The organism is Streptomyces sp. NPDC046887, assembly GCF_040644755.1.
Taxonomy (GTDB): Bacteria; Actinomycetota; Actinomycetes; order Streptomycetales; family Streptomycetaceae; genus Streptomyces; species Streptomyces lichenis.
The window spans coordinates 112977-226107 of the sequence record NZ_JBEYXH010000002.1 but is presented as its reverse complement, the minus strand read 5'-3'; the positions used below and the strand labels follow the sequence as shown (position 1 = coordinate 226107).

Sequence of the window (113131 nt, the reverse complement as noted above, 5' to 3'; positions counted from 1 at the left end):
GCACATGGCCGTCGGCGTTGTCCCGGTACCGCCACAGCACCTGCGTCCCCGGCGCCCAGCGCGGCCCGGCCCCCGGCCCGGTCGTCGTCTCCGTCCTCGTCGGAACAATCCTCGTGGTACCGCTCGTCGTCGTGGTACCGCTCCCCGTCGTGGTATCGGCTTCGGCTGTCATGAGCAGATCCTAGGCGCGGGAGCCCGACCGCGCCGCGATACGGATCACGACCGGCGGGCCCCCGTACCCCCCGCCGTCGCGATCCCGCCGCGCTTCCACCCGCGATCCCCGCCCAGGACCACACCCGCGATCCCCCCCCCGGCACCGCGCCGGTCATCCCCCCGTCACGGGTGCGTCATCCGCAGCACGTCCAGCGCCTCGTCCAGCTGCTCCAGAGTGAGGTCCCCGCGCTCCACATAACCCGACTCCAGCACCACCTGACGGATGGTCTTCCGTTCCGCAAGGGACTTCTTGGCCACCTTCGCGGCCTCCTCGTATCCGATGTACTTGTTGAGCGGGGTGACCACGGAGGGCGAGGACTCGGCGTACTCCCGGGCCCGCTCGCGGTCCGCGGTGATGCCGTCCACCGTGCGGTCGGCCAGCAGCCGCGCCGCGTTGGCCAGCAGCCGGACCGACTCCAGCAGGTTCTTCGCCATCACCGGCAGCATCACATTGAGCTCGAAGTTGCCCGCCGCACCGGCCGTCGCCACCGTGGCGTCATTGCCCACCACCTGGGCGCACACCATCAGCACCGCCTCCGGGATCACCGGGTTGACCTTGCCCGGCATGATCGAGGAGCCGGGCTGCAGGTCGGGCAGATGGATCTCGGCCAGCCCGGTGCGCGGCCCGGAGGACATCCAGCGCAGATCGTTGCAGACCTTGGTCAGCGAGACCGCGATCGTACGCAACTGGCCCGAGGTCTCCACCAGCCCGTCCCGCGCGCCCTGCGCCTCGAAGTGGTCGCGGGCCTCGGTCAGCGGCAGCCCGGTGGTGCGGGCCACCTCGGCGATGACCGCCGCCGAGAAGCCGGGCGGGGTGTTGATGCCGGTGCCCACCGCCGTACCGCCGAGCGGCAGCTCCGCCAGCCGGGGCAGCGAGGCGCGCAGCCGCTCCACCCCGTACCGCACCTGCGCCGCGTAGCCGCCGAACTCCTGGCCCAGCGTCACCGGGGTGGCGTCCATCAGATGGGTGCGGCCCGACTTCACCACGTCCGCGAACTCGGCCGACTTGCGCTCCAGGCTCGCCGCCAGGTGCTCCAGCGCCGGGACGAGGTCCTTGGTCACCGCGGCGGTGGCCGCGATGTGGATCGAGGACGGGAACACGTCGTTGGACGACTGCGAGGCGTTGACGTGGTCGTTGGGGTGGACCGCGTCCGGGCCGCGCCCCAGCCGCTCACCGGCCAGGGTGGCCAGCACCTCGTTGGTGTTCATGTTGGACGAGGTGCCCGAGCCGGTCTGGAAGACGTCCACCGGGAAGTGCTCGTCCCAGCGCCCCTCGGCCACCTCCGCGGCGGCCTCCTGGATGGCCTCGGCCACCTCCTTGTCCAGCACTCCCAGTTCGGCGTTGACCTTGGCGGCGGCGGCCTTGATCCGGGCCAGCGCCTCGATGTGGGCGCGCTCCAGGTGCTGCCCGGAGATCGGGAAGTTCTCCACCGCCCGCTGGGTCTGCGCCCGCCACCTGGCGTGCGCCGGGACCCGCACCTCGCCCATGGAGTCGTGCTCCGTACGGAACTCCGCCGACTGCTCGCTCATCCTCGCTCCTCCTCATACCGTCCGTCTCGCGGCGGGTGGCCGCCGTACCCACCGTGCCACCGCTCACCGCCACTCTCCTCCCCGGTGAGCAGTTGTCTGGATCGCTCTGTTCCCAAGTGGGCTTACCCGCCAGTAAAAACCGTGGGTAACCCCACTTCCAGGAGGCGCAATGACGCGCACCAGGCGCAGACTCCGATGGACGCTCGCGGCGACCGCCGCGCTCGCGACCGCCCTCGGCTCCACCCTCACCGCCACCGGTACCGCCACCGCCGCACCGCCCGGCGCCACGGCCCCGCAGGGAAGCCCCACCGCCGCGTCCACCCCGCTGCCCCCTGAGCTGGAGGCCGTCCGGGCGGCCGAGGCCACCGCCCTCTACGGCTCACCCGCCGAGCGCCCGATGGCCGACCGCAAGACCGGGCTGATCTCACTCGGCGACAGCGAGATCTCCGGCGAGGGCGTCGGCAGCTACGACCCGGCCACCAACCGGCCCGGCAACTGGTGCCACCGCTCGCCCGACGCCGCCATCCACCGCACCGGCATCCCCGCCGACGTCACCTACAACGTCTCCTGCTCCGGAGCGAGCTCGGCCAACATCGTGATCGGCGGCAGCAAGCAGTACGCCGACGAGCTGGTGCAGAGCGACAACCTGGCGATCAAGGCCCGCAACACCCGCATCACGATGGTCGTGCTGGTCGCCGGGGCCAACGACGACCTCCAGTTCGGCCCGGTGATGACCGACTGCGTCGTCCGCTACCTCACCCTCCAGGGCCCCTGCGAGCCGAAGTACGCCCCCGGCTGGCAGGCCAGGGTGGACGCGCTGATCCCCAAGGTCGAGCGGACCGTACGCGATCTGCGGACCGTGATGAGCGGCGCCGGATACGCCGACGGCGACTACAAGCTCGTCCTGATGGGCTACCCCAGCCCGATCGGCCCCGACTTCCCCGACAACCCGAACTTCCCCGGCAAGCTGGCCTGCGGCGGCCTCGGCTACGACTCCGACACCGTCTGGGGCCGCAACACCGCCGTCCCCGCCTTCGAACGGGGGATGCGCCAGGCGGCGGCGAACACCGGGGCCCACTTCCTGGACAACTCCCGGCTCTTCCACGGCCATGAGGTCTGTATGGACGGCGCCTGGGCCCGCGGCCTCTATATCGACCTCACCAAGCCGGGCCTGCCGGACGAGAACTCGGTCCGCCAGTCCTTCCACCCCAACGCGGGCGGCCACGCCGCCTTCGCCTCCTGCCTCACCCAGTTCGACGCGGCCGGGGTGCGCGAGGCGAGCTGTGCCGACCCCGCCTCCACCGGCAGCCCGGTGCTGTACCCGGGCGCCTGGGACGACGCCTTCCGCCCGCTGCGCGGCGAGGCGACCGGCAGCTGCCTGGATGTCACCGCCGCCCGCAGCCGCAACGGCACCGCGGTCGGCGGCTGGGACTGCCACGGCGGCCGCAACCAGCAGTGGTGGTACGACATCGGGCGCGGCTCGCTGCACACCGCGCTCACCCATGACCGCTGCCTGGATGTGCCGGGTGGCACCTACACCGCGGGCGCCGCGCTGGTGCTCTGGAACTGCTCCGGCGCGGCCAACCAGCGGTTCGTCCAGGTCTCCGGCACCCTGCGCCCGGCCGCCGCGACCGGGCTCTGCCTGACCCTGGCCGCCGCCAAGGACCCCGTCCGCCTGCAACCCTGCGACGGCACCGCCAAGCAGCGGTTCGCCTGACGCACGACCCGGCCCCCGCCCACGTACCGAAGTACGCAGGCGGGGGCCGCGAGTCTTAAGGTCTCAGCCCCGCACCGGAATGGAGGTGAACGTCGGCTGCGGCGCCGGGTCCTGGAAGAAGTCGTTGCCCTTGTCGTCCACCACGATGAACGCCGGGAAGTCCTCGACCTCGATCTTCCAGACCGCCTCCATGCCGAGCTCCTCGTACTCGACGACCTCGACCTTCTTGATGCAGTCCTGGGCGAGCCGGGCCGCCGGGCCGCCGATCGAGCCCAGGTAGAAACCGCCGTGCGTCCCGCAGGCGTCGGTCACCTGCTTGCTGCGGTTGCCCTTGGCCAGCATCACCTTGGAACCACCCGCCGCCTGGAACTGCTCCACATAGGAGTCCATCCGCCCGGCGGTGGTCGGCCCGAAGGACCCGGAGGCGTACCCCTCGGGGGTCTTGGCCGGACCGGCGTAGTAGACCGGGTGGTCCTTGAGGTACTGCGGCATCTCCTCGCCCGCGTCCAGCCGCTCCTTGATCTTGGCGTGGGCGATGTCGCGGGCCACCACCAGCGGGCCGGTCAGCGAGAGCCGGGTCTTCACCGGGTACTTCGCCAGCTCCGCGAGAATGGCGTCCATCGGCTGGTTGAGGTCGATCCGCACCACCTCGCCGGCCTCGTCCAGCTGGGCGTCGGTGGTGTCCGGGAGGAAGCGTGCCGGGTCGGTCTCCAGCTGCTCCAGGAAGACGCCCTCGGCGGTGATCTTGGCGACGGCCTGGCGGTCGGCCGAGCAGGAGACGGCGATGGCGACCGGGCAGGAGGCCCCGTGCCGGGGCAGCCGGACCACCCGTACATCGTGGCAGAAGTACTTGCCGCCGAACTGCGCCCCGATGCCGATCTTCTGGGTCAGCTCGAAGACCTTCTGCTCCAGGTCCTTGTCCCGGAAGCCGTGGCCGAGCTCCGAGCCCTCGGCGGGCAGCTCGTCCAGGTAGTGCGCGGAGGCGTACTTGGCGGTCTTCAGCGCGTACTCGGCGGAGGTGCCGCCGACCACGATGGCCAGGTGGTACGGCGGGCAGGCCGAGGTGCCCAGCGAGCGGATCTTCTCCTCCAGGAACCTCATCATGGAGGCCTCGTTGAGGACCGCCTTGGTCTCCTGGTAGAGGAACGACTTGTTGGCGCTGCCGCCGCCCTTGGCCATGAAGAGGAACTTGTACGCCCCGCCGTCGGTGGCGTACAGCTCGATCTGGGCCGGGAGGTTGGAGCCGGTGTTCTTCTCGTCCCACATGGTCAGCGGCGCCATCTGTGAGTAGCGCAGGTTCAGCCGGGTGTACGCGTCGTAGACGCCCCGCGACAGCGCCTCCTCGTCCCGGCCCGAGGTGAACACGTGCTGCCCGCGCTTGCCCATCACGATCGCGGTGCCGGTGTCCTGGCACATCGGCAGCACCCCGGCCGCCGCGATGTTGGCGTTCTTCAGCAGGTCCAGCGCCACGAACTTGTCGTTGGCCGAGGCCTCCGGGTCGTCGATGATCCGGCGCAGCTGGGCCAGGTGGGCCGGGCGCAGATAGTGCTGGATGTCGTGGATCGCCTCCTCGGCGAGCCTGCGCAGCGCCTCCGGCTCCACCGTGAGGAAGGTACGGCCGTCGGCCTCGAAGGTGGACACACCCTCGGACGTCACCAGCCGGTAGGGCGTGGTGTCCTCTCCCAGCGGGAGCAGATCGGAGTACGCAAACTCTGGCATCGCGGCCATTCCTCACTCGGCAGACAGCCCGCCGCCTCCATTGGCGGGAGCACCCTCCAGCGTAGGACGCCCCTTCCGGCCCCTTCAGGTGAGGCAACCCTCACCTGGACCGGTACGCGCGCATCCCCTGTCGCGATCTATCGCGTTTCGCTACGCTGGGGCGGTGGACCTCCAGAAGCAGCCCCCGCAGCCGTCCGACCGCCCTGCCCGGCCCACCGCCGCCGACCCGGCCGGGTCGCTGCGCGCCTCCGACGCCGACCGGGACCGCACCGCCGACATCCTCCGCGACGCCCTGGCCGAGGGGCGGCTGGACGCCGAGGAGCACGGGGAGCGGATCGATGCCGTCTACCGCGCCAAGACCATGGCCGAGCTGGAGCCGCTGGTACGGGACCTCCCCGGCGCCCCGGCCGCCCGCGCCGCGGAGCCGGCCCGCCGCCCGTCCGGCCGGGAGACCGCGGCGTACGAGCCCGGCGGCGACAACGGTCCGGCCGAGAAGCTGATCGCCGTGCTGTCCAGCTCCACCCGCAAGGGCCGCTGGCGGGTCGGCCGGCGCACCCAGGCGGTCTCCGTCTTCGGCAGCGTGGAGATCGACCTCACCGAGGCCGTCTTCACCCAGCGGCTGACCACGATCAACGCCACCAGCGTCTTCGGCAACGTCGAGGTGCGGGTGCCGGAGAACGTCACCCTGCGCGGCACCGGCAGCGGTGTGCTCGGCAACTTCGAGGTGGAGTCGCTGGAGGCGGTCGACCCCGAAGCGCCGGTGGTCGTGGTCAACGGCTTCGCCGTGCTGGGGAACATCGAGGCCAAGGCCAAGCGCGGCAAGCGGGTCGCCGACCTGCACGCCCGGATGCGCAAGCACCTCGGCCACTGAATCCCCTCCGCGTACGGGAGTCCCGCGTAAGGGAGTTGGCGCGCGCCGGTGCGAACTCCCGCGCGCCGTCGGCGCGTTTCGGCCGGACGCCTGCTTGACGCGCGGGCCCGCGGGCCACGCAGCGCTTAGGCGCACGCACGATGGGTAGGGCTTGCTCGATCGCCTCTTCTCACTCGCGAGGCCGCTCGCCGCCGTCGTCGTCAGGAGTAGACCGTGCTGCCACTGCCGCATCAGCCCCTCCAGGCCGCCGCATCCGCCCCCTCCGAGCGTCTGCCGGCGCGCGAGGACCAGGACGGCCCGTGGCACTCGGAGGCGGTCTGCCGCCGGGACGAGGCCGGTCTGTTCTTCGCGCCGTCCAAGGAGCCCACCGCGGCCCGGCTGGCGCGCGAGGAGGCCGCCAAGCGGGTCTGCGCCCGCTGTCCGGTCATGATCGAGTGCCGCGAGCACGCCCTGCTGCAACCCGAGCCGTACGGGGTGTGGGGCGGCCTCACCGCCGCCGAGCGCCGCGTGGTGCTGGCCCGGCGGCGGCGCCGCGAGGTCGAGCTGCGCAAGGCCGCCGCGAGCGACAGCCACCAGATCGCCGCCGCCGGCTGACCACCCGCCCCCGGTCGGCAGGGGCATACGCGAGGAGGCGCCCCCACCGCACACCGGGGGCGCCTCCTCGCGTATCCGGGAGTCCGGGAGCCGGGAATCCGTGCCCCGGGGTCTCAGCCGGCGGCCGTCACTTCGCCCGGTCGAAGTCGATCTGGCTGTACGCCCGCAGCTTGGACAGGCGGTGGGTGGAGTCGATCTGCCGGATGGTGCCCGACTTGGACCGCATCACCAGCGAGGAGGTGGTGGCCGTCTCGGCCCGGTAGCGCACCCCGCGCAGCAGCTCGCCGTCGGTGATGCCGGTGGCGACGAAGAACACGTTGTCCCCGCTGACCAGGTCGGTCGTGGTGAGCACCCGGTCCAGGTCGTGGCCCGCGTCCAGGGCGCGCTGCCGCTCCTCCTCGTCCTTCGGCCACAGCTTGCCCTGGATCACCCCGCCCAGGCACTTGATCGCGCAGGCGCTGATGATGCCCTCGGGGGTGCCGCCCACGCCCATCAGCATGTCCACGCCGGTGCCCTCGCGCACCGCCATGATCGAACCGGCCACGTCACCATCGGAGATGAACTTGATCCGGGCGCCGGTCTCCCGGATCTCCTTGACGATGCCCTCGTGGCGGGGCCGGTCCAGGATCACCACGGTGACGTCCTCGGGCGAGGAGTTCTTCGCCCGGGCGACCCGGCGGATGTTCACCGAGACCGGGGCGTTGATGTCCACGTAGTCCGCGGCCTCCGGGCCGGTGACCAGCTTGTCCATGTAGAAGACCGCGGACGGGTCGAACATGGTGCCCCGGTCGGCGGCGGCCAGCACGGCGATCGCGTTGGGCATGCCCTTGGCGGCCAGCGTGGTGCCGTCGATCGGGTCCACGGCGATGTCCACCTCGGCGCCGGTCCCGTCGCCGATCCGCTCGCCGTTGAAGAGCATGGGCGCCTCGTCCTTCTCGCCCTCGCCGATGACGACCACACCGTTCATCGACACGGTGTGCACCAGGGTGCGCATGGCGCGCACCGCCGCACCGTCGGCGCCGTTCTTGTCGCCCCGGCCCGTCCAGCGGCCCGCCGCCATCGCGGCGGCCTCGGTGACCCGCACCAGCTCCAGGGCCAGGTTGCGGTCGGGGGCCTCGGGGGAGACCTCAAGCTCGGACGGCAGATGGTTCTCGGTCATCGAGACGCACCTTTCTGTACGGCGACGGCCGCAGGTAAGAAGAGGGTGCTGTGACTCTATCGCTAGGTCGACAAACTGAGCAGAGGGCCCCACGGATGAGCAGCTACCCCTGATGCGACCATAGACCCGTGGCAGGTATGCGAGGCAAGCAGACAGTGCGCGGGATGTTCCAGTCGATGGCGGTCATCCTCGCCGCGGCAGGTGTGATCTATCTCTTCGTCCCGCACGACGAGAACGCGGACCCGATCAAGCCGGTCGACTACAGCGTGGAGCTGGTGACCGCCCAGCGGGCGGCGCCGTACCCGGTGCTGTCCCCGAAGGGCCTGCCCGCCGACTGGCGGCCCACCTCGGTCTCGTACGAGCGGCAGAGCGGCAACGCCTGGCACCTCGGCTACCTGACCCCCGACCGGGAGTACGTGGCGGTGGAGCAGTCCACGGCCGCGCCGGTCAAGTACATCGACGAGGTCACCCACGGCGCCCGGGAGACCGGCGCCGTGCGGGAGGTCGCCGGTCAGCGCTGGCAGCGCTTCGAGGGACCCAAGTACGACGCGCTGGTGCTCCGCGAGAAGGGCGTCACCACGGTGGTGGCCGGCACCGCGGGCGAGAAGCGGCTCGCCGAGATGGCCGCCGCCCTCCGCCCGGGCGCCGCCCCCACCCCGGCCCCCGCGGGACCGTCCCCCACCGCGAAGGCCCCGGGCGCCTGACCCGCACGCACTCATGCGAACGGCCCGCCGTCCCCTCTCCCGGGGCGGCGGGCCGTTCGTCCGTAACGGGGCGTCGGTCAGACGGAGGTGATGACGTCCTCGTACGCCAGGCGCGGGCCGCGCGGGAACCAGGCGTCCGGGCCGGGCTTGCCGATGTTGACGATCATCAGCGGGGTGTGGTCGTCGTCCAGGAACTCCTTCTGGACGCCCGGGAAGTCGAAGCCGGTCATCGGGCCGGCGGCCAGCCCGGCGGCGCGCAGGCCGACGATGAAGTAGGCGGCCTGCAGGGCGGCGTTGAGGCCGGCGGCCTGCTCACGGGCCGGGCGCTCCGCGAAGAACAGGTCCTTGGCCTGCGGGAAGTGCGGGAGGAGCGTCGGCAGCTCCTCGTGGAACTCGTTGTCCGCGGCGAGGATGGCGACCAGCGGGGCGGCCGCGGTCTTGGGCTGGTTGCCCTCGGCCATCAGCGGCACCAGGCGCTCGCGGGCCTCGGCCGAGCGGACCAGCACGACCCGCAGCGGGGTCTGGTTGAACGCGGTCGGCCCGTACTTCACCAGGTCGTAGACCGCCTGGATCTGCTCCTCGGTCACCGGCTCGTCGGTGAAGGTGTTGGCGGTGCGGGCCTCGCGGAAGAGCAGGTCCTGGGCGGCGGCGTCGAGTACGAGCGACATGGTCGGGTGCCTTTCAGGCGACGGGTGCGTTCTGGCGGCTTCACCCTACACCCAGATATATTTAAGTTTCAACTAAAGGCCTGTACGCCACCCCCCAGGCGCTCCCCCTCCCCCTCTCACTCCTCCCGCTCGGGCTCCGCCAGCGTCGCGTCCAGCCGGGCGCGGGCACCCTCCAGCCAGTGCCGGCACACCCGGGCCAGCTCCTCGCCGCGCTCCCAGAGCGCCAGCGACTCCTCCAGCGTGGTGCCGCCCGCCTCCAGCTTGCGCACCACCTCGATCAGCTCGTCGCGCGCCTGCTCGTACCCGATCGCGGCCGCCCGCTCCCCGGCACCCGCCGCTCCGGCGTCCGCCGCCGCCACGTCCTCCGCCGCGCTCACCGCGTCCCTCGCCTCCGTCATCTCGGTCGTCGCGCCCGTCGTCTCAGCCATGCCGACCAGCCTACGGGCCGGGTACGACACCGCCCGGCCCCGCGGATCCCGGCCCCACCGGCCCCGCGGATCCCGGCCCCCAGGATCCGGCCCCCGAGGGATCGGCGTCGCCGTCGGCGCCCACCCGCACCGGGAACTCCCCGACCGCCACCCGGGCCCGCAGCTCCTCACCCGGAGCCACCTCCTCCGCCGAGCGGACCACCCCGCCGTCCACCCGCTGGAGCACCGCGTACCCGCGCTCCATCGTCGCCGCGGGGGAGAGGGCCACCACCCGGGCCCGGGTGTGCGACAGCTCCGAGTCCGCCCGGTCCAGCAGATGGCCCAGCACCCGGCGGCTCCGCGCCACCAGCGCCTCCACCTCCGCCCGGCGCTCCTCCACCATCCGTACCGGCCGCTCCATCACCGGCCGGGCCAGCGCGTGCGCCAGGCCCCGCTCCTCCCGGTCCAGCAGCCCCCGCACCGTCCGCAGCGCCCGGTCCCGCAGCGCCCGCACCCGGTCCAGCTCCTCGCCGACGTCCGGCACCACCTTCTTCGCCGCGTCCGTCGGCGTGGACGCCCGCAGATCGGCGACCAGGTCCAGCAGCGGGGAGTCCGGCTCATGGCCGATCGCGGACACCACCGGCGTACGGCAGTCGGCCACCGCCCGTACCAGCTGCTCGTCGGAGAACGGCAGCAGGTCCTCCACGCTGCCGCCGCCCCGGGCCACGATGACCACCTCGACCTCCGGCAGCCCGTCCAGCTCCCGGACCGCCCGCACCACCTCGGCCACCGCCCGCGCCCCCTGCACCGGAACGTTGCGCACCTCGAAGCGGACCGCGGGCCAGCGCCGCCGGGCGTTCTCCAGCACATCCCGCTCGGCCGCCGAGGCGCGCCCGCACACCAGCCCGACCCGCCGGGGCAGGAACGGCAGCGGCTTCTTGCGGGCGGCCGCGAACAGCCCCTCACCCGCCAGCGTCCGCTTCAGCCGCTCCAGCCGGGCCAGCAGCTCCCCGATGCCCACCGGCTTCAGCTCGGTCGCCCGCAGCGAGAGCTGCCCGCGCGGGGCGTACCACTCCGGCTTGGCGCACACCACCACCCGCGCGCCCTCCGCGACCACGTCCGCCACCGCGTCGAAGGTCTGCCGGTAGCAGGTGACCCCGACCGAGATGTCGTACGAGGGGTCGCGCAGCGTCAGAAAGACCACCCCGGCCCCCGGGCGGCGGGAGATCTGGGTGATCTGGCCCTCCACCCACACCACCCCGAGCCGGTCGATCCAGCCCCCGATGAGCCGCGACACCTCACCCACCGGCAGCGGCGCTTCCGCCGACGTAGAAAGACCCATGCCCGCGAGCGTACGCGCCACCACCGACACCCCCACCAGCCCGCGCGCCCCCTCCGCTCCCGGTCCTGTCCCCTACAGCTCCCCTCCGCCCCCACCAGCCCGCGCGCCCCCCTACAACACCTGGTCCTGCCCCCTCCGCCCCCACTGCACCGCCAGCACCACCAGTCCCACCGCCAGCCAGAGCGAACCGACCACCAGCGCCGAGGTCGCCGCCTCCACGATCACCGCGACCAGGATCACCGCGCCCACCACCGGCACCACCACATGCCGCAGCCACTCCACCCGCTCGCCCGCACCGGCCCGGCGGACCGCGAACCAGCCGACCACACTCGCGTGCAGCAGCACGAACGCGGTCAGCGCGCCCACGTCCACCACCGACACCAGATGGTCCAGGCCGTCGTCCCGCTGGGCCGCCCAGACCGCGGCCGCCATGGTGATCGACGCGGCGATCAGCAGCGCGATCCGCGGCACCCCGCCGTCGGTACGGGCCAGCACGCGCGGCAGCCGCCCGCCCCGGCCCATCGCGAAGAGCAGCCGGCCGGCCGCCGCCTGCCCGGCCAGCGCCGCGAACGCCGCCCCGATCGCCTTGCTGGCGGCCACCAGATCATGCAGCCAGCCGCCCACCGAGGCGTCCACCGCGTCATAGAACGCCGAGCCCTGCCGGGCCGGCTCCGCCGCCAGCTCGGCCGAGGACACCGGCTCCAGCAGCGCCACCAGATAGGTCTGCGCCACGAACAGCGTCCCCGCCAGCACCAGGCAGAACAGCACCGCCCGCGCCACCTTCGCCGACCCGCCGGTCACCTCCTCCGCGAAGGAGGCGATGGCGTCGAAGCCCAGATACGACAGCACGGCCACCGACACCGCGCCCAGCACCGCCGCCATGGAGAAGGAGGCGTCACCGGTCAGCGGGGTCAGCCAGCCGCGCTCGGCCCCGTCCCGTACCAGCACCACCACCGCCGACACCACGAAGACCAGCAGCACCGCGATCTCCAGCGCCAGCACCGCGAACCCCACCCGGGCCGCCGCCCGCACCCCCCAGAGGTTCAGCAGCGTGGTGACCACCACCGCCAGCAGCGTCCACACCCAGCGGTTGACCGAGGGCACCAGCGCCTCCATCGCGATCCCCGCGAAGAGGTACGCCACCGCCGGGATCAGCAGATAGTCCAGCATGGCCATCCACCCCGCGATGAACCCAGGACCCTCACCCAGCCCCTTCCTGGCGTACGCGAAGACCGACCCGGCCTGCGGGGCCACCCGCACCATCTGGGCGTAGCTGAACGCGGTGAACGCCATCGCCACCGTCGCCACCAGATACACCAGCGCCACCGCGCCGCCCGACTTGGCGTCCAGCGTGCCGAACACGCCGACCGGCGCCATCGGCGCGATGAACAGCAGCCCGTACACCACCAGGTCCCGAAACCCCAGCGTCCGCCTCAGCCCCCCATGCCCCCCGCCCGCCCCCATCCCCCCGTCTCCGCCCCCTCCATATCCCCCGCCCCCTCCATATCCCCCGTTCCCGCCATCCCCGCCGTCCATCGCTCGCGCTCCGCGCCCAGGTGTGCCCGCCATGGCAGCCAGTGTCGTCCCCCGCCCCCCTCCCACCCCTGACCCACACGCCCTCCGCCCGTGATCCACCGGCCACCGCCCTTACGATGGGAGGCATGACTGCAACGCCTGCCGGCCCGTCGAACGACAAGCGCGTCCTTCTCGCCGCACCGCGCGGCTACTGCGCGGGTGTGGACCGCGCCGTGATCGCCGTCGAGAAGGCTCTGGAGCAGTACGGCGCGCCGATCTACGTCCGGCACGAGATCGTCCACAACAAGTACGTCGTGCAGACCCTGGAGAAGAAGGGCGCCATCTTCGTCGAGGCGACGGCCGAGGTGCCCGAGGGTTCCATCGTGATGTTCTCCGCCCACGGTGTGGCACCCACCGTCCACACCGAGGCGGCCGAGCGGAAGCTCGCCACCATCGACGCCACCTGCCCCCTGGTGACCAAGGTCCACAAGGAGGCCGTCCGGTTCGCCAAGGAGGACTACGACATCCTCCTGATCGGCCACGAGGGCCACGAGGAGGTCATCGGCACCTCCGGCGAGGCCCCTGAGCACATCACCCTGGTCGACGGGCCCGAGGACGTCGCCAACGTCTCCGTCCGGGACGACTCCAAGGTCGTCTGGCTCTCCCAGACCACCCTGTCCGTGGACGAGACCATGGAGACGGTGGACGCGCTGAAGGAGAAGTTCCCCCAGCTCATCTCGCCGCCCAGCGACGACATCTGCTACGCCACCCAGAACCGCCAGATCGCGGTCAAGCAGATGGGCGCGGACGCGGACCTGGTCATCGTGGTCGGCTCCAAGAACTCCTCCAACTCCGTCCGGCTGGTCGAGGTCGCCCTCGGCGCCGGTGCCCGCGACGCCCACCTGGTGGACTTCGCCGAGGAGATCGACGAGGCCTGGCTGGAGGGCGTCTCCACGGTCGGCGTCACCTCCGGCGCCTCCGTCCCCGAAGTCCTGGTCGAGGGTGTCCTCGAATGGCTCTCCCAGCGGGGCTACGAGGACGTGGAGCTGGTCAAGGCCGCCGAGGAGTCCATCACCTTCTCGCTCCCCAAGGAGCTCCGCCGCGACCTGCGCGCCGAGGCCGCCGCCCTGGCCGCCGGAGCCCGCTCCACCCGCTGATCCGCCCACAGCCCCCTACCGTCCGCCCCCCTCCCACCCCGCCCCGTAACGTAATCCCCATGAACGTCTTCGGAGTGGACATCGGCGGTTCGGGCATCAAGGGCGCTCCCGTGGACCTGGAGCGCGGCGATCTGGCCGAGCCGCGGCACAAGGTACTGACCCCGCATCCGGCGGCGCCCGACGGCGTCGCCGAGTGCGTCGCGGAGGTCGTCGACCATTTCGGCTGGTCCGGACCGATCGGCGTCACCTTCCCGGGTGTCGTCACCGGCTCCACCATCCGTACCGCGGCCAATGTCGACAAGAGCTGGATCGGCGTGGACGCCGCCGCCCTGCTCGGTGAGCGCCTGGGCGGGCAGCGGGTGACGGTCCTCAACGACGCCGACGCCGCCGGGGTGGCCGAGGTGAAGTTCGGCGCCGGACGGGACCGCAAGGGCCTGGTGGCGGTGCTCACCTTCGGCACCGGTATCGGCAGCGCCCTCTTCACCGACGGCAAGCTGGTCCCCAACACCGAGCTGGGCCATCTGGAGCTGCACGGCCACGAGGCCGAGAAGCGCGCCTCCACCAAGGCCAAGGACGACAAGGAGCTCAGCTGGGAGGAGTGGGCGCACCGGGTGCAGAAGTACCTGGCCCATCTGGAGATGCTGTTCTCACCCGAGCTGTTCGTGATCGGCGGCGGGGTGAGCCGCAAGGCCGAGAAGTTCGTCCCGCTGCTGAAGGGCATCCGCGCCGAGATCGTCCCCGCCCAGCTCCAGAACAACGCCGGCATCGTCGGCGCCGCGATGACCGCGGCCGCCGCCAGCCAGGTCTAGGCCGTCTCTCAGCGCTGAGCGGCGCGAGCGGCGGTCCCGGTGCCTTTGGTGCCCGTGGTGACCGCCCCGCGCTGCCGCCTGCCCAGCTGCCGTACCTTCCGTACGGAGGCGATGACGCCCGCCACCAGCGTCCCCCCGTACAACCACCCCGCGTGCACCGCCAGTGCCGTGATCACCGCCATCGCGCGCCCCCCGAAGCCCCCGCCACCGGCGATCGGTACCACCCCGACCACAAAGGCGATCGGCACCGCGATCGGGGCGGTGACCAGGTCCGCCGAGCGCACCCAGAGCGCGGTCAGCGCGCTCACCGGCAGGAACAGCAGCCCGTACGCCACCGGGGAGCCGCCCAGCAGCAGCTGGTCCAGGCAGCCGAGCACGAACATCGCGCAGCAGGCGAACAGCCCGGCGCCCAGTCCGGTCAGCCGGGGCGAGGGCAGCCGGCGCAGCGCGAGCAGCACCGGCGGTACGGACCGCCGCCCCGGTCGCCCGCCGGGCCGCCGAGGTCCGCCGCCCGGCTTGCCCACCGGCCCCGCGCCACCGGGCCGCCCACCTCCCGCCGCGGGCCGGGCGGCGGGCTGCCGGGGCCGTGCGGGCCCCGCCGGGCGTACGGCCGTGCCGAGCGGCGCCCCGGACGGCTGCCGGCGGCGCTGGGGAGGGCGGTTCCTGGGCTGCTCCACCCGCACAACGTAGGTCGCCGAGGGCCGCCATACCGGGCTGGGACACGCCTTTGAGCCGACCTTGGTACTGCGTTCGACCCCCGGCCCCCGCCACCACCGCCGCCCCACACCGTCCAGGCCCACCGCGACACGCCCGTAAACTGGGCAGTCGTTCCACCGCCCGCACCGCTTCACTCCGAGGGAAGTCGCCACCGTGTCGCTCACGATCGGAATCGTCGGCCTGCCGAATGTCGGCAAGTCGACCCTGTTCAACGCCCTGACCAAGAACGACGTGCTGGCGGCCAACTACCCGTTCGCCACGATCGAGCCCAACGTCGGCGTCGTCGGCGTCCCCGACCCCCGCCTCACCAAGCTGGCCGAGATCTTCTCCTCCCAGCGGGTGCTCCCCGCCACCGTCGACTTCGTGGACATCGCCGGCATCGTCCGCGGCGCCTCCGAGGGCGAGGGGCTCGGCAACAAGTTCCTGGCGAACATCCGCGAGTCGGACGCGATCTGCCAGGTCATCCGCGCCTTCCAGGACGAGAACGTCGTGCACGTCGACGGCAAGGTCTCGCCCAAGGACGACATCGAGACGATCAACACCGAGCTGATCCTCGCCGACCTCCAGACCATCGAGAAGGTCCTGCCCCGCCTCCAGAAGGAGTCGCGGATCAAGAAGGACATCGCCCCCAAGGTCGCCGCCGTCGAGGCCGCCAAGGAGATCCTGGAGCGGGGCGACACCCTCTTCTCCCAGGGCTACCTCCAGGGCACCGAGAAGACCGAGCTCCTCCACGACCTCCACCTCCTCACCACCAAGCCCTTCCTCTACGTCTTCAACGTCGACGAGGACGAGCTGACCGACGAGGCCTTCAAGGACGCCCAGCGCGCCCTGGTCGCCCCCGCCGAGGCGATCTTCCTCAACGCCAAGCTGGAGGCCGACCTCGCCGAGCTGGACGAGGAGGACGCCATGGAGCTCCTCCAGTCCGTCGGCGCCGAGGAGCCCGGCCTCGCCACCCTGGCCCGCGTCGGCTTCGACACCCTGGGCCTGCAGACCTACCTCACGGCCGGCCCCAAGGAGTCCCGCGCCTGGACCATCAAGAAGGGCGCCACCGCCCCCGAGGCCGCCGGTGTCATCCACACCGACTTCCAGAAGGGCTTCATCAAGGCCGAGGTCATCTCCTTCGACGACCTCGTCACCACCGGCTCCGTAGCCGACGCCCGCGCCGCCGGCAAGGCCCGCATGGAGGGCAAGGAGTACGTGATGCAGGACGGCGACGTGGTGGAGTTCAGGTTCAACGTGTAGTTGCGTGCGTACTCCGGGTTAGACGTCGATTCAAAAATGCATGCCAGGAGGGGTCGGGCTCTGTGAGTCCGACCCCTTCGGCCTTTCCCCTGCCGGGACCCGGCGACGCGATGGGCCCCACCTCACCGCCCGCGGCCGGAAAAGCACCCGACAGGCCCCCTTCGTACCTTCCTCCTCACTTCTCTTCCTCCATGCCCCCTCCCGCCCGAATTCCGGGCGCGTATTCCGGACGTCCGGTGCGGAAATGCCGAGTTGGCCGATTCGGGCGGTGCGCGGGACATCGCCGGTCGGGCTGAATGGGCAGCGTCGGTGAAAAGCCCGCGCAAGGGTGAGGAGGATCATGACGGAAAGCTCCGCAGAAGTCGGAAAGGAACAGGTCCAGGCGAGAGTCGAGGAGATCCGGGACGTCTTCGCGCGCAAACAGGCGGAGAGCAGGGGACTGGAGGCCGACCTCGATCTGGAGGCGTCGGCGCGCCGGGCCCTGGAGGCGAGGGCGCAGCCGGCCATCGTCCCGGACGAGGCGATACAGGCCAAGCTGCGTGCGGCTGATCCGCAGATCCTGGACGACAGTGGTCCGAATGTCTGGTGCGAGCTGTACGGGTTCCTGGATCTGGGCTACAAGATCCACCTGAACCCCTACGCCGTCGCGATGGTCACGAGCGCGGCCTCGGCTCTGGAAAAGGTTCTGGGGGACGCCGTTGAGGGATTCCCGGAACTGGAGGCGATGTTCGTTCCGCTGCTCGCCGCCATTTACGCCGAAGGCTCGGCGATCGACGCGGTCAGCCAGATCAATGGCTCGGTCGTGCTGATCGGGGTGATCCCCGACCCGCTTCCCGTCCCCTTCCCCGACGACTGATTCCGCCCGGCGGTCCCTTCCGGGCCGGCTCCACCCGGCGGTCGGCCCGGAACGTCCCCATGCGGCTCGAACATGTTCACCAAGCTCGACCTGCCGCCCTCGGAGGCCGACAACCGAAGGGTCCTCTCGGTGCCGGCGTACCTGAGGTGAAGGGGTCAGGTGTCGTACACAGTGGAGCGGTGTCCGACGTGGACGACCCAGACGACCAGCTCTCCGTTGTCGATCGTGTAGACGACGCGGTAGTCGCCGACTCGCAGGCGGCGGCGTTCGGGCTGGGACACGAGTGCGGTCGTGTGGAAACCGAAAGGATCGCTCTCCAGCTCGGTTAGCTTTGCGAGGATCCGCAGTGCCATGTCCCGAGGGATCTTGCGGAGTTCGGCCTGTGCCTCGGGCCGGAAGACCGTGCGGTACTCACTCACTGCGTGCCCGTGTCTCCCTGATGATGTCCTCGATCGGGACACCGGGTGCCGGGTTGGCCATGCGCTCGTCGATGATCCGGTTGATCTCGCGCTCTTCCCACTCCTGGTACTTGCGCAGCACCTCGATGGAGACGACGGCGGCCACTTCCTTGCCTCGGCGCGTGATCACCGTCGGTACGTCGTCGCGGTCGGCGCGCTCCACTACCTCGGCCAGGTGTGCGCGTACATCACGGATGGACTCTATGGGCAGCGGCTGTGTCATGCGCCCAAGGGTACCGATTGACGCATGTGTACACAACGTGTGGATGGACAGCCGGTCGGCACCGTCATGCCCCCGCCTCGCGCGGGCTGACGTGGAAGGCGAAGGGGACGGTCCCTGGGTCCAGGGTGGTGGCGCCGCCGTCCACGGTGAGGGTCGCGCCGTTGACGAAGGAGGCGGCCGGGGAGAGGAGCCAGGCGATCGCCTCGGCGACCTCGCGGGGCTCACCCGGGCGGCGCGCGGGCAGCAGGCGGGTCGCCTCCTCGTAGGCCGCGTCCAGGTTGTCCGGTCCCAGGCCGGCCTCCTCGGCGAAGCGGGTCATCCGGCGGTCGGCCATCTCCGTCCGCACCCAACTGGGGCACACGGTGTTGGCACGCACCCCGCGGGGCCCGTAGTCGGCCGCCACCGAGTGGCACAGCTGGAGCAGTGCCGCCTTGGAGGTGGCGTAGGCGGCGTTGCCGACGCCGTTGCGCAGGGCGGAGACGGAGGCGACGGCGACGATCGAACCCCGGGCCTGGAGGAGGTGGGGAAGGGCGGCTCGCATGAGGAGGAAGGGGCCGGTGAGGTTGGTGCGCAGGACCAGTTCCCAGTCCTCGTCGGAGAGTTCGCCCACGCCGCCGCCGCGCCCCACGCCCGCGTTGAGCACCAGCCCGTCGAGGCGGCCGTACCGCTCCACCGCGGTCTCGACGAGACGGCGCACGGCGTCCGGGTCGGTGGTGTCGGCCGGGCAGGCCAGGGCCCCGGTCTCCTCGGCGATCCGCCGCAGGGGTTCGGGCCGTCGCCCCGAGACGACGACCTGGTGCCCGGCGTCCCTCAGCAGCCGCGCGGTGGCCGCGCCGATCCCGGTCCCGCCGCCCGTGACCACCACAACACGCTGATCCTTCATGGGTTTTCGGCCTCCTGGCGATGTCCGATGTCGGTACCTGGGGATCATCATGGCTCGGCCCCGTATGGCCGCCTCGCAGGAGAGGAGCTCATGGGGGGCCTGCCACCCGGGTGAGGGGCCCGCCCGCCCGTGCGTGATGCGCGCCACAGCGGCCCCGGGTGATGTCACAACCGGCCGCCGACCGGAGTCCTGATGTCGAGCACCCGGCAACGGAGGAGGACACCGTGGCAGAGAACACCGAGGTCGTCGTGGTCGGCGGCGGCTACGCCGGAGTCATGGCGGCCAACCGCCTGGCGCGGCACGACGAGGTGACCGTGACGCTGGTCAACCCGCGCCGGACGTTCGTGGAGCGGATCCGGCTGCACCAGCTGGCGGGCGGGACGGACGACGCGGTGGTGGAGTACCGGAGGGTGCTGGCCGAGCGGGTGCGGCTGGAGGTGGACACGGTGACCGGGATCGATGCGGCGGGCAGGCGCCTGGCGTTGGCGTCCGGCGGCACGGTCGGCTATGACTACCTGGTCTACGCGGTGGGCAGCGGCAGCGCGGACCCCCGGGTGCCCGGGGCGGCGGAGTTCGCGTTCCCGATCGCCACCCTGGAGGAGGCCGAGCGGCTGCGGCCGGCCCTGGACACCCTGCCCGCGCGGGCGCCCGTGACGGTGGTCGGGGCCGGACCGACCGGCATCGAGACCGCCGCCGAACTGGCGGAAGCCGGACGCACGGTGACCCTGGTCTGCGGCGGGGTGCTCGGCCCGTATCTGCACCCCCGGGGGCGGCGGGCGGTCGCCAGGCGGCTGGCCCGGCTCGGCGTCACCGTGCTCGCGGGCCCCGGTACCGAGGTGACGGCCGTCACCCCCGAAGCCGTACGGCTCGGCGACGGCCGCGAGCTGCCCAGCCGGGTGACCGTCTGGAGCGCCGGGTTCGGCGTCCCGGACCTGGCCGCACGCAGTGGGCTGAGCACCGACGCCCTGGGTCGGCTGCGCACCGACACCACACTGACCAGCGTGGACGACCCGCGGATCGTCGCGGCCGGGGACGCGGCGGCACCGGCGGGCCTGGACTTCCGGATGAGCTGCCAGGCCGCGGTGCAGCTGGGCCCGGCGGCCGCCGATACGGTGCTCAGCCGCATCGCGGGCAGCCTGCCCGCGACCGTGGACGTGCTGTTCACCGGCCAGTGCCTCAGCCTGGGGCGCCGTAGCGGCATCATCCAGACCGCCCGCCGGGACGACACCGTGAGGGGCCTCCACCTCGCCGGCCGCCCGGGCGCCGCGCTCAAGGAACTGGTCTGCCGGAGCACCCTCTGGCGGCTGGCCTACGAGGCCCGGGGCCTGGAGCGTGGAGAGATGGGCGAGCAGCGGAGGGCCGAGCCGGTCTCCTGAGGCACCCTTCGAGACATCGTCAGTCGCGTGGCGGGACGAGGCCGTCGAGGTCGATGGTGAGGGGGAAGGGTACGGGGCGCTCCAGGGTGCCCCGGAAGATGCCGGCGGGCACGTAGGTGCTCGTGGGGGCGTCCAGTTCGTAGACATGGACGACCGGCGCGCCCTCCTCGTCCTCGACGCGCCAGTAGTGCGGGATGCCCGCCTCCGCGTACTTGCGGAGCTTGACGGTGCGGTCGCGGTGGGCGGACTCGGGGGAGACGACCTCGATGACCAGCTGGACGTCCGTCGGCGCGTACCAGGTGCGGTCACCCTCGTAGTCGGCGGTCGTCACCAGGATGTCCGGCTCAGGACGGTTGCGCTGGCTTCGCCGACCAGGGGCTTGACGCGGCCTGGGCGGCGGTACGGGCGCACAGCCGCGTCCCGGTGCGGCGGCGGCAGCTCGCGGGGGCCTCGCACTGGGCGTTCACCGACCACGCGGTCATGGTGCCGCAGCTCCAGGCCGCCGGGCTGATCACCGCCGAGGAGCGCCGCGCCCTGGTCGGGGCGCTGCCGCCGTCCCGTTCGGTGCGATGGGTACGGGAGGGGGTACGGGGCTTCCTCGCCCGGTGGCCGGCGGGGTGAGGGGCCGTTGCCGGTGACGCTGTCGGGGATGCCGTTGCTGGTGCTCGGGGTGCGGGCGACGGTGGGGCCGCGGCCGCGCGGGTGGAGGTCACGGGAGGCGGGGTGGGGGAGCGGTCGGTGGTCGTCGTGGGCTGCGCCTGCTGCTGAGCGCCGCTCGCTGCCGAGGTGCCCGCGCCGGTGGGCGGGCGTAGCTTGGGAAGGGACCGGGCCGGTACGTGATGCGGGGAGGGCGGCGAGTCCGCTCCGTACGGTCGATCAGCGGCCCGGCGAAGCTCGGGACCCCTTCGAAGGCAGGAAGGGTGAAGTCGTATGAGCCTGCCTGGATTCACCGCTACCCGCGCGCTTTCCGGTGCCTCCCGGCCCCTTCCGCTGTCTCGGCCGGGGCTTCCGGTCCCCACGGGGCGGATCGTGCCGATGGGTGAGCAGGCGTGCCTCAACATCGCGCAGGAGTGCGTGGCCGCGTGCCGGCCGGGCGACGACAACTGCTACTGCGAGTGCGCCCATCTCACCGCGGCCTGCGCAGGCTGGCCCACCCCGCCGTGCCACTTCAGCGGCTAGCCGGGCGGCCGGAGACGGCGGACCCGACGACGGCGGCGGCCTGGTCGCGGACGACTCGGCTGGACGGGGTCATGGCGGAGGGCGAGGGCAGTTCGGAGGTGCTGATCGGGCTGCTCGACGGGCCGGTGGACGCCTCGCATCCGGGGTTCGGGGACGGGTTCCGGCTGCGCTCGGAGGCCGCCGGCTCCCTTGCCACCCGGCACGGTACGGCGGTCGCCGGGGTGCTCGCCGCACGGCGGGACTCGGGTGCGCCGGGGGTGTGCCCGGGGTGCCGCGTCCTGGTCAGACCCGTGTTCACCAGTGCGTCCAACGGTGAGGGGCCGGTGTCGACGGGTCCTTCGGAGGTGGCCGAGGGCGTGTACGGGTGCGTCGCGGCCGGTGCCCGGCTGATCAACCTCAGTGCGGGGTTCGACGGTGCCGGGCGCCCCTCGCGCGTACTGTCGTCGGCGCTCGACCATGCCGCCGGACGAGGAGTCCTGGTGGTGGTCGCCGCGGGCAACGACGGCCGGGTGGGAGGGTCGCCCCTGGTGTCCCACCCCGCGGTGGTACCCGTCACCTCGTGCGACGCGGAGGGCCTTCCCCTGCCCGACGGCAACCTGGGCCTCTCGGTCGCCCGCAGAGGCGTCCGCGCGCCCGGTATGCCGGTACGGAGCCTGGCGCCGGGCGGGGGCTTCGCCGACCTCGGCGGTACCAGCCTGTCGGCGGCACTGGTGACCGGGGCGCTCGCACTCGCCTGGTCCCTGGCCCCCGGAGCCCCGGTGGCCGTACCGCGCCGTGCCCTGCTCGGCGACCGCTCCGCGCGTCGATGCGTGGTGCCGCCGCTGCTGGACGCGGCCCGGCTGGCGCGAGAGATGTCCGCACCGGTCATGGAGGTCCGCCCATGAGTGCCACGAACCCTCCGCACGGCCGGGAGCGCACCGCCGAAGCGGTCGGCCGCGCCCGGCACGAAGTGCGGCTGCCCGGATTCCTGGTCGGTGGCGATGCGGACGGTGCGGAGGGGATCGGCCTGGGTGACGCGATCAAGCGGGCCACCTCGACCGCGGGCATCCGGCCCTGCGGCGGGTGCCTCGGGCGGGCCGCGGCGCTCAACCGGTGGATGCGGTTCTCCTCCACCCGTCCGCCGCGCACCTGACTCCGCGATGGAGGGAGACCGGCGTGAGTGCCGAGGAAGCCAGCCCCGCGATGGAGGGAGATCGGCATGAGTGCTGAGGAAGCCAACCCCGCGACGGAGGGGACCGCATCCGGCCCGTCCCGTTCCGGCCCGTCCGCGGCGGCGGTGCCGAGCGGACCCCGGTACGTCTACGCCGTCGGGCGGGTCGAGGCCAGATTCCCCAGTACGGGGATCGAGAAGGAGCTCGTTCAGGCCGCTCGGCAGGCGCCGACCGCCGGTATGACCGACCATCAGGCGGCGCACGCGGTGCTCACCGACCCGGCCAACCGCTATCTCGCCCGGCTGATGTGCTGGGTGATGACGATCGAGCAGATCGACACCTATCTGCTGGTGCCGCAGGACCGCGACCGACCTCGACCTGCTGCTCGCCGCGATGCGTCCCAGCCCGCACCCGACCGACACCGATGCGGTGATCGGACGGCTCGGGCCGCCGGCGCCGCCGGACCGGTGCAATGGACTGGTCGTGCCCATGGTGGTGTTCGACCAGCTCTACTCGTTCGACACCGAGGCCCTCCTGGCCGAGATCCCGTGCCCGGACGAGCTGGACCAGGCCGCCTTCCAGGAGGCCGCCGGGGAGCTGCTCCAGCGGATCGGCGGTCTCGCCGACAACGCGGGCGCGACGGACGAACACCGGGCGCTGAACTACCTGACCCTGCGCTATCCGCTGATCTACGCCCGGGCGACCCGGCAGTTCGCCCGTAACTCCTCGCTGAGCGGCGTGGACGTCCTGCGCTCACCGCTCAGCGGCGTACGCACCCTGGTGGACGTGGTGTTCACCTACACCGACCGGACCACCGGCGTGGCGGAGAAGTTCGCGGCCCGGGTGGACGTCACGGAGGAGTTCCCGTTCCTCTCGGCGCCCCTGGCGCCGTATTTCGACCGCTGAGGCCCCCGTCGGGTTCCCGCCGGGCTCCCGGCCTCCGCTCCTCAGGCCGCCAGTCCGGTCTTGGCGCCCGCGCCGCACAGGGGGACGACCGTGCTGCCGGGGCGCGGGTGGGCGGTGGTGGCGGCCCAGCAGGCGGCGGCGGTGGATTCGACGAACAGGCCGCGGGCCGCCAGGTCGCGCTGGGCGGCGCGGAGTTCGTCCTCGGCCACCGTGGTGAAGGTGCCGCCCGAGGCGCGTACGGCGGCCAGGATCTGGTGGGCGCGCGGCGGGTGGGTGATGGCGATGCCCTCGGCGAGGGTGGGTGCTGATACGGGGGCGTCCGGGGGCAGGTCCTCGGCGCCGGCGTGGAAGGCGGTGGCGAGCGGGGAGACGGCGGCGGCCTGGACGGCGAGCAGGGCGGGGCGGCGCTCGATCAGACCGTTTCCGGCCAGTTCCTCGATCGCCAGGGCCGCGCCGAGCAGCAGGGTGCCGTTGCCGACCGGGACGGCGAGGGTGTCGGGCAGCCGGCCGCCGAGGTCCTCCCACAGCTCGTAGACATAGGTCTTGGTGCCGTGCTGGAAGTACGGGTTGAAGACATGGGAGAAGTAGAAGACACCGGGTTCACCGGCGGCGGCGCGGGCGGCCAGGGCGGTGGCCTCCCGGTCTCCGGGGACGCGTTCCAGCCGGGCCCCGTGCGCCCGGATCTGCTCCAGTTTCTTCGGTGAGGTCGACTCGGGGACGTAGACGGTGCACTCCAGCCCGGCCCGGGCGCAGTACGCGGCGGCGGCCGTGCCCGCGTTGCCGCTGCTGTCCGCGACCACCCGGCGCGGGTCCAGCCGCCGGGCGAGTTCGGCGAGCATCACCGCGCCGCGGTCCTTGAACGACAGGGTCGGCATCAGGAAGTCGAGTTTGGCCGAAACCGTGTCGGTGAGCGGGACGAGCGGGGTGCGGCCCTCACCCAGGGAGCAGCCGGGCCCGGCGAGCGGCAGCGCCTCCTCGTACCGCCACAGCGAGCCGACCCGTCCGGCCAGTTCCGCCCGGTCGACCCGGCCCGCGGTGAAGTCCAGGTCCCAGGGGCCGCGGCAGCGCGGGCAGCACCAGGGAGCGGTGGCGACGGGGCGGGTGAGCGCGCAGCGGGGGCACCGGTAGTCGGCCAAGATCGTCATGCTGATCAGGATGTCACCGGTGTGGCGGTCGTGTTACCGGGCCGTCAGCACCCTTGTGGGTTGCCCAAAGTTCGGTCAATCTTTCGCTCGGCGGCCGAGTGGGCCGGGGCTTCCGGAGGACCGGAGGGCCCGGATGAGGGAAGCGCCGGCACCCGGGGCGTTACTTGTCATGCTCGCGTCATATGCGGGTCTCCGTTCGGCCGCCGTGACCCCCACAGCAACGCACCACCCGATGAGGAGGAACCCTCACCATGTCCGTGATGCGTACCCCGCGGCGAAGAATGGCCGCAGCCGGCGCCACCGTCGTCGCCGCCCTCGCGCTCGGCACCCTGTCCGCCCTTCCGGCGGGCGCCGCCCCCGCCGCCGCGGAAGGCGTCATCCTGAACGCCGGAGCACCGGACGCCGTCCAGGGCAGCTACATCGTCACCCTGGACGAGTCCGCCGCCGCCGAGTCCAAGGCGGGCAAGGCCGTCGCCGCCCGGTACGGCGCGAAGATCGAGAAGACCTACACCGCGGCCCTCAACGGCTACGCGGTGGAGCTCTCCGAGGCCCAGGCGAAGAAGCTCGCCGCGGACCCCGCCGTCCGGTCGGTGGCGCAGAACCGGGTCTTCACGATCGACGGCACCCAGCCCTCGCCACCCTCCTGGGGTCTGGACCGGATCGACCAGCGCGCCCTGCCGCTCAACCAGAGCTACACCTACCCCGAGCCGGCCGGCCAGGGCGTCAGCGCGTACATCATCGACACCGGCGTGCGCATCTCGCACAGCGACTTCGGCGGCCGCGCCGTCAACGGCTACGACGCCATCGACAACGACAACGTGGCCCAGGACGGCAACGGCCACGGCACCCATGTCGCCGGCACGGTCGGCGGCACCGCGTACGGCGTCGCCAAGAAGGCGAGGATCGTCGCCGTCCGGGTGCTCAACAACCAGGGCTCCGGCACCACCGCGCAGGTCGTCGCCGGCATCGACTGGGTCACCCGCAACGCGGTCAAGCCGGCCGTCGCCAACATGAGCCTCGGCGGCGGGGTGGACACCACCCTGGACAACGCCGTCCGCAACTCCATCGCCGCCGGCATCACCTACGCGGTCGCCGCCGGCAACAGCAACGCCAACGCGGCCAACTACTCGCCGGCCCGGGTCATCGAGGCGATCACCGTCGGCTCCACCACCAACACCGACGCGCGCTCCAGCTTCTCCAACTACGGCACCCCGCTGGACCTGTTCGCCCCGGGCACCAACATCACCTCGTCGTGGAACACCGGGGACACCGCCACCAACACCATCTCCGGCACCTCCATGGCCACCCCGCACGTGGCCGGCGCCGCCGCCCTCTACCTGGACGGCAACCCCACCGCCACCCCCGCCCAGGTCTCCTCGGCCCTCACCGCCGCCGCCACCCCGAACGTCGTCGGCAACCCGGGCACCGGCTCGCCCAACCGCCTGCTGTACGTGGGTGACGGCGGTACCGACCCCTACCCGCCCGGCAAGCGGTTCGAGAACACCGCCGACTTCGCCATCGCCGACAACGCCACCGTCGAGTCCCCGGTCACCGTCAGCGGGGTCAGCGGCAACGCCCCCGCCGCCCTCCAGGTGCCGGTCAACATCGTCCACACCTACGTCGGCGACCTCCGGGTCCAGCTCGTCGCTCCTGACGGCACCGTGTACACCCTCAGGGACCGCACCGGCGGCAGCGCCGACAACATCAACCAGACCTTCACCGTGGACGCCTCCTCCGAGGTGGCCAACGGCACCTGGAAGCTGAGGGTCAGCGACCTCGCCAGCGCCGACACGGGGAAGATCGACTCCTGGGCCCTGCAGTTCTGACCCGGGGGTTATGACCTCACCGTCCGTTGAGGGGCGGTCGCCACGGCGGCCGCCCCTTCCGGCGTTCCTGCCTCGGCCGCCCCTTCCGGCGTTCCTGCCTCCGACGGGGGCCGCCCAAACCGTGCTTCATCACTTTGAGTGAAACACTGGCCCATGCTTGCGGGTTTCAACCGAACGTTGCGACGCTGTTGCTGTCCGTCAAGCTGAGGGGAGTGGCCTGTGGCGTTCGGTGAGCAGCCCGCCTATCTGCGGGTGGCGAGCGATCTCCGGAGGAAGATCGTCGAAGGTTCGCTCCCGCCGCACGCCCGGCTGCCCTCGCAGGCCCGGATCCGTGCGGAGTACGGGGTCTCGGACACCGTGGCGCTGGAGGCCCGCAAGGTGCTGATGGCGGAGGGCCTGGTCGAGGGGCGCTCCGGCTCCGGTACCTATGTCCGCGAGCAGCCGGTGCCGCGCCGGATCGCCCGCTCCGGGTACGGGCTGGGCAACGGCGCCACCCCGTTCCGCCAGGAGCAGGCCGCCGAGGGCACCCGGGGTACCTGGGAGTCCCGTAGCGAGCGCGAGCGGGCCGGCGCCTCGGTGGCCGGGCGGCTGGGCATCGAGCCCGGTGAGCCGGTGATGCGTACCGCCTATGTGTTCCGGGACGCCGGGGAGCCGATGATGCTCTCCACCTCCTGGGAGCCGCTGGGCCTGACCGGGCGCAGTCCGGTGATGCTCCCCGAGGAGGGGCCGCTCGGCGGCTGCGGGGTGGTCGAGCGGATGGCGGCCCTCGACCTGGTGGTGGACAACGTCCTGGAGGAGGTCGGCGCCCGACCCGGACTCGCGGACGAGCTGGCCGCCCTGGGCGGGGTGCCCGGTCATGTGGTGATGGTGGTCCAGCGGACGTACTACGCCTCCGGCCGGGCGGTGGAGACCGCCGATGTGGTAGTCCCGGCCGACCGCTATCGCCTCACCTACCACCTGCCCGTGCGCTGAGCCGGGGACGCCGCCCCCGGGGTGGTACACGCGAGGGGGCGCATCCAGCCGGATGCGCCCCCTCGCGCTGTCCGCGCGCTGGCCGGATGTCTCTCTCTTCGTTCCCGAACGTATCCGCTGCGTGAAGGTCAGGGATACGCTCGGGCATATGCGGCGTGCGGTTTCCATAGGGACCCTCGCAAGTGTGCGGGCCTGCGGAGGGAGATGCGGTGAGCGAAGGAAGCACGGTTCTTCCCTGGCTGGTGATCCGCCAGGACGGCAACGGCAACCACTACCGGGTGGGCCGCTGCGCCACGCGTGACGAGGCGCAGAAGCTGGTCGACAGCCTGGCCGACACCGGTCAGGACCGGCGCTACTGCGTCGAGCGGGTCGGCCGGCCGGCGGGCTGACGGACACCGGTGGGCGCGGGCGGGGCCGAGGGGGCGCCCGGGGCGGAAGTGCTCCGGGGCGGCACCGAAGGCCCCGCCTTTCGCGCGGGCGTACGCGGCCTCGGAACCCCGTTCCGCTTCGTCCCGTCCATGAGGCCCGGTAAGGTCCCCTGCCGAGCAGGCCGGGTCACCGGCTACGGGACGAGAGCGGGCGGGACGGGTGCGGTGCTGATCGACACGGTGGCATGGGTGCGGATCGAGGGCGGCCGGATCCTCTGCGCCCGCCCGCGCGGCAAGGACGTCTTCTACATCCCGGGCGGCAAGCGGGAGGGCGCCGAGTCCGACCGGGAGACCCTGCTCCGCGAGGTCAGCGAGGAACTGGCGGTCGCCCTCGACCCGGAGAGCGTCGCCCATGTCGGCACCTACGAGGCCGGTGCCCCGGATCTGCCCGAGGGCACCGTGGTCCGGATGAGCTGCTACACCGGCGACTACCGGGGCACCCTCACCCCGAGCGCCGAGATCGACGAGATGGCCTGGTTCTCCTACGCCGACCGGCCGCTGGTGCCGCCCGTCGACCAACTGCTCTTCGACGATCTGAAGGCCGCCGGCTCGCTGTCGTAGACATGGGTCTCTGCGGCCCCCGCCGCCGAGTCGCCGGAAACCGGTCGAATCCGGGTGGCCGGAAGGCGGCCGTGCGCCCTGCACGCCACGGTGCGCCCCCATGCGGTACTCCGCCCGTTTTTGCGGGTATGTCCTGATTAACCCGCTGAAACCGGACGGGGGTCGGCTGCTGACTTGGGGAAGTGGACGGTGTGATCGACACCGATGGCGTCCACGCCGAGTGGAGCTTCCCCGCGGAGCTCGGTGCCGTGCGCGCCGCCCGCCACTCGGTCGGTGACGCCCTGCGCGAGTGGCGGTTGGACGGCGAGGTGCGGGACACGGCGATGCTGCTGGTCAGTGAGCTGGTCACCAACTCCCTGCGGTACGCCTCCGGGCCCATCGGCGTCCGGTTGACCCGGCTCCCCGGCGGCGGCGACCCCGCCCACGACGGTGACGGCACCTCCTCGGCGCGGGGTCCCGCGCTGCTCGTGGAGGTCACCGATCCGCTGCCCGACCCCCCGTTGGCACGGCCCGCCGGACCCGATGACGAGACCGGTCGGGGCCTTCAGCTGGTGGCCTGTTCCGCTCGCCGGTGGGGCACCAGGAAGGGCAGGACCGGCAAGTCCGTGTGGTTCGAGCTGCCCCTGCCTGGTTAGAAGACTGAAGGGACAACGATCAACCAAGGGGCGGCTGGAAAGGAACGAGACCACCCTGTGATCGTGAACGGCGTGCCGCCGGGGGCCGTAGTGCTGAATACTGCGGGAATGGCCGGTCCGGTGCGGTGAGCTGGAGGGGACGGTCGCGTGAGCGAGATACCTGAGTCGGCGAGCGGCGTCATGTGGCAGAGCAGCCCGCCTGGCTCGATCTATGACTACATACGAGTCGCCTCATTCTCGATAGGCCCCGACGGCCTGGTCGACCAGTGGAGTCTGCGTGCCGCCGAACTCTTCGGCGTGAGCGCCGAGGAGGTGCGGGGCAGGGACCCGGTCGAGGCCTTCCTGCCGCCTGAGCTGCGCACCCGCGGCCGCGGCAGGGTCGCGGAGATCCTGGACGGCAAGGAGTGGACCGGGCTGGTCCCGTTCCGGGTGCCGGGGGAGAGCCACGGCCGCGGTCTCGCCGAGGTGTATGTGATGCCCAGTGAGACCGAGCACGGCGAACGCGGCGCGCTCTGCATCGTGGTGGACGTCCGTGCCCTGCGGCGGATCGAGACGGACCTCGCCGCCTCGGAGGCGATTTTCGGCCAATCCCCCTTCGGCTTCCTGCTCTTCGGTGTCGATCTGACGGTCAAGCGGGTCAACCAGCGGTTCGCCACGGTCTTCGGCGGCTACGCGGACGAGCACCGCGGCCGTACGGTCCACGACTACCTGGCCCGCCCCGAGGCCGAACGGCTGGACGCGGCGCTGCGCCGGGTCCTGGAGACCGGCGAGTCGGTGACCGAACTCCAACTCTCCGGCGCGGTCCCGGGCGCCACCACCGCCTCCGCCACCACCGCCTCCGCTGCCGGCGGCGGGGAGCGCCGTCACTGGTCGATCAACCTCTACCGGGTGCACAGCGGTTCCGGGCGGCCGGTCGGGGTGGCCGGGCTCGGCATCGACGTCACCCGCCGCCAGATGGCCGCCCGCGAGGCGGCCAGCGCCCGGCGCAACCTCGCCCTGCTCAACGAGGCGAGCGCCCGCATCGGCAACTCGCTGGACCTGGAGACCACCGCCCGGGAGCTCCTCGACGTGGCCGTGCCCGGCTTCTGCGACACCGCGTCGGTCGACCTCTACCAGGCGCTGCTCACCGGCGACGAGGCCCCGCCCGGCCGGGCCGACGGCCACAGCGCCGAACTGCGCAGGGTCGCCGCCGCCAGTGCGGTGTCCGACGCCCCGCTGCTCAACCCGGCGGGTGCGCAGGGCTGTTGCGCCGCCGCGCCGATCGACGTCGGGGCGGTGCACAGCTACCCGTTCCACTCGCCCTGCGCCACCGCGCTGCGCACCGGCCGCCCCGAGACGGTGCCCGGCGCCGACGGGGACCTGGTGCACTCCACCCTGGTCGTGCCGATGACCGCGCACGACACCGTGGTGGGCCTGGTCCAGTTCTCCCGCGCCAAGGGCAGCGAGCCGTTCGGCGAGCGCGACCGGGCGCTCGCCGTGGAGCTGGCCGCCCGGGCCGCCGTCTGCATCGACAACGCCCGGCTCTACCGCCGCGAGCACGAGCGGGCACTGATCCTCCAGCGCAGCCTGCTGCCGCCGGGCGACCCGGAGGCGGCCGGACTGGACATCGCCTGCCGCTATCTGCCTGGCAACACCGCCACCGAGGTCGGCGGCGACTGGTTCGACGTGATCCAGCTGCCCGGCCACCGCACCGCCCTGGTCGTCGGCGACGTGATGGGACGCGGGCTGCGGGCCGCCGTCGCCATGGGCGAACTGCGCACCGCCGTACGGACCCTGGCCCAGCTGGACCTGGAGCCGGCCGAGGTGCTGTCCCATCTGGACGAGATCGCCCGCGGCCTCGGCAGTCCGGCCGCCGGACGCGGGGCGGCGGCCCGGGCCGCCGGGGGCCGCGGTCCCGAGCTGGCCGAGGTCTATCTGGCCACCTGCGTCTACGCGGTCTACGACTCCGTCACCCGCCGTATCACCTTCGCCAACGCCGGCCATCTGCCGCCGGTGCTGGTGGAGCCGGGCGAGAAGGCGCTGATGCTGGACGTCCCGCCGGGGATGCCGCTGGGCGTGGGCGGCGAGCCGTTCGAGGAGGTGGAGGTCGACCTGCCCGAGGGGGCGCTGCTGGCGCTCTACACCGACGGGCTGGTCGAGTCCCGCGACCACCCCCTGGACGAGGGCATGCAGGCCTTCCGCTCGGCCCTCACCGACCCGGCCCAGCCGCTGGAGGACGTCTGCGACCACGTCCTGGGCACCCTGGACACCCGGCACGGCGAGGACGACATCGCCCTGCTGCTGGCCCGGGTGCAGGGGCTGCCGGCCGAGGCCGTCGGCGACTGGCGGCTGCCGCGCGAGCCCCGCTCGGTCGGCCGCGCCCGGGATCTGGCCCGCGCCCAGCTCACCGCCTGGGACCTGGAACCGCTGGTGGACACCGTCGAACTGCTCGTCAGCGAGCTGGTGACCAACGCGCTGCGGTACGGGGAGGGGGAGATACGGCTCCGGCTGCTGCGGGACCGCACCCTGGTCTGCGAGGTGTGGGACGCCGGACTGGTCCAGCCGCGCCGCCGCCGGGCCCGGGACACCGACGAGGGCGGCCGCGGGCTCCAGCTGGTCGGGCTGCTCAGCGCCGGCTGGGGCTCCCGCCGCACCCCGCGCGGCAAGACGGTCTGGTTCGAGCTGCCCCTCCCGGACGGCGAGGGCCTCGCCGAACCGACGGTCGACCAGCTGCTCAGCATGTTCTGACGACGCCCCCGGCCACCGGACACGAGGCGCCCCCGCCGCGTACGGGGTCCGCCGCGTCCGCGGCGGGTACGAGCCGCGTACGAGGCGGGCCTGCCACGCACCGGCACGCCCGCCTCCGCCGTACACCGGGCGCCCTCCCCGCATATCGAGGCACCTCCGCGATCCGCGGGGGTGCCTCGTGGTGCTCCCTCGGGGGTGCCTCGTGGTGCTTCCGGGTGGCCGGCCGTACGCCGCACGGGTGGAGTTGCGCACGGAGGGCGCCGTGTCGCGTGCGGTTCGCCCCGCGGGTCCTTTTCATGGGACGGGTCGTTGGTGTGATCATCACCAAAGCCCATAAAGCATGCCGAACCGGTATGTACCGCATCCCAGAACAGCCCAGAACAGCCGAGAACAGGACGAAGAGGTGGCAGACATGTCCCACGACGGCGCCCTTCGGGGCAGGACATGCTCCCGGGGCATCCGCCCCCGCTCCCGGGCCCGGCGCCCGGCCGTCCTGTTCACCGCCGGGGTGCTCACCCTCGCCTCGCTCGCCGGGCTGACCGGCTGCGGCTCCGGCGACGAGGAGCAGGGCCCGGCCCGCCCCGTACCGCAGGACATCGCCGCAGCCGGGCGCGCCGGGGTCGGCGACGGCGGTTCGCTGCGCTGGGCCGTGGACTCGGTGCCCAGCACCCTCAACGCCTTCCAGGCCGACGCCGACGCCACCACCGGGCGGGTCGCCCAGGCCGTACTGCCCTCGATGTTCACCCTGGACGAGCGCGGCCGCCCGCAGGCCAACCCCGCCTATCTGGAGTCCGCCGAGGTCGTCGAGCGCGAGCCCAAGCAGGTCGTCCTCTACAAGCTGCACCAGCAGGCGGTGTGGAGCGACGGCCGCGAGATCGGCGCCCCCGACTTCGTCGCCCAGTGGCGCGCCCTGGCCGGCAAGGACTCGAAGTACTGGACCGCCCGCAACGCCGGCTACGAGCGCATCGAGAAGATCGAGCGCGGTGACGGCGACCTCCAGGTCCGGGTCACCTTCGCCAAGCCCTACGCCGACTGGCGCGCCCTGTTCTCGCCGCTCTACCCCAAGGACGTCACCGGGACGCCGGACGCCTTCAACGAGGGCGCCCGCACCCAGCTGAAGAACACCGCCGGGCCGTTCCGGGTGAAGTCGGTGGACGCCAAGAGCGCCGCGGTCACCCTGGAGCGCAACCCCCGCTGGTGGGGCAGCCCCGCCAAGCTGGACACCCTGGTGCTGAGCGCCGTACCGCGCGGCAAGCGGCCCGCCGCGCTCGCCGCCGGCACCGTGGACCTGGCCGAGGTCGACGCGGCCGGCGCCGAGCGGATCACCCGGGCCCACCAGGACGCCGGGACCGCGGGCGGGCAGCCGCTCACCCACGGCCCGGGCGCCGACACCACCCCCTCCGCCGCCCTGAAGTCCTGGGCGCTGGCCTACGGCTCCGACGAGGAGCAGGCCGAGGTCCACCAGGCCGCCCGGCTCCGCGCCCGGCAGGCGGTCACCGCGTACGCGGCCCAGCAGAAGGCGCTGCACGGCTTCGCGGTCCGCAAGAGCCTGGAACCGGCGTACACCCAGCTCGCCATGAACGGCGAGAGCGGTCCGCTCGCCGACGAGCGGGTGCGCCGGGCGGTGGCCCGCGCCCTGGACCGCCGGGAGCTCGCCGAGACCGTGCTGAAGCCGCTCGGGCTGCCCGCCTACCCGGTCGGCAGCCACCTCGCCCTGGCCGGGCAGGGGGCGTACGCGGACGGCAGCGGCGCCCTCGGCGGCCAGGACACCGAGGAGGCGCTCGGGCTGCTCGCCGACGCGGGCTGGACCCGGGGCGGCACCCGCAAGCCCGCCGCCCCCAAGGACGCCGCCGGGCAGCCCGCGGAGAAGGAGAACGGCAAGGAGAAGGAGAGCGAGGGGGAGGAGAACAAGGACGCGGCCAAGGCCGGGACCGGCGGCGCGAGCGGACCCGCGTCCCCCAAGGCGGCCGGCAGGACCCCGGCTGAGAAGTCCGCCGCCGACGAGCCGTCGAACGAGGGCCTCTACATCGTCGGCGACGACAAGCCCGCCGCCGAGGCCAGCGGCGGCGCCGACGGCACCCGGGTCCTCGCCCCCGCCGCCCACGGCATCAAGCTGCCCGCCGAGCAGGACAAGGCCGTCCCCGGCAAGGCCGTCCCCGAGAAGGCCGTCCCCGGCGCCTACGCCCCGATGGGCACCGCCGCCCCGGCCGCCAAGGGCTCCGCCTCCCCCGCCACGGAGGCCTCCGCGGCGGCCCCGGCCTCCGGGCCGCTCGCCAAGGACGGCCGGCCGCTCACCCTGCGCTTCGTCCTCCCGGCCGGGCCCGGCTCCGAGGCGCTGCGCACCGTCGGCGAGAAGATCGTCCGGATGCTCGACAAGGTCGGCATTACCACCGAGATCACCAAGGTGCCGGACGAGAGCTACTTCAAGGACCACATCGCCGCCGGCGACTACGACCTGGCCCTCTACTCCTGGCCCGGCACCGCCTACCCGGCCACCGACGGCCGGCCGATCTACGCCAAGCCCCGGCCCGCCTCCGACGGCTCGCTGCTGGTGGAGCAGAACTACACCCGGGTCGGCACCGACCACATCGACCAGCTCTTCGACCAGGCCGCCGCCGAGCTGGACGAGAAGGCCGGCAACGAGCTGGTCCGGCAGGCCGACGCCCGGATCTGGGCCACCGCCGGCTCCATCCCGCTCTACCAGCGGCCCCAGCTGGTCGCCGCCAAGGCGAACGTGGCCAACGCCGGGGCCTTTGGCTTCGCCACCCCCCGCTTCGAGGACATCGGCTTCACCGGCAAGGGATCCAGGTAACCCCGGATAACCCCAGCTCAACCGGCCCGTCCACCGCACCCCGGTGGGCGGGCCGCGGCAGGTCCGGGGCCGCCGGGGAGGCCGGCCCGGGCGGGCGGGGGAGGCCGCCCGCGCGGCGGGCCCGTACCATGGACACAGCCGTGGCGCGTCCGCCCGGCGGGCGTACGAGCACCAGATGCGCCGACAGACGCCGAATCCCACGATCCGAGAGAAGCGCCAGCCACTCATGCCCACGCGCCACGACATCCGCAACGTCGCCATCGTCGCCCACGTCGACCACGGTAAGACCACCATCGTCGACGCCATGCTGAAGCAGGCGGGAGCGTTCGCCGCGCACCAGCTCGACTCCGTCGACGACCGGGTCATGGACTCCAACGACCTGGAGCGTGAGAAGGGCATCACGATCCTCGCCAAGAACACGGCGGTGAAGTACCACCCCAAGGACGGCGGGGCCCCGATCACCATCAACATCATCGACACCCCCGGCCACGCCGACTTCGGCGGCGAGGTCGAGCGCGGGCTGTCGATGGTGGACGGCGTGGTGCTGCTGGTGGACGCCTCCGAGGGTCCGCTGCCGCAGACCCGCTTCGTGCTCCGCAAGGCCCTCCAGGCCCGGATGCCGGTCATCCTCTGCATCAACAAGACCGACCGGCCCGACTCCCGGATCGACGAGGTCGTCAACGAGACCTACGACCTCTTCCTCGACCTGGACGCCGACGAGGAGCAGATCGAGTTCCCGATCGTCTACGCCTGCGGCCGTGACGGCATCGCCTCGCTGACCAAGCCGGAGGACGGCACCGTCCCGGGCGACTCCACCAGCCTGGAGCCGTTCTTCTCCACCATCCTGGAGCACATCCCGGCCCCCACCTTCGAGGAGGAGGCCCCGCTCCAGGCGCACGTCACCAACCTGGACGCGGACAACTTCCTCGGCCGTATCGCGCTGCTCCGGGTCGAGCAGGGCGAGCTGCGCAAGGGCCAGACCGTCGCCTGGATCAAGCGCGACGGCTCCACCTCCAACGTGCGCATCTCCGAGCTGATGATGACCGAGGCGCTCACCCGCAAGCCGGCCGAGGTGGCGGGCCCCGGTGACATCTGCGCCGTGGCCGGCATCCCCGACATCATGATCGGCGAGACCCTGGCCGACCCGGAGAACCCGATCGCGCTGCCGCTGATCACGGTGGACGAGCCGGCCATCTCCATGGTCATCGGCACCAACACCTCGCCGCTGGTGGGCCGGGGCGCCACCGGCAAGGGCGCCGACAACAAGGGCGCCGTGAAGGACCGCAAGGTCACCGCCCGCCAGGTCAAGGACCGCCTCGACCGCGAGCTGGTCGGCAACGTCTCGCTGCGCGTCCTGGACACCGAGCGCCCCGACGCCTGGGAGGTGCAGGGCCGCGGCGAGCTGGCGCTGGCCATCCTGGTCGAGCAGATGCGCCGCGAGGGCTTCGAGCTCACCATCGGCAAGCCCCAGGTGGTCACCAAGGACGTCGAGGGCAAGGTCCACGAGCCGGTCGAGCGGATGACCATCGACGTGCCCGAGGAGCACATGGGCGCGGTCACCCAGCTCATGGGCGTGCGCAAGGGCCGGATGGACAACATGTCCAACCACGGCTCGGGCTGGGTGCGCATGGAGTTCGTGGTGCCCTCCCGCGGCCTGATCGGCTTCCGCACCGAGTTCCTGACGCAGACCCGCGGCACCGGTATCGCGCACTCCATCCACGAGGGCCACGAGCCCTGGTTCGGCGCGCTGCAGACCCGTAACAACGGCTCCCTGGTCGCCGACCGCTCCGGCGCGGTCACCGCCTTCGCGATGACCAACCTCCAGGAGCGCGGCGTGCTCTTCATCGAGCCCGGCACCGAGGTGTACGAGGGCATGATCGTCGGCGAGAACTCCCGCTCCGACGACATGGACGTCAACATCACCAAGGAGAAGAAGCTCACCAACATGCGGTCCTCGTCGGCCGACTCGTTCGAGGCGATCGTCCCGCCGCGCAAGCTCTCCCTGGAGCAGTCCCTGGAGTTCTGCCGCGACGACGAGTGCGTGGAGGTCACCCCGGAGGCGGTCCGCATCCGCAAGGTGAACCTGGACGCCCGCGAGCGCGCCCGCGCCGCCTCCCGCGCCAAGCACGGCTGATCCACCGGAGTCCCCCGCCACCGGCCGTGGCGGGGGACTCCGGAAACGGCCCGTACGAGCCCTCAGGGGCGCGTACGGGCCGTTTCGCGTCCCCGGGGTCACCCGGGACCCACCCGGCCGCCCGTCCCGCGCCCCGGGGCCCCGGCGCGCCCCCGCACCGCCGCCCGTGCGGAGTGGCCGACATGTGCGCCTGGCAACCGATTTCCCGGGCGCGATGTCCGGTTTCCGGACGCCGCTCGGCGTCGATCTGTATTAACAGTCCGTTTCGGGGGTGTCTGTCTGGGATCGGTTTGTCCAAATTCTGGTCACTCGTGCGGAGTGATGTTGCCAAACCGAGATGCTTTAAGTGTGGTTTAGGGCGTGAACTTACCCAATAGTTGGCACCACTGAGCTCGGGTCAAAAGGTTCAGCGCTGTGGGGAGCGCCGGCCGAACGAGCACACGGGGGCACGGATCTTCGCCGTCAGGGGTGTCGGTGGGGTCTCTTGTGCCCACTCTTGTAGTGAACACGTGGACTCATGAGGAGGAACCCATGCGTGGTGCCACGAGCGCCCTTGGGGTCGGGTCGTCGCGAACGGTTCGTACGGTCGTAGGCCGGTGCGCGTCCGTCCGTCAGGACGTAGACGGCGCCCGCCGAATCTGAGGCCACGTCAACCGCTCGGCTCGCGTTCCTGGGGTGCCATCCACCCCGCTTCCGTCCCTCTCGTACCCGGAACTCCCCGGCCCACACGCCGGAGGACCGGGCGAACCGCCGCACCCGCAACCGGGGGGTGCGACGGGTGAAGGGGACCGTCGTGCGGCCACATCCACCTCCCGAGGCTCGCCTCGGCGGGGTACTGCGGCGCACAGGACCGCGGGTCATCAGACACCCGTGAAATGGACACACCATGACCAGTCCAATCGAGACCGAGACAGCCGCCGCTGTGCCCTCTGTCGACTTGGACGACAAGACCGCAGCCACGACCAAGGCTCCGGAGAAGGCGCCCACCGGCCGCTCCCCCCGGGAGCTGATGTGGGCGCGCTTCAAGCGCGACCGCACCGGCGTGATCTCCGCGTGCGTGGTGATCTTCTTCTTCGTGATCTCCGCGCTCGCGCCCGTCATCTCCTCCCTCTACGGCAAGGACCCGTACACCCTGTACGGGCAGAGCCAGGACCCGGACGCCGCGCCCCTGCTGGACGACTTCGGCCTTCCGCTGGGGTACTTCGGCGGGGTCTCCGGCGACCACTGGTTCGGCGTGGAGCCGCAGTTCGGCCGTGACCTGTTCACCATGCTGCTGTACGGCATGCGCACCTCGCTGTACATGGCGCTGGGCGTGACGGTCCTGGTGACCCTCACGGGTGTGCTGATCGGCCTGGTCGGCGGCTACCTCGGTGGCCGCGCCGACTACATGATCGGCCGGGTCACCGACTTCTTCCTGTCCTTCCCGAGCCAGCTGTTCTTCATCGCCTTCATGCCGGTGGTGACGGCGATGTTCGTGGACCCGCGGGAGGAGACGCCGACCTACTTCCGGGCGCTGGCCATCCTCATCGTGCTGTGGGTGCTGGGCTGGATGGGCATGTCCCGACTGGTCCGGTCGACCACCCTCTCCCTGCGGGAGCGGGAGTTCGTCGAGGCCGCCAAGGTCGCCGGCGCCTCCCCGTGGCGGATCGTCCGCAAGGAGATCCTGCCCAACGTCGCCACCCCGATCCTCGTGCAGTTCACCTACATGCTGCCGAGCACCATCCTGACGATCGCCTTCCTGTCCTTCGCGGGCGTGGGCTTCGTCGAGCCCACCCCGGACTGGGGGCGGCTGTTCGCGGTCGGCGCCAAGGTCGCCGAGCAGGACCCGGCCTTCATGTTCTTCCCGGGTATCGCGATGGTCGTGTTCTTCCTCTGCTTCAACCTCCTCGGCGACTCCGTACGGGACGCCTTCGACCCGAAGACCGGGCGGTAACCGTCCATTTCGGTGGGGGGTGACTGCCGCCCCCACGTCGGCCTGCCGACCGTGCCAGGCAGTACTCAATGGATACAAACCGACAGGTAGGTGCATAAAGCATCATGAAGACCTTCAACACCCGCACCGCGCGCGCCATAGTCGTGGCGCTCGCGGCCGGCTCCCTGGCACTGACCGGGTGCTCGAAGAACACCGGTGGGGACTCCGACGCCAAGGAGAAGGCGAAGAAGGACCAGAAGAACGCGGCCGCCCAGTCCGCCGCGGTCAACTACGGCGACGCCGCGGCCTCCACCGGCCCGGCCGCCGAGGTCCCCGGCGCCCGTCCCGGCGGCACCGTCACCGTGTACCAGGAGTCGGGCATCAGCCACCTGGACCCGGGTCAGGTCTACGTCTCGGACGCCGGCCAGCTCTCCAACCTGATCTTCCGCGGGCTGACCAACTTCTCCGAGGACGGCAAGGGCGGTGTCTCGGTCGTCGGCGACCTCGCCACCGACTCCGGCAAGTCCTCCGAGGGCGGCAAGGTCTGGACGTTCACGCTGAAGGACGGTGTGAAGGACCAGAACGGCAACGTCATCACCTCCAAGGACGTCCGCCACACGATCGAGCGCACCTACGCGAAGTTCCTCTTCGACGGCCCGACCTACATCCAGAACTGGCTGAGCGGCGCCAAGTACCGCGACGCCCTGCCGGACGGCGGCTTCGGCGACAAGCACCTGCCGGACAGCGTCCTGGCGACCCCGGACGAGAAGACGATCGTCTTCAAGTTCGACAAGCCGCGCCCCGACCTGCCGCAGACGCTGGCGATGCCGGGCTACTCCATCGTGCCGGAGAAGACCGACACCAAGGAGAAGTACGACAAGGCCCCGGTCTCCCTCGGCCCGTACAAGATCGCCGAGAACAAGACCGGCAAGTCCCTCAAGCTGGTGAAGAACACCAACTGGGACCCGAAGACCGACTCCGTGCGCCACCAGTACGTGGACGGCTTCAACTTCCAGTTCGGCGTCACCGAGTCCACCCAGACCAAGCGGCTCATCGCCGACCAGGGCGGGGACAAGAGCGCCATCCAGTTCACCGGCTCGGTGGACGCCACCCAGATCCAGGACGTCGTCGGCGACGCCAAGGTCAACGCCCGCACCATCAAGGGCTACCAGCCCTACGTGCAGGTGCTCTCCTTCAACCTGGACCGGGTCAAGAACAAGAAGGTCCGCGACGCGGTCACCTACGCGGCCAACAGCTCCTCGCTGATCGCCGGTGAGGGCGGCCAGTACGGCGGCGACGTGGCGGCGAACCTGTTCGCGCCCACCCTGCCGGGCTACGAGGCCGACTACGACCCCTACGGCCGTCTGAAGACCCCCAAGGGCAACCTGGCCAAGGCCAAGGAGCTGCTGAAGGACGTCCCGGCCGCCGAGAAGAAGCTGGTCTTCGCGTACGCCAACAGCGAGTCGGGCCAGAAGCGCAAGGTCGCCATCGAGGACGCGCTGGGCGCGGCCGGCATCGACGTCGTGGCCAAGGAGATCGACGCCGCCAGCTACTACCAGACCATCGGCAAGCTGGACAACCCGTACGACATCTACATCAGCGGCTGGGGCCAGGACTGGCCGTCCCCGGCCACCGTGGTGACCCCGATCTACGACGGTGACCAGGTCGCCGACGGTTCGGCGAACTACTCGCACATCAAGGACCCGAAGGTCCAGGAGCTGATCGCCAAGGCCCTCACCCAGGAGCCGACCGAGGCCGCCGCCACCTGGCGCGAGGCGCACCACTACATCCTGGAGAAGGTCAACCCCTCCGCCCCGCTCTGGTACACCAAGCAGATCCAGCTGTTCGGTTCCAACATCGGCGGTGCCCGCTACAGCACGGAGTCGAGCTACCTCGACATCACCCGTGTGTTCCTGAAGCAGCCGTAACTCTCTCCGGCTGACCGCGGGGGTCGCGCACCAGGCGGAGCGCGCCCCCGCGGTTCAGAGAACCAACCCCCCATCGTCTCCGCAGAGAGCAGCCTCCCGCCATGCTTCAGTTCATCATCCGACGCCTCCTCGGCGCCGCCCTCACCTTGTTCCTGATCGGGGCGGTCACGTTCTTCCTCTTCGTCGCCGGCCCGTCCGACTACGCCTCGCTGGCGTGCGGCAAGGACTGCTCGCCGACCCGGATCGGGGAGATCCGTGAGGCGCTCGGGCTCAACCTCCCCATCGCGAGCCAGTTCTGGCAGTTCATGTCGGGCATCGTGATGGGACGCGACTTCCCGACCGGCCACTGCGACGCCCCGTGCCTGGGCGTGTCGTTCTACTCCGGTGACCTGGTCTGGGACACGATCATGGACCGCTTCCCGCTGACCCTGTCGCTGACCATCGGCGGTCTGGCGATCTTCCTGATCGTGGGTCTCGGTACGGGTCTGCTCGCCGCCTGGAAGCGCGGCACCGCGGTGGACAAGATCGCTTCCAGCACCTCCATGGTGCTCAGCTCCTTCCAGATCTACTTCCTCGGGCCGATCGTGCTGACGATCTTCGTCTACAGCACCGGCTGGATGGAGAACCCCACGTACGTCCCGTTCACCGAGGACCCGGTCGGCTGGCTGGTGGGGCTGTCCCTGCCGATGATCGTCATGGCCACCATCTTCACCGCCCAGTACACGCGTATGGCGCGCTCGTCGATGATCGAGCAGCTCCAGGAGGAGCATGTGCGCACCGCGAGCGCCAAGGGGCTCTCGCAGAAGTACGTGTTCTTCCGCTACGCCTGGCGCGGTTCGCTCATCCCGATCGTCACCATCGTCGGCATCGACATCAGCGCCCTGCTGGGCGGCGGTGTCGTCACCGAGATCACCTTCTCGCTGCAGGGCATCGGGCGGCTCGCCGTCGACGGCGCGGTGAACAAGGACCTCCCCCTGACCATGGGTGTGATGCTGTTCGGCGCCTTCTTCATCCTGCTGGTGAACATCCTCACGGACATCGTGTACGCCTACATCGACCCGCGTGTCCGGCTCTCCTAGGAAGACCCACCAACCGTGAGCACTCTCACCAAGACCGAAGACACCCCGGCAGCCACCGCCCCGGAGGCCTTTCTCTCGGTCCGCGACCTGCGGGTGCGGTTCTCCACCGAGGACGGCATCGTCAAGGCGGTCGACGGGCTCTCCTTCGACGTCGAGCGCGGCAAGACCCTCGGCATCGTGGGCGAGTCGGGCTCGGGCAAGTCCGTCACCAACCTGACGGTCCTGGGCCTGCACAACCGCAAGACCACCGACATCCAGGGCGAGATCTTCCTGGACGGCCAGGAGCTCAACTCCACTCCGGAGAGGGGCCTGGAGAAGCTGCGCGGCAACAAGGTCGCGATGATCTTCCAGGACCCGCTGACCGCGCTCTCGCCGTACTACACGGTGGGCCGCCAGCTCTCCGAGCCGTTCATGAAGCACCGCGGCGCCTCCAAGAAGGAGGCGAGGGACCGCGCGATCGAGATGCTGACCAAGGTCGGCATCCCGCAGCCGCAGACCCGCTTCAACGACTACCCGCACCAGTTCTCCGGCGGTATGCGCCAGCGCGCCATGATCGCCATGGCCCTGATGTGCGACCCCGAGCTGCTGATCGCCGACGAGCCGACCACCGCGCTGGACGTCACCGTGCAGGCGCAGATCCTCGACCTGCTCAAGGACCTCCAGCAGGAGTTCGGCTCCGCGATCGTCTTCATCACCCACGACTTGGGCGTCATCGCCAACATGGCCGACGACCTGCTGGTGATGTACGCGGGCCGGGCCGTGGAGCGGGGCACTGTCCGCGAAGTCCTGCAGACCCCCTCGCACCCCTACACCTGGGGCCTGCTGAGCTCGATGCCGCGGCTGACCGGCGACATCGACGAGGAACTGGTGCCGATCCCGGGCTCGCCGCCCAGCCTGCTCAACCCGCCTTCGGGCTGCCCGTTCAACCCGCGGTGCGCGTACTCCGGCCATGTCGCCGACTCGCTGTGCACCACCGAGCGCCCGCCGCTCGCCCCGGGCCGCGCGGCCGCCTGCCACCTGACGACCGGGCAGAAGCAGACGATCTTCGTCGACGAGATCAAGCCCAGGCTGGGCTAGGAAGACGCAGGGACATGAGTAACAACGTCACTCTGCCGGAACAGCAGGGCCCGGAGGCCGGCACCGCCGCCACCCGCGAGCCGCTGCTGTCCGTCGAGAACATGAAGATGCACTTCCCGATCTACGGCGGCTTCCCGATCAAGCGCAAGGTCGGGGCGGTGCAGGCGGTCGACGGGGTCGACTTCCAGGTCTTCCCCGGCGAGAGCCTGGGTCTGGTGGGCGAGTCCGGCTGCGGCAAGTCCACCACCGGCCGGATGGTCACCCGGCTCCTGGAGCCGACCGCCGGGAAGATCACCTACTCCGGGCGGGACATCACCCACGCCAAGCGCCGGGAGCTGGCACCGATCCGGTCCGAGATCCAGATGATCTTCCAGGACCCCTACTCCTCGCTCAACCCGCGCCAGACCGTCGGCACGATCATCAAGTCGCCGATGGAGATCAACGGGATCAACCCGCCCGGCGGACGCGAGAAGAAGGTCCGCGAGCTGCTGGAGCTGGTCGGCCTCAACCCCGAGCACTACAACCGCTTCCCGCACGAGTTCTCCGGCGGCCAGCGCCAGCGCATCGGGGTGGCCCGGGCGCTCGCCCTGGAGCCGAAGCTGATCGTCGCCGACGAGCCGGTCTCCGCGCTCGACGTGTCGATCCAGGCGCAGGTCGTCAACCTGCTGCAGAAGGTGCAGGAGGAGCTGGGCATCGCCTTCCTCTTCATCGCCCATGACCTGGCCATCGTGCGGCACTTCTCGCACCGGGTCGCGGTGATGTACCTGGGCAAGATCGTGGAGATCGCGGACCGGGAGTCGCTCTACACCCGGCCCCGCCACCCGTACACCCACGCGCTGCTCTCGGCGGTGCCCGAGGTGGATCTGGACACCGAGCACAAGGAGCGCATCCGCCTCGCCGGCGACGTGCCCTCCCCGATCTCCCCGCCGTCCGGCTGCCGCTTCCGCACCCGCTGCTGGAAGGCGCAGGACAAGTGCGCCACCGACGACCCGCCGCTGGTGCAGATCTCCGGGAACAAGGAGGGCCACCTGACGGCCTGCCACTTCCCCGAGGAGCCCTCCACCGAGGCCCGCGTCGAGGACGTGGTGATGGACCCGGCGCTCGCGGCGCTGGAGAAGGACCACACCGAGGACTGACCCCCGCTCCGGCGGGGCCCCCACCCGCCAGGGCCGCTCACGCCCGCGCCCCGGCCGTCTCCACGGTCGGGGCGCGGGCGTTGTACGTGGCCGGGACGATGACAAGGGGGCGGGCCGCCCCGGTGCCCGGCACCGGGGCGGCCCGCCCCTTCCCTCGTGCTCCCGTGGGGTCAGGAGTACTGAAGCGCCCACAGGTTGCTGTTGTGCTTGACCGGGTAGGTGCCCGGCTTCTTGTAGACCGTCTCCAGCTTGCACGCGCCGCCGGCGCCCGAGTAGACCCGGTACTTGTGCGCGGTGAAGCTCTTCGCCTCGTGGTACATCATCAGCCGGCCCTTGGACTTGCCCGCCTTGCGCTGGACGGTGGCGGCATAGGACCAGCGGTCGGACTTGGTCCAGGACTTGCCGATGGTCGCCGAGAAGGACGCGCTGGCCTTGGTGAAGATCACACCCGCCTCGGCGCCGATGGTGGCGGTGCCCTCGGCCTTCCAGGTGCCTTCCTTGCTCTTGGCGTAGGTGATCGTCACACCGGGGCGCGCCCAGTCGCTGTGGACGTTGGTCGGCTTCCACACCGTCTTCTTGTTGATGATGGCGATGTAGGTGCCGCGGTCGGCGCAGGCCGCCTGCGCCGGGGAGGCGGTGGCGATGATCGCCCCACCGCTCGCGAGCGCGGTGGCCAGCACGACATTGAGTGCACGTCTCAAGACAGGGTCCTCTTCTCCCGTTGCCGGTCCGGCCGGCGGGCCGTCCCGATGGGGATGAGACTGCCGTGCCTTTGATCGTGAACACAGCAAGTTGAGCAAGATCTGAGCTGTGGATTTGGCCGAAAACAAGCGGAGTTCGGAGTTCCTGGCAGTCCGTCCGGACATGTCCGTGGCGTGCCGGGCGGAGGAGCCTCCTCCGCCTCACCCGTACGGCGCAGCATGCCGCCCACCCGGACGCGTCCGGCGTGCCCCTCGCGCCCGCCGGGGCGATGGTCGGGTTCCGACGCCGTGGCGCCCGCACGGCGTGAGCCCGCCGAGCGCCCGGGAGGACCCATGCGGAAGGCCACCCCCGCCGCCTTGGCCGCCTGCGCGCTGGCCGCCGTGCTCGCGCTGGCCTCCTGCACCGGGCCGCCGGCCGCGGCGGGCGGGCCCGACGGGATCCTCACCTCCTCCTGGGGCGACCCGCAGAACCCGATCGAGCCGGCCAACACCAACGAGGTCCAGGGCGGCAAGGTCCTCGACATGGTCTTCCGCGGCCTCAAGCGCTACGACCCGAGGACCGGCGAGGCGCAGGACATGGTGGCCCAGTCCATCACCACCGCCGACGCCCGCACCTTCACCGTCACCCTCAAGCCCGGCTGGACCTTCTCCGACGGCGAACCGGTCACCGCCCGCTCGTTCACCGACGCCTGGAACTACGGCGCCCATGTGGACAACACCCAGAACAACTCCCCGTTCTTCGCCGACATCGAGGGCTACGACCAGGTCCACCCCGAGTCCGGGAAGCCCACCGCGAAGACCATGCGGGGCCTGAAGGTCACCGGCGAGCGCACCTTCACCGCCACCCTGACCGCCCCCTACCCGGCCTGGCCGGACACCCTGGGCTACCAGGCGTTCCTGCCGCTGCCCCGGGCGTTCTTCACCGACCACGACGGCTGGCTGGACAAGCCGGTCGGCAACGGCCCGTACCGGATCGAGTCCTACGCCAAGGGCAGCGGGATGAAGCTGCGCCGCTGGGGCGGCTACCGGGGTCCCGACCGGGCCCGCAACGGCGGCGTGGACCTGGTCGTCTACACCGACAGCAACACCGCGTACACCGATCTGATGGCCGGCAACCTCGACCTGGTGGACGACGTCCCCGCCACCCAGCTGAAGTTCGTCAAGAGCGACCTGGGCGACCGGTACACCAACCAGCCGGCCCTGATCATCCAGACCCTGGTCTTCCCGATGTACCGCAAGGAATGGGCCCGCCCCGGGATGGCGAAGGTGCGCCGGGGGCTGTCCATGGCCATCGACCGCGAGCAGATCACCCGCCGGATCTACCAGCGCACCCGCACCCCCGCCGACGACTGGACCTCGCCCGCGCTGGGCGCCGGCGGAGGCTACCGGGCGCTGTGCGGGGACGCCTGCCGCTACGACCCGGCCGCCGCCCGCCGGCTGATCGCCGAGGGCGGCGGGCTGCCCGGCGGAAAGCTGACGCTCACCTCCAATGTGGACACCGGCTCCCACCGGGCCTGGATGGACGCCGTCTGCAACAGCGTCAACAACGCCCTGGGCAAGCGCACCGCCTGCACCGTGGACCCGATCGGCACCTTCGCCGACTTCCGCAACCGGATCACCTCCTACCGGATGAGCGGACCGTTCCGCTCCGGCTGGCAGGCCGACTACCCGCTGATCCAGAACTTCCTGGAGCCGCTCTACCGCTCCGGCGGCTCCTCCAACCACGGCAAGTTCAGCGACCAGGCCTTCGACACCCTGGTGGACACCGCCAACGCCCGCCCCGACCCGGCCGACGCGGTCGGCGACTTCCAGGCCGCCGAACGCGTCCTCGCCGCCCAGATGCCGGCCATCCCGCTCTGGTACCAGAACGGCAGCGCCGGCTGGTCGAAGCGGCTCAGCGGAGTGGCCCTCAACCAGTTCAGCGTCCCCGTCTACGACCGGATCACGGTCGTCTGAACCCGCAGGGAGGACCGATGGGGCGGTATGTGATCCGGCGGGCGCTGCAGATGGTGCCCGTCTTCCTCGGCAGCACCCTGCTGATCTTCGTCATGGTGTACGCGCTGGGCGACCCGGTCGCCGCGCTCTTCGGCGACAAGGCCCCCGACCCCGCCACCGCCGCCCGGATCCGCCACGACCTCTACCTCGACCAGCCGCTCTGGCGGCAGTACCTGCACTACATGGGGCAGATCCTGCACGGCGACTTCGGCTCCGCCTTCAACGGCCAGCCGGTCACCGAGCTGATGGCCGCCGCCTTCCCGGTCACCCTCAAGCTCACCCTGGTCGCCGTCGCCCTGGAGGCCGTCTTCGGCATCGCCCTCGGGGTGGCGAGCGGACTGCGCCGGGGCCGCCCGCTGGACACCGGGCTGCTGGCACTCACCCTGATCGTCATCTCGGTGCCCACCTTCGTCTCCGGCTACCTCCTCCAGCTGGTCTTCGGGGTCAAGCTCGGCTGGACCCGGCCCTCGGTCTCACCCGCCGCCCGCCTGGACGAACTGCTGCTCCCCGGCCTCGTGCTGGCGCTGGTCTCGCTGGCGTACGTCACCCGGCTCAGCCGTACCTCGGTCGCCGAGAACGCCCGGGCCGACTACGTCCGTACCGCCGTCGCCAAGGGGCTGCCCCGCCACCGGGTGATCAGCCGCCATCTGCTGCGCAACTCGCTGATCCCGGTGGTCACCTTCATCGGCGCCGACATCGGGGCGCTGATGGGCGGCGCCATCGTCACCGAGCGGATCTTCAACATCCACGGCGTCGGCTACCAGCTCTACCAGGGCATCCTGCGCAACAACGCTCCCACCGTGGTCGGCTTCGTCACCGTCCTGGTCATCGTCTTCCTGCTGGCCAACCTGCTCGTCGACCTGCTCTACGCGGTCCTGGACCCGAGGATCCGGCATGCCTGACACCCGCGACCCGGCCGCCGGTCCGGACGACGCCCGCTCCCCGTACGGCTCCGCCGCCCCGTCCTCGTACGGCGATCCCGGCCCCTCTCCCTACGGCAACCCGCGCGAGGCCGTGGCGCCCACCGGCGGCGGGGGAGCGCTGGACCTGGCCGCCGGCGAGGCGGGCACCCTGGGCGCGCCCGAGCGGCCCCGCAGCCTCTGGTCCGACGCCCGCCACCAACTCGCCCGCGACCCGGTCTTCCTGCTCTCCGCCCTGCTCATCGCCTTTCTGCTGTTCATCGCCGCCTGGCCCGGGGCGCTGGCCAGCGGCGACCCGCTCTCCTGCGATCTGGCGCTCTCCCAGGAGGGCTCCCGGCCCGGCGCGCCCTTCGGCTACGACACCCAGGGCTGCGACGTCTTCACCCGCACCGTGTACGGGGCCCGGGCCTCCATCACCGTCGGGGTCTGCGCCACCCTGGGCACCGCCCTGCTCGGCGGGGTGCTGGGCGCGCTGGCCGGGTTCTTCGGCGGCTGGTGGGACGCCCTGCTCTCCCGGCTGGCCGACGTCTTCTTCGGCATCCCGGTGATCCTCGGCGGACTGGTGCTGCTCTCGGTGGTGACCAGCTCCACGGTCTGGCCGGTGGTCGGCTTCATCGTGCTGCTCGGCTGGCCCCAGGTGGCCCGGATCGCCCGCGGCGCCGTGCTCGCCACCGCTCAGGCCGACTACGTCCAGGCGGCCAGGGCGCTGGGCGCCGGCCGGGGCCGCACCCTGCTGCGCCATGTCGCGCCCAACGCCATCGCCCCGGTCATCGTGGTCGCCACCATCGCGCTGGGCACGTATATCGCCCTGGAGGCCACCCTCTCCTTCCTCGGCGTCGGCCTGCGCCCGCCCACCGTCTCCTGGGGCATCGACATCTCCAACGCCGCCCCGCAGATCCGCAACGCCCCGCACATGCTGCTCTGGCCCGCCGGGGCGCTCAGCCTCACCGTGCTCGCCTTCATCCTGCTCGGCGACGCCGTTCGCGACGCCCTCGACCCCAAGCTGCGCTGACCCCCCGTACGCCACCGGTACACCAGCGAGGAGCCGCCGCCGTGTCCGACACCCTGCGCCCGACGACCCCGGCGCCCACCGCCACCGCCGCACCCGCACCGGACGGACCCCCGCCCGCCGCCCCGCTGCTCGACGTCCAGGGCCTGCGGGTGGAGTTCCGCACCCGGGACGGGGTGGCCCGGGCGGTCAACGGGGTCAGCTACCAGGTCCACCCCGGCGAGACCCTGGCCGTGCTCGGCGAGTCCGGCTCCGGCAAGTCGGTCACCGCCCAGGCCGTGATGGGCATCCTGGACACCCCGCCCGGCCGCGTCACCGGCGGCCGGGTCCTCTTCCACGGCCGCGATCTGCTCACCCTCCCCGAGGACGAGCGCCGCAAGCTGCGCGGGGCGCGGATGGCGATGGTCTTCCAGGACGCGCTCTCCGCGCTCAACCCGGTGATGACCGTCGGCGACCAGCTCGCCGAGATGTTCACCGTGCACCGAGGCGCCTCCCGGCGGGACGCCCGGGCCCGGGCCGTGGAGCTGATGGACCGGGTCCGCATCCCGGCCGCCCGGGAGCGGGCCCGCGACTACCCGCACCAGTTCTCCGGCGGGATGCGCCAGCGGATCATGATCGCCATGGCCATCGCGCTCGAACCCGAGCTGCTGATCGCCGACGAACCCACCACCGCCCTGGATGTCACCGTCCAGGCCCAGGTGATGGACCTGCTCGCCGAGCTCCGCCGCGACCTGGGCACCGCCCTGGTCCTGATCACGCATGACCTCGGGGTGGTCGCCGAGGTCGCCGACCGGATCGCCGTGATGTACGCGGGCCGGATCGTGGAGACCGCCCCGGTGCACGCCCTCTACGAGCGCCCGGCCCACCCCTACACCCGGGGCCTGCTGGACTCCGTACCGCGGCTGGACCGGCGGGACGGGGAGCTGTACGCGATCCAGGGGATGCCCCCGAGCCTCACCCGGGTGCCGCCCGGCTGCGCCTTCCACCCCCGCTGCCCGCGCGCCCGGGAGCTCTGCCGCACCGAGGAACCCCCCTCGCACCCGGTCGCCGACGGCCGCGCCAGTGCCTGCCACTTCTGGAAGGAGACCCTCGATGACCTCCGCTGAGGCCGCACCCCGTCCGGCCACCGAGAGCGGCGGCGCCGAACCGCTCCTGGAGGTCACCGACCTGGTCCGGCACTACCCGCTCACCCGGGGCGTGCTGCTGCGCCGCCAGGTCGGGGCGGTACGGGCCGTGGACGGCGTCTCTTTCACCCTCGGGCCCGGCCGCACCCTCGGCGTGGTCGGCGAGTCCGGCTGCGGCAAGTCCACCCTGGCCCGGCTGCTGGTCGGCCTGGAACGCCCCACCTCCGGCCGGGTCCGCTACCGGGGCGAGGACATCACCCGGCTCTCCGGGCGCGCCCTGAAGGCGGTGCGCCGCAACATCCAGATGGTCTTCCAGGACCCGTACACCTCGCTCAACCCCCGGATGACGGTCGGCGACATCATCGGCGAGCCCTTCGAGATCCACCCCGAGGCCGCCCCCCGGGGCGACCGCCGCGCCCGGGTGCGGGAACTGCTGGAGCTGGTCGGGCTCGACCCCGAGCACGCGAGCCGCTACCCGCACCAGTTCTCCGGCGGTCAGCGCCAGCGCGTCGGCATCGCCCGGGCGCTGGCCCTGCGCCCCGAGGTGGTGGTCGCCGACGAACCGGTCTCCGCCCTCGACGTCTCCGTCCAAGCCCAGGTGGTCAATCTGATGCGCCGCCTCCAGGACGAACTGGGCCTCGCCTATGTGGTCATCGCCCACGACCTGTCGGTGGTGCGGCACATCTCCGACCAGGTCGCCGTGATGTACCTCGGCCGGATCGCCGAGTACGGCACCGCGGAGCAGATCCACGACCACCCCACCCACCCGTACACCCAGGCGCTGCTCTCCGCGGTGCCGGTGCCCGACCCCCGGCTGCGCGACCGGGGCGGCCGCATCCTGCTCACCGGGGACGTGCCCTCCCCGGCCAACCCGCCCTCCGGCTGCCGCTTCCGCACCCGCTGCTGGAAGGCGACCGAGCGCTGCGCCGAGCAGACCCCGCCGCTCGCGGTGCCCGCCGCCCTCGCCGACGACCCCACCCCGGCCCGCCACCCCTCGGCCTGCCACTACGCGGAGACCCGCGCCCCGTCCCCGTAACATCCCCGCAACTCCGGTGACCCGCCTCCGATATACGGACGCGTCAGGCTGGACGCAGTACGGCCGTGCGGGTGCCGTCGGACCGGCCGGGGCGGGCTGCCGCCCCGGCCGGTCCTCCTTGCTCCCGGCTACTTCAGGCCCAGCGACCGCTTCAGGAAGTCCACCTGGAGCAGCAGCAGGTTCTCGGCCACCTGCTCCTGCGGGGTCATATGGGTCACCCCGCTCAGCGGCAGCACCTCATGCGGACGGCCCGCCGCCAGCAGCGCCGAGGACAGCCGCAGGGTGTGCGCCACCACCACGTTGTCGTCCGCGAGACCGTGCACGATCATCATCGGCCGGGCCGGACTCGAAGGGGCCGACAACCCGTCGTCGGTGACCAGCGAGGCGTCCGCGTACACCTCGGGCGCCTCGGCCGGATGCCCCAGCACCCGCTCCACGTAGTGGGTGTCGTAGAGCCGCTGGTCGCTCACCGGGGCGCCCACCACGGCCGCGTGGAACACATCGGGCCGCCGCAGCACCGCGAGCCCGGCCAGCCAGCCGCCGAACGACCAGCCCCGGATCGCCACCCGGTCCAGGTCCAGCGGGAAGCGGCCGGCCAGTCCGTGCAGCGCCGCCACCTGGTCGTCCAGGGTCAGCGTCAGCCGCCCCCTGATCGCCTTCTCCCAGGCCGGCGAGCGCCCCGGGGTGCCCCGGCCGTCCGCCACCACCACGGCGAACCCCTGGTCGGCGAACCACTGCGAGGTGAGATACGGGTTGTGCGCGGCCACCACCCGCTGGCCGTGCGGACCGCCGTACGGGTCCATCAGCACCGGCAGCGGCCCGTCGCCCTCCCGGTGGTCCCGGGGCAGCAGCACCGCGCACGGGATCTCGTCCGGGCCCGAGGCGGTGAGCACCACCCGCGGCGAGAACACCGGCCGCTCCGCGTACGAGACCACCTCCGCGACCTGCTTGCCGGCCCGCAGCACCCGCACCGCGGCGCCCGGCTCCTCCGGCCGGGCCGAGGCCAGCACGGTCACCTCACCGCAGCGCACCGCGGTGTGCACCCCCGGTCCTTCCGAGAGGCGCTCCACGCCGGAGCCGTCTACCCGGTACACATGAATCTGGCCAATTTCCGGATCCTCGGCCGCCGCCCCCGCCGAGGCCGTCACCAGCACGTCCTCCGCGCCCACGTCCAGCACCGCCCGCAGATGCAGCCGGGCGTCGGTCAGCTCCCGCTCGCCGACCGCCAGGGCCCGCGCCCCGCTTTCGTCGGTGATCCGCACCAGCTCCCCGCCCGGCGTCAACGCCGGCACCCCCGGGTTCAGCTCCAGCCAGTCCGCGTCCCGCTCCTCGCGCACCAGTGAGGTGGTGCCGGTCGCGGTGTCCACCGCCAGCTGGTGCTGGAGGCGCTGGTCCCGGGCCTGCACCAGCAGCAGCGGCGCCCCGCCCGAGGACCAGTGCACCCGGGCCAGATAGGGGAACGCCGTCCGGTCCCACTCCACCTCGGTGCGCGCCCCGTCCAGCCCCACCAGGAACAGCCGCACCTCGGCGTTGTCCGTGCCCGCCGCCGGGTACGGCACCGCCGCCGGCTCCCGGTCCGGGTGCGCCGGGTCGGAGATCCACCAGCGCCGCACCGGGGCGTCGTCGGCCCGTGCCACCAGCAGCCGGTCCGACTCCGGCGACCACCAGAAGCCCCGGTGGCGCCCCATCTCCTCGGCCGCGATGAACTCCGCCAACCCGTAGGTGACCGTCTCCGCCTCCGGCTCGGCCAGCGCCCGGTCACCACCGCCGTCCGCGCCCACCACCCGCAGTGCCCCGCCCGCCGTGTACGCCACCAGCCGGCCGTCCGGCGAGGGCCGCGGGTCGATCACCGGCCCCGGCACCGCCAGCTCCCGGGCGGTCCCGGCCCGCAACTCGGCCGTGAACAACCGCCCCGACAGGGTGAAAGCGGCCAACTCCACGGCCCCGTCCACCGCGTAGCCCACGATGCCGCCGCCGCCCTCCCGGCTGCGCTCCCGGCGGGCCCGCTCCTCCGCCGGCAACTCCTCCTCGGCGCCGCCCAGCAGCGCCGACGGGTCGGCCGCCACCCGCTCGCGGACCTCGCCGTCGAGGTCCAGTACCCACAGGCTGCCGGCTCTGTCCGTCCCCGAGGGGGAGCGCAGGAACGCCACCCGGGAGCCGTCCGGCGCGATGGTGAACGCCCTTGGCGCGCCGAGGGTGTAGCGCTGCGTCCGGGCGAACTGGCGAGGAAAGGAGAGCCGTTTGGTCGAGGTCTCATGATGGGAGGTCATACGACCGAAACTAGCGGTCGTGCGCCCCCGTGTGCTGCCGTGCACCGAACGATGCGTGGAAACGGATAGTTATGATCCGTAGCGCCAGGTGGGTATGTACCCTCCCGGCACATGCACGCTGACCGGTCCCGACCGCATATGTATGGAGGTGAACCGCCGTGGCACTCTCGATTTCGGCGGTGGTGCTGCTGGCGATCATCGTCTTCATCCTGATCCGGAAATCCGGACTGAAGACGGTCCACGCGCTGGTCTGCGCGCTGCTCGGCTTCTACCTGGCCAGCTCCTCGATCGCCCCGACCATCAGTGAGCTCACCACCAACGTCGCGGGCATGATCGGCGGCTTCAAGTTCTGACCGGTTCGGCACCCGGAGGGTTCTAAGGTGGGTCGTATGACCCACCTGCCCGCCCGTCGTCTGCTCCTGGTGCACGCGCACCCGGACGACGAGTCGATCAACAACGGTGCCACCATGGCCAAGTACGCCGCCGAGGGCGCCCAGGTCACCCTGGTGACCTGCACCCGCGGCGAGGAGGGCGAGGTCATCCCGCCCGGCCTCGCCCATCTCGCCCCCGACCGCGAGGACGCGCTCGGCCCCTACCGGGTCGGCGAGCTGGCCGCCGCCATGAAAGAACTGGGCGTCACCGACCACCGCTTCCTCGGCGGCCCCGGCCGCTACCGGGACTCCGGGATGATGGGCACCGAGCAGAACCGCCGCCCCGGCGCCTTCTGGAGCGCCGACGTGGACGAGGCCGCCGCCCACCTCGTCGAGGTGGTCCGCGAGGTCCGGCCGCAGGTGATGGTCACCTACGACCCGCACGGCGGCTACGGCCACCCCGACCACATCCAGGCCCACCGGGTCGCCATGCGCGCCGCCGACCTGGCCGCCGAACGCGCCTACCGCCGCGACCTCGGCGACCCGCACGAGATCGCCAAGGTCTACTGGAACCGCGTCCCGCGCGCGTACGCGGAGGAGGGCTTCGCCCGGCTGAAGGACGCCGGCGCCTTCCCCCGTACCGCCGCCGTCGAGGACGTGCCCGGCCTCACCGCCGACGAGTCCCTGCTCACCGCCGAGATCGACGGCGCCGCCTTCGCCGGCCGCAAGACCGCCGCGATGAGCGCCCACGCCACCCAGATCGACGTCCAGGGCGGCTTCTTCGCCCTCTCCAACCATCTCGGCCAGCCCGTGCTGACCACCGAGCACTACCAGTTGGCCCGCGGTACCTCCGGCGCCCCGGCCGGCACCCTGGAACGCGACCTCTTCGCGGGGGTGGGCGCATGACCGCCTCCCGCGCCGCCTCCTGGGGCCTGCTGGCCGGGCTGGTGGTGCTCGGCGCCGTCCTCGGCACCGCCGGCTCGCTGGTCCAAGGGCTCTGGTTCCCGGGCGGGTTGCTGCTCGCCCTGGGCGGCTGCGCCGGGCTCTTCTACGGCGGGCTGCGCGCGTACGGCTCGCAGGCCGGGGTGCTCGCCCCCGGCGCCGGCTGGCTCCTCGCGGTGATCCTGCTCAGCTTCGGCCGCCCGGAGGGCGACGGGCTCTTCTTCGGCTCGCTCTCCGAACTCGTCTACGTACTCGGCGGCATGGTCATGGCTGTGATCTGCGCCACCCTCACCCGGCTGCCGCCCGGGGAGCGGAGGACCGGCCCGCTCGGGGTATGACCTGCCCCGACTTGTGCCCGAATGACCGGACCGGTTCTCCCGGTCGGGCGATGCGGAACGGCGGCGGCCAGTATGGTGGTGCGCGCCGCCGGGCGCCCGTACGTGTAAGAGCGGGCGGCGGAGCCAACCAGGAGAACCTGCTTTGAGCCGTGAAACTGACAGTTCGTCCTCCGGGCCCCAGGGGCGCGGTGGAGCCGCGTACCCCTCGGGCACACCGCCGTACGGAACGCGCCAGTACCCGTCGCAGGACGGTTCGCAGGACGGCGCGGGCGCGAACGGTGCCGCCGAGCCGGACGAGCCCAGGACCGAGACCACGCTGACCACCCGCATCCGGATCAACATCCCCGGATCGCGGCCGATCCCGCCGGTCGTCATGCGCAAGCCGATGAACGGCTCCGACGGGCCCGCGCCCGAGGCGGACGGCTCCGGCACCCCGCAGGCCGCCCCGGCCGAGCGCCGGCCCGGCGCCCCCGCGGCTCCGGCCGCCCAGGCCCCGGCGGCCCCCGCCGCCCCGGCCCCGGAGAAGCCGGCCAGCGACTGGTTCGCCCCGCGCAAGTCCCCGGCCGCCGGGCCGGAGCCGGAGGCCCCCGCCTCCGGAGACCCGCAGGGCGCGGGCTTCCCGCCGCCCGGCCCCGGTGGTCAGGGCCCGGCCCAGGGCGGCTCCCAGGGCGGTCCGGGGATGCCGTACTTCTCCGACGGCCCGCAGCCCGCCCCCGGCGCACCCGGCGGCCAGCCGGCCGGTCCGACCACCGGCCCGGGGCTCGGCGCGATGGCGCCGCCCCCGCCGATGTCCGACGACACCGCGATCCTGACCCCGCAAGCGCCGGCCCGTCCCGGGCCCGCCGGAGCGCCCCCGGCGTCCGGCGGCGGCCATGTCTCGGGCGACACCCTCACCAGCGGCATCCCGGTGGTCCCGCCGGACCACCGCCGCGACTCGCCGTTCCCCGCCACCGGCCCGGCCCGGGTGGCCGGCACCCCCGACGGCGGCCCCGGTGGACCCGGTGGTCCGGGCGGACCCGCCGCCCCCGGCGGCCCCACCGGCCCCGCTGCTCCCGGGAACGGCCCCGCCCCGGCCGCGCCCCGCCCCGCCCCGGCGCCTCGCCCGGCCCCGGCCGCCCCGAAGAAGAAGGGCCGCTCCAAGCTGGTCCTGCTCGGCGCGGGCGCGGTCGTCCTGCTCGGCGTGGCCTACGGCGCCGGTCTGCTGCTGAACCACTCCGAGGTGCCCAAGGGCACCGCGGTGCTCGGCGTGGACATCGGCGGCGGCACCAGGCAGGAAGCCGTCCGCAAGTTGGAGAGCGCCTTCGGCGACCGCGCCACCGCGCCGCTCAAGCTGGACGTGGGCGGAAAGCAGGAGACGCTGACCCCGGACCGGGCCGGCCTCTCGCTGGACACCGAGGAGACGGTACGCGGCGCCGCCGGCGCCGACTACAACCCGGTGTCGGTCATCGGCTCCCTCTTCGGCGGCGAGCGGGTCGCCGAGCCGGTCATCAAGACCGACGAGGAGAAGCTCGGCGTCGCCCTGACCGATCTGGCCGGCACCGCCGGCACCGCGAGCGAGGGCACCATCGTCTTCGCCCCCGGCAAGGTCACCCCGGTGCCCGGCAAGGCGGGCAAGACCCTGGACGTCCAGCGCTCGGTGATCTCGGTACGGGACGGCTACCGTGCCCAGGTGGAGACCGGCTCCGCCGGGGCGATCCGACTGCCGGTCGCCACCAAGGAGCCGACCATCACCCAGGCCGAACTGTCCCGGGCGATGAAGGAGTTCGCGGAGCCCGCGATGTCCGGTCTGGTCACCATCAAGGCGGGCGGCAAGGAGATCCAGTTCGGCCCCAACCGGTCGCTGCCGAAGATCCTGTCCATGAAGCCGGTGAACGGCCGGCTGGTCGAGGTCTACGACAAGAAGGCCATCGACGACCTGCTGGACGGGGTCTTCGACGGGGTGATGGTCACCAAGGGCAACGGCCAGAAGCACCAGCTGTCCTCCGACGACGTGGCGCACGCCCTGCAGACCGCGCTGCTCGGCAAGACCCCCGCCGAGCGGGTCCAGACGATCTCCCTCGACGGCGAGGGCTGACCCCGCCCGTACCGACCGTCACACGCGCGTACGCCCCACCCGGACCGTCCCGGGTGGGGCGTTTCGCGCGCACGGCGGATGCCTCAGAACGGCATCTTGCCGCGGGCCTTGCGACCCGCCGAACCGCTCTTGCCGACCGCCCGCGAGCTGCTGGAGAACGGCTTGGCGAACCAGCGCCCCAGCTTTCCCGGCGCCTTGCCGCCGGCCCGGGCGCCCAGCCCCAGGGTGCGCTGGGTGCCGCGCTGCGGGTGGTGGGACAGCCTCGGCAGCAGAAAGGCCAGTACGGCCAGGACCACGCATATCGCTACCACTCCGGCGATGACCACGGTGCTTCTCCTCACGTTCGGGTCCGGGTTCGCTGTGCGGTTGCCCGCTGCGGCGCCGGGTATGTGGGTTCAGCCCCGGTGCGCAGCGGGAAGGCGACTGCGCGGTGAAGGAGCGACCCCGACCGTGCGGCAGGAGAAGGCGACGATGACCGTGCAGCACGAGAGAATCCCCGTCCCGGCCCAGTCGGCCCCGCGCACCGGCCCCGCGCTGGTGCCGGAGCAGGCGGTGGCCGGACCCAGCCAGCGGATACGCCGGAGGCTGGAGCGGCTGATCGGCATCGCGGCCACCGAGGGCAACGCGGTGGTCCCGCTGGTCAACGGCGACCGGATCTTCGGCGCCATGCTGGAGAGCATCCGCGCCGCCCGGCACACCATCGACATGATGACCTTCGTCTACTGGAAGGGCGACATCGCCCGCGATCTCGCCCGGGCGCTGGCCGACCGCTCCCGGGCCGGGGTGCGGGTGCGGCTGCTGCTGGACGGCTTCGGCAGCCGGCTCATCGAGAAGGACCTGCTGCGGGAGATGGACCAGGCCGGGGTGACCGTCGCCTGGTTCCGCCGGCCGCTCTACCTCTCCCCGCTCAAGCAGAACCACCGCTGCCACCGCAAGGTCCTGGTGGTGGACGAGCGCGAGGCGTTCACCGGCGGGGTGGGCATCGCCGAGGAGTGGTGCGGCGACGCCCGCGACGAGCACGAGTGGCGCGACACCCATGTGAAGGTGTCCGGCCCGGCGGTGGACGGCATCGCCGCCGCCTTCGCCCAGAACTGGGCCGAGTGCCATGACGAGCTCTTCGACGAGCGGGACCGCTTCGTGGAGCACCAGCCGCAGGGCGACGCCGTCGTCCAGGTGGTCCGCGGCTCGGCCAGCTTCGGCTGGCAGGACATGCAGACCCTGCTCCGGGTCGTCCTGGAGTCCGCCGAGCAGCGGGTGCGGATGGCCACCGCCTACTTCGCCCCGGACGACTTCTTCATCGACCTGATCTGCGCCACCGCCGCCCGGGGCGTGGAGGTCGAGATCCTGCTGCCCGGCCGCTACACCGACAAGCGGGTCTGCCAGCTCGCCGGCCAGCGCTACTACGAGCGGCTGCTGGCCTGCGGGGTGCGCATCCACCAGTACCAGCCGACGATGATGCACGCCAAGATCGTCACCGTGGACGGGGTGGCCGCGCTGATCGGCTCCACCAACCTCAACCGGCGCTCCCTGGACCACGACGAGGAGGTGATGCTCGCCGTGCTGGACACCGAGTTCACCCAGAGCCTGGACCGCGACTACGACGAGGACGTGCGGCGCAGCACCCTGATGGAGGAGGGCCGGTGGAAGCGCCGCTCGTTCGCCCAGCGGGCCCGGGAGGCCGGCGTCGTCCCCATCCGCCGCTTCCTGTGACCGCACCCGGCCCCGTACGCCCCTCCGGGTGGTTGTCGGGCCGGCCGGTCATGGCGCGGTGACGTCCGGGTTACGGGTGGGGGCATGAGCGCACCCTTCCGACTGCGCGGCCTCGCCGCCGCCTGCCTCGCCCTCTCGTCCGCCCTGCTGTTCACCGCCTGCGGCACCGAGCAGGAGCGGGTCACCGCCGCCGCGCCCGCCCAGCCCACCGGCACCACCACCGGCTCCGCCTCCCCGTCCGGCTCCGCCTCGCCGCAGCTCACCGACGACCAGGCCGAGCGCGAGCAGCTCGTCCCGGCCGCCAAGGTCACCTGGGACAAGGCGGCCCAGACGGCCCTGGGCGAGGTCCCGCAGAGCAAGCTGGCCGCGATGGAGCTGACCTGGGCGCCGCCCGGCTCCGAGGCCAGCGCCAGCCCCTCGGGCCAGGCCAGCGGCTCCGCCAGTCCCAGCCCCGCCAGCCCGTCCCCGAGCGGCAGCCCCGGCACCCGGACACCGGTCTGGGACAACACCGTCGCCACCGCGGACGGCACCGCCACCCATGTCTGGGTGGACGCCGTCAGCGGCAAGGTGCTCCGCACCGAGCCGGAGGCCGACCAGGACGCCGACGAGAAGAGCGAGTGGGCCGCCGCCCTCAAGGCCGCCACCGTCACCCCGCAGCAGGCCGTCCAGACCGCCCAGAGCCGCGCCAAGGGCACCGTCACCGCCGCCGAGCTGGAGGACAACGTCTGGCAGGTGGACATCGTCGACACCGGCAACTGGGACAAGACCACGGTGGGCGTCTCCGCCACCGACCGCAAGGTCGTCAGCGAGGACGTCGACACCGACTGATCCCCTGCCCCGGGGCCGCCACCGACCGGCGGCGGCCCCGGGGCATGCTCAGTTCAACTGCGCCCGGGCCGCGCGGGCCGTGCGGCGGACCGACTCGGCGGCGCCCGGCTCCACCGCGTCGACGATCTCCGCGTAGGCGTCCATCTCCGCCGCACCGCCCAGGAAGTCCCCGCGCTGCACCAGCAGTTGCGCCCGCTCGAAGCGGAGCCGGGCCGGATGGGCGGGCAGCAGCAGGGACAGCTCCACCGCCCACAGGGCCACATCGGTCCGCTCGGGGCGGCCCGCCGCCCAGGTGCGGATGTTGTTGAGCACCCGCAGCACGATCTGCAACGGGTCCGCGGGCGCCAGCATCGAGGGGTCCAGCTTGTCCCCGGTGGCCCCGGCCACCAGCAGCTCGGCGTCCGCCCCGGTCAGCAGTCGGCCCGCGGCGTACGGGTCGGCCAGCACCTGGTCCTCCGGGGCGCCGAACCCGACCACGAAGTGCCCGGGCAGCCCCACCCCGTACACCGGGCCGCCCGCCCGCCGGGCCACCTCCATCCACACCACCGACAGCAGGATCGGCAGCCCCCGGCGCCGCCCCAGCACCTCGGGCAGCAGCGAGGACTCCAGCCGCCGGTAGTCGGCGTCGGTGCCGTGGAAGCCGAGCCGGCCACCCAGCAGCTCCGCCAGCGCCGCCGCCCAGGCCTGCGGGGTGGCCAACCCGTAGGGCAGCATTCCGGCCAGCCGGTCGAGCTCGATCTCGGCGGCGTCCAGTCCGGCCTGCCCGAGCCCCGGATCGGCCTCGGCACCGACCAGCAGGCAGAGCGCGGCCAGATCCGGCCGCTCCGCGCGGGCCTCCTCGGCGAACCTGGTCCGCCACTCGCTGGTGTGCATGGCTCTCACGTACCCGATCCGGGTGACCGGAAATGGTGGTAGTGGTGGTGCACCGCGAAACCCATACCCGCGTAGAGCGCGTGCGCCCCCTCGTTGTCCGTCTCCACCTGGAGCCAGGCGGCCGAGGCCCCCTCGTCCAGCGCCCGCCGGGCGAGCGCCGCCATCACCGCGGTGGCCAGCCCCTCGCGGCGCCGCTCCGGGGCGACCTCCACCGCCATGAACCCGGCCCACCGCCCGTCCACCACACACCGCCCGATCGCCGCCGGCACCCCGCCGGGCGCCTCCTCGTCCGGCACCGTGGCGAACCACACCGACGGCCCCCCGCCCAGCACCCGCCGCACCTCCGGCCCGGGAGCACGGGACCGCTGATAGCGAGCGAGCCAATCCTCCCCGAACGACCGCTCCACCCGCACCCGTTCCGCGCCCGGCGCCGCCAGGTCCCCGACCCGGGCCAGCGCCCCGATCCGCACCTCGGCGCTCACCTCCCGCCGCCAGCCGAGCCGCTCCAGATCCAGGCAGCGCGCCTCCTGGGCGCCCTCCGCCCCGGTCGCCAGCTGGACGTACGCGGGCAGGCCCCGCTCGTCGTACCAGGCCCGCACCCGCTCCAGCGCCTCGTCCGACTCCACCCCCGGGGAGCCGAGCGCCAGCGCCGAGTTGGCCCGCCGGGTGAAACCGCCGGAGGCCCGCAGGGTCCACTCGCCGAGCGGGGCGCTCTCCACCGGCGGCCAGGCCCGCGCCCCGATCCGGGTCAGCTCCTCCCAGCCCGCCGCCGGACCCCGCCGGCGCGCCGGCGCCGGGGGCACCACCTTCCCCGCCACCAGCGAGGATTCCGCGATCCGCACGGTCTCCCCGGTGCGGCGGGTGATCGCCAGCACACCCTCGTCCCAGGATGTGAGAACGCCGACCGTGTCGGTGAACCGCCCGGCGCCGTCACCGGTCTGCTCCAGGCGGCGGACGGAGACCCTTTTCCCCAGGTCAGAGGCGGTGATTCGGACCTCCAGCCGTCCGCCTGCGGTGAATTCCACTGCTCTGCCAGCCCCTCGTGTTCGGATCGTTGCCGAGAACGGAGATACTAGGTGCGGGCATCGACGACGCCGCGCTCCCGCGCAAACCAGCCCTACCGAGGAGGAACGACCAGCGTGACCTACGTCATCGCGCAGCCTTGTGTCGACGTCAAGGACAAGGCGTGCATCGAGGAGTGCCCCGTCGACTGCATCTACGAGGGCTCCCGCTCCCTGTACATCCACCCCGACGAGTGTGTCGACTGCGGCGCCTGTGAGCCGGTCTGCCCGGTCGAGGCCATCTTCTACGAGGACGACACGCCCGACGAGTGGAAGGACTACTACAAGGCGAACGTCGAGTTCTTCGACGAGCTCGGCTCGCCCGGTGGTGCCTCCAAGCTCGGCCTGATCGAGCGCGACCACCCCTTCGTCGCCGCGCTGCCGCCGCAGAACGGCTGATCGGCGCCCGCGCGCTCTCCCCGGTCCCGTACGGCACCCCGCCGTACGGGACCGGCGCGCATCCGCCCATACCTGTACGGGAAGCCGTACCCGCCCCGGATCCGTACCCGCCCCGTACAGGGCCCCGTCCCGCCGTCCCCCGTACAGGAAGTGATGAGCCCCGTGCCCTCCCCCGTCTCCGCCCGCCTGCCGGTCTTCCCCTGGGACAAGCTGGAGCCCTGCAAGCGGACCGCCGTGGCCCACCCGGACGGCATCGTGGACCTGTCCGTCGGCACCCCCGTCGACCCGGTCCCCGACCTGATCCAGCGTGCGCTGACCGCCGCGGCCGACTCCCCGGGCTACCCGACGGTATGGGGCACGGTCGAGCTGAGGGACGCGCTCACCGGCTGGGGCGGACGCCGCCTGGGCGCCACCGGGCTCACCCACCACCATGTGCTGCCGGTGGTCGGCTCCAAGGAACTGGTCGCCTGGCTGCCCACCCAGCTGGGCCTGGGCCCCGGCGACAGGGTCGCCTACCCGCGCCTCGCCTACCCGACCTACGAGGTGGGCGCGCGGCTGGCCGGTGCGGAGCCGGTGGTCTACGACGACCCCACCGAGCTCGACCCGGCCGGCCTGAAGCTCCTCTGGCTGAACTCCCCCTCCAACCCCACCGGCCGGGTCCTCACCCAGGACGAGCTGACCCGCGCCGTCACCTGGGCCCGCGCCCACGACATCCTCCTCGTCAGCGACGAGTGCTACCTCGAACTGGGCTGGGAGGCCGACCCGGTCTCCGTCCTCCACCCGGAGGTCTGCGGCGGCTCCTACGAGGGGATCGTGGCCGTCCACTCCCTCTCCAAGCGCTCCAACCTGGCCGGCTACCGCGCCGCCTTCCTCCTCGGCGACCCGGCGGTGCTGGGCGAGCTGCTCCAGATCCGCAAGCACGGCGGCATGATCACCCCCGCCCCGGTGCAGGCCGCCACCGTCGCCGCCCTCGGCGACGACACCCACGTCACCGAGCAGCGCGCCCGCTACGCCTCCCGCCGCGCCGCCCTGCGCGCCGCCCTGGAGAGCCACGGCTTCCGCATCGAGCACAGCGAGGCCAGCCTCTACCTCTGGGCCACCCGCGACGAGCCGTGCTGGGACACCGTGGCCCAGCTGGCCGCCCTGGGCATCCTGGTTGCCCCCGGCGACTTCTACGGCGAGGCCGGCGCCCGCCACATCCGGGTGGCGTTCACCGCCACCGACGAACGGGTCGAGGCCGCGGTCAAGCGCCTGGGCTGACCCCGTCCCGATGTACGCGAAAGGGGCCGGGGAGCAGTGAAGCTCCCCGGCCCCTTCCCCTGGCCGCGTGCGCCCGCGCCCCACATGGGTTCCGGCACACGCGGCCGAGTATCAGCCCAGCGCGGGCAGGGTGCGCACCGGCAGCTGGTCGGTGGTCGGCAGCCCGCCGCCGAGCGCGTCCACCGGGGCGGCGCCCGCGGCCCCGCCGACGATCTCACCCGCGCTGCCCGCGGCGTTGCCGGCGGCGTCCTGGGCGGCCGGGGTGGTGGTGTCCGCGGTCTTCGCGACGGTCTGGCCCGCGGCCGGGACGGCCTGCTTCACGGCCTTGCCACCCGCCTCGCCGGCCATCCCGGTGCCGCCCTCGGCGGCGCCGCCGACCGTGTCGGACACCGAGGCGGTGTCCAGGCTGGACACCCCGCCGAGGTCGGTGGCCTGGGGCAGGTCCACGGCGCTCGCGGAGCCGGCCGCACCGACCACGGGAGCCGCTCCGGCTGCGATCAGCAGCGCGGCACGGGCGATCCGGCGGGTCAGGGGGAGGGACATGGTGCTCCTTGGTCGTTGACTTCTCGTGCCTGTCCGACGATCGGACGCTGTGACAACCGCCGCGGGGCCCAGGGAGGTTGCGGACCGCGAAGGTAAAGAGTCGGTAATGCGTCGCATGATCGGACCACCCGAAAACGGGCAAAGGAGAGAAGCCCGCCCGCCGCGCAGAACCGTCACTCCCTGTCCTGGTCAGGGGAGTTGGGCCTTGAACGGGCAGTGGCCGCCGAGGAGCACCGCCACCCCGGGCAGACCCCGCACGGGTGAGCCCCGGGACGTACGGCCGAGTCCGGTTTCGATTCGCGTACGGCCCGGGGGTTCGGCTGTCGACAGTGCTGCTAGAAGTGGTCGGGCAACCAGGGTTCGTACTGGGCGGTGCTGTGGAGAAGAGCGGCGAGTGCCCGCTCCGATACGGCGTTGACGCCGTCCATGCGGGCCGAAGTGGTGGACCGGTACCCGCCGGCGTACCAGACCGCGAGCTGCCGCTGTGTCAAGGTCACCTGTCCCTCGACACCGGTCGGGACGATCTCGGCTGCTCCCGCCTCGATCGACAGAAGCCACCGCCCCCGCCCGCCGGTCTCGCCCTCGATCTCGATCGGTACGGCAGTGGTGAGCTCGGCGGGCCACCCACGCAGCCGGATGGCCTCGGGGATGTCGAGGATGCGGAACATCCACGGGTGCCAGGCGTCGGCGGTGGTGCGGTGATGGCGGAGCCCGTGAAGGAGAGTCGGGTCGGGCGGAAGGGCACCGCGACGGAAGGTGATGGTGCGGGCGCGGGTGTTGTGGCGGCCGAGAAAGGCCATCATGGCGGAGGCGGCGGCGCGGCTGTCGGCCCAGAAGTCATGGACGACCAAGCCCATGCCGTGGCGCTCGTGTCGTCGGGTGGTGAGACTGAGGAGACCGGCCGCAGGCTGGCCGGAGCGGGCGAAGCGGTAGCCGGTGAGGTTGCTCTTGTCGTGCTTCCACCGGGTCCACCAGGAAGGCCGGTGGACGGGGCCGTTCCATCGACTGGCGAGATGGCGTTGGAGGGTCTCTGTGTCACCGGTCAGTCCGTGTTCCACCTCGAAGCCATCGCCGGCGAAGGAGTTCCTGAGGTCGTCGGTGGCCACGGTCCACGCGAAGACACTGATGGGAGCCTCCCAGCCGAGGCGGCGGGCATAGCCGGTGGACGAGGTCACGATGGTGGAGATCACGGCGCCGCGTTCGATCAGAGGCCGCAGTCGCTCCCTCACCAGGTCGGCGGCGAGGTGGTCGCCGCGTTCCTCCGGGGCCACGCAGCCATCGCCGAGGCAGGCACTGGGGACGGGGACGCCGCCGAAGAACTGCCCGACGAGGAGGCCGAGGCCACCGGCGACGACCCGCCCCTCGCGGACGGCGACCCGGAGGTCGGCGTGCTTGCGTAAGTGGGCGATGTCGCCGATGGCATGCCCGTAGGCGCGGGTGGCGAGCTGGTCGTACTGCTCCCACAGGCCGTCATCGGCCGGGACGAAGGCCGGCTGCTGGTTCATGATCCCCCAACTAGTAGCGGGTGGCGTCGCGGACGGCGTCGGCGTCCAAAGGGAGGAGGAAGGTGCGGACGAAGGTCAGGACGCCGATGTCGTCCTGGTTGTGGGCGGTGGTGTGGCAGCTGATGACCCCGGTGCTGGGACGGCTCCGGGAGGACCGGCGGCTGAGGATCTCCGTCTGGGCGTACAGGGTGTCGCCGAGGTGGACGGGGGCGGTGAATCGCACTCGGTCGACGGCCAGGTTGGCGATGGTCAGGCCGCTGATGCTGCGTACGGTCATGCCGGCCACCAGGTTGAGGGTGACACCGGAGCAGACCAGGATGCGTCCCCATGGGGTCTGGCTGCTGTGATGGGCGTCGGTGTGAATGGGGGCGACATTCCCGCTCAGGGCGGCGCCGAGGAGGTTGTCGAGTTCGGTGACGGTGCGGCCGGGACGGTGCTCGATGGTCAGGCCGGGGGCGAGTTCTCCGTAGGACAGGCCGACGTTCTCCCGGACGCGGAGCTCGCCTGTCCGGCGGTAACCGTGGGGCAGGTCGGGGTTCATGACATACGGTCCGCGTCGGCGATGATCGCGCGGGCGGCCTTGAAGAAGGGCGTGCCGCACATCTGCCCGTCCACGGCTGTCACCGCTCCGCCGCTGGCGTCGGCGGCGGTGACGATGGTGCGGGCCCGGGCGATCTCCTCGGACGTGGGGGCGAAGACCTCGTTGATCACCTGCACATGACGGGGATGGACGCAGCCCTTGCCGGTAAAGCCGAGGTTCTTGGCCCGTTCGGCGTCGCGGCGCAGGGCGTCGAGGTCGTCCAGCTGCCAGGTGGGGGCGTCGATGGCGGGGATGTTCGCGGCGGTGGCGGCGTTGACGAGCGCCGACCGGGCGTAGTGGAGGGCATCCCAGTCCAGGCCGCAGCGGACAGAGGCGGCGTAGTCGGCAGAGCCGAAGACGACGCCGCCGAGCCGGGGCGCGTGCATGATCGCCGGGAGGGTCTCGAAGGCCCGGGGACTTTCGATCAGGGCCCAGATGTCGGGGGTGCAGCCGTCGGCGTCCAGCGCGGCGGCGGCGAGTTCGACATCACGCGGGGACTCCACTTTGGGGACCACGACGAGGTCGGCTCGGGCGGTGTAGGCGGCCAGGGCAATGAGGTCTTTGAGGCCCTCGACCGTCGTGAGGCTGTTGATGCGGATGCCGAGGGTGCACGGCGGATCAGTGAGGGCGAAGAAGGCTTCCGACGCGGTACGGGCGGTCTGCTTGTCGGGGAGGGCGACGGAATCCTCGATGTCGACGACGGCGACCCCGGCGCCGGACCTCTGCGCACTGACGAAGCGGTGCTGGTGCAGGCCGGGAGTGATGATCCAGGCTCGGCCTGGCGGGCGGCTGGTGCTGGTCATGGGGGACTTCACCTTCCGCTGCGCTTGGCGGCGATGAGCAGGTCGAGCCGGCCGAGGGTGGCGGCGCCCCTGATGTCGTCGTCGACATCGATGCCGTAGCGGTCGCCGAGCAGGACGGACAGTTCGACGAGGGCGAGTGAGTCGAATCCGGCGTCGTCGAGGGTGGTGTCGTCGGTGAGGCGTTCGGCGGGCAGTCTGAGGTCGTCGATCAGGATGCGGGTGAGGTCACTGGTCATGTCCAGGTCCTTTCCGCCCGAAGGGCGGGTGAGCGGGCAGGGTTGGCCAGGTGAGGGCGACAGCGCCGAAGGTCAGTCCGGCGCCGAACGCGGTCAGCAGGGTGCGGTGGCCGGATCGGAGGCGGCCTTGGGCTGCTGCGTCGGCCAGGAGAAGTGGGATGGAGGCGGCGCCGGTGTTGCCGACCTCGGCCACGTTGCCGAGCCGACGGTCCTCGCGGACGCCGAGTCGGCGGGCGACGAAGGAGATGATGCGGCTGTTGGCTTGGTGCGGGGCCAGGCGGTCGACGTCCCCGAGGCTCCATCCGACGGCGGCGGCGGCCTCGCGGGCGGTGGTGGACATGCGGTCGACCGCGTGCCGGAAGACGTCGGCTCCGTCCATGCGCAGAGCACTGGGTCGGGAGGCCCGGATCAGGTCCGCGCCGGTGCCGTCGCTGCCGAGGATCACCGGACCGAGTGCCCCCGCCTCGTTCGCGCTTCCGCCCCGAAGCACTACGGCCCCGGCACCGTCGCCGAAGAGGGGGACGGTCGCCCGGTCCCCGGGATCCGGCAGGGTGGCCAGGCGGTCGGCGCCGACGACCAGTGCGGTGCGCGCGGTGCCGCCGGCGATGAGACCGGCCGCGGTGGCGAGGGCGTACAGAAAGCCGGTGCAACCGGCCGCGAGGTCGTATGCGGGGATGCCGGTCAGTCCCAGCCGTGTCGCCACGGTGGGCGCGACAGCCGGGCAGCAGCGGTCCGGGGTGGTCGTCGCCACCACCAGGACCTCCGCCTTCTCCGTTCCGCCGCAGGCGAGCGCCTGGCGGGCCGCACGCACCGCGAGGTCGCTCGTGGACAGTTCCGATCCGGCCACGTACCGCTGGACGATTCCGGTCCGCGAGCGAATCCACTGGTCCGTGGTGTCCAGCCGTGTGGTCAGCTCGGTGTTCGAGACAGAGCGCGAAGGCAGCGCGGCGCCGACTCCGCAGACCACCACCGCTTCGGCGGTCATCCGGTGGTCACCTTGAGTCGGCGGGCGACATCGATGATCAGGTCCTCCTGCCCGGCGACGACCTGTTCCTCGCCGAGGGCGAGGAACAGGTCGATCGGATCGACGCCTTCGGCGCGGGCGGCTTCCAGAACGGGCCGCTTGAAACCGGAGAACACCCCGGCCAGGCCGCTGGCCACAGCGGTCGAGTCGATGGACGGCGGGGCCTTCATCACGCGCGCGGCGGCGATGTCGGCGGCGGCCAGTACCTCTCGCAGACCGATCCCGGTGTTGACGCCCCGGCGGTCGAGGACCGCCACGAGGACTTCGAGCTGGGTGTTGCCGGCACCGGCGCCGAACCCGCGGGCCGTCGCGTCGATGACGGACGCCCCGGCGTCCACGGCGGCGAGGCTGTTCGCCACGGCCAGGCCCAGGTTGTTGTGTCCGTGGAAGATCAACGGCACGTCGACGGCGGAGGCGATGGCGGCCACACGCTCGGTGACGTCCGCCGGGAGGTAGTAGCCGGCGGAGTCCATGATGCCGACGGCCTGTGCGCCGAACCGCACCATCAGGGCACACTGTTAGGCGAGCTTGCGGGGCTCGGCCAGGTGGCTCATGAGCAGAACGCCCTGAGCTTCGGCACCGAGTTCGCGGACCACGTCGAGGTGGCGCTCGGTGACGTCGGCCTCGGTGCAGTGCGCTGCGATCCGTACGATGTCGGCCCCGTGGCGGACGGCGGCGGCGACATCCTTCGCGGTGCCCCAGCCGGGCGCCATGAAGACACCCATCCGCGACGAGGTGAGGGTCTCGCGGACGGTGGTGAGCATCGTGGCGTCGTCGAGAGCTGCGCGACCGATCTGGAGGCTGGAAGCCCCCAGCCCGTTGCCATGGCCGACCTCCACCACCGGCACGCCGGCGGCGTTCGCGGCGATGGCGTAGGCGCGGAGCTGGGCGGCGTCGAGCTGGTGGCCGACCGCGTGCTGGCCGTCGCGCAGTGTCGGGTCGTGGAGGAGCACCCGGGGCCGCTCGTGCGCGGTGGTGTCCACAGGCGGAATCCCTTCCTTCAGAGGGTCGCGGCCGACTGCTCGGCGAGCAGGACGGCGGCGGCGTTGATGATGTCGACGCTTCCGGCGTGGTGGGGCAGGCGACGGCCGGAGGTGGCCACCTGCACGGCGACCGAGATGCGGCCGGAGCCCATGGCGAGCGAGGTCACCTCGAAGCCGGGCGCGTAGCCGCGCACGGTGTCGGCGATGGCCGCGATGCCCGTACGGATGTGGGCGGGGCTGAATCCGTCGGCGAGGACGGTGATGGCCACCCGGAAGGGTGGAGCGGGCCGGGCGGGGCTCAGATTGACCATCACCTTCACGTCCCGGGTGCCGGTGAAGGTGCGGATCGCGGCGGAGGTGGTGGCGATGTACTGGTCCAGGTTTTGGCGGGTGGCCCGGCCCGCGCTGGCAGCGGCTCCGGTGGAGACCACCTCGACATAGGTGGGGGTGCAGTGGCGCGACACGGCGTGCAGGACTGGGATGGCTGCCTGCCCGCCGCAGCTGACGAGGTTCAGGTGCCGGCAGGCGACCGGGTAGTGCGGGCTGACGCCCGGGACGACAACGGTGCCCAGGTCCGTGGGAGTCAGGTCGATCAGGGTGGCGCCGGTGGGACGCAGGGCCGCCCAGTGCTCGGCGTGGCTGTCAGCGCTGGTGGCGTCGAAGACCACGTCGAAGGGCCCGGCCTCCACCACGGAACCGATTCCACCGGCAGCCGTCCGGTAGCCCAGTTCCGCCACCCGGTGAAGGCCCAGGCTGTTCCGGCCGCGGCCCGCCACCAGGACCAGGTCCAGGTTTGCGGAGCGGTGGATTCTGTCGACGAGATCGATCCCGATCAGGCCCGCGCCGAGTACGGCGACGCGGCGTCGTGTGTCAGCAGCCATCGGCCGCTCCTTCGGTTGCTGGGAGGGGGCAGACGCGGTGCCCAGGAGGTGCGGTGACGTGGGAGAGCCGGGGTCCGCTGGTCACCGGACGTGCAGTTCGACCGGCGGCAGATGAAGAGAACGCGCGCATATCGTGGTCCGGTGTTCCAGGGGAAGGCTGGCGTGCACGGCCCCGGCCAAGACCAACTGCCCGGCCCGCAGCCCGTCGCCGAGGAGATGCAGCCGTTCCGCGAGCCACACCAGGGCACGCAGTGGATCACCGAGGACGGCACGGCCCTCCCCGGTGGCGACGGCGGCGCCGTTGACGCTGACGACCAGCGGCTCCTCGGCCAGGTCCATGTCCTCGTTCAGGGGAACCGGAGGTCCGGTGACGGCCCGAGCACAGGACGCGTTGTCGGCGATGCTGTCCGCCACCGTGATGCGCCAGTCGGTGAACCGCGTGTCGATCACTTCCAGGGCCAGGAACACCTCCACCGCCGCTGCCCGAGCCTCGTCCACGCCGACGTTCGGGCCCGCCAGGTCGCTTCCGAGCCGGAAGGCGACCTCCGCCTCCACCCGCGGCTGCATCAGTGCGGACCGGGCCAGAGTGCTGCCGGTGGGCAGCATCATGTCGTCCAGTAGCACGCCCGAGTCCGGCTCGTCGACGCCCATCTGCTCCTGCATGGCCTTCGAAGTGACGCCGGCCTTGTGGCCGACGACGCGAGCGCCGTCTGCGATGCGCCGCCGGATGGACGCGGCCTGCACCCGGTAGGCGCTCTCCAGCGACAGGCTCGGCCACCGGATGCTCAGCGCGTCGATCGGGAGGCGGTCGTCCTCCGCCGCCAGCAGAGCCGACGCTGTCGTGGCGATCCAGCGGTCATCCAGGTCGTCCATGGAGATCCCTCTCGGAACACGGGTCCGCATATGCCGTTCACAGATGTGGCGCGGGAGCAGCAGTGAGATGTCGCCCGCCCGGCCGCCGCGGCCGGGCCTGACGTTGAGTCAACCGGCGGACCGCTCACGGCGGTACGGTGGCGGGCAGGTCAAGCGGTATATCCCGTATACGCAGGCAGGTGCTCATGACCACGCGCACGCCGAACCTCCAGCTCAGCGCTCTGGTGGCCGAGTCCGGCCTCACCTACGAGGCGCTGGCCAAGGCAGTGTGCGCGGTGACCGTCGAATGCGGTGCACGCTTACGGACGAACAAGTCCAACGTGGAGCACTGGATCTCGGGTTCCGTTCCTCGCGGGGACACCTCCACGTTTCTCGCGGTCGCGCTGTCCCGGCGCCTGGGCCGCCTCCTGACCTCCGCGGACCTCGGTCTGCCCGCTCTGGCGGGGACGGAGGATGACACCATCGGCCTGTCCCTTGAAAGCGACCCCCTGGACGTCCTGATGCCGATGTGGAGGTACGAGTTGGACCGCCGCCGCCTCCTGACCGCCTCCGCCTACTCCGTGGCTGCCGCGGCCCTGCCCCTGACCGATGTCCGGGACATCGCCGCCCGCACCGCCGCCGCCCGCACCGGGCACACCGTCGGCATGGCCGAAGTCGCCGCCGTCCGCGACATGATCAGCGCCTTCTCCGAGATCGATGAACGCCATGGCGGACAGCACGGTCGCAGCGCCCTTGTCGCCTACCTCCGTGATGACGTCGCCCCGCTGTGCCGGGCCCGGTTCCGTACCGACGAGGCCCGGCGGCAGATGCTCTCCGCCGCCAGTCGTGGCGTCCACCTGCTGGGCTGGAAGTCCTACGACGCCGGGCAGCAGGGCCTCGCCCAGCGCTACTACCTGCAGTCCTACGCGCTTGCCGCCGAGTCCGGGCTGCGGGGGCATGACGGCTTCGTGATGCGGACCATGGCCATGCAGGGCCTCAAGCTCCACCGTCCCGAGCACTGCCTGGGCTTGGCCGAGACCGGACTGAACAGGGCCAAGGGGCATGTGGACGCGCAGACCGAAGCTCTCTTCCGTGTCGTCCACGCCCACACCCTGGCCAAGAGCGGTAGGAGTCGCGCGGCTCTCGCCGAGGCCGAGCACGCGCGCACCCTGCTGACCGGTGCTCCTGGCGACGAGGTGCCGTTCTGGGCGCTGGCCTGGGGGCCGCCTGCTGCCTCGGTGCACTCCCGCACCGCCAAGGTCCACGAGACTTTCGGAGATCACCGTGCCGCCGCTGCGTACTACACGCTGGCCGCAGCGGCCCGTCCGGCCGGCACCTATGCGCGGATCGTCGCGTTGGATCTGGTCGCGGGTGCCGAGATGCACCTCAAGGGCGGCCGCATCGAGCAGGCCTGCGACACCTGGCACCGGGCCATCGACCATATGGGCGGCGTACGTTCCGTCCGTACCCGCAAGGCCGTCTCCCGTATGCGCGGCGACCTCGCACGCTTCCGGGCCCGCGGCCTGCGGTGCGTGGCCGAGCTCGATGAACGGGGACGCGACCTCCTCACCGGGGCCTGAGCACGGTCGGGGCTCTCAGGCGCGCTCGAAGTGACGACGGACGAGGGGGGCCAGATAGTCCGCGTGCGGACCGGCCAGGCCGGCCAGCTCGTCCGGTGAGCGGACCAGGGCCACGTTGTCGAGTTCGGGAGCCCGCCCCTGAACGCGGTCGGCTTCCCCGGCGGTGGTGAAGCCGGCCCGCAGTGCCGCCTCGGGGAGGGCCGGGGCGAGATAGGTCAGGCCGACGCTGCCGTTCTCGCCGCGGGTGACCCCCCACAGCCTCAGATCCGTCGCGGCCGCGACGATCCCCAACTCCTCCGCCAGCTCCCTGGCGGCCTGCCCGGCCAGTGCCGACTCGTCCAGGGCCCTGCCCGCCTGTGGGGGCTCGACGGATCCTCCCGGCAGTTGCCAGCGGCCCGGGGCGGCCGTCGACGGTGACATCCTCGCTGCCACGACACGGCCGTCAGGGGTCGGCTGGACGACGTTCACGAACAGCGAGGACAGCGCGCTCGCGCCCGGGACCCGGCGCAGGGCGTAGTGCCGGTACGTCACACGAACCCAGGACAGGCGCAAGGCGCGAGGCCCCGCCCACCGCAACCCTCCACAGGCCACCACCGGTCCGTCGAAGAGGCTCGGGTTGGCCCGGACCGCCGTCTCCCATACCCGGTCCCGGGCCGCCGCGTCCTGAGGCGTCAGCGGCGGCTTCACGGCCTCGGCCAGCAGAAGCCGCTCGGCCTCGAAGAGATCGACGCCCATGGCGGGCGAGGGGTCGGTCACCCGCTCATCGTAGAGGCGCCTCAGCCCATGGCACGTCGCCTACCGCGCCGTCGCCGCCGTGATGCGGACCGTGTCGGTGGTGCCGTCCGTGCCGGGGCGGGCCGGGGCGGTGCGCCAGCCTTCGGAGGAGCGTTCGGCGGTCCAGAGGCGGCCCGCGTAGGAGACCTCAGCGATGCCCAGGGTGTGCGCCCGGGCCACCGCCCAGTGGGCCAGCTCCCAGCCGCGGCGGCTGCCCGGGGCGGTCGGCTGCTCGGGGTCCGGGGCGCCGGAGGCGCCGCCCGCCGCCGGGGCGGCCGGGACGGAGAGCACCGTGCCGGTGGTGGCCTTGGGCAGTACGGAGGGGCCGAACGCCCGGCGCAGCTCGGCCCGTACCTTCGCCGGGTCGCCGGCCGGGACCGCCTCGGCGCCCCGGTCGCAGGTCAGCGAGGCCGGGGTGCGGCCGGTCAGGGCGGCGGCGAGCAGGGCGGCGTCCGGCTCGTGCTTGGCGTACGCCTGGGGGAAGCCGCTGCGCTGCACCCGCTGCGCGGCCACGGTCAGCGGCATCCGCGAGTACCCCGGGACCTCGTCCAGGTGCTCGTAGAACTCCCCGGAGGCGTACACCGGGTCCATGATCTGCCGCTCGGTGCCCCAGCCCTGCGAGGGCCGCTGCTGGAACAGCCCGAGCGAGTCCCGGTCCCCGTAGTCGATGTTGCGCAGCCCCGACTCCTGGAGCGCGGTGGCCAGGGCGATGGTCACCGCCCGCTCCGGCATGCCCCGGGTGGTGCCGACCGCCGCTATCACCGCCGCGTTGGAGGCCTGTTCGGGGTCGAACCGGTAGCGGGTTCCGCCGTCGGCCACCTCGCAGGAGGGGCTGCCCTTGGCGCCGGTCAGGTACTGCGCCAGGACGTAGCCGATCAGCGCCAGCAGCACGGCGAACGCGGCGGCCAGACGGAGCGGACGGCGGCGGGGATGGGGGTGGGGCTCGGACACCAGGCCACCGTACTGGAGGCGGCGGATAGGCTCGGCGCCATGTCCGAGACCCAGCCTGACCACGTTCCCACGGCCCTCGACCTGTCCCTGGACGGCCCGGCGCTGACCGCCGCCCTGGTCGACTTCCCGTCGGTCAGCGGCACCGAGAAGCCGCTCGCCGACGCCATCGAGGAGGCCCTGCGCGCCCTTCCGCACCTGAGGGTGGACCGGCACGGCAACAACGTGGTGGCCCGCACCGACCTCGGCCGGTCGGAGCGGGTGGTGCTCGCCGGGCACATCGACACCGTGCCCATCGCGGACAATGTGCCCTCCCGGTTGGACGAGGAGGGTGTGCTGTGGGGCTGCGGCACCTCCGACATGAAGTCCGGGGTGGCCGTGCAGCTGCGGATCGCCGCCACCGTGCCCGCCCCCAACCGCGACCTCACCTTCGTCTTCTACGACAACGAGGAGGTCGCCGCCCACCTCAACGGCCTCGGGCATGTGGCCGAGGCCCACCCCGACTGGCTGGCCGGGGACTTCGCCATCCTGCTGGAGCCGTCCAACGGGGAGGTGGAGGGCGGTTGCCAGGGCACCCTGCGGGTCAAGCTGCGGCTGACCGGTGAGCGGGCGCACTCCGCGCGCTCCTGGATGGGCTCCAACGCGGTGCACGCCGCCGCCCCGATCCTGGCGAAGCTCGCCGCGTACCAGCCGCGCCGGCCGGTGATCGACGGGCTGGAGTACCACGAGGGGCTGAACGCGGTGGGCATCGAGGGCGGGGTGGCCACCAATGTCATCCCCGACGAGTGCGTGGTCACCGTCAACTACCGCTACGCGCCGGACCGCTCCATGGCGGAGGCGGAGGCGCACGTCCGCGAGGTGTTCGCGGACTGCGAGGTCGCGGAGATCATCGTGGACGACCACACCGGCGGCGCCCTGCCCGGCCTCTCCCACCCCGCGGCGGCCGCCTTCATGGCCGCGGTGGGCGGCGCCGCCAAGCCCAAGTTCGGCTGGACCGACGTCTCCCGGTTCAGCGCGCTGGGCGTCCCCGCGGTCAACTACGGCCCCGGCGAACCGCTGCTCGCCCACAAGCGGGACGAGCGGGTGGCGGTGGAGCGGATCACCCACTGCGAGCGGCGGCTGTACGACTGGCTCACCGCCTGACCCCGGGGGCGGCCGCCGTCCGGCCCCCGGCATCCCGGGGGCCGGTGTCCCCGGCCCTCCGCCCGCTCCCCGACTCCCTGACCTTCGTAATTTCCCGAATCTCCATCTTCCGCGGCCTACTCTGAGCGGAGAACGAAGGTCAGCGGAGGGAGTCAGGTCATGGGGAACCCCGAGGCCGAGGCGGAAGGACTGCGGGCGCTCGCCGAGCAGCGACTGGGACCGGTGGTGCGCCGGCGTGAGCAGATGCAGCCCGGCACCACGGACCAGCGGCTGCTGGACACCGACGGCGGCGACAGCGAATGGGTGCACACCGACCCGTGGCGGGTGATGCGTATCCAGTCGGAGTTCGTGGAGGGCTTCGGCGCCCTCGCCGAACTGCCGAGCGCCATCAGCGTCTTCGGCTCCGCCCGCACCCCGCAGGACAGTCCGGAGTACGACGCGGGCATCCGCATCGGCCGCGCCCTGGTGGACGCCGGGTTCGCGGTGATCACCGGCGGCGGGCCGGGCGCCATGGAGGCCGCCAACCGGGGCGCCCGGGAGGGCAAGGGCGTCTCGGTCGGGCTCGGCATCGAGCTCCCCTTCGAGCAGGGGCTCAACCCGCATGTCGACATCGGCGTCAACTTCCGCTACTTCTTCGTACGGAAGACGATGTTCGTGAAGTACGCGCAGGGCTTCGTCGTCCTGCCGGGGGGCCTGGGCACCCTGGACGAGCTGTTCGAGGCGCTCACCCTGGTGCAGACCCGCAAGGTCACCCGGTTCCCGATCGTGCTGTTCGGCACCGCCTACTGGTCGGGCCTGGTCGACTGGCTGAAGAACACCGTGGTCGCCCAGGGCAAGGCCTCCGAGCGGGATCTGCTGCTGTTCCATGTCACCGACGACGTGGACGAGGCGGTCGCCCTGGTCACCAAGGAGACCGGCCCCAACACGCCGTAAGTGAGTGCGCCGGCCGTCAGGCCAGCCCCCGGCGGGCGACCGCCGGGGGACGGTGGCCGGCGATCGAGGCCACCATGTCCAGCACCTGGCGGGTCTCCGCCACCTCGTGCACCCGGTACACCTGGGCGCCCAGCCAGGCCGAGACGGCCGTGGTGGCCAGGGTGCCCACCACCCGCTCCTTGACCGGGCGGTCCAGCGTCTCGCCCACGAAGTCCTTGTTGGAGAGCGAGACCAGCACCGGCCAGCCGGTCTCCGTCATCTCGCCGAGCCGGCGGGTCGCCTCCAGGCTGTGCCGGGTGTTCTTCCCGAAGTCATGGCCGGGGTCGATCATGATGCCGTCCCGCCGCACGCCCAGCGCCACGGCCCGCTCGGCCAAACCGAGGGTCACCCGGAGCACATCGGCCATCACATCCTCGTACGCCACCCGGTGCGGCCGGGTCCGCGGATCGGCGCCGCCGGCATGGGTGCACACCAGCCCCGCCCCGTAACGGGCCGCCACCTCCGCCAGCTTGGGATCCACCCCGCCCCAGGCGTCGTTGAGCACATCGGCGCCCGCCTCGCAGACCGCCTCGCCCACCTCATGGCGCCAGGTGTCCACGCTGATCACCACGTCCGGGTGGCGGCGGCGCACCTCGGCGACGAAGCCCACCGTGCGGCGCGCCTCCTCCTCGGCGGAGACCTCCTCACCCGGCCCGGCCTTCACCCCGCCGATGTCCACGATCGCCGCGCCCTCGGCCACCGCCTGCTCGACCCGGGCGAGCGCCGGCTCGTCGGCGAAGGTGGCGCCCTGGTCGTAGAAGGAGTCCGGGGTCCGGTTCACGATGGCCATCACCACCGGTTCGCGGGTGTCGAACTCCCGCCGTCCCAAGCGCAGCATGCCGCTCCGTCCTCGCTGATCCCGGCTCTGTCGCCGCTCCCGCTGTCGCCTGGAACCCTAGCCGTCGGCGCCTCATGGCACGATCAGGGCTGAGACGAGTTCCGCTCCCCGGGGAAGGCACGCCTGTGTTCTGGTTCTTGCTGATCGCGATGGTCGTGGTCATCGCCGCGGTCACCCTCGCGGTCGTCGGCGGCGGCGAGAGCGAGGTGCTGCCGGAGGCGGCGCCCGAGCAGCTGACCGACCCGCTGCCGCCGACCCGCCCGGCGACCCGGGCGGACATCGAGGCGCTGCGGCTGCCGGTGACGGCCCGGGGCTACCGGATGGCCGACGTGGACGACGTCCTCGGCCGCCTCGGCGCCGAACTGGCCGAACGGGACGCCCGCATCGCCCAGCTGGAGGCCGCCCTCGCCGGGGCGCAGGCCACCGCCGCCGCCGACCGGCCCGGCGCCCCCGGCATGTTCGACAAGCCCCTCGCCCGGCCCGCCGAGGCCGGGGACGACCGGGAGGACGACCGGTGACCGGCGGCGCCGTACCCGGCCCGGACGGCCGCCCGCGCTGCCCCTGGGGGATCTCCAGCGAGGACTACACCGCCTACCACGACGAGGAGTGGGGCCGTCCCGTCCACGGCGACGACGCCCTCTACGAGCGGCTGTCGCTGGAGGCGTTCCAGTCCGGGCTGTCCTGGATCACCATCCTGCGCCGCCGCGACGGCTTCCGCCGCGCCTTCGCCGGCTTCCGCATCCCCGAGGTCGCCGCCTTCACCGACACCGACCGGGAACGGCTCCTTGCCGACCCCGGGATCATCCGCAACCGCGCCAAGATCGACGCCTGCCTGGACAACGCCCGGCGGCTGGCCGACTGGGCCCCCGGCGAGCTGGACGAACTGATCTGGTCCCACGCCCCCGACCCGGCCACCCGCCCCGCCCCGCGCACCCTCGCCGACGTGCCCGCGGTCACCCCCGAGTCCACCGCCCTGGCCAAGGAGTTGAAACGCCGCGGAGTCCGCTTCGTCGGCCCCACCACCGCCTACGCCCTGATGCAGGCCTGCGGACTGGTCGACGACCACCTGGCCGACTGCGCCGCCCGAGGCGGCGCGACCGTCTGACGGGCCCGCCGCAGCCGGACGGTGCCCGGGAGGGGGCGACGGCGGGGACAGCCGTACGGGCTGGAGCGCGGCGTCTGAGGTGGCGGTACGGGTTGAGGCGCGGCGTCTGGGAGGGCGCGGCCGCCAAGGGCGGCGATACGGGCCAGGGCCCGGCAGGTACGGAGCCCGAGTCGGCGGTACGGGCCGGGGCGCGGCGCCCGGGAGGGGCGGGGCCGTCTCCCGTGGGGCGCCGTCCAACCGGTTCGCGCCGCCCGCACGGTCCTGCGGGGCGCGGTGGCCGGGAGGGCAGGGCGGGACCGCCAAGGGCAGCGGTACGGGCCGGGGCGCGGGCCCCGACGGGTGCACCGCCCGGCTCCGGCCCTGCCGCCTTCTCGGCACCGGGTGCACCGTCCGCGCGTCCTGGAGGGCGCGGCGGTCGGGACGGGCGTACGGCCTGGGGCGCGCCGCGCCCGGCTACGGCCCCGCCACCCCCGGCGGCCACCCCGGCCCGGGCCCTGCACGGCGTACCGCCCGGTGCCCGGCGGCCCGGGGCCGCCTCCTGGGGGGGGCGGCCGATCGGTTCGCGCCGCCCGCACGGTCCTGCGGGGCGCGGTGGCCGCGCCCGGTGGGCGGTGCGCCTGGCTGTGGCCCGGGTCCATTCTCCGGCGGCCACCCCGGCCCCCGGCGGCGCAGCCGCCCCCTCAGTGGCCCAGGTAGACCGGCTTCTCCTTGGCGACGAAGGCGCGGACCGCGATGGCGTGGTCCTCGGAGGCGCCCGCGCGCATCTGGAGCTCGCCCTCCTTGTCCAGGGCCTCGTCCAGGCCGTGCCCGGCGCCGTAGGCCAGGGACTCCTTGATCGCGGCGTAGGCGAGGGTCGGCCCGGCGGCCAGGGTGCGGGCCACCGCGAGGGACTGCTCGGCCAGTTCGGCGGCCGGCACCACCTTGTTGGCGATGCCCAGCTCGTACGCCTCCTGCGCCGGGATCGACCGCGGGAAGAACAGCAGCTCGGCGGCGCGGCCGGGGCCCACCACCCGGGGCAGCGTCCAGGACACGCCGGAGTCCGCGGTGAGCGCCACCCCGGCGAACGCGGTGGTGAAGGAGGCGGTGTCGGCCACCACCCGGTAGTCCGCGGCCAGCGCGAAGCCGAACCCGGCGCCCGCGGCCACCCCGTTCACCCCGGCCACCACCGGCTTCGGCATGCCCGCGATGGCCCGCACGATCGGGTTGTAGTGCTCGGCCACCGTGGTCATCACGGAGTCCGGGTTCTCGGCGAGCAGCCCCATGTGCTCCTTGAGGTCCTGGCCGACGCAGAACGCCCGGCCCGTCGCGGTCAGCAGCACCGCGCGCACCGCCTCGTCCCCGCCCGCCGCCCGCAGGGCCTCCCGCAGCGCCTCCTTGGCCTCGATGCTCAGCGCGTTCATGGCCTCGGGCCGGTTCAGCGTGATCGTCGCCAGTCCGTCGGTCACCTCGTACAGCACGGTGTCGGCCATGGATCCTCAGGTCCCCTCGCTCGGTGACGGCGTTGTCCCGCCCAGCATGGCGGAGATCATCGGGCCCCGGAACGCGGCCCGGGGTGTGACCTGCGTCAAAGGAGGGCGCTCGGGTCGAGCCGCGGCGGGGGCGCAGTATCGCAGGCGGATCGCCGAATTATGCGCTTTTGCGAAAGCGCGTTGCCCAAGCGATGCCGCCCGATGTTGGTCATCGGGTGCGGCCATGCGGGATAATGAGCGGGTAGCAATGTGTTCGATGCCGGTGAGGTGTGCCCATGCCAGAGGGCCGTCGGCTGACGATGAGCTGGTTTCAGGAAGGGGAACGAGCATGGCGGCCATGAAGCCGCGGACGGGCGACGGCCCGCTCGAGGTGACCAAGGAGGGGCGGGGCATCGTCATGCGCGTTCCGCTCGAAGGCGGCGGTCGGCTTGTCGTCGAGCTGACCCCGGACGAGGCTCGCGCCCTCGGCGACGCACTGAACAACGTCGTCGTCTAAGCGCCGAAGCCCGCGGCACCGCAGCGCCGCAGCCCTCCACGGTTCTCGAAGCGCCACTTCTGTGGGTCCGCCCCGGCACGGTACACACCGCGCCGGGGCGGTCGTGTTTCCCGGGGTTTCCCCAGGTTTCCCGGGTTTCCTCGGGTTTCCCCAGGTTCCCCGGGGGCCTCAGGGGCGGCGCACCGCGCAGAGGAGGCCGTCGCCGACCGGGAGCAGGGAGGACAGCAGCTCCGGGCTCTCCCGGACCGCCCGCAGCAGCTCCCGCAGCCGCAGCACCTCCGGCGGCTGGGCCGCCGAGTCCACCGTGCGGCCGTCCGCGAAGACGCCCTCGAAGCAGACCAGTCCGCCGGGGCGGAGCAGGCGCAACGATTCAGCGAGATAGTCCAGGCTCTCCGTGCGGTCGCCGTCGCAGAACACCAGGTCGTATCCGCCGTCCGCGAGCCGCGGCAGCACATCCAGCGCCCGGCCTGGGATGAACCGCGCCCGGTTGCCCGCGAATCCGGCCGCCCGGAACGCCTGCCGGGCGAACTGCTGCCGCTCCGGCTCCGGGTCCACGGTGGTCAGCACCCCGTCGGGGCGCATCCCGAGCAGCAGATAGATCCCGGACACCCCCGTCCCGGTGCCGATCTCGGCCACCGCCTTGGCGTCCGCCGTCGCCGCCAGCATCCGCAGCGCGGCGCCGGTGCCCGGGGACACCGAGGGCAGCCCTGCCTCGCGGGCCCGGTCCCGGGCCCAGCGCAGTGCTTCGTCCTCGGCGACAAAGGCGTCGGCGAACGCCCAGCTCGTCTGCCGGTTGGCGGTAATGACCCTCTCCCGTCCCCGTAGTTCGGCAACGGTGACTGTATCCGTTCGGCGCCGGGAACCCGCAGATGGGAGTACGCGTTGGAAGAGGGTGGGAGACAGGGTGGAAAACGGGACGGGGGCCGGGACGGAGAACGGACCGGGGATCGGACCGGGGACAGGGCCGGGGATCGGGACGGAAACGGGCCGTCACCGGCCCGGCGGACAGTCTGATCCGGCACCGGTCCGGCACGGCGACGGCAGGCCCGGCACCGCACCGCGAAGCCCGTCCCAAATGCACGTAAAGATTCTTATCCGGAGCTAACGGACGGGGTGGCTATGGTAGGGGCTCCACTGGACACCACCAGAGCCGACAGGGGAGGTGCGGCTGTTCCTGCGGGACACCGGGGCGTGTCGCGGCTGCGACGCCTCCTAGGGTCGGCGGGTGAGCCGAAATCCGTGACCGACACCGCTGACCGTTCCAAGCCCGCCGACTCCGCGCCCACCACCGCGACCTTCGCATCGGACGCGGAATCGCAGGCGTGGGCTCCTCCGACCTGGGAGGAGATCGTCAGTACCCACAGCGGCCGCGTCTACCGCCTCGCCTACCGGCTGAGCGGCAACCAGCACGACGCCGAGGACATCACCCAGGAGGTCTTCGTCCGCGTCTTCCGCTCGCTGTCCAGCTACACGCCCGGCACCTTCGAGGGCTGGCTGCACCGCATCACCACCAACCTCTTCCTGGACATGGTGCGCCGCAGGCAGCGCATCCGCTTCGACTCGCTCGGCGACGACGCGGCGGAGCGGCTGCCCAGCAAGGAGCCGGACGCCCAGCAGATCTTCCAGGACACCCACTTCGACGCCGACGTCCAGCAGGCGCTGGACACCCTCGCGCCGGAGTTCCGCGCCGCCGTGGTGCTGTGCGACATCGAGGGGCTGTCGTACGAGGAGATCGCCGCCACCCTCGGGGTGAAGCTCGGCACCGTCCGCAGCCGCATCCACCGCGGCCGCTCCCATCTGCGCAAGGCCCTCCAGCACCGTTCGCCCGAGGCCCGGGCCGAGCAGCGGGCCTTCGCCGCCCTGACGGGGGAGGTCGGTACGGCGTGAGCGGCACAGGACCCACCCCGGCGGAAGACCACCTCGGGGACCGTCTCGCCGCCCTCGTCGACGGCGAGCTCGGCCATGACACCCGTGAGCGGTGCCTCGCCCACCTCGCGACCTGCGCCCGCTGCAAGGCCGAGGCCGACGCCCAGCGCCGGGTGAAGAGCGTCTTCGCCCAGGCCGCGCCCCCGCCGCCCTCCGCGGGGCTGCTCGCACGCCTCCAGGGGTTGCCCGGGGGTGCTCCAGGAGACGACGGCGGACCCCCGGGCCCCTTCGGCGGACCGCCGGGGCCCCTCGGCCGGCGACGAAGCCCTTTCGCCACCGACCGGGCCGACGGCGGAGGGTACGGAATGAGACCCGGCCCGCTGGAGTACGCGGCCGCCTCCGCCCTCCCCGGCGGACGCGGTCAGGGCTTCCCCATCCACGAGATCCACGAGGTGGCCCGCCGCGAGGCGGAGCGCTCCCCGTGGCGCGGCCGGCGGTTCGCGCTGACCGCCGCCAGCGCGGTGTCCTTCGCGGCCATCGCCCTGGGCGGCGCCCTGCCCGCGGCCGCCCCGGTCGACGTACGCGGCGAGGGCACCGGAAGCAACGTCACCCCGGTGCGCTCGCCCGGCCAGCAGCAGGGCGGCGACCCCGGCCGGCGCCGCGGCTCCGGCCCCGCCCCCGCCGAGCGGCCCGGGCCGCCGACGGGCGTCCCGGCCAGGGCGGTCCAGCAGCCCGCGGCCCCGCTGCGCTCCGGCGCGCCGCCGTTCCTTAACGCGACCCACCCGGGCGCCGGGACCGGGGTGCTCAACGCCCCGGTGGCCCCGCCGCTGGTGCGGCCCGCCGGGCAGGGGCCCTATCTGGCCGCGGTCTCCGGGCCGGGCTCGGCCCGCTCCGCCGCACAGGACGCGTCCACCGGTTCCCGGCCGTCCACCGGCCGGCGCTGACCGGTCCGGAACCGGTCGCCCCGCACCGGTCGTCCTCCACCGGGCGCGCGGAACCTGGTTGAATCCAGGGCAGCGCGCCCAGTGGTGCGTTCGGGTGAGGGCAGGCAGCGGGGAGAGCATGGACGACGGGAAGCCCACGGGAAGCACACCGGCGTGGTGGAGCCGCCCCGCGCCCCCACGGCCTCCCACGCCCCCGCCGGCGGCTCCCTCCGACACGGCCCCCCTTCCGGTGGACCCGCCGCCGCGCCTCGCCGCCGTGGATGAGGCCCCGGCGGATGAGGCGTCGGCGGTCGCCGGGACTGCGGTGGCCGCCCCGGTGCCCGCCGCCCCGTTGCCCGCTGCTCCGGGGGAGCGCCCGCAGCCGCTGCACGAGCCGGATGAGTACCGCACCCCGCCCTACGGGGAGCCTGGCCCCTGGGCGCCCGCACCCCCCGTACAGCGCCCGGCGCCGACCCCGGCGCACGGCAGCCCCGTCCCCGCCCCGGCCCCGCCGCCCGGGCATGCCCCGAGCGCGTCGGCGGCCGCCGGGCACCCGGGGCCCGCGCCCCAACCGCTCCAGCCGCCGACCGGGCCGCCGCCCCCTGCCGTACCGGGGCCCGGAGCCGGTCAGGCCCCGCCCTCGCACTCGGCCGCCGGATCGGCGCAGCCCGCGCCGGGGCCCGTACCCCCGGGCGGGCCGGGGCCTGCGACCGGGCCCGCGCAGCCCGTACCGGGGCCCGGAGTCGGACCGTCCCTGTCACCGTCCCCGCCCCCGTCCCAGTGGCTTCAGTACGACCCGTGGAACGCTCCGGGGGCCGCGCCCGTACCGCCGCCGCGGCAGCCGTTCACCCACACCGGTGATCCCGGTCCGGGAAGGGCCCCCCGGCGCCGGCGGCGGCTGCTCGGAGTGGCCGGCGCGCTGGTGTTCGCCGCGCTCGCCGGGGTGGTCGGCGGCGGAGTCGGCGCCTATATCGAGCGCAACGGCGGGCTGACCACCGTGGAACTGCCGCAGGCCGCCCGCGAGGACACCGGCCGGGCCCCCGGCAGCGTCGCCGGGATCGCGGCCAGCGCGCTGCCCAGCGTGGTCACCATCCATGTCAGCGGCGGCGGCGAGCAGGGCACCGGCACCGGCTTCGTGCTCGACAAGCGCGGCCACATCCTCACCAACCACCATGTGGTGGACCCCTCGGGCAGCTCCGGGGAGATCGCGGTCACCTTCAGCGGGGGCGAGACGGCCGCCGCCGAACTGGTCGGCAAGGACGCGGGCTACGACCTGGCCGTGATCAAGGTCAAGGGCGTCTCCGGGCTGAAGCCGCTGCCGCTGGGCAACAGCGACAGTGTCCGGGTCGGCGACCCGGTGGTGGCGATCGGCGCCCCCTTCGACCTCCAGAACACCGTGACCTCCGGGATCATCAGCGCCAAGGGGCGGCCGATCACCGCGGGCGGCGAGGAGGGGGACGGCAGCGACATCAGCTATGTCGACGCCCTCCAGACCGACGCGCCGATCAACCCCGGCAACTCCGGCGGCCCGCTGGTCGACGACCGGGCCCGGGTCATCGGCATCAACAGCGCCATCCGGGCCGCCGACGGCGGCTCCGGCTCGGAGGGCGGCCGGGCCGGGTCGATAGGGCTGGGCTTCGCGATCCCGATCAACCAGGGCAAGCGGGTCGCCGAGGAGCTGATCAACACCGGCAAGGCGACCCACCCGGTCATCGGGGTCAGCCTCGACATGAAGTACACCGGCGACGGCGCGAAGGTCGGCACCAAGGGCCAGGACGGCGCCCCGTCCGTGGTCCCGGACGGCCCCGCCGCCAAGGCCGGCATCCGCTCGGGCGATGTCATCACCCAGGTGGACGGGGAGCGGGTGCACAGCGGCGAGGAGCTGATCGTCAAGATCCGCGCCCACCGCCCCGGCGACCGCCTCCGGCTCACCCTGGAGCGGGGCGGCAAGGAGGAGACCAGGACCCTGACCCTGGGCTCCGCCGGGGACTGAACGCGCCGCCGCCCCGCCCGTCCCCGGTCCGCCCGCCCGGTCCGGGGACGGGCGGTACCGCCCCGGCGGGGCGGCCAGGTACCGTGGAACGGCCCGGCGTGCCCCGGACCGGACCGGGCGGACCCTGTGGAGGAGCGGCAAGGTGTTCAACGACATAGGCGCACTTGAGCTGGTGGTGCTCGTGATCCTTGCCGTGCTCATCTTCGGCCCGGACAAGCTGCCGAAGCTGATCCAGGACATCTCCGGCTTCGTCCGGAAGATCCGGGACTTCTCCGAGAACGCCAAGCAGGACATTCGCACCGAGCTGGGGCCCGAGTTCAAGGACTTCGAGTTCGAGGACCTCAACCCCAAGGCGTTCATCCGCAAGCAGCTCGCCGAGAACGACGACCTGAAGGAGCTCAAGGAGCTCCGCGGCAGCTTCGACCTGCGCAAGGAGATCGGCGAGGTCGCCGACGCGGTGAACGGCCGGGAGGCGGACGTCTCCGTCCCGGCGGCGGTCAACGGCAGCGCCGGCGCCCCCGACCTGCGCAAGCGCACCGCCCCCCCCGCCCCCGGCGACCGCCCCCCCTTCGACGCCGACGCCACCTGAGGCCGGGCCCCGATGCCATCCCGGGCCCGTCCCGGGGCGCCCTACGGCCGTCGGGGCGCCGAGGGTGGCAGCCTTCGGCGCCTGCCCACGGCTCTCGGCGCCCGCGGCCTTCGGCGCGCCCGCGGCTCCGGGCCCAGGCGCCCGTACAACGCCCGCGTGGACCACGCCCGCGCCCCTGTGCCCGGCGGGTTTGAGCCTCCGCGCCCAGCGAGCCCGGGCCCCGCGCCCGGCCGGCCTGAGACAACCCGGACGCCCTGAGCTCGGGGCCCTGGCCCCGACCCGTACCCTCGACACCGCCCGAGCCCCTGCGCCGTACCGGCCGCGCCCCGGCCTCCTGACGGACCCGAACGCGGCGCCCGCCCAGCCCCGCCCCCGCCTGCCCCCGGTCGACCTGAGGCCCGGCCCCGACACCGCCCGGGGTCCCCACCCCGCAACCGGACCGAGGCCCCCGACACCGCCCGGGGGCCGGGCTTCCGGAGTCTGTCCGCCCGGGGTGGATATCCTCTCCCTCTGTCCGGCTGTGAGGACGCCCATGGGACGGGCCCTGCCGGACTCCATGTGACGAGGAGGCGGCCGGGCAGATGGAGACGACGAGTCGGGTGGGGACCGCGGGCCCCGCGCCCGCACCCACCCCACCCACCACCGCGTCCGCGGGGACCGACGCGGCGCGCCGGCAGGCGGTCGAGGGCTTTGTGCGCGCGACCTTCCCCTGGTACGGCCTGGACGCGGCGTTCACCGGGCCGCGCTGGCTGATGCAGGTCGGCACCTCCGCCGACGGCACGGTGCAGCACGGCACCACCGGCCACGGCGAGGAGCCGTCGATAAGGCCGGACGGCTCCGGACCGGACGACGAGCGGTTCACCGCCGTGGTGACGGTCGCCGCCAGCCCCGTGCGCCGCACCGGGGACGGCACCGGGGTGCTGGACGCCACCAGCGTCTCCTCGGCCGCCTGGCTGGCCGGTTCGGGCCTCCTCGCGTACACCTGGCCGCCGCAGCTCGACCACGCGCTGCGCGACGACTGGCTGGAGCAGCAGACCGAGGCCGCCTTCGCGCTCGCCGACGACCTGGACGGCCCGGAGTGGACCACGCTCTCGCTGCCGGTCGACGGGGTGCCGGTGCCCTTCCACTACCGCGAGTCGGAGTTCGGCTGGGTGCTGGCCGGCACCACCGCGGGCGGCGCCCACATCGGCGCGTACGGCCGCGGTATGAGCGCCTACGGCCTCGGCTTCGCCGTGGTCGAGGACCTGGCCGAGTACAGCGCCTCGTACAGCTGAGGACGTCTGCGTACGGCGAAGGGGGCGGAGCCGGGATCCCGGGTCCGCCCCCTTCCTCGTCGCTCGATACGTCGGCTCAGAACTTGTTGCGCGGGGTGATGCCCAGCGACATCCCCGACAGACCGCGCTGGCGGCCGCCGAGCTTGCCCGCGATGGTGCGCAGTGCCGCCCCGGCCGGGGAGTCGGGGTCGGAGAGCACCACCGGGCGGCCCTCGTCACCGCCCTCCCGCAGCCGTACGTCGATCGGGATCTGGCCGAGCACCGGGACGGTGGCGCCGGTGGTCCGGGTCAGCCCGTCGGCGACCACCTGCCCGCCGCCGGTGCCGAAGACGTCCACCATCTCGTCGCAGTGCGGACAGGGCAGACCCGACATGTTCTCGACCACGCCGACGATCTTCTGGTGGGTCTGCACCGCGATCGACCCGGCCCGCTCGGCGACCTCGGCGGCCGCCTGCTGCGGGGTGGTGACGACCAGGATCTCCGCGTTCGGCACCAGCTGGGCGACCGAGATCGCGATGTCACCGGTACCCGGCGGCAGGTCCAGCAGCAGCACGTCCAGGTCGCCCCAGTAGACGTCCGCCAGGAACTGCTGGAGCGCCCGGTGCAGCATCGGCCCGCGCCACACCACGGGTGTGTTGCCCGGGGTGAACATGCCGATGGAGATGACCTTCACGCCGTTCGCCGAGGGCGGCATGATCATGTTCTCGACCTGGGTGGGGCTGCCGTCCGCGCCCATCATCCGCGGCACGCTGTGGCCGTAGATGTCGGCGTCCACCACGCCGACCTTCAGCCCGTCGGCGGCCATCGCGGCCGCCAGGTTCACGGTCACGGAGGACTTGCCCACGCCGCCCTTGCCGGAGGCCACCGCGTACACCCGGGTCAGCGAGCCCGGCTTGGCGAACGGCACCTCCCGCTCGGCGGTGGTGCCGCGCAGCGCCGCCGCCAGCTCCTTGCGCTGCTCGTCGCCCATCACGTCGAGCTCGACCTCGACCCCGGTGACGCCCTCGACGCGGGAGACCGCCTCGGTGACCCGGGCGGTGATGGTGTCGCGCATCGGGCATCCGGCCACCGTCAGGTAGACCGCGACCGCGACCGTCCCGTCCGCGCCGATCTCCACCGACTTGACCATGCCCAGCTCGGTGATCGGCCGGTTGATCTCGGGGTCGTTCACCGTCGCCAGTGCTTCGCGCACCGCGTCTTCCGTAGCCATAGGGACGATGGTACGGCGCCCGGGCCCGCCGCCGGAAAGCCCGTCAGCGGTCGCCTTCGTCACTCGTCCCGCCGCGGCGGGACGGGAACACCCCGCTCCGCTCACCCGGACCGTCGAGCTCCTTCAGGTCCTTGTACTCCTTGAGCTCCTCCAGCTCGCGCAGATCGCGGACCAGGTCCTCCAGCTCGGAGCGGATCCAGTCCCGGGTGGCGACCTCGCCGAGACCCATCCGCAGCGCGGCGATCTCCCTGGTCAGATACTCGGTGTCGGCGATGGAGCGCTCGTTCTGCTTGCGGTCCTGCTCCAGGTTGACCCGGTCCCGGTCGTCCTGGCGGTTCTGCGCCAGCAGGATCAGCGGCGCCGCGTAGGAGGCCTGGAGGGAGAGCATCAGGGTGAGGAAGATGAACGGGTAGTTGTCGAACCGCAGGTGGGCGGGGGCGAAGATGTTCCACACCACCCACAGGATGATCACCACCGTCATCCAGACGATGAACCGCCCGGTGCCCAGGAAGCGGGCGATCCGCTCGGACAGCCGCCCGAACGCGTCCGGGTCGTAGGAGGGCAGCAGCCGGGGCCGCCGCTCCCGGGGCAGGTCCAGCCTGATCCGGGGCGGGGTGGCCGCCGGCGACCGCTCCTGCGGACCGCGGGCCGCCCGCTCCTGCCCACCGCGGCCGATCCGCTCCTGGGCGGCGCGGCCCGTCCGGTCCTGGGTGTTGCGCTCAGCGGCCACCGGTGACCTCCGTCGATGTGCCGGCCCGGTCCGTGCCACTGTCCGCGCGGCGGTCCGTGCCACTGTCCGTACCGCGGTCCGTGCCATGGTCCGAGCCGCTGTCCTGCCGCCCGATCCCGTCCGGACCGATCTCCTCGGGCGGGTGGAACTCGGTCTCCCGCCAGTCCTCCGGCAGCAGATGGTCCAGTACGTCGTCCACGGTGACCGCGCCCAGCAGCGAACCGCTGTCGTCCACCACCGGCGCGGCGACCAGGTTGTACGCGGCGAGGTGGCTGGTCACCACCGGCAGCGGGGTGTCCGGGGCGAGCGGTCCCAGGTCGGTGTCGACGATCGCCGACACCAGGGTGAACGGCGGGTCCCGCAGCAGCCGCTGGAAGTGCACCGTGCCCAGGTACTTCCCGGTGGGTGTCTCCTCGGGCGGCCGGCACACGTACACCTGCGCGGCGAGCGCGGGGGAGAGGTCCTGGCGGCGCACCCGCGCCAGCGCGTCGGCCACCGTGGCGTCCGGCCGCAGCACGATCGGCTCGGTGGTCATCAGACCGCCCGCGGTGCGCTCCTCGTACGACATCAGCCGCCGTACGTCCGCGGCGTCGTCCGGCCGCATCAGGGTCAGCAGCCGCTCCTTGTCGTCCTCCGGCAGCTCGGAGAGCAGGTCGGCGGCGTCGTCCGGGTCCATCGCCTCCAGCACGTCGGCGGCCCGCTCCTCCTTCAGCTTGCCGAGGATCTCCACCTGGTCGTCCTCCGGCAGCTCCTCCAGTACGTCGGCCAGCCGGTCGTCGTCCAGGGCGGCCGCCACCTCGGCGCGCCGCTTGGGGGAGAGGTGGTGCAGCACATTGGCGAGGTCCGCGGGGCGCATCCGCTCGAAGGTGGCGACCAGGTTCTCCGCGCCCTGGCCCTCCTCCTCCAGCGAGAAGCCGGTCACGGCCGACCACTCCACGGTCAGCGTCTCGCCCCGGCGGCGCAGCGCACCGCCGCCGCCCCGGCGGACGAAGACCTTGTCGATCTCCCAGTCCCGGCGGGCCGGCAGTTGCTGGATGGCCACGTCCAGCACCGTCACCTCGGCGTCGTCCTCGACCAGCCGCACCCGGCGGTCCAGCAGCTCGCCCAGGACCAGCCGCTCGGTGGGACGCTGTTCGAAGCGGCGCACGTTGAGCACGCCGGTGGTGATGACCTGGCCGGACTCGACGCCGGTCACCCGGGTCATGGGCAGGAAGATCCGCCGCCGGCCGATCACCTCGACCACCAGGCCGAGCAGCCGCGGCGGCCGGCGGCCCACCCGCAGCATCGCGACGAGGTCGCGGACCCGCCCCACCTGGTCGCCGTTGGGGTCGAAGACCGGAACGCCGGCGAGGTGTGAGACGAAGATCCGGGGAGCGCCCGCGGCCATGCTCCGCGCCTCCCTTCCGTAGCGGATGTACTCGGGTGTACCTCCGTGTCGGATGTACCGACGCGTGCCGATGAAACCCACAGGTCCGTGCGGCCTCAGGCTAGCCCGTCGGGCTCCCGGCCGCCCAGGCAGGGCGCCCGTACGGCTGCGCCGGGTGCCTCGGCACGGTCCCGCGGAAGGCATTCGTCCGGTTCCGGCCGATGTCGTGCGGGCCCCGCGGAGGCCGTCCGTCCGGCCCCCGGAGGCGTACGCCGGCGGCACCGGTACGCTGCGGTCAGCCGCCCCCGTGGCGCCCCCGATTCCCACCCCGCCACATCCCGCGGCATCCCGCGACCCCGTAATTAACCCGCATCCGGCCCGTATCCGATCCGACCCGCATCCGACCCGCATCCGGTCCGTATCCGACGCCGTGACGAGAGGCAGAGTGTTGACGACCCTCCCCCCGGTTCCGCGTGCCCGCCGGGCCGCGCTGACCGTGGCCCTGTGCGCGGGGCTCACGGCGGTCCTCACCGCGTGCGGCGGGGCGGAGCCGCCGCCGCCGGATCCGGACGCGGGCACCAACGGGGTGGCCAAGCTGACCGCTGCCAAAATCGAGGCCAAGGCGCGGAACGCGGTGCGCGGCGCCGAGGCGGTGCGGCTGGCCGGGAACCTGGTCAGCAAGGGCGGCACCTACCGGCTGAACATGCGGCTCAAGGGCGCCGGGGCGGCCGGCTCGGTGGTGAACGGCAACACCACCTTCGAGCTGCTGCGGGTCGGCGACGTCCTCTACCTCAAGGCGGACGCGGAGTTCTGGACGCATGCCGAGGAGGCGTCGAACGCGCCCACCGAGGCCGACCGGCAGGCGGCGAAGAAGCTCGGCGGCAAGTTCGTGAAGGTGCCCGAGGACGACCCGTCCTACAAGCAGCTGCGCGGCTTCACCGAGATGAACACCCTGCTGGGCGGGTTGCTGGTGCTCCATGGCGAGCTGCACAAGGGCGAGCGCGACAGCATCGGGGGGATCCGCACCATCAAGGTCGCCGGCGGGCCCGGCGGGGAGGGCGGCACCCTCGATGTCTCGCTGGAGGGCACGCCGTACCCGCTGAAGTTCGAGCGCGGCGGGGACGCCGGGGTGGTGGTGCTGTCCGACTGGAACGAGGACTTCGCGCTCCAGGAGCCGTCCAAGGACCAGTCCGTCGACTACGGCCCCCAGCTGCCGCGCGCGGGCGGCTGACGGCCGGTCACCCCGGGCCGTCCGGCCTACGCCCGCTTAGCGCGGCGGCCCCGCAGCAGCAGCCGGGGCAGCGCGGGCGGTACCGGGTGCCGGGTGGTGGCCGGGGTCGGCAGCGGTACGGCGGCCAGTGAGCCGTCCGGCAGTTCGGTGGAGGCGGTACGCGGGGCCAGCCGCAGCACCCGGCACTCCCGCGCCCACCGCTCGGTCATCGTCTCCGCGTCCGGGGCGTTGAGCCGCTTGCCCTTCAGCTCGGCGACCGCCGCCTCCCAGGCCTCCGAGCCGGGCGCCAGCTCGCTCACCTCGGCGCTCCAGCCGACCACTCGGCCGCCCTTGTCCTTGCTGCGCACCGTGACCTCGGCCACCGAGCCGTCGGCCAGACCCGGCAGTGGCTGCTCACCCGGCCCGTCGCCGACCACATGGGCGGCGCCCTCGTGCCAGACGTGCCAGAGCGCCCGGGCGGGACCGGTGCCGCGCACCCAGACCAGGCCGGACTTCTTGGTGGCCTCCTCGGCCAGCGCCCGGTCGAGCATCTCAGGGGAGACCGTCGGCGAATCCGTCATGCAGGGAGCCTATCCAAGGGTCTGCCAGCCGCTCAGAGCCAGCCGTTGCGCTTCAGGGTGCGGTGGATGGCCAGGCAGACGCCGATGATGCCGACCAGCACCATCGGGTAGCCGTAGCGCCAGTGCAGCTCCGGCATATGGTCGAAGTTCATCCCGTAGACCCCGCAGACCGCCGTCGGGACGGCCACGATCGCCGCCCAGGAGGTGATCTTGCGCATGTCCTCGTTCTGCGCGACGGTCGCCTGCGCCAGGTTGGCCTGGAGGATCGAGTTCAGCAGCTCGTCGAAGCCCACGACCTGCTCCTGCACCCGGGCCAGGTGGTCGGCGACATCCCGGAAGTACTTCTGGATGTCCGGGTCCACCAGCCGCATCGGCCGCTCGCTCAGCAGCTGCATAGGCCGCAGCAGCGGGGTGACCGCGCGCTTGAACTCCAGCATCTCGCGCTTCATCTGGTAGATCCGCCCGGTGTCCGTGCCGCGGGTGCTGCCCTTGGCAGGCGGCGAGAACACATCGATCTCGATCTGGTCGATATCGGTCTGGACGGCGTCGGCCACCAGGATGTAGCCGTCCACCACATGGTCGGCGATGGCGTGCAGCACGGCCGAGGGGCCCTTGGCCAGCAGCTCCGGGTCGCCCTCCATCCGGTGGCGCAGATTGCGCAGCGAGCCCTGGCCGCCGTGCCGGACGGTGATCACGAAGTCCTGGCCGGTGAAGCACATCACCTCGCCGGTCTCCACGACCTCGCTGGTCGCGGTCAGCTCGGCGTGCTCCACATAGTGGATCGTCTTGAAGACGGTGAAGAGCGTGTCGTCGTACCGCTCCAGCTTGGGGCGCTGGTGGGCGTGGACGGCGTCCTCCACGGCCAGCGGGTGCAGTCCGAACTCGGCCGCGATCCCGGCGAACTCCTTCTCGGTCGGCTCGTGCAGCCCGATCCAGGCGAACCCGCCGCCGTCGCGCACCTGGCGCATCGCCTCGCGCGGGGTGAGGCAGGCGTCGGACTGCTGCTCCTGCCGCCGCCCGTCACGGTAGACGGCGCAGTCCACCACGGCGGTGGAGGCCGAGGGGTCGCGGGTGGGGTCGTAGGAGTTGTACCCGTTGTACGGGCCTTGGCTGCTCTTGCGCAGGGAGGGGCGTACGACTGCACGCAGGTCGCGGATCATCGACATGGACGGGCTCCTTCACGAAAGGGGCCGTCGGCGGTGCGTGGCACAGCCCGGAATGGGGGCGTCCTCGATGCCGTACGCGCGGGTGGAGCTCGGGGTCGTGCGTGCGCGTCGTACGGGCTGACGTCCGCAAAGCGGGCGGCACCGCGGGCTCGCGGTGACGGCGTTCGCTACAGACAGGCAAAACCGGACGGTGGTGTGCAGACCGGTGCGTCGCTCTTCCGCTGAGTGCGCCGTGGGCCCGGGTGTACGGCCGAGGCCGTGCGGGCCGATGCGGGCCGGTGCCCTGGGGCCGTACGTCGCTGTACGGTTCCGGGCGGGCCGTGCGTCGGCCGGGTGGGCGCGTCGGCACGGAAGGTGCCGACGGGTCACGGCTCGTGTTCCCCGGGCGCCGGGAGGGATTCCCCGGTGTGTCCGGGGTCTCGGTCTCGGGAAGGCGCGATCAGAAGGAGCGGAGCCGGGCCACTGGGGCGGAAGAGCTGCCGGTACTGCACGATCGACTTCGATCCATCGCAGCCCCACCTCCTCCGGCCGGTCCCCCGTGAGGGACGGTTTCCGTCGGGACCGGAGGGCGTGCTCGGCATGCCGTCCCGACCAGACCGCCAGGGTAGCAGCCGATCAAGGCCCAAACCCGTTGCCTGCCCATTCCTTACGCGCTTTATGCTCGCCGCATGGCAGAAGTTTTGGATCTGGTCGAGGCCCGGCTGCGCACCGCCCTCGGCGAACCGGACGCCCGGGCCTCGGTCACCTTTCTCGGCACCGACCGGATCGAGGTGCTCCGCTTCACCGCGGTCGACACCGACGCCGACGGCGGTGGCAGCGGCGGCGGGCTGGTGCGCTACGCCACCCTCGGGATGTCCGCCCAGCCGATGGCCGAACCGACCGCCGTCCTCGCCGACCCCGTCAAGGGCCCGCGCGCCGAGCTGCTGCTGACGGTACGCGCCGGGCGCGCCGACACCGACCAGGTGCTCCGGCCTCTCGCCGTACTCGCGGCCTCCCCGCAGGTCGAGGGCGTGGTCGTGGCCCCCGGCGCCTCCCTGGACACCGGCGCCCCGCTCTGGCCGGACGCCCCCTTCACCTCCGTCCTGGTCGCCGAGCCCGGCGGGCTGGTCGAGGACCTGGAGCTGGCCGACCCGATGGACCCGGTCCGCTTCCTCCCGCTGCTCCCGATGACCCCCAACGAGGCCGCCTGGAAGCGGGTGCACGGGGCGGGCGCGTTGCAGGAGCGGTGGCTGACGGGGGGTACGGATCTGCGGGATCCGGGGCGGGTGTCGGTACGGCTGGACTGAGGCCTACGTTTGCGGCGGCTCGGGCCGGAGAGCATCCAGCAGATCGCGGGCGCAGGACCGGATGCCTTCGTCGGGGTCGTGGGCGGCGCGGTCGGCGAGCAGGTCGAAAGCCTCGGGGGCGTCCGGCCGGCCGAGGGCGGCATAGCGCAGCGCGGGGCGTCGGACCTCGGGCGAGGAGTCCCCGACGGCCATGGCGGCGAGCACCGCCCACGCCTCCGGCTCGTCCTGGAACCTGAAGTGCAGCGCGGACAGGACGGCCGCGCGCACAGCGGGAGAGGCGTCGCCACGGGCGTAGGGCAGCAGGTGGCCCAGTGTGACGTCGTCGAGTTCGCCGAATGCCCGTACCGCCGCAGCGCGTACGGAGGCGTCGTCGTGTGCGACGTGGTCGAGCAGGGTCCCGCGTGCCTTGCCGCTCCAGGATCGGGCAAGGGGGCCGCGGTGTACGGGGTACCGCAGGAACCTCACGGCATGGGCGCGCACTCGGGGATCCTCGTCGTGGACGACCAGTCGCAGCAGCACCTCGGCGTCGGCGGAATCGAAACGCAGTGCTTGCGCGAGGAACCCGACGGCGACGGCTCGGACGTCCGGGTCGTCCTCCTTGACAGCGCGTTCGCGCAGCAGCTGACCGCGCACCTTGGACAGGGGCTGCTCGGCGGGTAGCGGGCTGCGCCCCAGGTGGTACAGCTCGGTGAGAGCGCTGCGCCGCAGGTCGGCGGAGTCGGCGTGCCGAGCGTGCCGAACGAGCAGGCCGAACGCGTCGGGTGCCTGCTCGGCCACCCCCGCCAGCGCCGCCATCGCCACCTCCTCGGTCTCCTCCTCCCGCGCCCGTGCGCGCAGGAACACATCGATGTCGGCCCGGTAGGGGTTGTTGCGGAGTAGCGGGGTGAGCAGGCGCAGGGCGGCCGTGCGCACCTCGGGGCGCGGGTCAGCGACGGCCCGCCACCGGACGAGGTCGAGGGCGTCCTCGACGGGGGACTCCGGAATGGACTCCTCGGCCAGCAGGTTCAGTGCGAGCGAGCTGATCTCCTGATCGTCGCCCTCATCGGTGGCCAGCCGCCGGGCCAGCTCCAGGGTCTGCTCGGTGCACTTCCCGTGCGACGGGCGAAAGAGTGCCCGCAGGGCCGCCGAGCGGAGGCGACGGGTGTGCTCCGGGCCGGTCAGTGCGGCGACGACGGGCTCAGCGCTCTGGCCGGGTGCGAGCATCAGCGACACGCAGAGGCCCGCCACCGCTTCCCCGACACCGTCCGGGGACGCGTTTCCGCTGTCGGCCAGCCGGTGCTGCCCTTCCCCCACATACCAGTCGAGCAGCGGCCGCAGGCCGGGCCAGTCCGGACCCAGAACCCTCAACGCGGCCCCGGTCCGAGCCAGCGTGCCGCCGGTCGGGAACCAGACACGCTCGATGTGCCGGTGCACCTCGACCGTACGGACCAGCAGGGTGACCAGGCCACGGGTCTGCGCCTCCATCAGCCCCGGCCTGCGCACCTCCGCCAGGCACTCTGCGGCGAACAGGATCTCTGTGAAGCTGCTGTCGTCCCCGGCCGCCGCCCGCTCCCCGAACGGCCGCGCCCTCAGCACCCGGTCGATCGCCCGCCCGGCGAACCGCTCGTCCAGCAGCCCGGTGAGCAGCAGCAGGATCTCGTGCCAGGCCGGCTCCTGCCAGTGCCTGACGAAGAGCCCGTACAACTCCTCCTCGCTGAGGCTGCGTTCGCTCTGGAAGCGGTGGGCGAGATCGGTGGCCGCCAGATACTCCAGAAAGGTCCGGTGGACGAAGCCGTACACCTCCCCGCCGAACCGGCTGAGGATGAAGTTGCGGTACCGGAACTGGTCCACCATGATCCGCGCGGCCGTCGCCGCCCGGTCGGCGGAGAGCGCGTACCGGTGGCTCAGGTACCCCTCGAACGCGTCGATCAGGTCCGGGCGCGCGATGTGGTTGCCCGCGATTCCGCCCTCGCCCTCCTGCATCCGCCGTGCCACCAGCCGCAGCAGCTCCAGCTTGTCCTCCGTACCGAGGTAGGGCAGGTGCTCCTCGACCCGGCGGTCCTTCAGGAACTTGTCCAGGTCCCAGTGCTCGACCAGCACCGCCACCGCGTGCTCGTACACCGTTTTGCGGTCGCGGGGGAGTTCGCGGCGGCGGCCGATGATGGCCAGGATGGTGAGGATCAGCGGATTGCCCGCGAGCGAGCGCACGGAGGCGGAACCGTCCACCGCCGTCAGCACGCGCTGCTCCAGCCGCCGGGCACCCGCCTGGTCGTCCGGGCAGGCCAGGGCGAACCACCGCCGGGTGAAGGTCTCGATCTGCTGCCGATCGAGGTCCTGGAGCAGGAAGTCGGCGAAGCCCGCCCCGTCCAGCACCGCCCGCTGGTAGCCGACGCGGCGGGAGGTGACGATGATCCGGGCCGACGGGTACTTCGCGGCGAAGCCGGCGATCCGGCGGGCGACCGCGTCCCGTACGCCGGGCTCGAACAGCTCGTCCAGTCCGTCGAAGACCACCAGTACCGGGCGCGGACCGCTTCCGGCCAGGCACCCGGCCAGCATCCGGGGCGGGAGCCCCAGGCCCTCGTCCTCGTGGAGATGGCCGAGGAAGTCCTCGAAGGTGCGGTCCCGCCAGGCGGCTTCGGCGTAGACGCGCAGTTCCACGACGAGCGGCAGCCGGCCGTGCAGCGCGTCCAGACCCGCCACCGGCCCGCCGTCCGCCGTGAGGGCCAGCGCCAGATAGCGGGCCAGGGTGGACTTGCCCGCGCCCGGGTCGCCCAGCACCACGATCCGCTCGTGCTCCGGATCGGCCACCACGTCCAGGACGGGTCGGGCCGGGCGCTGGTCGTACGCCTGGCGCACCCGCTCGACGACTTCCCGATCGACTCCGGGGGGCAGCGCCAGCCCGTCAGCCGCCGCACCCGCGTCCAGCAGCCGCTGGAGCAGTTCCCGCGGCAGCTCCACCGGGGGCGGGTCGGCGCGCACCGACTGCGGTACGAAGACCTCCCGCAGCCCCACCACCGGGTGCTCGCCCTGCTCGTTGAGCGGCGTCAGCACCTCCAGGTCCAGTCGCCCGTACCGCTCCCGGAGGCGTTTGGCGTACGCGGTGCAGGCGGCTTCGTAGTCGTCATCGGTCGGGTCCGCGGCCCGCTGCTCGGGCAGGACGACCGTCCCGATGCTGCTCAGCTGGTACAGATCACGCCCGACGTGAGCGTAGGAGGCGTCCTGACCGGACGGCTTCCGCCGCCATCGCCCGAACCATCCCTTCACGGCGCCCCCGTACCGTCCCCGCCGATGCGGGCCGAACCGCCCACCCCGTCCACCTGGTTGATGCCGCCCCCGGCCCGGGCGCCCCGGGCCGACTGGCCACCACCGGTGGGTGGCGGCGGGTCGGTGGCCCCGGTCGGGGGCGGAGGCACGGCAGAGGGTGATCCGCCGATGGTCAGGTCACCCTGCACCCCCCGCACCTGGTTGATAGAACCCCCGGCCGTCGCCCCGTCCGCCGACTGCCCGCCTCCGTCGGAGGAGTCGCCGGCCCGCAAGCCGTACACCGCCAGGCCCGACCCCAGGAGGAAGCTGCCCACTCCGCCCCACTTGTCCGCCCGGTCCAGCCCCTGGAACACGAAGAAGACCACCAGGCCCGCGAGGACGAGCACCGCCCCCGCCCCGATCAGCCACCGCCGCCGCCGTTCCGTCATCCGTCCATCTTCACCGGAACGCGACGGCGCGGGGGCGCCCTTCGAGAGAAAGGGCGCCCCCGCGCAACCAGCCTGACCCAGGACTCAGTTGGCGAAGACCGCCACCGAGTCCTCCACCGCGTGCTGCGGCTGGAGCTCCTCGGCCTCGTGGCTGAGCGCCCGGCGGCGGACCCAGACGATGCCCGCGCCGACCAGGGCGGCCGCGCCCGCGACGACGAAGGGGATGTGGACGTTCGTCCACTCCTCGATCTTCGGGGCGAGGAAGGGGGCCGCGGCCGCGGCGAACCAGCGGACGAAGTTGTAGCCCGCGCTGGCCACCGGGCGCGGGGCGTCCGAGACGCCGAGGGCCAGTTCGGTGAAGACGGTGTTGTTCACGCCGATGAACGCGCCGGACAGGATGGTGCAGACGATCGCGGTGGTGTGGCTGCCGTAGCCGAGGACCACCACATCCGCGGCGAGCAGCACCAGCGAGCCGCCCAGCACCTTCAGCGAGCCGAAGCGCTCCTGGAGCCGGGGCGCGACCAGTACGGAGAAGACTGCGAGCAGCACGCCCCAGGCGAAGAAGACCGCGCCGGACTTGTACGGGGTCATGTCCAGCACGAACGGGGTGAACGCCAGCACCGTGAAGAACGCGTAGTTGTAGAAGAACGCGGAGGCGGCGGCCGAGGCCAGCCCGCCGTGACCGAGCGCCTTGAGCGGGTCGGTCAGCGAGGTCTTCCGGGCGGGCCTGGGCTGCTCCTTCAGGAAGACGGTGATGCAGAGGAAGCCGATCGCCATCAGCGCGGCGGTGCCGAAGAACGGATAGCGCCAGCTGGCGTCCCCTAGCAGGGCGCCGAGCAGCGGGCCGCAGGCCATACCGAGGCCGAGCGCCGACTCGTAGAGCAGAATCGCCGCCGCGCTGCCGCCGGCCGCCGCGCCCACGATCACGGCGAGCGAGGTGGAGACGAAGAGTGCGTTGCCGAGGCCCCAGCCGGCCCGGAAGCCCACCAGTTCGCCGACCGAGCCGGAGGTGCCGGACAGCGCGGCGAAAACGATCACCAGAGCGAGGCCGGCCAGCAGGGTCTTCTTGCCGCCGATGCGGCTGGAGACGAAGCCGGTGACCAGCATCGCCACGGCGGTGATCAGGAAGTAGGAGGTGAAGAGCAGGGAGACCTGGCTGGGGTTGGCGTGCAGCCCCTGGGCGATGGACGGCAGGATCGGGTCGACCAGGCCGATGCCCATGAAGGCGACGACGGAGGCCCCGGCGGTGGCCCAGACGGCCTTGGGCTGGCGCAGGATGCTGCCGGCCCCCTCGTCGAGCGGGTCCGTCCCGGCCGGCCGTTCCGCTGTGGACGGTTCCTTTCCGCGCATGCCTGGCTCCTTCTCAGCCTCGCGAGATGTAAGTGCTATATACACATATTAAGTTAGGCAGGCTAATGAATGCAAGTGCCATCCATGTGAGGGGGGCGGGAGCTTTCGTCCTCCCCGATCGGGTGATCGTCCTTGACGAGCCGACGCCCGGGGAGGACCGTGGAACGCTATGAGGGGCGAACCCAGTTGCCCGAAGTGCGGAGGCCGGGTCCGGACGCCCGGTCTCTTCTCCGACGCGTGGCAGTGCGAGGCGCACGGCGCCGTCCATCCGCTGCAACCGGTGATCCCACCCAGCGTCGAGGCGCTCGGCGTGGCCACCCACCGCGCCAAGGTCCCGGTCTGGATGCCCTGGCCGCTGCCGGTCGGCTGGCTGTTCACCGGGGTGGCCTACGCCGGCGACGACCGCAGCGGAGGCCGCGCCACCGTGGTCGCCTGCTCCGGCCCCGCCCCGCTCGGCGGGGTGGGCGAGCTGCTGCTGGTCGCCGAGGAGCTGGGCGTCGGCCTGGGCGCCCGGTACGCGGGGGTGGAGGGCCCCGACCCCGCCCCGTACATGCGGATCGACAACCGCCCGCACGCCAAGGTGCTCGCGGCCGGGCGCCCCACCCCGCTGTGGAACGTCATGGGCGCCCCCGAGGACCGGGCCGTCTTCGCCGGCGAGGCGTGCGGGCTGTGGCTCTGGGCCATCGTCTGGCCGGAGAAGTCCGGGATGCTGCTCTACGACGAACTGGTCCTCACCGATCTGCGCGAGGCCGGCGCCGAGATGGAGCTGCTGCCCTGCGGGGCGCTCACCCCCAAGCTGCTGGCCTGAGCCGGCGACTGGGAAGATCGGGGAGCCGGGGCCGTTATCCTTGAGCGTCCCCCCGTCCGTCCCGAGCCCCCGTCCGGAGTCCGCCCGTGCGCATCGACCTGCACACCCACTCCACGGCCTCCGACGGTACGGACACCCCCGCCGAGCTGGTCCGCAAGGCCGCGGCCGCCGGGCTGGACGCGGTCGCGCTGACCGACCACGACACCACCCGCGGGCACGCCGAGGCGATCGGCGCCCTCCCGGCCGGACTCACCCTGGTCACCGGCGCCGAGCTGTCCTGCCGACTCGACGGCATCAGCCTGCACATGCTGGCCTACCTCTTCGACCCCGACGAGCCCGAGCTGCTGCGCGAGCGCGAGCTGGTGCGCGACGACCGGGTGCCCCGCGCCCAGGCCATGGTCGGCAAACTGCGGGAGCTGGGCGTCCCGGTCACCTGGGAGCGGGTCGCCGCCATCGCGGCCGACGGCTCCGTGGGCCGCCCGCACATCGCGGAAGCCCTGGTGGAGCTCGGCCTGGTCGCCACCGTCTCCGACGCCTTCACGCCCGAGTGGCTCGCCGACGGCGGCCGGGTCTACGCCCCCCGGCACGAGCTGGACCCCTTCACCGCGGTACGGCTGATCAAGGGCGCCGGCGGGGTCGCCGTACTGGCCCACCCGGCCGCCGCCAAGCGCGGCCGCACCGTCTCCGAGTCCGTCGTCGCCGAGCTGGCCGCCTGCGGACTGGACGGCGTCGAGGTGGACCACATGGACCACGACGGACCCGCCCGTGAGCGGCTGCGCGCCCTCGCCGCCGACCACGGACTGCTGACCACCGGCTCCAGCGACTACCACGGCAGCCGCAAGACCTGCCGGCTCGGTGAGTACACCACCGACCCGGAGATCTACGGGGAGATCACCCGCCGGGCCACCGGCGCCTTCCCCGTCCCGGGCGCGGGCGGACCGCGGGACCCCGCCCGACGGGACGGTCCGCGGGTCGTCCGGTCTCCGGACGGCCGCCAGGGCTGAGCAGCCGCTTCGGCCCCGGCGCCCCTGCTCAGGGGTCGCCTCCGCTGGGGGGCTGTCTCCGGGGCCGTTTCCGCCCGGGGATCGTCTCCGGGGTCGCTTCCGCGCGGAGGCTGTCGCCGGGACCGCCTCCGCTTGGGGATCGTCTCCGGGGCCGCCTCAGACTGGGGCCCGCTTGCGAGGCGGCCTCCGACTGGGGCCCGTCTCCGGGGTGGCCTACGCTCGGGGCCCGTCTCCGGGGCCGCTTCCGACGGGGCCGCCGGAGCGCCTCCGAGTGGGGGCCGCCGCCGGGGCCGCCGCGCCGCCTCCTCCCGTACTCCTTCCTCCGTCACGCGCCCTGCGTCCCTCGCACGGCCGCTCCCCGCCGCCCCGGCCGCCCGGCACGGCGGCACTCCCGCACGTACACCCCTCACCGCAAGGCCTACCGTGTTCGACCTCGCCGTCTTCGGCTCCCTCTTCCTGACCCTCTTCGTCATCATGGACCCGCCGGGGATCACCCCGATCTTCCTGGCCCTCACCTCCGGGCGGCCCGCCAAGGTGCAGCGCCGGATGGCCTGGCAGGCCGTCGCCGTCGCCTTCGGTGTGATCACCGTCTTCGGCATCCTCGGCCAGCAGATCCTGGCGTATCTGCATGTCTCCGTCCCCGCCCTGATGATCGCCGGCGGGCTGCTCCTGCTGCTCATCGCGCTCGACCTGCTCACCGGGAAGACCGACGAGCCCCAGCAGACCAAGGACGTCAACGTGGCCCTGGTACCGTTGGGCATGCCGCTGCTGGCCGGGCCCGGTGCGATCGTCTCGGTCATCCTCGCCGTGCAGCACGCCAAGGGCGTCGAGGACCAGATCGCGGTCTGGGCCGCCATCGCCGCCATGCACGGGGTGCTCTGGCTGACCATGCGCTACTCGCTGGTGATCATCCGGGTCATCAAGGACGGCGGTGTGGTGCTGGTGACCCGGCTCGCCGGGATGATGCTCTCCGCCATCGCCGTACAGCAGATCATCAACGGCGTCACCCAGGTGATCCAGGGCGCCTGAGCCCTGTTCCCTACCGGGCCGCGCACAGCACTGCGCCCCCGTACGGATTCTCCCGGGGTCCGGGGGAGTCCATGCGGGGGCGCGGTGGTCCGTACTCCGACCGCCTGTCGGCTGTGCTTCCTTTGCCGGCTGTCTGCCTTCAAGGCGGGCGGTGGGTGCCGGTTACGAGGCGGAGGCCTCGGCCGGACGGATCCAGATGCGCTGACCGATCGCGGCAGCCTGCTGCACGATGGTGTTGACGGAGGCGGCGTCCACGACGGTGCTGTCGACGGGGGTGCCGTCGATGTCGTCCAGTCGCAGGATTTCGAAGCGCATGGGGCTTCTCCCTTCGTCGATGAGTTGATCCTCCAGTGGAGAACATGTGCGCCGCGCCACGACCGCGGATGCGGCTGTGGCGCTGTGCGTATGAGTGCCAACGCGGTGCACCCTGCAAACATTCCCTACGCTAAATAAAACTTTCGAGCGGCTAAGGACCGCCCCGGGAGGACCGCCCCGGGAGGACGGCCGCAGGGCCGCCGTCGGTCCTCCGGTATCGGTCTTCCGGCATCGGTCCTCCGGCGTCGGCGAGTGGCGGACAATGAGTCCGGTATGAACGACGACACCTTCGACGCGCGCGTCCACAGTCCCGGCGTCCACAGTCCCGGACCTCCCCGGCAGGCCCCCGGCGGCGGTGACGGGCGGGCCGCCGAGCTCGGCGCCCGCCTGGAGCGCACGCTGGAGCACACCAATGAGCTCCTGCGGCGGATGCTCGCCGAGGTGGCCAAGACCCCCTCGACCCATGCCATCTTCGTCGACGCGGGTTACGTCCATGCTGCGGCCGGGTTGCTGTGCGTCGGCACCGAGGACCGGCGCGCCTTCGACCTGGACGCCGAGGGGCTGATCGACGCCTTCATCGACAAGGCCCGCACGATCTTCGCCGACAGCAGGCTGCTGCGCGTCTACTGGTACGACGGTGCCCGCCGCCGTATCCACACCCCCGAGCAGCAGGCGATCGCCGAACTCCCGGACGTCAAGGTCCGCCTGGGCAACCTCAACGCCAGCAACCAGCAGAAGGGCGTCGACTCCCTGATCCGCTCCGATCTGGAGTCCCTGGCCCGCCACCGGGCCATCAGCGATGCCGCGCTGGTCGGCGGGGACGAGGACCTGGTCTCCGCCGTGGAGGCCGCCCAGGGCTACGGCGCCCGGGTCCACCTCTGGGGCATCGAGGCGGCCGAGGGCCGCAACCAGGCCGAGGCCCTGCTCTGGGAGGTGGACAGCAGCCGCACCTTCGAGCTGGACTTCTGCCGCCCGTATGTCACCCGGCGGCCGGTGACGACCTACGAGAACGAGGGCGAGCCGCCGCCCTCCCGTGACGAGGTCCGCTTCGTCGGCCAGCGGATCGCCGCCACCTGGTACGGCGAACGCGGCTCTGCCTTCCTCGCCGAACTCCTCCCGGGCCACCCCTATCTGCCGGGGCCCGTCGACCAGGACCTGCTGATCGAGGCCGAGCGGCTGATCGGCCGGTCGCTGCGCGGTCACGCGGTGCTGCGCCGCTCGCTGCGGGACGGCTTCTGGGACCATCTGCGGTCCCGGCTCTGAACCGCCCGCCGCGGTGAGCCCGCCGCGGTCATCGGGTGCGCGGGTCAGGCGCCCGGCCCCTGGTGGGCGGCCCAGAACTCTGCCACGGCCGCCGCGGTCTCCATCGGGCGGTCGGTGTTGGGGGAGTGCTCCGCGCCCGCGATCCGCGTCCGGTGGGCGCCGAGCCGCACGGCCATCTCGTCGAGCAGCGGCACCGGCCAGACCTCGTCCCGTACGCCGGACAGCACATGCACCGGCAGCCGGTCGCCCAGTGCCGCCAGCTCGTCCACCCGGTCCGGTTCCACCGCCAGCTGCCGACCGGTCACCCGGAGCTGGACGGGGCTGTTCCGCAGCCAGCGGCGGCGCAGGTCCTCCCGGTTGCCGACCGCCTCCTCCGCCTCCTCCGGCGGGTCCATGGCGCGGATCGCCTCCCACACCTGGGCCATGTCCATCACGGTGAGCGCGTCGCTCAGCAGCTTCACCTTGTCGCGCTGGTCCGCCGCGACCTGCGCCGGACCGGAGGACATCAGGGTGAGGGTGCGGAACGGGGCCGGGTCGAGCAGTACGGCGGCCCGGGAGACCAGCCCGCCGAGCGAGTGGCCGAGCAGCTGCACCCGCCCGGCGCCGAGCGCCTCCACCTGGGCCAGCAGATCGCGGGCCAGCTCCTGGAGCGCGTACGCGGACTCCTCGTCCGGCCCCTCGCTCTCGTACTGCCCGCGCCCGTCCACCGCGACGGCCCGCCAGCCGGCCTCGGCCAGCGGCGGGAGCATGGCGATGAAGTCCTCCTTGGACCCGGTGTACCCGGGCACCAGCAGCGCGGTGCCCCTGGCCTTCTCGGGGCCGCCGGGCGGGGCCGCGTCGAGCACGGCGAAGGTGCCGCGGGCGGTACGCAGGGAGTGGGACCGGGTGCCGGGCGGCGGGGCGAACGTGGGCGGGCGACTCATGGGAAGAGGCTAACGGGACGCCCCGCGCCGGGAGGGCAGCGGCTGCGGTCGCCCGGGAACGTCGGTACGGAAGCGGCGGCCGCTGACGCCGACGGCCCCGCCCCACCCCCGGAGGGGCGGTGACGGGGCCGTCGGATGCCGAACGGCGTGCGATCAGCCGACGGGCTGCTCGGGCTGCGCGGCGACCGCCTTCTTGCGGGTGCGGCGCGGCTTCGCCTCGACCGGCGCCTCGACGGCCTCCGGGGCCGGCTCGACGGCGGCCTTCTTGCGCGTACGGCGGGGCTTGGCTTCCGTCTCCGCCGGGGTCTCGGTGACCGGGGCCACGGGCTCCGCGACGGCCTTCTTGCGGGTGCGGCGGGGCTTGGCCTCAACCTCGACCTCGGTGGCTTCCGGGGTCGGCTCGACGGCGGCCTTCTTGCGGGTCCGGCGCGGCTTGGCCTCGGTCTCGACCGGGGTCTCGGTGACCGGGGCCACGGCTTCCGCGACGACCTTCTTGCGGGTGCGGCGGGGCTTGGCCTCGGCCTCGGCCGGGGCTGCCTCCGCGATGGGCTCGACGGCGGCGACGGCCTTCTTACGGGTCCGGCGGGGCTTGGCCTCGGTCTCGACCGGGGTCTCGGTGACCGGGGCCGCGGGCTCCGCGACGACCTCCGCGACGGCCTTCTTGCGGGTGCGGCGCGGCTTGGCCTCGGCCTCGGCCGGGGCTGCCTCGGCGATGGGCTCGACGGCGGCGACGGCCTTCTTACGGGTCCGGCGCGGCTTGGCCGGGGCCGTGGGCTCCTCGGCGGCGACCGGCTCGGGCACCGTGACCGGCTCCACGACAGCCACCGGCTCCGCGACCGCGACCGGCTGGGCCTCGGCGGCCTGGGCCGGGATCGCCACCGTGGCCGTGGCCGTAGCGGTGGCGGCGGCCGACGGGGCGTTGGACCGGGTACGGCGACGGCGGCGCGGGGTGCGCGGCGCGGCGGAACCGTCCTCGGTGGGGACCGCCGGGGTGACCGGGGTGACCGGGGTGACCGGAGCGGTCGTGGCCGGGGCCGCCGTCTCCGCCACCGGGGCGGAGCCGACCGCCTCGCCGCCGCGGGTGCGGCGGCGCCGGCGCGGAGTACGCGTACGGGCGGGACGCTCCTCGGTGCGCTCCGACGGGCGGCCCGACCGGCCCGACCCGTCCGAGGACCGGGATCCGTCCGAGGTACGGGATCCGTCCGAGGTACGGGATCCGTCCGAGGTACGGGATCCGTCCGAGGTACGGGAGGAGGAGCGCGCCGGACGGCCACCGCGGCCACCGCGGCCACCGGTCTCGCCCAGGTCCTCCAGCTGCTCCGCGTCCAGGCCGGCCCGGGTGCGCTCGGCACGCGGCAGTATGCCCTTGGTGCCCTCGGCGATGTCCAGGTCGGAGTAGAGGTGCGGGGAGGTGGAGTACGTCTCCGGCGGGTCGTTGAAGCCCAGCTCCAGCGCCTTGTTGATCAGCTGCCAGCGCGGGATGTCGTCCCAGTCGACCAGGGTGATCGCGGTGCCGCTGGCGCCCGCGCGGCCGGTGCGGCCCACCCGGTGCAGATAGGTCTTCTCGTCCTCGGGGGACTGGTAGTTGATGACGTGCGTGACGCCCTCGACATCGATACCGCGGGCGGCGACGTCGGTGCAGACCAGGACGTCCACCTTGCCGTTGCGGAAGGCGCGCAGCGCCTGCTCGCGGGCGCCCTGGCCGAGGTCGCCGTGGACCGCGCCGGAGGCGAATCCGCGCCGCTCCAGCTGCTCGGCGATGTCCGCGGCCGTCCGCTTGGTCCGGCAGAAGATCATCGCCAGTCCGCGGCCCTCGGCCTGCAGGATGCGGGCGACCATCTCCGGCTTGTCCATGGAGTGGGCGCGGTAGACGTGCTGGGTGATGTTGGCGACGGTCGCGCCCGTATCGTCCGGCGCGGTGGCGCGGATGTGGGTCGGCTGCGACATGTAGCGGCGGGCCAGGCCGATCACCGCGCCCGGCATGGTCGCCGAGAACAGCATGGTCTGCCGGCGCGGCGGCAGCATGTTGATGATCCTCTCGACGTCCGGCAGGAAGCCGAGGTCGAGCATCTCGTCGGCCTCGTCGAGCACGAGCGCCTTGACGTGGGAGAGGTCCAGCTTGCGCTGGCCGGCCAGGTCGAGCAGCCGGCCCGGGGTGCCGACGACCACGTCGACGCCCTTGTTCAGCGCCTCGACCTGGGGCTCGTACGCCCGGCCGCCGTAGATGGCCAGGACGCGCACATTGCGCACCTTGCCGGCGGTGAGCAGGTCGTTGGTGACCTGGGTGCACAGCTCGCGGGTCGGGACGACCACCAGCGCCTGCGGGGCGTCGGTGAGCTGCTCGGGGCGGGCGCGGCCGGCCTCGACGTCGGCGGGGACGGTGACGCGCTCCAGGAGCGGCAGTCCGAAGCCGAGCGTCTTGCCGGTGCCGGTCTTGGCCTGGCCGATGACGTCGGAGCCGGAGAGCGCGACCGGGAGGGTCATCTCCTGGATGGGGAAGGGGTTGATGATGCCGACGGCTTCGAGGGCCTCGGCCGTCTCGGAAAGGATTCCGAGCTCTCGGAAAGTCGTAGTCAGGGTGCTGCCTCTTCTGTGAGACGCGGCATGAGGCGAACGCTGGGGGTCTTACCGTGCTGAACCGTGCCGGTCACGTCCGGTCGCGGCCCGTGTCCGGGCCGCAGCCCGTACGAGCCCTTACGAGACCGCTACGTGGCGCGGGACCACTGCCGTCGCTCTAGCGTCATACCGCTGAGGGTCCCCTCGCATGCGGCGCTGACGCGCGCACGGAGGGCTGTCGGGTCGGAGCCGATCGGGCCACCGACCGGGCATCCTCATTCATGAGACGGCCCGCCGAGTACATACGGAAACCACTGCATGCTCAGCAGGCGCATTACCACTGTACCCCGGAATGGCGCAGGCGTGTTGTGCCAATTCACAAGGAGGTGGAGGTCACAGTGGACGACCGGGGCCATCCGGGGCAGGACGGGCGGGCTATTGTGCGCTCCATGGAGACGCCAGACCCCGCCAACACCCCCGCTGACGACGCTTCCTCCGCCGATTCCGCCGCCTCTCTGAGAGAGCAGCCGGCGGAGCGGCCCACCGGGCAGCCGGCCGAGCAGCCGACCGGGATCGCCGCCCTCGATTGGGCCGCTGCCTCCGCCGAGCCCCAGTACCGCGCCGCCGTGGTGGATCTGCTGGGTGCGCTGGCGTACGGGGAGCTGGCGGCCTTCGAGCGGCTCGCCGAGGACGCCAAGCTGGCGCCGAGCCTGGCGGACAAGGCGGAACTGGCCAAGATGGCGTCGGCCGAGTTCCACCACTTCGAGCGGCTGCGGGACCGGCTGACCGCGATCGACGCCGAGCCGACCGGTGCGATGGAGCCGTTCGCCAAGGCGCTGGACGAGTTCCACCGGCAGACGGCACCCTCGGACTGGCTGGAGGGCCTGGTCAAGGCGTACGTCGGCGACTCGATCGCCAGCGACTTCTACCGCGAGGTGGCGGTCCGGCTGGACTCCGACACCCGCGCCCTGGTCGTCGCGGTGCTGGACGACACCGGCCACGGCAACTTCGCGGTGGAGAAGGTGCGGGCCGCGATCGAGGCCGATCCCCGGGTCGGCGGGCGGCTGGCCCTGTGGGCGCGCCGGCTGATGGGCGAGGCCCTCTCCCAGGCGCAGCGGGTGGTGGCGGACCGGGACGCGCTCTCCACCATGCTGGTCGGCGGGGTCGCGGACGGCTTCGACCTGGCGGCGGTCGGCGAGATGTTCTCCCGTATCACCAAGGCGCACACCAAGCGCATGGCGGCGCTGGGCCTCGCCTCCTGAGCCCCTACGGCTCTCCGCGGCGGCTCAGCTCTGGGTCGCCGCTGATCGGCGCATACGGCGGGTGGTCGGGCGGAGCAGCAGGGACAGGACGACCGCCGCGACCGCGACGGCGCCGATGAGGGTGCCCGGCGCGTTCCCCGGGCCGAGCGCGGCGTGTGTCACCAGGGCGCCGAACAGGGCTCCGAGCGTGCCCGAGGCCAGCACCACGCGGCGTGCGGGGAGCCGGTCCGGGAGACGGTGGGCGGCTGCCCAGGACAGTGCCAGCCCGAGCATGACGGAGCCGAGAGCTTCCCAGAACACTGCGGATCACCTCGCGGTCGGCGGGGCGGGCAAAACGGTCATGGCCGTACTACCCGATGCACCGGAAACGCAATCATCAGCCCGGAGTTCAAAGGCTCGTTTGTCGATACGTCGACAGGGCGGAAGGTCCGGGGGCCCGGAAAACGGCGGAGGCCCGGCGGACCAGCCGCCGGGCCTCTCGTCGTACCACCGCTCAGAGCGTGCCGAAGCCCACCCGTCGCGCCGTCGGCTCGCCGATCTCCACATAGGCGATCCGCTCCGACGGCACCAGCACCTTGCGGCCCTTGTCGTCCGTCAGGCTCAGCAGCTGCGTCTTCCCGGCCAGCGACTGGGCCACCAGCTGCTCCACCTCCTCGGCGGACTGCCCGCTCTCCAGAACGATCTCCCGGGGTGCGTGCTGCACGCCGATCTTGACCTCCACGGCTATGTCCCTCCGAACGGTCAGCGTTGCGCGGTCGACCGCGCCGTACGCTGCACAGATTAGCCCGGGGAGCGGACGCCTCAGGGCGCGGAGCCGCACGCCAGGAGCGAACAGCACGCCCCGCCCGCAAAAAGGGAGCCGGCGGCTCAGCGGTCCGCGCCGCCGTGGTCCTCCGTGCCGCGCTCGTCACTGCCATGGCTCTCGCCGCCGTGGTCGTCCGTGCCGTGGTTGTCCGTGCCGTGGTTCTCGCTGCCGTGCAGCGGGAAGCCGGCGATGCCCCGCCAGGCCAGCGAGGTGAGCAGCTGCACCGCGGTGCCGCGGGGGATCGGGGACTCGCTGGAGAGCCAGTAGCGGGCCACCACCTGGGAGACCCCGCCGAGCCCGACGGCGAGCAGCATCGACTCGTCCTTGGACAGCCCGGTGTCCTCGGCGATGACCTCCGAGATGGCCTCGGCGCACTGGAGCGACACCCGCTCGACCCGCTTGCGCACCGCGGGCTCGTTGGTCAGGTCGGACTCGAACACCAGCCGGAACGCGCCGCCCTCGTCCTCCACGTACGCGAAGTAGGCGTCCATCGTCGCGGCCACCCGCTGCTTGTTCTCGGTGGTCGAGGCAAGCGCCGTGCGCACCGCCTGGAGCAGCGACTCGCAGTGCTGGTCGAGCAGCGCCAGGTAGAGCTCCAGCTTCCCCGGGAAGTGCTGGTACAGCACGGGCTTGCTGACGCCGGCGCGCTCGGCGATGTCGTCCATCGCGGCCGCGTGGTAGCCCTGCGCGACGAACACTTCCTGGGCCGCGCCCAGCAGCTGGTTCCGTCGGGCCCGGCGCGGCAGTCGCGTGCCCCTAGGGCGCGCCGCCTCCGTCTGCTCGATGGCTGTCACGCCGCCTCCTGAAATAGATTCATGCGCGCTATGCGCCGCGCCGCCATCGTACTTTTGGGTAACCCGCCTGTGCGCGGTGCGGGCGCAGAATTTCACGTACCGGACGGCCCGGGCCGACGGCGATTCAACGTTAAACCGACCAAAGGGTCGGGACCAGCCCCGAGCCGGTCGCGCTTACGCGGGCCGGCTCGGGGCCGTTGCTCCCGGCGGCGCGGCCCCCATGGCGGCTCCCCTGGAGCGCCCCGGGCGGAATGGCCCCGGAGGCCGTTCCTCAGCGGTAGTCGTCCTCGTCCAGGCTGACCACCCGGGTCTGCTCGATGGCGTCGGCCTCGTTCGCGCTGGCCGGGTCGACGCCGGTCAGCGGCTCGTCGCCGCGCTGCTGCCACTCCGCCCGCTGCTCCGCCACGTCCGCCTCGGGGGACTCCTCGTCCAGGGGGGCCGCCGCCTCCCGCTCGGCGGCCCGCTCGTCCTCCGCCCGGGCCTCGGACTCCTCCGCCTCGTCCGCCTCATTCCGGTCGAAGGTCTCAAAGGTCTCGAAGATCTCGGGATCAGTCGGGTCGGCGCTCATGTGCTCCCTCTCACGCGGATCGGTACTCGACGGTCACCGGGGTCGGATGCCCACAAACACGAGCGTATGCAGGACCCCCGGGCAACGCCATGCGGCCTGTGACGGCGAACACACCAGGGGGAGCGTGATCCTCTCGTAACATTGCCGCATGTCTTCGACCGAGCTGCCGGAAGCCCTCGCCGCCACCGTGGCCGGCCCGCGGGTGAGCGCGGTGCGGGTCGCGGAGGGGGAGCGGCTGCGCACCGTGACGCTGCCCGGTCTGACGCTCAATGTGCGGGAACGCCCGTCCGACCGCACCGGACTGCCGCCCGCCCTCTATGTCCACGGCCTCGGCGGCTCGTCCCAGAACTGGTCGGCGCTGATGCCGCTGCTGTCGGACATCGTGGACGGCGAGGCCGTGGACCTGCCCGGTTTCGGTGACTCGCCCCCGCCGGACGACGGCGACTACTCGGTGACCGGTCACGCCCGGGCGGTGATCCGGCTGCTCGACGCGGGCGGCCGCGGGCCGGTCCATCTGATCGGCAACTCGCTGGGCGGCGCGGTCACCACCCGGATCGCCGCGCTGCGGCCGGACCTGGTCCGCACCCTGACCCTGGTCTCCCCGGCGCTGCCCGAGATCCGCGTCCAGCGCAACGCCTGGCCGACCGCCCTGCTCGCGGTGCCCGGCGCCGCCGCCCTGCTCACCCGGCTCACTAAGGGCTGGACCGCCGAGCAGCGGGTCCGCGGGGTGACGGCCCTCTGCTACGGGGATCCGGGCCGGGTCACCGAGGAGGGCTTTCGCAACGCGGTGGAGGAGATGGAGCGCCGTCTCGCGCTCCCCTACTTCTGGGACGCCATGGCCCGCTCGACGCGCGGTCTGGTCGACGCGTACACGCTCGGCGGCCAGCACGGGCTGTGGCGGCAGGCCGAGCGGGTGCTCGCCCCGACGCTGCTGGTCTACGGCGGCCGCGACCAGCTGATCTCGTTCCGGATGGCAAGCCGGGCCGCCCGCGCCTTCCGCGACGCCCGGATGCTGACCCTCCCGGACGCCGGGCATGTGGCGATGATGGAGTACCCGGAGACCGTCGCCACCGCGATACGGGAACTGATCCGCGAACGCGGCGGTGCCGGACCCTCCGAACATGTCGGGGCGCCTGCCCGTACCACTCGTACCAAGGGTTCCGATGGCCCCACCGGCCGCCGGGACGGCGAGAGCGGCCGGGGCGGCGACGGCCGCGGGCAGCAGATCAACCGAGACGACAACGCCGGCGACGAAGGCAACGGGAGCTGATCCGGGGCGTGGGACGACACAGCCGCAGGGGCGCCGCGCCCCAGGGCTCCGAACGGGCGCGGCGCGCCGACGGCGCCGAGGCCGCGGCTTCGGCCGAGGCGGCCGAGCGCTCGGCCGTGGGCCGCCGGCGCCGGATGGCCGCCCCCGCTCCCCGCGTAGCGGAAACGCACCATCAGGGCGCCGGTCCGGAGTCCCACGCGGTGCGCGGCGGCCACCCGGAGGAGCGCTCCGCCGGCGGGTACGGCACCAAGGAGTACGGGCGCGGCGGCAGCCGCTACGGCGACTGGCAGCCCGCGCCCCGTGACGGCGGTGCGACCGGTCGGCCGCGTGACGGCGGTGCGGCCGAGGGAGGGCCGGCCGGCCAGGGATTCGGTGGCCGCAGGCCGTCCGGCCAGGGTGCGCCGGGCCCCCGGCCGGGCGGGCCGGGCGGCGGGGCCCGCAACCCCGGGCCGCGCCATGAGTACCTCGCCGCCTTCGACGCCGGGCCGGCCGCCAGGGGCTTCGGCGGCCCCACCGGCGCCGTCCCCGCTCCCGGTTCCGAGGCCGGAATCGCGGCCGGTGGCCCGCCCGGCCCTCAGGACCCGGTCGCCGGGGCGAAGGACGGTGCGTCCGGCTCGGGCGGCGGCCTGGCCCGTACGCTCACCGGGATCGCGGCCGGGGCGGTCACCACCGTTCTGGCGATCGTCGTGGCCGGTCAGGTCACCGGCGCCGGGCCGGACGGGCCCTCCTCCCGGGCGGCCGGGGTGAGTGCCGCACCCGGACTCGCCGATTCCGGGGCGACCGGCGAGAACGGCAAGGGCGAGGCGGAGGGCAGCAGGAAGGGCCCCGGCGGACCGGACGCGCGCTCCGGCCGGACGGACCGCTCCGAGGGCCGCGCCGTCGCGCCGCCGACCTACGCGCAGCTGATGGTGCGGCAGTTCCCGCTGGACCCGAAGCTGAAGGGGCCGGGCGAGTTCGAAGCCGTGCCCGGCCTCGACAAGGCACCCGGCAAGGGCCGGAAGATCCGCTACCGGATCGACATCGAGAAGGGCCTCGGCCTGGACGCCGGACTGTTCGCCCGCGCCGCCCAGGAGACGCTGAACGACAAGCGCAGCTGGGCGCACGGCGGCGCGATGACGTTCGAGCGGATCTCCAGCGGACGTCCCGACTTCGTGCTCACCCTCGCCAGTCCCGGCACCACCGCCTTCTGGTGCGCCAAGTCCGAGCTGGACATCACCGAGCAGAACGTCTCCTGCGACTCCGCCCGGACCGACCGCGTGATGATCAACGCCTACCGCTGGGCCCAGGGTTCGAAGACCTATGGGCCGGCCGCGATGCTGCCCTACCGGCAGATGCTGATCAACCACGAGGTCGGGCACCGGCTCGGGCACGGCCACGTCAACTGCTCGACCGAGGGCTCCCTCGCCCCGGTGATGCAGCAGCAGACGAAGTCGCTCGACATCGGGGGCGTGAAGTGCCGCGCCAACCCCTGGGTGTTTCCCAACGGCTGAGGTCCTTCCCCGCCGTCCCGGGTGACCGCGGTGCGCGCCGGTGCCATACGGGGTGCGGCTTGGTGGTGCGCCGGGCGGACGTTTTCGCGCCGCGCGCCCCCCACTTGCCTCACGCGCTCTGAATCGCGGGCCCGGTCGGCAGGGAATCCGCCTTTCACCGGCTGATTCCGGCCGATCCGGATGGCGCCCGCACCGCCATCCGGAACGTCGGAGCAGGACTTCCCGGAACGCGGAATGACCACCGGGCGATTGCGTCAAGGCCGGATCACCGCTGGACAGCGATGGCATTCGACCAGTCAACTAGCCTGTTGCGAACGCCTCTTGGCTCTTTTTCTCCGAATACTCGGTCATATTCGAACCGTTCCCGCCCTAGCGCTTCGAAACGCCGGGCGCGGTCGAAAGTTACGAGTATTCACCC

General features: G+C 72.7%; 105 protein-coding genes and 4 pseudogenes (1 of these 109 running past the window's edge). 61 read left to right on the top strand and 48 right to left on the bottom strand.

Features of this window, described 5'->3' with window-relative positions; all coding sequences use genetic code 11:
- Window positions 1-172: the 5' end (the start) of a DUF402 domain-containing protein gene (locus tag ABZ945_RS04085; RefSeq protein ID WP_361263471.1), read on the bottom strand. It extends 593 nt beyond the left edge of the window; the window shows 172 of its 765 coding nt (coding positions 1-172); it begins with the start codon at window positions 170-172; its stop codon lies beyond the left edge, outside the window.
- Between the two features lie 164 nt (window positions 173-336).
- Window positions 337-1743: a class II fumarate hydratase gene (locus tag ABZ945_RS04080; protein WP_361263469.1), complete on the bottom strand. Its 1407-nt coding sequence runs from the start codon at window positions 1741-1743 to the stop codon at window positions 337-339.
- 169 nt (window positions 1744-1912) lie between these two features.
- On the opposite strand from ABZ945_RS04080, the gene ABZ945_RS04075 reads away from it, so the two are divergent.
- The gene (locus tag ABZ945_RS04075; protein ID WP_361263466.1) at window positions 1913-3460 is read left to right on the top strand and encodes a ricin-type beta-trefoil lectin domain protein; all 1548 of its coding nucleotides are present in this window, start codon (window positions 1913-1915) and stop codon (window positions 3458-3460) included.
- Window positions 3461-3523: 63 nt separating this feature from the next.
- On the opposite strand, the gene ABZ945_RS04070 is transcribed toward ABZ945_RS04075, so the two are convergent.
- On the bottom strand, window positions 3524-5188 hold the full coding sequence (locus ABZ945_RS04070; RefSeq protein WP_361263463.1) for a fumarate hydratase: 1665 nt from the start codon (window positions 5186-5188) through the stop codon (window positions 3524-3526).
- Window positions 5189-5342: 154 nt separating this feature from the next.
- Between ABZ945_RS04070 and ABZ945_RS04065 the strand changes: the two genes are divergently transcribed.
- Together ABZ945_RS04065 and ABZ945_RS04060 are read left to right on the top strand one after the other, a co-directional pair.
- The gene (locus tag ABZ945_RS04065; protein WP_361263460.1) at window positions 5343-6050 is read left to right on the top strand and encodes a DUF1707 domain-containing protein; all 708 of its coding nucleotides are present in this window, start codon (window positions 5343-5345) and stop codon (window positions 6048-6050) included.
- A gap of 213 nt (window positions 6051-6263) precedes the next feature.
- On the top strand, window positions 6264-6644 hold the full coding sequence (locus tag ABZ945_RS04060; RefSeq protein WP_361263457.1) for a WhiB family transcriptional regulator: 381 nt from the start codon (window positions 6264-6266) through the stop codon (window positions 6642-6644).
- A 127-nt stretch (window positions 6645-6771) separates the two neighbouring features.
- On the opposite strand, the gene glpX is transcribed toward ABZ945_RS04060, so the two are convergent.
- Window positions 6772-7803, bottom strand: a complete 1032-nt coding sequence (glpX, locus tag ABZ945_RS04055) for a class II fructose-bisphosphatase (RefSeq protein WP_361263454.1) — start codon at window positions 7801-7803, stop codon at window positions 6772-6774.
- 128 nt (window positions 7804-7931) lie between these two features.
- On the opposite strand from glpX, the gene ABZ945_RS04050 reads away from it, so the two are divergent.
- Window positions 7932-8507: a DUF4245 domain-containing protein gene (locus ABZ945_RS04050; protein ID WP_361263451.1), complete on the top strand. Its 576-nt coding sequence runs from the start codon at window positions 7932-7934 to the stop codon at window positions 8505-8507.
- Between the two features lie 77 nt (window positions 8508-8584).
- Here the strand turns inward: ABZ945_RS04050 and ABZ945_RS04045 are convergent, their stop codons facing one another.
- The 4 genes from ABZ945_RS04045 to ABZ945_RS04030 form a co-directional block, all read right to left on the bottom strand.
- A complete protein-coding gene (locus tag ABZ945_RS04045; protein ID WP_361263448.1) occupies window positions 8585-9175 on the bottom strand; it encodes a malonic semialdehyde reductase in 591 nt (196 codons plus the stop codon).
- Between the two features lie 116 nt (window positions 9176-9291).
- The gene (locus tag ABZ945_RS04040) at window positions 9292-9573 is read right to left on the bottom strand and encodes an exodeoxyribonuclease VII small subunit (RefSeq protein WP_361263854.1); all 282 of its coding nucleotides are present in this window, start codon (window positions 9571-9573) and stop codon (window positions 9292-9294) included.
- 40 nt (window positions 9574-9613) lie between these two features.
- Complete coding sequence (gene xseA / locus ABZ945_RS04035; RefSeq protein WP_361263446.1) at window positions 9614-10924, bottom strand: exodeoxyribonuclease VII large subunit; 1311 nt, start codon at window positions 10922-10924, stop codon at window positions 9614-9616.
- 111 nt (window positions 10925-11035) lie between these two features.
- Window positions 11036-12388 (bottom strand): APC family permease, encoded by a 1353-nt coding sequence (locus ABZ945_RS04030; RefSeq protein WP_361263443.1) that lies wholly within the window; start codon window positions 12386-12388, stop codon window positions 11036-11038.
- 197 nt (window positions 12389-12585) lie between these two features.
- On the opposite strand from ABZ945_RS04030, the gene ABZ945_RS04025 reads away from it, so the two are divergent.
- Window positions 12586-13596: a 4-hydroxy-3-methylbut-2-enyl diphosphate reductase gene (locus tag ABZ945_RS04025; protein ID WP_361263440.1), complete on the top strand. Its 1011-nt coding sequence runs from the start codon at window positions 12586-12588 to the stop codon at window positions 13594-13596.
- Window positions 13597-13655: 59 nt separating this feature from the next.
- Complete coding sequence (gene ppgK / locus ABZ945_RS04020) at window positions 13656-14405, top strand: polyphosphate--glucose phosphotransferase (RefSeq protein WP_361263437.1); 750 nt, start codon at window positions 13656-13658, stop codon at window positions 14403-14405.
- Window positions 14406-14413: 8 nt separating this feature from the next.
- On the opposite strand, the gene ABZ945_RS04015 is transcribed toward ppgK, so the two are convergent.
- Window positions 14414-15082 carry a DUF6542 domain-containing protein gene (locus ABZ945_RS04015; RefSeq protein ID WP_361263434.1) on the bottom strand — a complete coding sequence of 223 codons (669 nt, stop codon included), beginning with the start codon at window positions 15080-15082 and terminating at the stop codon, window positions 14414-14416.
- A 193-nt stretch (window positions 15083-15275) separates the two neighbouring features.
- Here ABZ945_RS04015 and ychF point away from each other — a divergent pair, with 193 nt between their 5' ends.
- Window positions 15276-16364 carry a redox-regulated ATPase YchF gene (ychF, locus tag ABZ945_RS04010; protein WP_361263430.1) on the top strand — a complete coding sequence of 363 codons (1089 nt, stop codon included), beginning with the start codon at window positions 15276-15278 and terminating at the stop codon, window positions 16362-16364.
- A gap of 340 nt (window positions 16365-16704) precedes the next feature.
- Window positions 16705-17220: a hypothetical protein gene (locus ABZ945_RS04005; protein WP_361263427.1), complete on the top strand. Its 516-nt coding sequence runs from the start codon at window positions 16705-16707 to the stop codon at window positions 17218-17220.
- 155 nt (window positions 17221-17375) lie between these two features.
- Here the strand turns inward: ABZ945_RS04005 and ABZ945_RS04000 are convergent, their stop codons facing one another.
- The 3 genes from ABZ945_RS04000 to ABZ945_RS03990 all read right to left on the bottom strand — a co-directional run bounded on the left by ABZ945_RS04000 (window position 17376) and on the right by ABZ945_RS03990 (window position 18784).
- Window positions 17376-17639 carry a type II toxin-antitoxin system RelE/ParE family toxin gene (locus ABZ945_RS04000; RefSeq protein ID WP_361263424.1) on the bottom strand — a complete coding sequence of 88 codons (264 nt, stop codon included), beginning with the start codon at window positions 17637-17639 and terminating at the stop codon, window positions 17376-17378.
- A complete protein-coding gene (locus ABZ945_RS03995; RefSeq protein WP_248635619.1) occupies window positions 17632-17901 on the bottom strand; it encodes a type II toxin-antitoxin system Phd/YefM family antitoxin in 270 nt (89 codons plus the stop codon). The genes ABZ945_RS04000 and ABZ945_RS03995 overlap by 8 nt, the downstream gene beginning before the upstream one ends.
- 64 nt (window positions 17902-17965) lie before the next feature.
- Window positions 17966-18784, bottom strand: coding sequence for an SDR family oxidoreductase (locus ABZ945_RS03990; RefSeq protein ID WP_361263421.1), 819 nt, complete (start codon window positions 18782-18784; stop codon window positions 17966-17968).
- A 224-nt stretch (window positions 18785-19008) separates the two neighbouring features.
- Here ABZ945_RS03990 and ABZ945_RS03985 point away from each other — a divergent pair, with 224 nt between their 5' ends.
- Complete coding sequence (locus ABZ945_RS03985) at window positions 19009-20160, top strand: FAD-dependent oxidoreductase (protein WP_361263418.1); 1152 nt, start codon at window positions 19009-19011, stop codon at window positions 20158-20160.
- A 19-nt stretch (window positions 20161-20179) separates the two neighbouring features.
- Here ABZ945_RS03985 and ABZ945_RS03980 read toward each other — a convergent pair.
- Window positions 20180-20518 (bottom strand): annotated as a pseudogene (locus tag ABZ945_RS03980) (Uma2 family endonuclease); the annotation flags it as partial.
- A 65-nt stretch (window positions 20519-20583) separates the two neighbouring features.
- Between ABZ945_RS03980 and ABZ945_RS03975 the strand changes: the two are divergent.
- From ABZ945_RS03975 to ABZ945_RS03950, 6 genes and pseudogenes are all read left to right on the top strand, one after another.
- Window positions 20584-20781, top strand: coding sequence for a hypothetical protein (locus ABZ945_RS03975; RefSeq protein ID WP_361263415.1), 198 nt, complete (start codon window positions 20584-20586; stop codon window positions 20779-20781).
- A 414-nt stretch (window positions 20782-21195) separates the two neighbouring features.
- On the top strand, window positions 21196-21339 hold the full coding sequence (locus tag ABZ945_RS03970; RefSeq protein WP_361263412.1) for a hypothetical protein: 144 nt from the start codon (window positions 21196-21198) through the stop codon (window positions 21337-21339).
- Window positions 21321-22223 carry a S8 family serine peptidase gene (locus tag ABZ945_RS03965; protein ID WP_361263409.1) on the top strand — a complete coding sequence of 301 codons (903 nt, stop codon included), beginning with the start codon at window positions 21321-21323 and terminating at the stop codon, window positions 22221-22223. Before ABZ945_RS03970 ends, ABZ945_RS03965 begins: the two co-directional genes overlap by 19 nt.
- Window positions 22220-22471, top strand: coding sequence for a hypothetical protein (locus ABZ945_RS03960; protein ID WP_361263406.1), 252 nt, complete (start codon window positions 22220-22222; stop codon window positions 22469-22471). The genes ABZ945_RS03965 and ABZ945_RS03960 overlap by 4 nt, the downstream gene beginning before the upstream one ends.
- 66 nt (window positions 22472-22537) lie before the next feature.
- A pseudogene (locus ABZ945_RS03955) lies at window positions 22538-22840 on the top strand (hypothetical protein); the annotation flags it as partial.
- Window positions 22841-22979: 139 nt separating this feature from the next.
- Entirely contained in the window at window positions 22980-23396 is a 417-nt protein-coding gene (locus ABZ945_RS03950) for a hypothetical protein (protein WP_361263851.1), read from the top strand.
- A 41-nt stretch (window positions 23397-23437) separates the two neighbouring features.
- On the opposite strand, the gene ABZ945_RS03945 is transcribed toward ABZ945_RS03950, so the two are convergent.
- Window positions 23438-24541, bottom strand: a complete 1104-nt coding sequence (locus tag ABZ945_RS03945; RefSeq protein WP_361263403.1) for a pyridoxal-phosphate dependent enzyme — start codon at window positions 24539-24541, stop codon at window positions 23438-23440.
- Between the two features lie 251 nt (window positions 24542-24792).
- Here ABZ945_RS03945 and ABZ945_RS03940 point away from each other — a divergent pair, with 251 nt between their 5' ends.
- The 13 genes from ABZ945_RS03940 to ABZ945_RS03880 all read left to right on the top strand — a co-directional run bounded on the left by ABZ945_RS03940 (window position 24793) and on the right by ABZ945_RS03880 (window position 43768).
- Complete coding sequence (locus tag ABZ945_RS03940; RefSeq protein ID WP_361263400.1) at window positions 24793-26367, top strand: S8 family peptidase; 1575 nt, start codon at window positions 24793-24795, stop codon at window positions 26365-26367.
- A gap of 219 nt (window positions 26368-26586) precedes the next feature.
- Window positions 26587-27339: a GntR family transcriptional regulator gene (locus tag ABZ945_RS03935; RefSeq protein WP_361263397.1), complete on the top strand. Its 753-nt coding sequence runs from the start codon at window positions 26587-26589 to the stop codon at window positions 27337-27339.
- 209 nt (window positions 27340-27548) lie between these two features.
- Window positions 27549-27728, top strand: a complete 180-nt coding sequence (locus ABZ945_RS03930; RefSeq protein ID WP_361263395.1) for an SPOR domain-containing protein — start codon at window positions 27549-27551, stop codon at window positions 27726-27728.
- Between the two features lie 204 nt (window positions 27729-27932).
- Window positions 27933-28328 carry an NUDIX domain-containing protein gene (locus tag ABZ945_RS03925; RefSeq protein ID WP_361263392.1) on the top strand — a complete coding sequence of 132 codons (396 nt, stop codon included), beginning with the start codon at window positions 27933-27935 and terminating at the stop codon, window positions 28326-28328.
- Between the two features lie 182 nt (window positions 28329-28510).
- Window positions 28511-28963: an ATP-binding protein gene (locus tag ABZ945_RS03920; RefSeq protein WP_361263389.1), complete on the top strand. Its 453-nt coding sequence runs from the start codon at window positions 28511-28513 to the stop codon at window positions 28961-28963.
- A 180-nt stretch (window positions 28964-29143) separates the two neighbouring features.
- Window positions 29144-31690: a SpoIIE family protein phosphatase gene (locus ABZ945_RS03915; RefSeq protein WP_361263849.1), complete on the top strand. Its 2547-nt coding sequence runs from the start codon at window positions 29144-29146 to the stop codon at window positions 31688-31690.
- Between the two features lie 412 nt (window positions 31691-32102).
- Complete coding sequence (locus ABZ945_RS03910) at window positions 32103-34502, top strand: ABC transporter family substrate-binding protein (protein ID WP_361263386.1); 2400 nt, start codon at window positions 32103-32105, stop codon at window positions 34500-34502.
- A 226-nt stretch (window positions 34503-34728) separates the two neighbouring features.
- Window positions 34729-36636, top strand: coding sequence for a translational GTPase TypA (gene typA, locus ABZ945_RS03905; RefSeq protein WP_361263384.1), 1908 nt, complete (start codon window positions 34729-34731; stop codon window positions 36634-36636).
- A gap of 886 nt (window positions 36637-37522) precedes the next feature.
- Window positions 37523-38569, top strand: a complete 1047-nt coding sequence (locus ABZ945_RS03900; protein ID WP_361263382.1) for an ABC transporter permease — start codon at window positions 37523-37525, stop codon at window positions 38567-38569.
- Window positions 38570-38673: 104 nt separating this feature from the next.
- Window positions 38674-40476, top strand: coding sequence for an ABC transporter substrate-binding protein (locus ABZ945_RS03895; RefSeq protein WP_361263379.1), 1803 nt, complete (start codon window positions 38674-38676; stop codon window positions 40474-40476).
- Between the two features lie 101 nt (window positions 40477-40577).
- Window positions 40578-41555, top strand: coding sequence for an ABC transporter permease (locus ABZ945_RS03890; RefSeq protein WP_361263376.1), 978 nt, complete (start codon window positions 40578-40580; stop codon window positions 41553-41555).
- A 15-nt stretch (window positions 41556-41570) separates the two neighbouring features.
- A complete protein-coding gene (locus ABZ945_RS03885) occupies window positions 41571-42632 on the top strand; it encodes an ABC transporter ATP-binding protein (protein ID WP_361263373.1) in 1062 nt (353 codons plus the stop codon).
- Window positions 42633-42646: 14 nt separating this feature from the next.
- Window positions 42647-43768 (top strand): dipeptide ABC transporter ATP-binding protein, encoded by a 1122-nt coding sequence (locus tag ABZ945_RS03880; protein ID WP_361263371.1) that lies wholly within the window; start codon window positions 42647-42649, stop codon window positions 43766-43768.
- A gap of 170 nt (window positions 43769-43938) precedes the next feature.
- Here the strand turns inward: ABZ945_RS03880 and ABZ945_RS03875 are convergent, their stop codons facing one another.
- Window positions 43939-44469 (bottom strand): hypothetical protein, encoded by a 531-nt coding sequence (locus ABZ945_RS03875; protein ID WP_361263368.1) that lies wholly within the window; start codon window positions 44467-44469, stop codon window positions 43939-43941.
- A gap of 333 nt (window positions 44470-44802) precedes the next feature.
- Here ABZ945_RS03875 and ABZ945_RS03870 point away from each other — a divergent pair, with 333 nt between their 5' ends.
- From ABZ945_RS03870 to ABZ945_RS03850, 5 genes are all read left to right on the top strand, one after another.
- Entirely contained in the window at window positions 44803-46425 is a 1623-nt protein-coding gene (locus ABZ945_RS03870) for an ABC transporter substrate-binding protein (protein WP_361263365.1), read from the top strand.
- 17 nt (window positions 46426-46442) lie between these two features.
- On the top strand, window positions 46443-47366 hold the full coding sequence (locus tag ABZ945_RS03865; RefSeq protein WP_361263362.1) for an ABC transporter permease: 924 nt from the start codon (window positions 46443-46445) through the stop codon (window positions 47364-47366).
- Window positions 47359-48396 carry an ABC transporter permease gene (locus tag ABZ945_RS03860; RefSeq protein ID WP_361263359.1) on the top strand — a complete coding sequence of 346 codons (1038 nt, stop codon included), beginning with the start codon at window positions 47359-47361 and terminating at the stop codon, window positions 48394-48396. The genes ABZ945_RS03865 and ABZ945_RS03860 overlap by 8 nt, the downstream gene beginning before the upstream one ends.
- 125 nt (window positions 48397-48521) lie before the next feature.
- Window positions 48522-49499, top strand: coding sequence for an ABC transporter ATP-binding protein (locus tag ABZ945_RS03855; protein WP_361263846.1), 978 nt, complete (start codon window positions 48522-48524; stop codon window positions 49497-49499).
- On the top strand, window positions 49486-50553 hold the full coding sequence (locus ABZ945_RS03850) for a dipeptide ABC transporter ATP-binding protein (protein WP_361263356.1): 1068 nt from the start codon (window positions 49486-49488) through the stop codon (window positions 50551-50553). Before ABZ945_RS03855 ends, ABZ945_RS03850 begins: the two co-directional genes overlap by 14 nt.
- 128 nt (window positions 50554-50681) lie before the next feature.
- Here ABZ945_RS03850 and ABZ945_RS03845 read toward each other — a convergent pair whose 3' ends face one another.
- On the bottom strand, window positions 50682-52823 hold the full coding sequence (locus ABZ945_RS03845; RefSeq protein ID WP_361263353.1) for a prolyl oligopeptidase family serine peptidase: 2142 nt from the start codon (window positions 52821-52823) through the stop codon (window positions 50682-50684).
- Between the two features lie 158 nt (window positions 52824-52981).
- Here ABZ945_RS03845 and ABZ945_RS03840 point away from each other — a divergent pair, with 158 nt between their 5' ends.
- The 4 genes from ABZ945_RS03840 to ABZ945_RS03825 all read left to right on the top strand — a co-directional run bounded on the left by ABZ945_RS03840 (window position 52982) and on the right by ABZ945_RS03825 (window position 56548).
- Window positions 52982-53176: a hypothetical protein gene (locus ABZ945_RS03840; RefSeq protein WP_248635641.1), complete on the top strand. Its 195-nt coding sequence runs from the start codon at window positions 52982-52984 to the stop codon at window positions 53174-53176.
- 36 nt (window positions 53177-53212) lie between these two features.
- Window positions 53213-54100, top strand: coding sequence for an N-acetyl-1-D-myo-inositol-2-amino-2-deoxy-alpha-D-glucopyranoside deacetylase (gene mshB / locus ABZ945_RS03835; RefSeq protein ID WP_361263351.1), 888 nt, complete (start codon window positions 53213-53215; stop codon window positions 54098-54100).
- The gene (locus ABZ945_RS03830) at window positions 54097-54474 is read left to right on the top strand and encodes a DUF6113 family protein (RefSeq protein WP_361263349.1); all 378 of its coding nucleotides are present in this window, start codon (window positions 54097-54099) and stop codon (window positions 54472-54474) included. Before mshB ends, ABZ945_RS03830 begins: the two co-directional genes overlap by 4 nt.
- 142 nt (window positions 54475-54616) lie before the next feature.
- Window positions 54617-56548, top strand: a complete 1932-nt coding sequence (locus ABZ945_RS03825; RefSeq protein WP_361263346.1) for a hypothetical protein — start codon at window positions 54617-54619, stop codon at window positions 56546-56548.
- A gap of 83 nt (window positions 56549-56631) precedes the next feature.
- Here ABZ945_RS03825 and ABZ945_RS03820 read toward each other — a convergent pair whose 3' ends face one another.
- Complete coding sequence (locus tag ABZ945_RS03820) at window positions 56632-56874, bottom strand: DUF6411 family protein (protein ID WP_361263344.1); 243 nt, start codon at window positions 56872-56874, stop codon at window positions 56632-56634.
- A 124-nt stretch (window positions 56875-56998) separates the two neighbouring features.
- Here ABZ945_RS03820 and ABZ945_RS03815 point away from each other — a divergent pair, with 124 nt between their 5' ends.
- Together ABZ945_RS03815 and ABZ945_RS03810 are read left to right on the top strand one after the other, a co-directional pair.
- A complete protein-coding gene (locus ABZ945_RS03815; RefSeq protein WP_361263341.1) occupies window positions 56999-58258 on the top strand; it encodes a phospholipase D-like domain-containing protein in 1260 nt (419 codons plus the stop codon).
- An 84-nt stretch (window positions 58259-58342) separates the two neighbouring features.
- Window positions 58343-59086, top strand: a complete 744-nt coding sequence (locus tag ABZ945_RS03810; RefSeq protein WP_361263338.1) for a PepSY domain-containing protein — start codon at window positions 58343-58345, stop codon at window positions 59084-59086.
- A gap of 48 nt (window positions 59087-59134) precedes the next feature.
- Here the strand turns inward: ABZ945_RS03810 and ABZ945_RS03805 are convergent, their stop codons facing one another.
- Window positions 59135-59959 carry a transglutaminase-like domain-containing protein gene (locus tag ABZ945_RS03805; protein ID WP_361263335.1) on the bottom strand — a complete coding sequence of 275 codons (825 nt, stop codon included), beginning with the start codon at window positions 59957-59959 and terminating at the stop codon, window positions 59135-59137.
- Between the two features lie 5 nt (window positions 59960-59964).
- Window positions 59965-60984 (bottom strand): GNAT family N-acetyltransferase, encoded by a 1020-nt coding sequence (locus tag ABZ945_RS03800; RefSeq protein WP_361263332.1) that lies wholly within the window; start codon window positions 60982-60984, stop codon window positions 59965-59967.
- A 114-nt stretch (window positions 60985-61098) separates the two neighbouring features.
- Between ABZ945_RS03800 and fdxA the strand changes: the two genes are divergently transcribed.
- Entirely contained in the window at window positions 61099-61419 is a 321-nt protein-coding gene (gene fdxA / locus ABZ945_RS03795; protein ID WP_105869511.1) for a ferredoxin, read from the top strand.
- 153 nt (window positions 61420-61572) lie between these two features.
- The gene (dapC, locus tag ABZ945_RS03790) at window positions 61573-62679 is read left to right on the top strand and encodes a succinyldiaminopimelate transaminase (protein WP_361263328.1); all 1107 of its coding nucleotides are present in this window, start codon (window positions 61573-61575) and stop codon (window positions 62677-62679) included.
- A 111-nt stretch (window positions 62680-62790) separates the two neighbouring features.
- Here the strand turns inward: dapC and ABZ945_RS03785 are convergent, their stop codons facing one another.
- The 9 genes and pseudogenes from ABZ945_RS03785 to ABZ945_RS03745 all read right to left on the bottom strand — a co-directional run bounded on the left by ABZ945_RS03785 (window position 62791) and on the right by ABZ945_RS03745 (window position 70107).
- The gene (locus ABZ945_RS03785) at window positions 62791-63222 is read right to left on the bottom strand and encodes an ATP-binding protein (RefSeq protein ID WP_361263325.1); all 432 of its coding nucleotides are present in this window, start codon (window positions 63220-63222) and stop codon (window positions 62791-62793) included.
- Window positions 63223-63557: 335 nt separating this feature from the next.
- The gene (locus ABZ945_RS03780) at window positions 63558-64727 is read right to left on the bottom strand and encodes a GNAT family N-acetyltransferase (RefSeq protein ID WP_361263322.1); all 1170 of its coding nucleotides are present in this window, start codon (window positions 64725-64727) and stop codon (window positions 63558-63560) included.
- Between the two features lie 10 nt (window positions 64728-64737).
- A complete protein-coding gene (locus ABZ945_RS03775) occupies window positions 64738-65268 on the bottom strand; it encodes a MaoC family dehydratase (protein ID WP_361263319.1) in 531 nt (176 codons plus the stop codon).
- The gene (locus ABZ945_RS03770) at window positions 65265-66110 is read right to left on the bottom strand and encodes a CoA ester lyase (RefSeq protein ID WP_361263316.1); all 846 of its coding nucleotides are present in this window, start codon (window positions 66108-66110) and stop codon (window positions 65265-65267) included. Before ABZ945_RS03770 ends, ABZ945_RS03775 begins: the two co-directional genes overlap by 4 nt.
- 8 nt (window positions 66111-66118) lie before the next feature.
- A complete protein-coding gene (locus ABZ945_RS03765; protein WP_361263313.1) occupies window positions 66119-66346 on the bottom strand; it encodes an acyl carrier protein in 228 nt (75 codons plus the stop codon).
- On the bottom strand, window positions 66336-67331 hold the full coding sequence (locus ABZ945_RS03760) for a beta-ketoacyl-ACP synthase III (protein ID WP_361263310.1): 996 nt from the start codon (window positions 67329-67331) through the stop codon (window positions 66336-66338). The genes ABZ945_RS03765 and ABZ945_RS03760 overlap by 11 nt, the downstream gene beginning before the upstream one ends.
- Window positions 67328-68353, bottom strand: a pseudogene (dmpG, locus tag ABZ945_RS03755) (4-hydroxy-2-oxovalerate aldolase). The gene ABZ945_RS03760 and the pseudogene dmpG overlap by 4 nt, the downstream one beginning before the upstream one ends.
- A gap of 17 nt (window positions 68354-68370) precedes the next feature.
- Window positions 68371-69234: an acetaldehyde dehydrogenase (acetylating) gene (locus tag ABZ945_RS03750; RefSeq protein WP_361263308.1), complete on the bottom strand. Its 864-nt coding sequence runs from the start codon at window positions 69232-69234 to the stop codon at window positions 68371-68373.
- An 81-nt stretch (window positions 69235-69315) separates the two neighbouring features.
- Window positions 69316-70107: a fumarylacetoacetate hydrolase family protein gene (locus tag ABZ945_RS03745; RefSeq protein ID WP_361263305.1), complete on the bottom strand. Its 792-nt coding sequence runs from the start codon at window positions 70105-70107 to the stop codon at window positions 69316-69318.
- A gap of 185 nt (window positions 70108-70292) precedes the next feature.
- Between ABZ945_RS03745 and ABZ945_RS03740 the strand changes: the two genes are divergently transcribed.
- Window positions 70293-71666 (top strand): hypothetical protein, encoded by a 1374-nt coding sequence (locus ABZ945_RS03740; protein ID WP_361263302.1) that lies wholly within the window; start codon window positions 70293-70295, stop codon window positions 71664-71666.
- A 15-nt stretch (window positions 71667-71681) separates the two neighbouring features.
- Here ABZ945_RS03740 and ABZ945_RS03735 read toward each other — a convergent pair whose 3' ends face one another.
- Together ABZ945_RS03735 and ABZ945_RS03730 are read right to left on the bottom strand one after the other, a co-directional pair.
- Entirely contained in the window at window positions 71682-72422 is a 741-nt protein-coding gene (locus ABZ945_RS03735; protein WP_361263299.1) for an NUDIX hydrolase, read from the bottom strand.
- A gap of 39 nt (window positions 72423-72461) precedes the next feature.
- Window positions 72462-73391: a hypothetical protein gene (locus tag ABZ945_RS03730; protein WP_361263296.1), complete on the bottom strand. Its 930-nt coding sequence runs from the start codon at window positions 73389-73391 to the stop codon at window positions 72462-72464.
- Between the two features lie 39 nt (window positions 73392-73430).
- Between ABZ945_RS03730 and dapE the strand changes: the two genes are divergently transcribed.
- Both dapE and ABZ945_RS03720 read left to right on the top strand, forming a co-directional pair.
- Window positions 73431-74531, top strand: coding sequence for a succinyl-diaminopimelate desuccinylase (gene dapE / locus ABZ945_RS03725; RefSeq protein WP_361263293.1), 1101 nt, complete (start codon window positions 73431-73433; stop codon window positions 74529-74531).
- Between the two features lie 159 nt (window positions 74532-74690).
- Window positions 74691-75464 carry a TIGR00730 family Rossman fold protein gene (locus ABZ945_RS03720; RefSeq protein WP_361263290.1) on the top strand — a complete coding sequence of 258 codons (774 nt, stop codon included), beginning with the start codon at window positions 74691-74693 and terminating at the stop codon, window positions 75462-75464.
- Window positions 75465-75480: 16 nt separating this feature from the next.
- On the opposite strand, the gene folP is transcribed toward ABZ945_RS03720, so the two are convergent.
- Window positions 75481-76341: a dihydropteroate synthase gene (gene folP / locus ABZ945_RS03715; protein WP_361263287.1), complete on the bottom strand. Its 861-nt coding sequence runs from the start codon at window positions 76339-76341 to the stop codon at window positions 75481-75483.
- Between the two features lie 125 nt (window positions 76342-76466).
- Between folP and ABZ945_RS03710 the strand changes: the two genes are divergently transcribed.
- Window positions 76467-76859, top strand: a complete 393-nt coding sequence (locus ABZ945_RS03710) for a DivIVA domain-containing protein (RefSeq protein ID WP_361263285.1) — start codon at window positions 76467-76469, stop codon at window positions 76857-76859.
- A complete protein-coding gene (locus ABZ945_RS03705; RefSeq protein ID WP_361263282.1) occupies window positions 76856-77446 on the top strand; it encodes a DNA-3-methyladenine glycosylase I in 591 nt (196 codons plus the stop codon). Before ABZ945_RS03710 ends, ABZ945_RS03705 begins: the two co-directional genes overlap by 4 nt.
- Window positions 77447-78126: 680 nt before the next feature.
- On the opposite strand, the gene ABZ945_RS03700 is transcribed toward ABZ945_RS03705, so the two are convergent.
- Window positions 78127-78915 carry an enoyl-CoA hydratase-related protein gene (locus ABZ945_RS03700; RefSeq protein ID WP_361263278.1) on the bottom strand — a complete coding sequence of 263 codons (789 nt, stop codon included), beginning with the start codon at window positions 78913-78915 and terminating at the stop codon, window positions 78127-78129.
- 328 nt (window positions 78916-79243) lie between these two features.
- Here ABZ945_RS03700 and ABZ945_RS03695 point away from each other — a divergent pair, with 328 nt between their 5' ends.
- A complete protein-coding gene (locus ABZ945_RS03695) occupies window positions 79244-79411 on the top strand; it encodes a DUF3117 domain-containing protein (RefSeq protein ID WP_181160481.1) in 168 nt (55 codons plus the stop codon).
- A gap of 168 nt (window positions 79412-79579) precedes the next feature.
- On the opposite strand, the gene ABZ945_RS03690 is transcribed toward ABZ945_RS03695, so the two are convergent.
- Window positions 79580-80215, bottom strand: coding sequence for an O-methyltransferase (locus ABZ945_RS03690; RefSeq protein WP_248635722.1), 636 nt, complete (start codon window positions 80213-80215; stop codon window positions 79580-79582).
- A 315-nt stretch (window positions 80216-80530) separates the two neighbouring features.
- Between ABZ945_RS03690 and sigE the strand changes: the two genes are divergently transcribed.
- The 5 genes from sigE (at window position 80531) to ABZ945_RS03665 (ending at window position 86056) form a co-directional block, all read left to right on the top strand.
- On the top strand, window positions 80531-81298 hold the full coding sequence (sigE, locus tag ABZ945_RS03685) for an RNA polymerase sigma factor SigE (RefSeq protein ID WP_361263274.1): 768 nt from the start codon (window positions 80531-80533) through the stop codon (window positions 81296-81298).
- Complete coding sequence (locus ABZ945_RS03680; RefSeq protein WP_361263271.1) at window positions 81295-82221, top strand: zf-HC2 domain-containing protein; 927 nt, start codon at window positions 81295-81297, stop codon at window positions 82219-82221. Before sigE ends, ABZ945_RS03680 begins: the two co-directional genes overlap by 4 nt.
- Before the next feature lie 118 nt (window positions 82222-82339).
- Entirely contained in the window at window positions 82340-84193 is a 1854-nt protein-coding gene (locus ABZ945_RS03675) for a trypsin-like peptidase domain-containing protein (RefSeq protein WP_361263268.1), read from the top strand.
- Between the two features lie 142 nt (window positions 84194-84335).
- Entirely contained in the window at window positions 84336-84782 is a 447-nt protein-coding gene (locus ABZ945_RS03670) for a sec-independent translocase (protein ID WP_361263265.1), read from the top strand.
- A gap of 581 nt (window positions 84783-85363) precedes the next feature.
- Complete coding sequence (locus ABZ945_RS03665; protein ID WP_361263262.1) at window positions 85364-86056, top strand: hypothetical protein; 693 nt, start codon at window positions 85364-85366, stop codon at window positions 86054-86056.
- 76 nt (window positions 86057-86132) lie between these two features.
- Here ABZ945_RS03665 and ABZ945_RS03660 read toward each other — a convergent pair whose 3' ends face one another.
- The 3 genes from ABZ945_RS03660 to ABZ945_RS03650 all read right to left on the bottom strand — a co-directional run bounded on the left by ABZ945_RS03660 (window position 86133) and on the right by ABZ945_RS03650 (window position 89383).
- Window positions 86133-87266, bottom strand: a complete 1134-nt coding sequence (locus tag ABZ945_RS03660) for an Mrp/NBP35 family ATP-binding protein (protein ID WP_361263259.1) — start codon at window positions 87264-87266, stop codon at window positions 86133-86135.
- Between the two features lie 43 nt (window positions 87267-87309).
- The gene (locus ABZ945_RS03655; RefSeq protein WP_361263842.1) at window positions 87310-87870 is read right to left on the bottom strand and encodes a DUF1003 domain-containing protein; all 561 of its coding nucleotides are present in this window, start codon (window positions 87868-87870) and stop codon (window positions 87310-87312) included.
- Window positions 87871-87985: 115 nt separating this feature from the next.
- Entirely contained in the window at window positions 87986-89383 is a 1398-nt protein-coding gene (locus ABZ945_RS03650) for a CBS domain-containing protein (protein ID WP_361263256.1), read from the bottom strand.
- 427 nt (window positions 89384-89810) lie between these two features.
- Here ABZ945_RS03650 and ABZ945_RS03645 point away from each other — a divergent pair, with 427 nt between their 5' ends.
- Window positions 89811-90593 (top strand): hypothetical protein, encoded by a 783-nt coding sequence (locus ABZ945_RS03645; protein WP_361263253.1) that lies wholly within the window; start codon window positions 89811-89813, stop codon window positions 90591-90593.
- 26 nt (window positions 90594-90619) lie between these two features.
- On the opposite strand, the gene ABZ945_RS03640 is transcribed toward ABZ945_RS03645, so the two are convergent.
- Together ABZ945_RS03640 and ABZ945_RS03635 are read right to left on the bottom strand one after the other, a co-directional pair.
- Window positions 90620-91153, bottom strand: a complete 534-nt coding sequence (locus ABZ945_RS03640; protein ID WP_361263250.1) for a hypothetical protein — start codon at window positions 91151-91153, stop codon at window positions 90620-90622.
- A gap of 32 nt (window positions 91154-91185) precedes the next feature.
- The gene (locus tag ABZ945_RS03635) at window positions 91186-92319 is read right to left on the bottom strand and encodes a magnesium and cobalt transport protein CorA (protein ID WP_361263247.1); all 1134 of its coding nucleotides are present in this window, start codon (window positions 92317-92319) and stop codon (window positions 91186-91188) included.
- Between the two features lie 668 nt (window positions 92320-92987).
- Here ABZ945_RS03635 and ABZ945_RS03630 point away from each other — a divergent pair.
- Window positions 92988-93605 carry a suppressor of fused domain protein gene (locus ABZ945_RS03630; RefSeq protein WP_361263244.1) on the top strand — a complete coding sequence of 206 codons (618 nt, stop codon included), beginning with the start codon at window positions 92988-92990 and terminating at the stop codon, window positions 93603-93605.
- 3 nt (window positions 93606-93608) lie between these two features.
- Here ABZ945_RS03630 and ABZ945_RS03625 read toward each other — a convergent pair whose 3' ends face one another.
- The 3 genes from ABZ945_RS03625 to ABZ945_RS03615 form a co-directional block, all read right to left on the bottom strand.
- Window positions 93609-96848 (bottom strand): HEAT repeat domain-containing protein, encoded by a 3240-nt coding sequence (locus tag ABZ945_RS03625; protein WP_361263242.1) that lies wholly within the window; start codon window positions 96846-96848, stop codon window positions 93609-93611.
- Window positions 96845-97276: a hypothetical protein gene (locus ABZ945_RS03620; RefSeq protein WP_361263239.1), complete on the bottom strand. Its 432-nt coding sequence runs from the start codon at window positions 97274-97276 to the stop codon at window positions 96845-96847. The genes ABZ945_RS03625 and ABZ945_RS03620 overlap by 4 nt, the downstream gene beginning before the upstream one ends.
- Before the next feature lie 84 nt (window positions 97277-97360).
- Window positions 97361-98626, bottom strand: coding sequence for an MFS transporter (locus ABZ945_RS03615; RefSeq protein WP_361263236.1), 1266 nt, complete (start codon window positions 98624-98626; stop codon window positions 97361-97363).
- 169 nt (window positions 98627-98795) lie between these two features.
- Between ABZ945_RS03615 and ABZ945_RS03610 the strand changes: the two genes are divergently transcribed.
- From ABZ945_RS03610 to ABZ945_RS03600, 3 genes are all read left to right on the top strand, one after another.
- On the top strand, window positions 98796-99434 hold the full coding sequence (locus tag ABZ945_RS03610) for a DUF6758 family protein (protein WP_361263233.1): 639 nt from the start codon (window positions 98796-98798) through the stop codon (window positions 99432-99434).
- 86 nt (window positions 99435-99520) lie between these two features.
- Window positions 99521-100438, top strand: coding sequence for a PHP domain-containing protein (locus tag ABZ945_RS03605; RefSeq protein WP_361263230.1), 918 nt, complete (start codon window positions 99521-99523; stop codon window positions 100436-100438).
- A 423-nt stretch (window positions 100439-100861) separates the two neighbouring features.
- The gene (locus tag ABZ945_RS03600) at window positions 100862-101467 is read left to right on the top strand and encodes a MarC family protein (protein WP_361263227.1); all 606 of its coding nucleotides are present in this window, start codon (window positions 100862-100864) and stop codon (window positions 101465-101467) included.
- A gap of 162 nt (window positions 101468-101629) precedes the next feature.
- Here ABZ945_RS03600 and ABZ945_RS03595 read toward each other — a convergent pair whose 3' ends face one another.
- A complete protein-coding gene (locus tag ABZ945_RS03595; protein ID WP_248635688.1) occupies window positions 101630-101782 on the bottom strand; it encodes a hypothetical protein in 153 nt (50 codons plus the stop codon).
- Between the two features lie 429 nt (window positions 101783-102211).
- Between ABZ945_RS03595 and ABZ945_RS03590 the strand changes: the two genes are divergently transcribed.
- Window positions 102212-103045: an NYN domain-containing protein gene (locus ABZ945_RS03590; RefSeq protein WP_361263839.1), complete on the top strand. Its 834-nt coding sequence runs from the start codon at window positions 102212-102214 to the stop codon at window positions 103043-103045.
- A 44-nt stretch (window positions 103046-103089) separates the two neighbouring features.
- On the opposite strand, the gene ABZ945_RS03585 is transcribed toward ABZ945_RS03590, so the two are convergent.
- On the bottom strand, window positions 103090-103968 hold the full coding sequence (locus tag ABZ945_RS03585; RefSeq protein WP_361263223.1) for an alpha/beta hydrolase: 879 nt from the start codon (window positions 103966-103968) through the stop codon (window positions 103090-103092).
- 153 nt (window positions 103969-104121) lie between these two features.
- On the bottom strand, window positions 104122-106452 hold the full coding sequence (locus ABZ945_RS03580; RefSeq protein ID WP_361263220.1) for a DEAD/DEAH box helicase: 2331 nt from the start codon (window positions 106450-106452) through the stop codon (window positions 104122-104124).
- A gap of 512 nt (window positions 106453-106964) precedes the next feature.
- On the opposite strand from ABZ945_RS03580, the gene ABZ945_RS03575 reads away from it, so the two are divergent.
- Window positions 106965-107786: a ferritin-like fold-containing protein gene (locus tag ABZ945_RS03575; RefSeq protein ID WP_361263217.1), complete on the top strand. Its 822-nt coding sequence runs from the start codon at window positions 106965-106967 to the stop codon at window positions 107784-107786.
- Window positions 107787-107810: 24 nt separating this feature from the next.
- Here the strand turns inward: ABZ945_RS03575 and ABZ945_RS03570 are convergent, their stop codons facing one another.
- The 4 genes and pseudogenes from ABZ945_RS03570 to ABZ945_RS03555 form a co-directional block, all read right to left on the bottom strand.
- The gene (locus tag ABZ945_RS03570) at window positions 107811-108086 is read right to left on the bottom strand and encodes a hypothetical protein (protein WP_361263214.1); all 276 of its coding nucleotides are present in this window, start codon (window positions 108084-108086) and stop codon (window positions 107811-107813) included.
- Window positions 108087-108279: 193 nt separating this feature from the next.
- The gene (locus ABZ945_RS03565) at window positions 108280-108507 is read right to left on the bottom strand and encodes a DUF3107 domain-containing protein (protein WP_361263211.1); all 228 of its coding nucleotides are present in this window, start codon (window positions 108505-108507) and stop codon (window positions 108280-108282) included.
- 245 nt (window positions 108508-108752) lie between these two features.
- Window positions 108753-109385, bottom strand: a pseudogene (locus ABZ945_RS03560) (TetR/AcrR family transcriptional regulator); the annotation flags it as partial.
- Window positions 109386-109656: 271 nt separating this feature from the next.
- The gene (locus ABZ945_RS03555; protein ID WP_361263208.1) at window positions 109657-109953 is read right to left on the bottom strand and encodes a hypothetical protein; all 297 of its coding nucleotides are present in this window, start codon (window positions 109951-109953) and stop codon (window positions 109657-109659) included.
- A gap of 148 nt (window positions 109954-110101) precedes the next feature.
- Here ABZ945_RS03555 and ABZ945_RS03550 point away from each other — a divergent pair, with 148 nt between their 5' ends.
- The gene (locus tag ABZ945_RS03550; RefSeq protein ID WP_361263205.1) at window positions 110102-111223 is read left to right on the top strand and encodes an alpha/beta hydrolase; all 1122 of its coding nucleotides are present in this window, start codon (window positions 110102-110104) and stop codon (window positions 111221-111223) included.
- An 8-nt stretch (window positions 111224-111231) separates the two neighbouring features.
- Window positions 111232-112713 carry a DUF3152 domain-containing protein gene (locus ABZ945_RS03545; protein ID WP_361263202.1) on the top strand — a complete coding sequence of 494 codons (1482 nt, stop codon included), beginning with the start codon at window positions 111232-111234 and terminating at the stop codon, window positions 112711-112713.
- Window positions 112714-113131 lie beyond the last annotated feature (418 nt).

Coding starts and splice junctions, on each gene's coding strand:
- ABZ945_RS04080 (WP_361263469.1), bottom strand. CDS start 1,743: ATGAGCGAGCAGTCGGCGGAGTTCCGTACGGAGCACGACTCCATGGGC.
- ABZ945_RS04075 (WP_361263466.1), top strand. CDS start 1,913: ATGACGCGCACCAGGCGCAGACTCCGATGGACGCTCGCGGCGACCGCC.
- ABZ945_RS04070 (WP_361263463.1), bottom strand. CDS start 5,188: ATGGCCGCGATGCCAGAGTTTGCGTACTCCGATCTGCTCCCGCTGGGA.
- glpX (WP_361263454.1), bottom strand. CDS start 7,803: ATGACCGAGAACCATCTGCCGTCCGAGCTTGAGGTCTCCCCCGAGGCC.
- ABZ945_RS04045 (WP_361263448.1), bottom strand. CDS start 9,175: ATGTCGCTCGTACTCGACGCCGCCGCCCAGGACCTGCTCTTCCGCGAG.
- ABZ945_RS04040 (WP_361263854.1), bottom strand. CDS start 9,573: ATGACGGAGGCGAGGGACGCGGTGAGCGCGGCGGAGGACGTGGCGGCG.
- xseA (WP_361263446.1), bottom strand. CDS start 10,924: ATGGGTCTTTCTACGTCGGCGGAAGCGCCGCTGCCGGTGGGTGAGGTG.
- ABZ945_RS04030 (WP_361263443.1), bottom strand. CDS start 12,388: ATGGGGGCGGGCGGGGGGCATGGGGGGCTGAGGCGGACGCTGGGGTTT.
- ABZ945_RS04025 (WP_361263440.1), top strand. CDS start 12,586: ATGACTGCAACGCCTGCCGGCCCGTCGAACGACAAGCGCGTCCTTCTC.
- ppgK (WP_361263437.1), top strand. CDS start 13,656: ATGAACGTCTTCGGAGTGGACATCGGCGGTTCGGGCATCAAGGGCGCT.
- ABZ945_RS04005 (WP_361263427.1), top strand. CDS start 16,705: ATGACGGAAAGCTCCGCAGAAGTCGGAAAGGAACAGGTCCAGGCGAGA.
- ABZ945_RS03995 (WP_248635619.1), bottom strand. CDS start 17,901: ATGACACAGCCGCTGCCCATAGAGTCCATCCGTGATGTACGCGCACAC.
- ABZ945_RS03990 (WP_361263421.1), bottom strand. CDS start 18,784: ATGAAGGATCAGCGTGTTGTGGTGGTCACGGGCGGCGGGACCGGGATC.
- ABZ945_RS03970 (WP_361263412.1), top strand. CDS start 21,196: ATGGGTGAGCAGGCGTGCCTCAACATCGCGCAGGAGTGCGTGGCCGCG.
- ABZ945_RS03960 (WP_361263406.1), top strand. CDS start 22,220: ATGAGTGCCACGAACCCTCCGCACGGCCGGGAGCGCACCGCCGAAGCG.
- ABZ945_RS03950 (WP_361263851.1), top strand. CDS start 22,980: ATGGTGGTGTTCGACCAGCTCTACTCGTTCGACACCGAGGCCCTCCTG.
- ABZ945_RS03945 (WP_361263403.1), bottom strand. CDS start 24,541: ATGACGATCTTGGCCGACTACCGGTGCCCCCGCTGCGCGCTCACCCGC.
- ABZ945_RS03940 (WP_361263400.1), top strand. CDS start 24,793: ATGTCCGTGATGCGTACCCCGCGGCGAAGAATGGCCGCAGCCGGCGCC.
- ABZ945_RS03915 (WP_361263849.1), top strand. CDS start 29,144: ATGTGGCAGAGCAGCCCGCCTGGCTCGATCTATGACTACATACGAGTC.
- ABZ945_RS03910 (WP_361263386.1), top strand. CDS start 32,103: ATGTCCCACGACGGCGCCCTTCGGGGCAGGACATGCTCCCGGGGCATC.
- typA (WP_361263384.1), top strand. CDS start 34,729: ATGCCCACGCGCCACGACATCCGCAACGTCGCCATCGTCGCCCACGTC.
- ABZ945_RS03900 (WP_361263382.1), top strand. CDS start 37,523: ATGACCAGTCCAATCGAGACCGAGACAGCCGCCGCTGTGCCCTCTGTC.
- ABZ945_RS03895 (WP_361263379.1), top strand. CDS start 38,674: ATGAAGACCTTCAACACCCGCACCGCGCGCGCCATAGTCGTGGCGCTC.
- ABZ945_RS03890 (WP_361263376.1), top strand. CDS start 40,578: ATGCTTCAGTTCATCATCCGACGCCTCCTCGGCGCCGCCCTCACCTTG.
- ABZ945_RS03880 (WP_361263371.1), top strand. CDS start 42,647: ATGAGTAACAACGTCACTCTGCCGGAACAGCAGGGCCCGGAGGCCGGC.
- ABZ945_RS03870 (WP_361263365.1), top strand. CDS start 44,803: ATGCGGAAGGCCACCCCCGCCGCCTTGGCCGCCTGCGCGCTGGCCGCC.
- ABZ945_RS03865 (WP_361263362.1), top strand. CDS start 46,443: ATGGGGCGGTATGTGATCCGGCGGGCGCTGCAGATGGTGCCCGTCTTC.
- ABZ945_RS03860 (WP_361263359.1), top strand. CDS start 47,359: ATGCCTGACACCCGCGACCCGGCCGCCGGTCCGGACGACGCCCGCTCC.
- ABZ945_RS03850 (WP_361263356.1), top strand. CDS start 49,486: ATGACCTCCGCTGAGGCCGCACCCCGTCCGGCCACCGAGAGCGGCGGC.
- ABZ945_RS03845 (WP_361263353.1), bottom strand. CDS start 52,823: ATGACCTCCCATCATGAGACCTCGACCAAACGGCTCTCCTTTCCTCGC.
- mshB (WP_361263351.1), top strand. CDS start 53,213: ATGACCCACCTGCCCGCCCGTCGTCTGCTCCTGGTGCACGCGCACCCG.
- ABZ945_RS03830 (WP_361263349.1), top strand. CDS start 54,097: ATGACCGCCTCCCGCGCCGCCTCCTGGGGCCTGCTGGCCGGGCTGGTG.
- ABZ945_RS03810 (WP_361263338.1), top strand. CDS start 58,343: ATGAGCGCACCCTTCCGACTGCGCGGCCTCGCCGCCGCCTGCCTCGCC.
- ABZ945_RS03805 (WP_361263335.1), bottom strand. CDS start 59,959: ATGCACACCAGCGAGTGGCGGACCAGGTTCGCCGAGGAGGCCCGCGCG.
- dapC (WP_361263328.1), top strand. CDS start 61,573: ATGAGCCCCGTGCCCTCCCCCGTCTCCGCCCGCCTGCCGGTCTTCCCC.
- ABZ945_RS03785 (WP_361263325.1), bottom strand. CDS start 63,222: ATGTCCCTCCCCCTGACCCGCCGGATCGCCCGTGCCGCGCTGCTGATC.
- ABZ945_RS03780 (WP_361263322.1), bottom strand. CDS start 64,727: ATGAACCAGCAGCCGGCCTTCGTCCCGGCCGATGACGGCCTGTGGGAG.
- ABZ945_RS03775 (WP_361263319.1), bottom strand. CDS start 65,268: ATGAACCCCGACCTGCCCCACGGTTACCGCCGGACAGGCGAGCTCCGC.
- ABZ945_RS03770 (WP_361263316.1), bottom strand. CDS start 66,110: ATGACCAGCACCAGCCGCCCGCCAGGCCGAGCCTGGATCATCACTCCC.
- ABZ945_RS03765 (WP_361263313.1), bottom strand. CDS start 66,346: ATGACCAGTGACCTCACCCGCATCCTGATCGACGACCTCAGACTGCCC.
- ABZ945_RS03760 (WP_361263310.1), bottom strand. CDS start 67,331: ATGACCGCCGAAGCGGTGGTGGTCTGCGGAGTCGGCGCCGCGCTGCCT.
- ABZ945_RS03750 (WP_361263308.1), bottom strand. CDS start 69,234: ATGGCTGCTGACACACGACGCCGCGTCGCCGTACTCGGCGCGGGCCTG.
- ABZ945_RS03745 (WP_361263305.1), bottom strand. CDS start 70,107: ATGGACGACCTGGATGACCGCTGGATCGCCACGACAGCGTCGGCTCTG.
- ABZ945_RS03740 (WP_361263302.1), top strand. CDS start 70,293: ATGACCACGCGCACGCCGAACCTCCAGCTCAGCGCTCTGGTGGCCGAG.
- dapE (WP_361263293.1), top strand. CDS start 73,431: ATGTCCGAGACCCAGCCTGACCACGTTCCCACGGCCCTCGACCTGTCC.
- ABZ945_RS03720 (WP_361263290.1), top strand. CDS start 74,691: ATGGGGAACCCCGAGGCCGAGGCGGAAGGACTGCGGGCGCTCGCCGAG.
- folP (WP_361263287.1), bottom strand. CDS start 76,341: ATGCTGCGCTTGGGACGGCGGGAGTTCGACACCCGCGAACCGGTGGTG.
- ABZ945_RS03700 (WP_361263278.1), bottom strand. CDS start 78,915: ATGGCCGACACCGTGCTGTACGAGGTGACCGACGGACTGGCGACGATC.
- ABZ945_RS03695 (WP_181160481.1), top strand. CDS start 79,244: ATGGCGGCCATGAAGCCGCGGACGGGCGACGGCCCGCTCGAGGTGACC.
- sigE (WP_361263274.1), top strand. CDS start 80,531: ATGGTAGGGGCTCCACTGGACACCACCAGAGCCGACAGGGGAGGTGCG.
- ABZ945_RS03675 (WP_361263268.1), top strand. CDS start 82,340: ATGGACGACGGGAAGCCCACGGGAAGCACACCGGCGTGGTGGAGCCGC.
- ABZ945_RS03665 (WP_361263262.1), top strand. CDS start 85,364: ATGGAGACGACGAGTCGGGTGGGGACCGCGGGCCCCGCGCCCGCACCC.
- ABZ945_RS03660 (WP_361263259.1), bottom strand. CDS start 87,266: ATGGCTACGGAAGACGCGGTGCGCGAAGCACTGGCGACGGTGAACGAC.
- ABZ945_RS03650 (WP_361263256.1), bottom strand. CDS start 89,383: ATGGCCGCGGGCGCTCCCCGGATCTTCGTCTCACACCTCGCCGGCGTT.
- ABZ945_RS03640 (WP_361263250.1), bottom strand. CDS start 91,153: ATGACGGATTCGCCGACGGTCTCCCCTGAGATGCTCGACCGGGCGCTG.
- ABZ945_RS03635 (WP_361263247.1), bottom strand. CDS start 92,319: ATGTCGATGATCCGCGACCTGCGTGCAGTCGTACGCCCCTCCCTGCGC.
- ABZ945_RS03630 (WP_361263244.1), top strand. CDS start 92,988: ATGGCAGAAGTTTTGGATCTGGTCGAGGCCCGGCTGCGCACCGCCCTC.
- ABZ945_RS03620 (WP_361263239.1), bottom strand. CDS start 97,276: ATGACGGAACGGCGGCGGCGGTGGCTGATCGGGGCGGGGGCGGTGCTC.
- ABZ945_RS03615 (WP_361263236.1), bottom strand. CDS start 98,626: ATGCGCGGAAAGGAACCGTCCACAGCGGAACGGCCGGCCGGGACGGAC.
- ABZ945_RS03610 (WP_361263233.1), top strand. CDS start 98,796: ATGAGGGGCGAACCCAGTTGCCCGAAGTGCGGAGGCCGGGTCCGGACG.
- ABZ945_RS03595 (WP_248635688.1), bottom strand. CDS start 101,782: ATGCGCTTCGAAATCCTGCGACTGGACGACATCGACGGCACCCCCGTC.
- ABZ945_RS03590 (WP_361263839.1), top strand. CDS start 102,212: ATGCTCGCCGAGGTGGCCAAGACCCCCTCGACCCATGCCATCTTCGTC.
- ABZ945_RS03585 (WP_361263223.1), bottom strand. CDS start 103,968: ATGAGTCGCCCGCCCACGTTCGCCCCGCCGCCCGGCACCCGGTCCCAC.
- ABZ945_RS03580 (WP_361263220.1), bottom strand. CDS start 106,452: ATGACCCTCCCGGTCGCGCTCTCCGGCTCCGACGTCATCGGCCAGGCC.
- ABZ945_RS03555 (WP_361263208.1), bottom strand. CDS start 109,953: ATGAGCGCCGACCCGACTGATCCCGAGATCTTCGAGACCTTTGAGACC.
- ABZ945_RS03550 (WP_361263205.1), top strand. CDS start 110,102: ATGTCTTCGACCGAGCTGCCGGAAGCCCTCGCCGCCACCGTGGCCGGC.